This is a genomic window from Streptomyces sp. NBC_01294, from assembly GCF_035917235.1.
Classification (GTDB): domain Bacteria; phylum Actinomycetota; class Actinomycetes; order Streptomycetales; family Streptomycetaceae; genus Streptomyces; species Streptomyces caledonius.
This window is the reverse complement of the sequence record NZ_CP108423.1, coordinates 3,600,231-3,715,573: the sequence shown is the minus strand read 5'-3', so window position 1 is coordinate 3,715,573 and position 115,343 is coordinate 3,600,231. Positions and strand designations below refer to the sequence as shown.

Here is a 115,343-nt window from a genome sequence, read left to right as displayed (position 1 = left end):
TTGGAGCCCCGCAGGTACTCCTTGATCAGGGGCAGGTGCGCGCCCAGGGCGGGCAGTTCGGCGGCCTCGTCCTCGCCGAGTCCGAGCGCCGTGCCCAGGTGCTGGTTGATGTCGGCGTCCACCGCGACGACGGGGGCTTCATTGGCGGCGAGGTGGCGGATGAAGAGGGAGGACAGCGTCGTCTTGCCGCTGCCGCCCTTTCCCACGAAAGCGATCTTCATGTTCACCAAGCGTAGTGGGTTAGTAGCACGGTGTTGTCAAGGTGAGTGAAGAAGACCACTCCAAGGAGGGGTCGGTGCTATGGGTGCGCAGTGCGTAGGCTCCCTACTTATGAGTAGCGCTTCTGACCCGTTGGCCGCACTGGCAGGGCTGCCGGGTGTCGCCGAGTCCGTGGATTCCGTACGCAAGGCCGTGGACCGGGTCTACGGGCACCGGGTGATGCGTCGCCGCAGCGGCGAGATCACCTCGGAGGCCGCTCTGCGCGGGGCCCGCGGGAGCGCGGCGCTGTCCGGTGCGGACTGGGCGCTGGAGGAGGTGCGCCGCCGGACCGACTTCGGGTCGGAGCCGGAGGCGCTGACGGTGGGCGCCGCCCTGCGGCTCACGGCGGAAGCCGGCCAGCTGCTGAGCATCTGGCGCCAGTCGCCGCTGCGGGTCCTGGCTCGGCTCCACCTCGTGGCGTCGGGGTCGACGGCGGAGGGCGACGTGGTGGGCCGCCCCCGCCTGGCGGGCGAGCCGGTCGTGGAGCCCCTGGTGGATCTGCCGCTGCCGAGCGCGGAGGAGGTCGCCGGCCGGCTGGACGGCCTGTCCCGCCTGATCATCGCGGGCGGCTCCGCCCCGGCCCTGATCACGGCGGCGGTGGTGCACGGCGAACTGCTGGCCCTGCGTCCGTTCGCCTCGTACAACGGGCTGGTCGCGCGGGCGTCCGAGCGCATCGTCCTGATCAACAGCGGTCTGGACCCGAAGGCGATCTGCCCGGCGGAGGTCGGCCACGCGGAGCAGGGGCGCGAGGCGTACCTGGCCGCCTTCGAGGGCTACGTCTCCGGCACTCCGGAGGGGGTGGCCGCCTGGATCGCCCACTGCGGCCGGGCGATCGAGCTCGGTGTGCGCGAGTCGACGGCGGTCTGCGAGGCCCTGCAGCGCGGCGCTGCCTGAGCCCGCTCCACCCCGGACATGGGTTGCGGCGACACCGTACTGCTTTGGTGTCGCCGCTGGCATTTACGCCCAGTTACCAAGCGTCCTCGAAAATTGCCCATCAGGTCGGGGTCTTTGCCCGTTACCTGGTGCGGCTGGCCCGTAATCGACGGGTCGACGTCGCGTGGGTGCTCGGCGTTCATGCTTCGGTCCGTGGGCCTTACTGCGTTTTAAAGATGATCCTCTCGGATGTTCTTTGGTCTCGCGGGCCGTTGCTTTATTTGTACTCCGCTTGGGAGCTATGCGAAACCCCTTGCTCCACTTTTTACTTTCCGGGATGAGTAGGGGTGAACCGGGCATCCCGTATCGTTGCAGGTCAGGACATTCAGGAAGACGAGGCGGCGGCCAGTGCGTGAGCCCGGCGCCGACTTGCGTACCAGACCAGACCTGCCGTGGCGGCTGCCGCACCGACGGCGGCCGCGGCGACCAGCGCCGGCCGCGCCGGCATCGACAGCCCGGGCAGCCGCTGCTTCAGCCGCACCGGCCGGCTGAAGACCAGGACCGGCCACTCGCGCGCCACCGCCTCCCGGCGCAGCGCGCGGTCGGGATTGACGGCGTGCGGGTGTCCGACGGCTTCCAGCATCGGGACGTCGGTGGCCGAGTCGCTGTAGGCGTAGCACCGGGCGAGGTCGTACCCCTCGGACTCCGCGAGCTCGCGCACGGCCTCCGCCTTGGTGGGGCCGTAGGCGTAGTACTCGATCTCGCCGGTGAAGCAGCCGTCTTCGCCCACGACCATGCGCGTGGCGACGACCCGGTCCGCACCGAGCATCTCGCCGATCGGCTCGACCACCTCGGCGCCCGAGGTCGACACGATCACCACGTCGCGGCCGGCCATGTGATGGGCTTCGATCAGCGACGCTGCCTCGTCGTAGATGATCGGGTCGATGAGGTCGTGCAGGGTCTCCGCGACGATCTCCCGCACCTGCTGCACGTTCCACCCCTTGCAGAGGGCGGACAGGTACTCCCGCATCCGTTCCATCTGATCGTGGTCGGCGCCGCCGGCCAGGAAGATGAACTGCGTGTACGCGGTGCGCAACACGGCTCGCCGGTTGATCAGGCCGCCTTGGTAGAAGGACTTGCTGAACGTCAAGGTGCTCGACTTCGCAATGACCGTCTTGTCCAGGTCGAAGAAGGCTGCCGTGCGAGGCGAGGAGTGCGGCAAGGGCTGATTTTCCACGCCCCGAGCATATGCGTCCATCATTCGGCGTAAGGTGTGGCGCGTGGGTTTGCCTGAGAAGGCTCTCGGGTACACCATGGAAGTCACGGATCGTTCGCGACCGTGCTAACCCGGTCTGGCTCCTCCCCCCCCGAGTCGGACCGTGGGGACGACCCCCGCTCTCCCCCCCGGCGGGGGTCGTCGCATGTCCGGACGCGGTTCGCGTCCCTGCCTTCGGCCCCAAGTGACCATCCCTCCGGCCCTTCCTCTTGCGTGGGGCCGACGCGGCGAAGGCCCTCACCCCATCAGGCTCGTGACGGTGCGTAGTGGTTCCGCCGCGCTCCGGAACTCACCTGTGAGGGTGACCGGGTTATTCACAATCGATGGGTTGTCCACAGTTATCGAGCAAGATCCACTCCTTTTTCCTGATCGCTGCACGGTGATTCCAGCCGCGAAGTCCGCGGTGCTGGATTTGCAGTGAGAAGGGGGCGGAGATCGTGGCTCGATCGAAGTCGTATGAAACGCCGGAGTCCGTGGTCGGAAGGGAGACGGGGGCCGGGGCGGGCATCGGGCCCGTGGCCGGGTTTCTACCCGGCGGCGGGCGGCCGCTGATCATCACCGAGGACCCTGTGCTGCTCGACGACCTGTTGAGGCTGTGCGCAGCCGCGGGCGCCGAGCCGCACGTGCACCATGCGGTGCCCGGGCAGGGCGGGGCCGGCGCGGAGGAGGACGGCGGCCTCGCCGGAAGCGGCGCGGCGGGTGTCGAAGGCACAAGTGGCGGGGGTGCGGGAGGCGTTGGATGGGAAGCCGCGCCGCTCGTGCTGGTCGGGGACGACGCCGCCCGGCGCGTGCGAGGTGCGCCCCGCCGGGACGGGGTGTTCCTCGTCGGCCGGGACCTGGACGACCCCCTCGTGTGGCAGCGGGCGCTGGAGATCGGCGCCGAGGAGGTGCTGCGGCTCCCCGACGCCGAGAGCCTGCTCGTCGACCGCATCGCCGACGTCGTGGAAGGAGCCGGCCGGCCCGCCCTCACCGTCGGGGTGATCGGCGGCAGCGGCGGGGCCGGAGCCTCCACCCTCGCGTGCGCCCTCGCCGTCCGGGCCGCCCGTGCCGGGGAGCGGACCATCCTCATCGACGGCGATCCGCTCGGCGGCGGCATGGACGTAATGCTCGGCGGTGAGAGCGCCGAAGGGCTGCGCTGGCCGGACTTCGCGGGCTCGCGGGGCAGGGTCGGCGCCGGAGCGCTGGAGGAGTCCCTGCCCGAGCTGCACGCCCTGCGCGTGCTCAGCTGGGACCGCGGGGACCGGGTGGTGGTGCCGCCCGCCGCGATGCGGTCCGTGGTGGCCGCCGCGCGCCGCCGCGGCGGGGTCGTGGTGGTCGACCTCCCGCGGAGGGTGGACGAAGCCGTGGCCGAGGTGCTCGCCCAGCTCGACCTGGTGCTGATGGTGGTGCCCGGCGAGCTGCGGGCCGTGGCCGCCGCGGGCCGGGTGGCCGCCGGGGTGCGGATGGCGGCCCGGGACGTGCGCGTCGTCGTACGGGGCCGCTGCCCGGGCGGTCTCGACGCGGAGGCCGTGGCCGGACTGCTGGGCGCGCCGCTGGCCGGGGAGGTACCGGTCGAGGTGGGGCTCCCGGGGCGGGTGGCCGAGGGCGAACCGCCGGGGGCGCAGGGGCGGGGCGCGCTGGCCCGCTTCTGCGACGGCTTCTGGCAGCGGGCGCTCGGCTCCGCCCAGGGGGTGCCGGCATGAGCGCGGTACTCCTGGACGCGGTGCGCCGGCGGCTCGCCGAAAGCGGGGCGGAACCGACCCCGGCGCGGGTGGCGGCGGCCCTGCGGGCCCAGGGCAGGCTGCTGGGGGATGCCGAAGTTCTCGGTGTCGCGGCCGAGTTGCGGTCCGAGCTGGTCGGCGCGGGCCCGCTGGAGGCGCTGCTCGCCGATCCGGAGGTCACCGATGTGCTGGTGGCGGCTCCCGACCGGGTGTGGGTGGACCGCGGTGGCGGGCTGGAGCTGACCGGGGTGACCTTCGCCGACGCCGAGGCGGTGCGCAGGCTCGCCCAGCGGCTGGCCGCCGTCGCGGGACGGCGCCTCGACGACGCACGGCCCTGGGTGGACGCCCGGATGCCGGACGGCACCCGGCTGCATGCCGTGCTGCCTCCCGTCTCGGTCGGCTCGGCCTGCCTGTCGCTGCGGGTGGTGCGCCCGAGGGCGTTCACCCTGGAGGAGCTCGTCGCGGCGGGGACACTGCCGCCCGGCGGGCACCGGCTGCTCCGGGACATGGTCGAGGCCCGGCTCTCGTTCCTCGTCTCCGGTGGCACGGGCACGGGTAAGACCACCCTGCTCAGCGCCCTGTTGGGGCTGGTCGGCCCGGGCGAGCGGATCGTGCTGGCCGAGGATTCGGCCGAGCTGCGCCCCGACCATCCCCATGTGGTGCGGCTGGAGACCCGGCCCGCCAATCAGGAGGGGGCGGGCCTGGTCACGCTGGCCGACCTGGTCCGGCAGGCGCTGCGCATGCGGCCCGACCGGCTGGTGGTCGGCGAGGTGCGGGGCGCTGAGGTGGCGGACCTGCTCGCCGCGCTGAACACCGGGCACGAAGGGGGCTGCGGCACGGTCCACGCCAACGCTGCCGCCCATGTCCCGGCGCGGCTGGAGGCGCTCGGGACGGCCGCCGGGCTCGACCGGGCAGCCTTGCACAGCCAGTTGGCCGCCGCGCTGACCCTGGTGCTCCACCTGGTCCGGGAGCGGGAGGGGCGGCGCCGGCTGGCCGAGGTGCACGTGCTGGAGCGGGACGCCGCCGGGCTGGTGGTCACCGTGCCGGCGCTGCGCTGGTCCGCGCGGGGCTTCGTACGGGAGCGGGGCTGGGAACGGCTCCGTCCGCTGCTGCGAGGTGCCCGATGAGCGCCGGGGCGGGGCTGCAGGTGCCGGTGTTCGCCGGGATGCTCTGCGCCGGGGCGGCCGCCTGGGGGCTCGCCGGGGGCGACTGGGTGTCCCGACGGGCCCGGGTGGTGCTCGCGTCGGGCGGCGCGGTGGTGCCGGGCGGGCCGGTGCGCCGGGAGCGGCTGCTGATCGCCGTACGGGTGCGGGCGGCGCGGTGGCGGGAGTGGGCCTGTCTCGGAGCCGGGCTCGTGGTCGCGGTGCTCGGAGCGTCGGTGATCCCCCTGCTCGCGGGAGCGGCCGCGGTGCCGCTGGTGCGGCGGTGGCTCCGGGTGCGGGCCAGGGAGCGGGCCAGGGCGGCCAGGGCCGCCGAGGTGGTGGCCCTGTGCGGGGCGGTGGTGGGCGAGTTGCGTGCGGGAGCGCAGCCCGGACAGGCGCTGACGGCGGCGATGCGGCGGACGGCCGCGGGCCCCGGCGGGCCGGGTCCGGCGGAGGCGGGGGTGCTGGCCGCCGCGGCGTTCGGCGGGGACGTGCCCGGGGCGCTGCGGCAGGCGGCGCGGGAGCCCGGTGCGGAGGGTCTGGCCGGGATGGCGGCCTGCTGGCGGGTGTCGGTGGACGGCGGTGCGGGACTGGCCGCCGGGCTGGAGCGGCTGGAGGGGGCCCTGCGGGCCGAGCGGGACCGGCAGGAGTCGCTGCGGGCCCAGTTGGCGGGGGCGCGGTCCACGGTCGTGGTGCTCGCCCTGCTGCCGCTGGTGGGCCTGTTGATCGGCACCGGGCTGGGTGCGGATCCGCTGCGGGTGCTGCTGCACACCCCGATGGGCTGGGGCTGCCTGGTGGCGGGCGGGGTGCTGGAAGCGCTGGGACTGCTGTGGTGCCGGTACATCGTCCGGGCGGGGGAGCGGTGATGGGCGTCGTCGTCCACAGGCTGGGGATCGTCCTGTGCCTCGCGGTGGTGGCGCTGTGGGCGGCATCGGTGGTGACGGCGCAGATCAGGGCGCGGGCGGCCCGGCGCCGGGCCGCGACCCTGCTGGGGGCACCGCCGGGCCCGCGCGGGCCGGTGCTCGGATCCCGGATACGGGGTGTGGCGGCGGCCTGGGCGGCGCCGGCCGGGGCGCTGCTGGCGGGCTGGGTGCTCGTCGGCGGGGTGGCGGGTGCGGCGGTCGGCGGCCTGGCCGCGCTCGGGGTGCGGCGCTGGCAGGCCAGGGAGCGGCCGCCGGCCGCGGAGGATCAGCGGGAGGCGGAGCGTCAGCTGCCGTTCGCAGCCGATCTGTTGGCGGCGTGCCTGGCGGCCGGGGCCGGTCCGGTGGAGGCCGCGGAGGTGGTCGGGGAGTCGCTGGACGGCCCGGTGGGCGAGCGGCTGGCGAGGGCCGGGGCGGAGCTGCGGCTCGGTGGCGAACCGGGCGCCGGGTGGGGGAGGTTGGCGGAGATACCGGGTGCCCGGACGCTCGCGGAATGCCTGGAACGGGCTGCCCGGACCGGGGCTCCCGCGGCTCAGCCGGTATCCCGGCTCGCGTCGGGGCTCCGGGAGGAGCGGGCCCGCCGGGCGGGAGCCGGGGCGCAGCGGGCGGCGGTCCTCGTCACCGCCCCGGTCGGGCTCTGTTTCCTCCCCGCATTTCTCGCGATCGGGGTCGCTCCGGTGGTGATCGGTATGGCCTCGGGACTTCTCTCGAACACCTGAAGTCGCATGGACCGCAAACATCAACAACGGAAATCCAACAGGGGGTTGTCATGAGGATCATCTGGTTTCGTGTGCGGACGTCGCTGAGCGGTCGCCGGGGCGATGCGGGGATGTCCACATCCGAATACGCCATGGGCACGATCGCGGCCTGCGCTTTCGCGGCCGTTCTCTACAAGGTGGTGACGAGTGAAGTCGTCGCCACGGCCCTCCAGTCGACCATCGGGAAGGCGCTCGATGTGCCGTTCTGAGGGGAACTCCCGGGAAGTCCGCGCAAGAGCGGACCGGGGATATGTGACGGCCGAGGCCGCACTGGTGATCCCGGCGCTGGTGCTGTTCGCGGCGCTCCTGGTGTGGGCGCTGATGGCGGCGGCCGCGCAGATCCGGTGTGTGGACGCGGCCCGGGCCGGCGCCCGGGCGGCGTCCAGGTCGGAGCCGGCGGAGGTGGCGGTGGCGGCGGCCCGGGAGGCCGCGCCGACGGGGGCGCGGGTGGAGCTGGAGCGCGTGGGCGACCTGTGGCGGGTCCGGGTGGCGGCGCCGGCGCCGGGGCCGCGGGGGCTGCCGGTGCGGCTCGGGGCGCAGGCGGTGGCCCTGGCGGAGGACAGCGTGGGGCCGCCGCCGTGAGCCGGGACCGGGGTTCGGCCACGGTCTGGGCGGCGCTGGTGGCGACGGTGCTGGGTGCGGTGTTCGGCGGTGTGCTGTTGCTCGGCCAGGCCGTCGTGGCCCGCCACAGAGCGGCGGCGGCCGCCGACCTGGCGGCGCTCGCGGCGGCGGCCACCTGGGCCCACGGGCCGCCCACCGCGTGCGCCGCGGCCCTGCGGGTGGCCCGGGCACAGGGCGCGGCGCTCGCCGGATGCCAGGTCGGGGGCGAGGTCGCCGAGGTCACGGCCCGGGTCACGGCGGGCCCTTTCACCCCGGCCATCCGGGCCCGAGCGGGCCCACCCCGGCCGCCGCCGCCTGAGGGCTCGGGCTCGGGCACGGGCTGAGGCGCTCGCATAGGCCCCGCCAGGGCCCATGCCAGGGGGAAAGGCCCGGCCTGGGCCACGGCGCGGGTCACGGCCCCGTCCAGGCCCTGGTGGGGTGCAAAGGCCGCGGGCCGGGTCGGGCTCGGTGAGGGGAGCGGAGCGGAGGGTTCGTGTCAGGGGGTGACGGGTGGGGGCGGTGGTGATTCGGCGAGGAGGCGGGTGAGGAGGCGGAGGGCGCCGCGCTTGTGCAGGGGGTCGTTGCCGTTGCCGCATTTGGGGGACTGGATGCAGGAAGGGCACCCGGCCTCGCACTCGCAGGCGGCGATCGCGTCGCGGGTCGCCGTCAGCCAGGCGCGGGCCGTGTGGAAGGCGCGTTCCGCGAAGCCGGCGCCGCCGGGGTGGCCGTCGTAGACGAAGACCGTGGGGAGGAGGGTGTCGGGATGCAGCGGCACGGAGACGCCGCCGATGTCCCAGCGGTCGCAGGTGGCGAACAGCGGGAGCATGCCGATGGAGGCGTGTTCGGCGGCGTGCAGGGCGCCGCCGAGGATCTCCGGGTTGATCCGGGCCTCGTCGAGCTGGTCCTCGGTCACCGTCCACCACACGGCCCGGGTGCGCAGGGTGCGGGGCGGCAGGTCCAGCTTGGTCTCGCCCAGGACCTCGCCGGTGATCAGCTTGCGGCGCAGGTAGGAGACGACCTGGTTGGTGACCTCGACGGAGCCGAAGCAGAGCCGGGCCGAGCCCCACGGGATCTCGGTCTCGGTCTCCAGGACGGAGATGGAGGTGGTGTCACGGGCCGTGGTGGAGAAGGGCGGGTTCGCCTCCTCCACGAGGGCCGCGGAATCCTCCAGATCCAGGTGCTTCACGAGATACGTGCGGCCCTGGTGGAGGTGGACCGCCCCCTCGTGGACGGCGGTGTGGGCCGCCGACTCGTCGACCGTGCCCAGCAGCCGGCCGGTCGCGGCCTCGACGATCTGCACCGGGCGGCCGCCGCCGCCGCGGATCTCGGTCAGGTCCGACGCCCGCTCACGGCGGGTCCAGTGCCAGGCGGTGGCCCGGCGGCGCAGCAGCTTCGCCGCTTCGAGCTGGGGCAGGAGGTCCTTGGTCGCCGGGCCGAAGAGTTCCAGGTCCGCCTCCGTCAGCGGCAGCTCCGACGCTGCCGCGCACAGGTGGGGGGCCAGGACGTACGGGTTGTCCGGGTCCAGGACGGTGGCCTCCACGGGCTGCTGGAACAGCGCCTCGGGGTGGTGGACGAGGTAGGTGTCCAGCGGGTCGTCCCGGGCGATCAGCACGGCCAGGGCGCCCTGGCCCGAGCGCCCCGCCCGGCCCGCCTGCTGCCACAGGGAGGCCCGCGTGCCCGGGTAGCCGGTGATCAGGACGGCGTCCAGGCCGGAGACGTCCACACCGAGCTCCAGGGCGGTCGTGGCGGCCAGTCCCAGCAGCTCGCCGGAGTGCAGGGCCCGCTCCAGGGCCCGGCGCTCCTCGGGGAGGTAGCCGCCCCGGTAGGCGGCGACGCGCCGGACCAGGGAGCGGTCCACCTCGGCGAGCCGTTCCCGGGCGATTACGGAGATCAGTTCGGCGCCGCGCCGGGAGCGTACGAAGGCGACCGTACGGACGCCCTGGACGACCAGGTCGGTCAGCAGGTCGGCGGTCTCCGCGGTGGCCGTACGGCGTACGGGCGCGCCCTTCTCGCCCCGCAGTTCGGTGAGCAGCGGCGGCTCCCACAGGGCGAAGACCACCTCGCCGCGCGGTGAGGCGTCGTCGGTGATCTCGATCACCCGTACGCCGGTCAGCCGGGTGGCGGCGGCCGCCGGCTCGCCGGCGGTGGCGGAGGCCAGCAGGAAGACCGGCTCGGAGCCGTAGCGGGCGCACAGCCGCCGCAGTCGGCGCAGCACCTGGGCCACGTGGGAGCCGAATACCCCGCGGTAGGTGTGGCACTCGTCGATCACGACGTAGCGCAGGGCCCGCAGGAAGGAGGACCAGCGCGGGTGGGCCGGGAGGATCCCGCGGTGCAGCATGTCGGGGTTGGTCAGGACGTAGTTCGCGTACTGGCGCACCCATTCGCGTTCCTCGACGGGCGTGTCCCCGTCGTAGACCGCGGGGCGGACGGCGTTGCCCAGCGGGGCGGCCAGTTCCCGTACGGCGCGCCGCTGGTCGGCCGCCAGGGCCTTGGTGGGGGCCAGGTACAGGGCGGTCGCGCCCCGGCCGTTCGGGGCCTCGGCGCCGTCCGCGAGGGCCGAGAGCACGGGCGCCAGGTAGGCCAGGGACTTGCCCGAGGCCGTGCCGGTGGCGACGACCACGGACCTGCCGTCGAGCGCGTGCTCGGCGGCCGCGGCCTGGTGTTCCCACGGATGGCCGATTCCGGCCGACTGGATGGCGGCCACGACATCTGTTCGGATGCGGTCGGGCCAGACTGCATGACGACCCGCCCGAGGGGGCAAGTGCTCCGTATGGGTGATGCGCGAAGCACGCGAAGGCCCCCGTGACAGGCGGTCCAGGACCGTTCCGGGGGTGGGTCGAGGGTCCGCAGGTGGCGTGGGCCGACTGGGACCGTGAGTATGGGCCATCGGAACCGAGTGTGTCACCGGCGTGCGGGACAATGGTCCGAAGGCGTCGTGCGCGCCTGCCGGTAAGTGATTGAATGCCATCGCGGCAGCCAATCCCTCGCCTACCTTCGGGTGGGGAGGCCCCTGGGGGGCGCCGCTCGATAGCAAGGTGCTGGAGGATCCGTGGACCTGTCCCTGTCGACTCGCACTGTCGGCGACCGTACGGTCGTGGAGGTCGGTGGCGAGATTGATGTGTATACCGCGCCCAAGCTGCGCGAGCAGTTGGTCGAGTTGGTGAACGACGGCAGCTACCACCTGGTTGTCGACATGGAGCGAGTGGACTTCCTCGACTCCACCGGACTTGGTGTGCTCGTGGGAGGCCTCAAGCGCGTCCGCGCGCATGAGGGTTCGCTGCGCCTGGTGTGCAATCAGGAGCGCATCCTGAAGATCTTCCGCATCACCGGTCTGACCAAGGTGTTCCCGATCCACACCACTGTGGAAGACGCCGTCAACGCCACCGACTGACGGCTCCGGGCGGCCCCCGGCAGCCTCCGGGCGGCCGGGAGCCGACATGGAGAGCGGGGGTACCGGGCCACGGTTGGCCCGGGCCCCTGTCAAGGCACGCCCGTAGTCCGAGGGGGACGCGCATGGCCACCGTTGAACTGCGCTTCAGCGCCCAGCCCGAACACGTCCGGACGGCCCGCCTGGTCGCGGCCGCCGTGGCGCGCCGGGCCGGTGTGGAGGAAGCCGTCCTCGACGAGGTCCGCCTCGCCGTGGGCGAGGCCTGCTCGCGTGCCGTCGGACTGCACCGCAGCAACGGGCTGACCGCGCCCGTCCGGGTGGTGCTGACCGAGGAGGACAAGGTGTTCTCCATCGAGGTCGGCGACGAGGTCCCCGGACCGGGCGGCGGCTCGGCCGACGCCGTGTCCGGCATGGACGCGGTCCTGGACGCCGACGTCGAGGCGGAGGACGAGATGGGTCTCGCCGTGATCAGCGGGCTCGTCGACGACGTCGAGGTGACCAGTGGGGAATCGGGCGGGACCATCCGGATGAGCTGGCCCGTCTCCGGGTCCTCTGATCTTCCGTAAGATCCACCGCGCGGACAATCCTTCGTATCGTCCGATCTTAATCAAGGCCCTGCTGAGCAGGGCCTTTTTCATTTCTCTAGATCATTGATCAGGCGTCAATGCCTTTGCCCCATTACCGCTTTCGAGGGTATTGGAGTGGCGCGATCTATTGCTGAGGAGCAGGAGCACGCCAATTGCGTTTCCTGCGCACTGTTTTGATCGGGAAACGCTCCCTACAATCCGTCCACATCTTGAGCTCATCACGTCAAGGAGGACGAATGACGGGGCTCTTCACCCCTCTCGCGCCCGATCGCACCACTGATCTGGCATCCGCAGTACTCACCGATGACAATCGGCTCATCGTGATCGTCATTGCGGCCGTGGCACTCGCCGCACTCGTCGTCGCGCAGATCCTGGTCCGCCAGGTCCTCGCCGCCGACGAGGGAACCGACAGCATGAAGGAGATCGCCGCAGCCGTCCAGGAAGGCGCCAACGCCTACCTCGGCCGACAGCTGCGCACCCTCGGCGTCTTCGCCGTCGTGGTCTTCTTCCTGCTCTTCCTGCTCCCCGCCGACGACTGGAGCCAGCGGGCGGGACGTTCCGCCTTCTTCCTCGTCGGCGCCCTCTTCTCGGCTGCCACCGGTTACATCGGCATGCGCCTCGCGGTCCGCGCCAACGTGCGCGTCGCCGCCGCCGCCCGCGAGGCCACACCGGCCGAGGGGGAGCCCGCCAAGGACCTGACCGAGGTCTCCCACAAGGCGATGAAGATCGCCTTCCGCACGGGCGGCGTGGTCGGCATGTTCACCGTCGGCCTCGGCCTCTTCGGCGCCTCCTGCGTCGTCCTGGTCTACGCCGCCGACGCCCCCAAGGTCCTGGAGGGCTTCGGCCTCGGAGCCGCCCTGATCGCGATGTTCATGCGCGTGGGCGGCGGGATCTTCACCAAGGCCGCCGACGTCGGCGCCGACCTGGTCGGCAAGGTCGAGCAGGGCATTCCGGAGGACGACCCGCGCAATGCCGCGACCATCGCCGACAACGTGGGCGACAACGTCGGAGACTGCGCCGGAATGGCGGCCGACCTCTTCGAGTCCTACGCCGTCACCCTGGTGGCCGCACTCATCCTCGGCAAGGCCGCCTTCGGCGACCTGGGCCTCGCCTTCCCGCTGATCGTGCCCGCGATCGGCGTCGTCACCGCGATGATCGGCATCTTCGCGGTCTCCCCGCGCCGGTCCGACCGCAGCGGCATGACCGCCATCAACCGCGGCTTCTTCATCTCCGCCGTGATCTCCCTGGTGCTGGTCGCGATCGCCGTCTACGCCTACCTGCCGGCCACCTACAAGGAGCTGGTCGGGGTCGAGAACGCCGCGATCACCAACCACTCCGGTGACCCGCGCGTCCTGGCCGTCGTCGCCGTCGCCATCGGCATCGTGCTCGCGGCCCTGATCCAGCAGCTGACCGGGTACTTCACCGAGACCAACCGCCGTCCCGTCCGGGACATCGGCAAGTCCTCCCTGACCGGCGCGGCCACCGTCGTCCTCGCCGGCATCTCCGTCGGCCTGGAGTCCGCCGTCTACACGGCGCTCCTCATCGGCCTCGGCGTGTACGGGGCGTTCCTGCTCGGCGGCACGTCGATCCTGCTCGCGCTCTTCGCGGTGGCCCTGGCCGGCACCGGCCTGCTCACCACCGTCGGCGTCATCGTCGCCATGGACACCTTCGGGCCCGTCTCCGACAACGCCCAGGGCATCGCCGAGATGTCCGGCGACGTCGAGGGCGCCGGTGCGCAGGTCCTGACCGACCTGGACGCCGTCGGCAACACCACCAAGGCCATCACCAAGGGCATCGCGATCGCCACGGCCGTGCTCGCCGCGGCCGCGCTCTTCGGCTCGTACAACGACGCGATCGCCACCGCGGTCAAGGAAGTCGGCGCCAAGGCCGGGGAGATGAACCTCAGCCTGGACATCGCACAGCCCAACAACCTCGTCGGGCTGATCCTGGGCGCGGCGGTCGTGTTCCTGTTCTCCGGCCTCGCCATCAACGCCGTCTCCCGCTCCGCGGGCGCCGTCGTCTACGAGGTGCGCCGCCAGTTCCGCGAGCACCCCGGGATCATGGACTACACCGAGAAGCCCGAGTACGGGCGCGTCGTCGACATCTGCACCAAGGACGCGCTGCGCGAGCTCGCCACGCCCGGCCTGCTCGCCGTCCTCACCCCGATCGCCGTGGGCTTCTCCCTCGGCGTGGGCGCGCTCGGCTCGTTCCTCGCCGGCGCCATCGGCACGGGCACGCTGATGGCGGTCTTCCTCGCCAACTCCGGCGGCGCGTGGGACAACGCAAAGAAGCTCGTCGAGGACGGCCACCACGGCGGCAAGGGCAGTGAGGCCCACGCCGCGGTCGTGATCGGCGACACGATCGGCGACCCGTTCAAGGACACCGCCGGTCCCGCGATCAACCCGCTGCTCAAGGTCATGAACCTGGTGGCACTGCTGATCGCACCCGCCGTCGTGCAGTTCAGCTACGGCGCGGACGCCAACCCGACCGTACGGGCCGTCGTCGCGGTCCTCGCGATCGGCGTCATCGTCGGCGCGGTCTACATCTCCAAGCGCCGCGGCATCGCCGTCGGCGACGAGACCGAAGGTGGAGCCGCCGAGCGGGTGGCCCAGTCGGCCGATCCCGCGACGGTTTCCTGACCCGGGGTCCGGCAGAAGGACGGGCGGGGCCGGGCAGGGCCGGCGGTACGCCCGAACGGCGGACAGGCGGCGCGGACTCCCGCGCCGTCTGTCCGCGTTTGTGCGTCCCCGCGGGGCGGCCGTGTATCTTCCGGGCCGAGAGCCTTCGAAGGGACCAATCCGGTGAACAAGAAGCTTGCGGCCGCCTTGTCGGGCGGTGCGGTGCTGATGCTCGTCCTGTCCGGCTGTGGCGGAGACGACGGCCAAGAGAAGGCCAACGCCTGGGCCAAGAAGGTCTGCGACCAGTGGCAGCCCGAACTCAAGAAGATCGAGACCGCCAACGCCGAGATCAAGCGCGTGGCCTCCGAGAGCAGCAAGTCCGACGAGGTCCAGAAGACGGACTCGGCGGCGTTCGGGACCATGACCGAGTCGTACAAGGCGATGGCGGCCGTCCTGCAGTCGGTGGGCGCTCCACCGGTCAAGAACGGCACGGCGACCCAGGAGGCGGCGGCCAAGGGCTTCGAGGCGACCTCCAAGGGCTACGCCGACCTGAAGGCGATGATGGACGCCCTCGACGCCCAGGACAAGGCGAAGTTCGCCGACGGCCTCAAGCAGGTCGCGGGCGGCCTCAAGGACGCGACGAAGGGCGGCCAGGACGCGCTCCAGCAGCTCAACGCGGGCGGCCTGGACAAGGCGATCAACAGCCAGAAGGGCTGCCAGGTCGCGACGATGTCGGCCTCGGACAAGTAGCGCGGTCCGCCCCTTCGCGGGCGGCGCTCGGTGCGGTGTGCCGAGCAGGGCGGCCGGGGTTCCGGAAGGGACCGCGGCCGCCCTTCGGCACTTCTGGGCCCGGGCTGATCGGCAGGACCGGCCCCAGCGGACACAATGGACGCGTGAGTACCACCAGCCTTCCCACGCCCGACCGCGCCGCCGAGCTCCGCGAAGCCCTGCTCCAGGCCGGTTTCACCGCCGACGGGCTGCTCGACCTGCTCGGCGCCCCCGCCTATGCCGCGCTGGCCCGCAGCGAGACCGTCCCGGCCCTGCGCGCCACCCGAGGCCCGGGCGACGGCGACCTCGCGAGCCTGATCCGGCTGTTCCTGCTCCAGCAGCCCGAGCCGTACGTGCACGCCGCCGCCGCGCTGCCGGTCGAGGCGGCCCTGGCCGACGGCTGGTTGCGGCGCGAGGGCGACGAGGTGCACGCCACGGTGGACGTGCGCCCGTACGGCGGCCCGGACGGCGAGGACTGGTTCATCGTCTCCGACCTCGGCTGCTCCGTCGGCGGGGCCGGCGGGATCGGCACCCGCGAGGAGGGCGTCGTCCTCGGCGTCGGCGGTGCCTCGACCACGCTGGCCGGGATCACCGTCCGCACCCCGGTCGGCTCGGCCCTCGACGTCGGCACCGGATCGGGCATCCAGGCGCTGCACGCCGCGCAGCACGCCACCAGGGTCACCGCCACCGACGTCAACCCCCGGGCCCTGGAGTTCACCCGTCTGACGCTGGCCCTGTCCGGCGCCCCCGAGGCCGAGCTGCTGACCGGGTCGCTCTTCGAGCCGGTCGGCGAGGCGACGTACGACCTGATCGTGTCGAACCCGCCGTTCGTGATCTCCCCCGGCGCCCGGCTGACGTACCGGGACGGCGGCATGGGCGGCGACGACCTGTGCCGGACGCTGGTGCAGGAGGCGGGCGCGCGGCTCAACCCCGGCGGGTACGCGCAGTTCCTCGGCAACTGGCAGCACGTGGAGGGCGAGGACTGGCGCGACCGGCTCCGCTCCTGGGTGCCGCGCGGCTGCGACGCCTGGATCGTGCAGCGTGACGTGCAGGACGTGACGCAGTACGCGGAGCTGTGGCTGCGCGACGCGGGGGACCACCGGACCGACCCGGCCGAGTACACGGAGCGCTACGAGGACTGGCTGGACGAGTTCGAGGCCCGCAAGACCAAGTCCGTCGGCTTCGGGTGGATCACCTTGCGCCGGTCGGACGCGGCCGAGCCCTCGATCGTGGTCGAGGAGTGGCCGCACTCGGTGGAGCAGCCCCTCGGTGAGGCCGTGCTGGCCCACTTCGCCCGCCAGGACTACCTGCGGGACCACGACGACGCGGCCCTGCTGGAGGCCCGTTTCGTGCTGGCCGCGGAAGTGGTCCAGGAGCAGGTCGGCGCGCCCGGCGCGGAGGACCCGGAGCACGTCGTGCTCCGGCAGAACCGCGGGATGCGGCGCGCGACCAAGGTCGACACGGTCGGCGCCGGCTTCGCCGGAGTGTGTGACGGCTCACTGAGTGCGGGCCGGATCCTGGACGCGATCGCGCAGCTGGTGCAGGAGGACCCGGTCGTGCTCCGGGACCGGACTCCGGAGGCCATCCGGATGCTCGTCGAGCAGGGCTTCCTGGAGCCCGTGGCGCACCCCGCGCCGTAGCCGGCACCAGGATGTAACCCGGGGTTCGCCCGGCGTCTCCCCGGGGCTGCCAGTCTCGATCGCAGCGGGATCCGGGGGGATCCTGAGGGTGGCCCAGGGGTGAGGGAGAGCGCGCGGAAGACGGTGCGGCGATCTTCGCGGCGACCGTGTTTCCGCTGCTCGGGGCCGCTCTGCGGGCCTGACGGGGGCGCGCACCCGCCGCCGCACGCCGGTGGTCGGAGGCGCGCGCCCCGTCGTGGCAGCACCGCTCGCACCGTCCGTCGGCGGCGCTGTCGCCGGCCGGCGGGCCCGGGCGCCGCGCACGAACGTCACACCGGGTCCGCCACAGCGGGTTGCGGGGTTCCGCTCCGGCGTGGATCCGGCGGAGAAAGCCGACGTGGGAGAGGGTGCGGGAGCGGGGCCAGACGGCCCCCCGGCCACCCGGCCCGGTGATCGCCAACGGTCCGGCGCGGCATCCGGGCGGCAGAAACGGCACTTGTCGGGTTACCGTTCGAGTGGCCGTTGCGGGCTTCTGCCGTTTGACACGGGGGCGGGTTGTACCGTCACACTCCGCAGCGTCGCCGTACCGCGACCGAGTGCCGACCGGAGAGAAGAGCCAAGTTGTCCCCGACTAGCGAGACCGCAAAGGGCGGCCGCCGACTCGTCATTGTCGAGTCCCCAGCCAAGGCGAAGACGATCAAGGGCTACCTCGGCCCGGGATACGTCGTCGAGGCGAGCGTCGGGCACATCCGCGACCTCCCGAACGGCGCGGCCGAGGTTCCCGACAAGTACACCGGCGAGGTCCGCCGCCTCGGCGTCGACGTCGAGCACGACTTCGCGCCGATCTACGTGGTCAACGCGGACAAGAAGGCGCAGGTCCGCAAGCTCAAGGACCTGCTGGCCGAGTCCGACGAGCTCTTCCTCGCCACCGATGAGGACCGCGAGGGCGAAGCCATCGCGTGGCACCTGCAGGAAGTCCTCAAGCCCAAGGTCCCCGTCCACCGGATGGTCTTCCACGAGATCACCAAGGACGCGATCCGCGACGCCGTCGCCAACCCGCGCGAGCTGAACCAGCGCATGGTCGACGCCCAGGAGACCCGCCGCATCCTCGACCGCCTCTACGGCTACGAGGTCTCGCCGGTCCTCTGGAAGAAGGTCATGCCGCGGCTGTCGGCCGGGCGCGTCCAGTCGGTGGCCACCCGCATGGTCGTCGAGCGGGAGCGCGAGCGCATCGCCTTCCGCTCCGCCGAGTACTGGGACCTGACCGGAACCTTCTCCACCGGGCGGGCCGGCGACGCCTCCGACCCCTCGACCCTGGTCGCCCGCCTGAACACGGTGGACGGCAAGCGCGTCGCGCAGGGCCGTGACTTCGGCTCGAACGGGCAGCTCAAGAGCGAGGTGCTGCACCTCGACGAGACGAACGCCCGGGCGCTCGCCGCCGCGCTGGCCGACACCTCGTTCGCCGTCCGGTCGGTCGAGTCCAAGCCGTACCGCCGTTCCCCGTACGCCCCCTTCCGCACGACGACGCTCCAGCAGGAGGCCTCGCGCAAGCTGGGCTTCGGTGCGAAGGCGACGATGCAGGTGGCGCAGAAGCTGTACGAGAACGGCTTCATCACCTATATGCGTACGGACTCCACCACGCTGTCCGACACCGCGGTGTCGGCGGCGCGGGCGCAGGTCACCCAGCTCTACGGGGCCGACTACCTGCCGGAGAAGCCGCGCGTCTACGCCGGCAAGGTCAAGAACGCGCAGGAGGCGCACGAGGCGATCCGTCCTTCGGGTGATCGTTTCCGCACTCCGGCCGAGACGGGTCTGACCGGCGACCAGTTCCGCCTGTACGAGCTGATCTGGAAGCGGACCGTCGCCTCCCAGATGAAGGACGCGGTCGGCAACAGCGTCACCGTGAAGATCGGCGGGCGTGCCTCGGACGGCCGTGACGCCGAGTTCACCGCCTCCGGCAAGACGATCACCTTCCACGGCTTCATGAAGGCGTACGTCGAGGGCGCGGACGACCCGAACGCCGAGCTCGACGACCGCGAGAAGCGGCTGCCGCAGGTCGCGGAGGGCGACGCGCTCGCCGCCGAGGAGATCACGGCGGACGGGCACTCGACCAAGCCGCCGGCCCGCTACACCGAGGCCTCGCTGGTCAAGGAGCTCGAAGAGCGCGAGATCGGCCGCCCGTCGACGTACGCGTCGATCATCGGCACCATCCTCGACCGCGGCTACGTCTTCAAGAAGGGCACGGCGCTCGTGCCGTCCTTCCTGTCGTTCGCCGTGGTGAACCTGCTGGAGACGCACTTCGGCCGGCTCGTCGACTACGACTTCACCGCGAAGATGGAGGACGACCTCGACCGCATCGCGCGGGGCGAGGCCCAGTCCGTGCCGTGGCTGAAGCGGTTCTACTTCGGCTCGGAGGACGCGACCGAGGTCGTGCCGGCCGACGGCGACCACCTCGGCGGTCTGAAGGAGCTGGTCACGGACCTGGGCGCGATCGACGCCCGGGAGATCTCCTCCTTCCCGGTCGGCGAGGGCATCGTGCTGCGCGTCGGCCGCTACGGGCCGTACGTGGAGCGCGGCGAGAAGGACGCGGAAGGCCACCAGCGGGCCGACGTGCCGGACGACATGGCTCCGGACGAGCTGACGGTGGAGTACGCGGAGGAGCTGTTCGCGAAGCCGAGCGGCGAGTTCGAGCTCGGCAAGGACCCGGTCAGCGGGAACGAGATCGTCGCCAAGGACGGCCGCTACGGGCCGTACGTGACGGAGATCCTGCCCGAGGGCACGCCGAAGACGGGCAAGAACGCGGTCAAGCCGCGGACGGCCTCGCTCTTCCAGTCGATGTCCCTGGACACGGTCACGCTGGACGACGCGCTGAAGCTGATGTCGCTGCCGCGCGTGGTCGGCGTGGACGCGGAGGGCGTGGAGATCACGGCCCAGAACGGCCGCTACGGCCCGTACCTGAAGAAGGGCACGGACTCGCGGTCGCTGGAGAGCGAGGGCCAGCTCTTCTCGATCACCCTGGACGAAGCCCTCGCGATCTACGCGCAGCCGAAGCAGCGGGGCCGGGCCGCGGCCAAGCCGCCGCTGAAGGAGCTGGGCACGGACCCGGTGAGCGAGAAGCCGGTGGTGGTCAAGGACGGCCGCTTCGGGCCGTACGTGACGGACGGCGAGACGAACGCGACGCTGCGGCGGGACGACGACGTCGAGACGATCACGCCGGAGCGGGGCTACGAGCTGCTCGCGGAGAAGCGGGCGAAGGGCCCGGCCAAGAAGGTGGCGAAGAAGGCCCCCGCCAAGAAGGCCCCGGCGAAGAAGGCGACGGCGACGAAGACCGCTGCCGCGAAGAAGACGACGGCCAAGAAGACCACCGCGGCCGCGAAGAAGACCACGGCGAAGAAGGCGACGGCGAAGAAGACGGCCGCCGCCGCCCCGGCGGACGAGTAACCTCCGCCGCCGTCCGACCTCCGGGCGAGTCCGGGCAAGTCCGAGCAGTCCGGTCAGGGCCCCGTGCACACCGCACGGGGCCCTGACCGCTGCCCGGACCCGGACCCGGCGGGCTCGAAGGTCGGGTGCTCCGCCCCCGGACCCGTGCCTCACACGTCGGCGGGGCCGAAAAACCCTGGAGTACGGGTGGAGTCCCGCTCGGTGGGTCCGGGGTCACACCCGGGCTCGTCCACAGGCTTCCGCACCGGCCAGGTGCAACGGATAGGCTGGGCGGATGACGCGAGCCGAGCAGCCAACGGTCGTGACCGCCCCGGCAAACCCCACCTACGACGAAGCCCTAGCCGCGGATTCCCGCGAGCGTGCGGTGCGCGCACTGCTGCGCACCCCCAGGCTGCGCCGGCTGTGGAGCGCCCAGTTGGTGAGCGGCATCGGCGATGCCCTCGCGCTGCTGGTGCTGGTGCTGCTGGCCCTCCAAGCCGCTGTGGCGGAAGGGCCCTTCGGCAGCGGGTACGCCGGCGCGGCCCTCGCCGTCGCCGCCGTCTTCGGGGTCCGGATCCTCGCCACCCTGCTCTTCGGCGCGGTCCTCCTCGGCCCGCTGTCCGGTCTCCTCGGCTCGGGCGGCAAGCTGGACCGCCGCTGGACGATGATCGGCGCCGACGGGGTCCGCCTCGCGCTGTTCGTCGTCGCCCCGCTGTGGCTCGACTGGATCCCGGCCCACGCGCTCACCGCGCTGCTGGCCACCGTCTTCGTCTCCGGCGCCGCCGAGCGGCTGTGGACGCTGGCCAAGGAGAGCGCGGCGCCCGCGCTGCTGCCCGCGCCGCCGCCGGAGGGGGCGACCGTACGGCCGCTCCCGGACCACCTGGACGCGCTGCGCCGGCTGACCCTGCGCACGGCCTTCGCGGCGCTGCCCATCGCCGCGGCCGCGCTGCTCGCCGCGACCCTGGTCGGCAAGGCGCTCGGCCTCGGCGTGGACTGGTTCGCCGCGAACCAGGCCGCGCTCGGCTCGTACGTGGCCTCCGGCCTCTTCGCCGCGTCGGTCTCGCTGCTGCTCCCGCTGGTGCTGCCCACCGGGGCGACCCCGCGCCCCCGTTCCCCGCTGGAGGGCCTGCGCGCCCCCAAGACGGGCGACCGGCCGGACAAGGGCCGTACGGGTGTCATCCCCCTCCTGGTCCTGGCCTGCGCCGCCGTCGCCGGGGCGGTGTCCTGCGCGGTCGCCGTGGCCGTCCTGCACGCCTTCGACTTGGGCGGCGGCCCGGCCGCCTTCGCACTGCTCGTCCTCGCGCTGGTCGGCGGCACCGCCGCCGGCATCCGCGCCTCCCAGGCCGGCAAGGTGCTGCCCGCCCTGTCCCGGCGCCGGCTGCTCGCCCTCGCCATAGCGGTGACCGGACTCGCGCTGCTGCTGAGCGGGCTCGTCCCGGACACGGCCACCGTGCTGTTCCTCTCGCTGCTCGCCGGCACCGCCGCGGGCGTCGCGGCCCACACCGGCCACACCCTGCTGGACCAGGAGACCGAGGAATTCCGCCGGGCCCGGGTCACCGAGCACCTCCAAGCCGTCGTACGGGTGGCCGTGGCGCTGGCCGCCGTCGTCGCCCCGGTCCTGGCCGCGCTGATCGGCCCGCACCGGCTCACCGGCGGCGAGGTCGTCTTCTCGCACGGCGGCGCCGCCTTCACCCTGATGCTCGTCGGCGCCCTGCTGCTGCCGGTGGCCGTCGTGGTGCTCAGCAAGGCCGACGACCGCAGCGGCGTACCGCTGCGGCGTGACCTGCGCGAGGCGCTGCGCGGCGGGGAACCCGTCCAGTCGGCGTCCGCCACCGGCTTCTTCATCGCCCTGGAGGGCGGCGACGGAGCCGGCAAGTCCACCCAGGTGGAGGCGCTGGCCGACTGGATACGGGGCAAGGGCCACGAGGTCGTCGTGACGCGCGAGCCGGGGGCCACCCCCGTCGGCAAGCGGCTCCGCTCGATCCTGCTCGACATCTCCTCGGCCGGGCTCTCGAACCGCGCCGAGGCACTGCTGTACGCCGCCGACCGCGCGGAACACGTGGACACGGTGGTGCGCCCCGCCCTCGAGCGCGGCGCGGTCGTCATCTCGGACCGCTACATCGACTCCTCCGTGGCCTACCAGGGCGCCGGCCGCGACCTGTCCCCGACCGAGATCGCCCGGATCTCGCGCTGGGCCACCGACGGGCTCGTCCCGAACCTGACCGTGCTGCTCGACGTGTCGCCGGAGGCGGCGCGGGAGCGGTTCACGGAGGCGCCGGACCGGCTGGAGTCGGAGCCGGCGGAGTTCCACCAGCGGGTGCGGTCCGGGTTCCTGACCCTTGCCGCGTCCGACCCCGGCCGCTACCTGGTGGTCGACGCGAGCCAGGACCCGGACTCGGTGACCACCGTCGTACGGCACCGCCTGGACCGGATGCTCCCGCTCTCCGAGGCCGAGGTGGCCGCCCAGGTGGAGGCCCGGCGCCTCGCCGAGGAGGAGGCCCGGCGCAAGGCCGAGGAAGAGGCGGCGCGCAAGGCGGAGGAAGCGCGGCTCCGGGCCGAGGAGGAGGCCCGCAAGGCCCGCGAGGCCGAGGAAGCGAGGATCAAGGCCGAGGCGGAGGCCGCCCGCAAGGCACAGGAGGAGCGGCTGCGCGCCGAGGAGGAGGCCCGGGCCCGGGCCGAGGCCGAGCGGCTGCGCGTGGAGGCCGAGGAGAGGGCGCGCGCGGCCGAGGCGGAGCGGCTGCGCCGGCAGGCGGAGGAGGAGGCCCGGCTGCGGGCCGAGGCCGAGGAGCGGCGCCTGGAGAAGCAGCGGCGCGCCGAGGAGGCCCTGCTGAAGGCCGAGGAGGCCCGCCGGCTGGTGGAGGCCGCGTCGGCCGAGGCGGCGGCGAAGGCCGCGGCTGCTGCTGCCGCGGCGGAGGCTGCTGCGGCTGCGGCGACTCCCGCGGCTGCGCCCACACCCACACCTGCGCCCACACCCACACCTGCGCCCACGCCCACGTCCACGCCCGCTCCCAAGGTCGGCATGACCAAGGGCCCGCACCCCGACGACGCGGTGACGATCGAGACCCCGGTGGTCAAGCGGGTCGTCCAGCCGGACGACGTCACGCAGACCGTTCCGGTGCCGAAGACCGACCCGGCGTCCGCCGCGGAGACCGCGGTGCTGCCGCCGGTCCGCCCGGCCGACGAGACGGCGGTCCTGCCGCCCGTGCGCCCGGCCGACGAGACGGCGGTGCTGCCGCCCGTGCGCCCGGCCGGCCCGCAGGCGAGCGGTCAGGCGGGCCTGCGGGGCAGCGGTGGCGCGAGTGGCAGCGGGAGCGGCAGTGGTGCCGGTCGGGCCCGGTCCGCCTCGCGGCCTACGGCCCAGCGTCCCGAGGAGAACCCGGCCGACCGGGTGCCCTCGGGCATCTTCCGGGACTCCGGCAACGACCGGACGCGGGAGCTCCCCGTCCTCGGCGAGGACGGCCGGCCGCGTCGCGCCCGCTCGGACTGGGCCGAGGAGACCCCGCTGGACGATCTGCCGACGCTGGCGGACGAACTGCTGGGCCGCCACCGGGACGACGAGGACGGCGACGAGGGCGAACGCGGGTCTCGCCGCAGCCGCTGACCTGGGCTGGACCGGATTGTCGGTGGCGCCCGCCACAATGGGTGCACGGAGAGTGAAAGGTGGTGGGCGGGATGCCCGTATGGGACGACCTGGTGGGACAGGAGCGGGTCCAGACGCAGCTGGCCGCCGCCGCCCGCGACGCCGATGCGCTGGTCACGGCCGTCACGGACAGGACCGCGCCGCCGGCGGCGTCCAAGATGACCCACGCCTGGCTGTTCACCGGCCCGCCCGGCTCCGGACGGGCCACCGCCGCCCGGGCCTTCGCCGCCGCCCTGCAGTGCACCAGCCCCGACCGCGCCCTCGGCGGTGAGCCGGGCTGCGGGTTCTGCGACGGCTGCCACACCAGCATCATCGGAACCCACTCCGACGTGCAGATCGTCCGCACCGACCTGCTGTCGATCGGTGTGAAGGAGACCCGCGACCTGGTCCGCCGGGCCCAGCTCTCCCCTGCCGTCGGCCGCTGGCAGGTCATCGTCCTGGAGGACGCCGACCGGCTCACCGAAGGAGCCGGCAACGTGCTCCTCAAGGCGGTGGAGGAGCCCGCTCCGCGGACGGTGTGGCTGCTGTGCGCACCCTCGCTGGAGGACGTGCTGCCCACGATCCGCTCCCGCTGCCGCCACCTGACCCTGCGCACCCCGCCCGTCGAGGCCGTCGCCGACCTGCTGGTCCGGCGCGACGGCATCGAGCCCGCCGTCGCCGCCGTCGCCGCCCGCGCGACCCAGGGACACATCGACCGGGCCCGCCGGCTCGCGACCGACGAGACCGCCCGGGCCCGCCGGGCCGCCGTGCTGAAGCTCCCGCTGCGCATCGACGACGTGGGCGGCTGCCTCAAGGCCGCCCAGGAGCTGGTCGACGCCGCCGGGGAGGACGCCAAGCAGGTCGCGGAGGAGGTCGACACCAAGGAGACCGAGGAGCTGCGGGCCGCCCTCGGTGCCGGAGCGGGCGCCGGCAGCCGGATGCCGCGCGGCACGGCGGGCGTGATGAAGGAGCTGGAGGACCGGCAGAAGCGCCGCCGCACCCGTACCCAGCGCGACACCCTCGACCTGGCGCTGACCGACCTCACCGGCTTCTACCGGGACGTCCTGGCCCTGCAGCTCGGCTCGTCCGTGGCCATCTCCAACGAGGAGGTACGGCAGGACCTCGACCGGATCGCCCGGGCCTCGGGACCCGAGCGGACCCTGCGCCGGATCGAGGCGATCATCGCCTGCCGTGACGCCCTCGACCGCAATGTGGCCCCGCTCCTCGCGGTCGAGGCGATGACGATGTCGCTGCGCGCGGGCTGACCACCCCCGGCCGCCGTGCGCCCCGGCCCGCCACCACCGCCGGGACGCCGTGCGGGGTCCACGCCCGGTTGACCGGTTCACCCGTACGGGCGGACCGGCCGGCCGGTCCGGGACGGGCCCCGTCCGTTCCCTGCCCGGCGCGGGCCACGGAAGGCGCGCGGCCGTCCGGTGCAGGGACGCCTCCTACACGCCTGCGGCAGGCCGTACGCTCCGAGGATGGACACCAGTCGCCTGCTGCGTACCACCGGGACCGTCATCGCAGCCGCCGGGCTGCTGCTCTCCGGGTGCACCTCCGGCGGGTCGGGGGGACCCCGGGCCTCCGCGGCCTCCGGAGGGGAGTCCGGTGAGCCCTCGGCGCAGCCGTCCCCCGATGCGGCCGCGCTGCGCCCGTACTACGCGCAGAAGCTGGACTGGCGCGAGTGCGGTGTCCCCGGATTCCAGTGCGCCACCATGAAGGCCCCGCTCGACTACGCGAACCCCGGCTCCGGCCAGGACGTCGACATCGCGGTGGCGCGCCGGGCCGCCACCGGCCCCGGCAAGCGCCTCGGCTCGCTCGTGGTCAACCCGGGCGGCCCGGGCGGCTCCGGCATCGGCTACCTCCAGGCGTACGCGGGCATCGGCTATCCCGCGCCGGTCCGCGCCCGGTACGACATGGTCTCCTTCGACCCGCGCGGGGTGCAACGCAGCAGCCCCGTCGAGTGCCTGACCGGCCCGGCGATGGACAAATACACGCAGGTGGACCAGACACCCGACGACCCGGCCGAGCGGGCCCTGCTGGTGACGGCCTTCAAGGAGTTCGCCGCCGGCTGCAAGCAGCGCTCGGAGCGGGTCCTGCCGCACGTCTCCACCGTCGACGCCGCCCGGGACATGGACCTGCTGCGCGCGGTGCTCGGCGACGAGAAGCTCACGTACGTCGGGGCCTCGTACGGCACTCTCCTGGGCGCGACGTACGCGGACCTCTTCCCCGACCGGGTCGGCCGGCTGGTCCTGGACGGCGCGATGGACCCCTCCCGGCCCGCGCTCGATCTGAACCGGGACCAGACGGCGGGCTTCGAGACGGCGTTCACCGCCTTCGCCGAGGACTGCGCGAAGCAGGCCGACTGCCCGCTCGGCCAGGGCGACCCGGACGCGGTGGCGGCGCGGCTGAAGGAGTTCTTCCGCAAGGTCGACGCCCAGCCCGTGTCCACCGGGGAGGCGGGCCGTCCGCTGGGCGAATCCCTCGCGACGACCGGTGTGATCGCGGCGCTGTACGACGAGAGCGCCTGGCCGCGGCTGCGCGAGGCGCTCACCGAGGCGCTGAACGGCGACGGGGCGGGCCTGTTGAGCCTGGCCGACGGCTACTACGAGCGCGACGCGGACGGCAAGTACGCCAACCTGATGTTCGCGAACGCCGCCGTCAACTGCATCGACCAGCCCCCGGCCTTCACCGGTCCCGAGGCGGTCGACGCCGCCCTGCCCTCCTTCCAGAAGGCCTCCCCGGTCTTCGGCGCCGGCCTCGCCTGGGCCTCGCTGAACTGCGGGTACTGGCCGGTGAAGGCCACGGGCAAGGCGAAGACGCTCACCGCGAAGGGCGCCCCGCCGATCGTCGTCGTGGGCACCACCCGCGACCCGGCGACCCCGTACAAGTGGGCGCAGGCACTGGCCGGCCAGCTCGAATCGGGCACGCTCCTCACCTACGACGGCGACGGCCACACGGCGTACGGGCGCGGCAGCGCCTGCATCGACTCCGCCATCAACCGCTACCTGCTGGAGGGCAAGGCGCCGGAAGACGGCAAGAAGTGCTGAGGCCGGGGCCTGTCCGGCCCGCTCCCGCCTAATGGCCCGGCCCGGTGGTCCTGAAGGAGCCGGGCACCATCCACATCACGAGCACCAGCACCGCGGCCGCGATGCCGATCGAGACGTACGAGGTCGTGCTCAGGGCGCTGTCGAAGGCGTCCCGGGCCCGCTCCATCAGCCCGGCTGCCTCCGCGGCCGGCAGGTGCTCGGCGTACTCCTTCGCCCCGCCGATCGACTCGGCCGCCTGGGTCGGCGCCCCGGCCATCTGCCCGGCGTACGCGGCCGCGTGGACGGAACCGAGGAGCGCGACACCGAGGCCCACCCCCAGCTCGTACGAGGTCTCGGACACGGCGCCGGCCTGTCCGGCCCGCTCCGCCGGGACCGCCGAGACCAGCACGGACGCGGCGGTGGTGACGGCGAGGCCGTCGCTGAAGCCGAGGGTGACGAGGAAGACGGCGATGTAGGCGTACGAGGTCGGCTGCGGGGCCAGGGCCAGCAGGGTGAACCCGGCGACCAGTCCGGCCAGGCCGATGGCCATGCAGGCCCGTACGCCGATCCGGTGCATCAGGGTCGGCGTCAGCAGCGAGCTGCCGAGCATGGCGAGGGCGGTGGGCAGGGTGCGCAGGCCGGCCTCGAAGGGGGAGTAGCCGTGGACGTACTGCAGCCACAGGGACACCAGGAACAGCGCGGCGCCGGCGGCGAGCATGGCCATGAGGGTCACGAGGGCGGCGGCGGCGAAGGGCCGGTACCGGAAGAGCCGTACGTCGAGCAGCGGATCCTTCAGCCGCAGCTGCCGGAGGGCGAACCAGGCGAGCAGTCCGACCCCGACCGAGAGGATCGCCAGGTTGGCCGCCGCGGTGCTGCCTTTCGCGACGTGCTTGATCCCCCAGGCGAGGGCGACGATGCCGGCGACGGAGAGCACGGCGCTGAGCACGTCGAGGGGGTGCTCGCCGGCGTCCTTGAACTCGGGCAGCAGCCACAGACCGGCGGCGACGGTCACGACGACCACGGGGACGTTGACCCAGAAGGCGGCGGCCCAGCTGTACCGCTCGACCAGCAGCCCGCCGACGAGCGGTCCGATCGCGGCGCCCGCGCCGGCGACGGCGGCCCAGATCTCGATGGCGAGGGCCCGCTCGTGGGCGTCGGTGAAGATGTTCCGGATCAGCGAGAGCGTGGACGGCATGACCATCGCCCCGCCGACGCCGAGCAGCACGCGCCCGGCGATGAGCTGCGTCGAGCTGCCGGCGGTCGCGGCGAGCACGGAGGCCACGCCGAACAGCACGAAGCCGATCAGGAACAGCTTGCGGCGGCCCAGCCGGTCGCTGAGGGCGCCGGTGGTGACGAGCAGCCCGCCGAGGACCAGCCCGTAGATGTCGATGATCCAGAGCTGCTGTACGGCGCTGGGCTGCAGGTCGTCGATGAGCGCGGGGAGCGCCACGTTCAGGATGGTGGCGTCCATCGCCACCAGCAGCAGGCTGGAGCACAGCACGGCGAGCATCGCCCAGCGCCCGGACCCGGACGTGGAGTGACGTCCTGCGGCGAGGCCTTTGCGGTTCACGGCTCGGGCCACGGGATCCCTCACCCCTTCGGGGGACGCACGGCAGAACGATGTACCGGAAACAGCACGTCCGTCCTAGTATGTGACGCGCGACTCACCCCCGCAGAACCCGGTTCAGGGCACCCGCTCACACCCTGTAGACTTGGCGCCGCTGCTGATGAGCGCTCCTCTTCGAGGGAATACTTGTCTGACCAGCGGTGCCGCCTTAGCTCAGTTGGCCAGAGCAACGCACTCGTAATGCGTAGGTCTCGGGTTCGAATCCCGAAGGCGGCTCTGTAGAACCCTCAGGACTCACTCGCCGTGACCTGGGGGTTTTGCTATTTCCGGGGTCGGGTGGCGCGCGCGTCGTCTGGGGCCCGAGACTCCGTGCGTGAGCGGAGGGGGCGTCAGCCCTTCTTGGCGGCCTTCTCAGCCTTGCCCTTCTTCTTCCCCTTGGCCTTCGCCTTCGCGGCTTGCTTGGCCTTCTTGGCGGCCTTGCGGGCCTGCTCTTCCTGCTCGGCCTTGCGCTGGAGGGGGACCAGCTTGGCTGTGGCCTCGGCGGCGCTCTTGCTGACGTGGGGGAGCACGCTCTGGTAGATGTCGCGCGTGATCCGGGTGTCGCTGTGCCCGAGCGTGTCCGACACGATCTTGATGTCGATGTCAGCCGCCAGCATGAGCGTTGCCGCCCCGTGTCGGAGATCGTGCAGCCGGATCGGCGGCAGCCCGGAGGCCGAGACGAGCCGCTCGAAGAGATCGGTCACCTTGCCCGGGTGCAGCCAGGCACGGCGCCATCCCTGACCAGGCCGACCGGATACTCACCGACCCCAGCCGGCCCGCCCTCGCCGCTCTCTTGGCTGACGCGGAAGCCCGAGGTCACCAACCCCACCAACTCCTCAAGGAGGCCGCAGCACAGCGCGAACTGGGCACAGCCCGCCAACTCGCCCGCGTCCTGACCACCCGACTCCAGCACACCAGCCGAAACCCCATCACCAACCCCCGCACCGAAGCGGGCCGCCGACGCACAACGGCATCGTGGACCGCCAGCCGGGACAAGGCGCACATCCGCCCACCGAGTCCGCAGCGCCGCCGAACCGCGCACGACGCTGACCTCCATGCCGCCCCGTGTTCCGCCCTGCGGCAGTCGGCCCGCCCTGCAGGACAGCCCGACCAGCCGACGTGGTTCACAGCTACCCCGGAGATCGCAGCGACGACGCGCACATGCGGACCCACCCCAGCGCGCACGACAGATCGCGGGCCGATGCCTAGCCATGAGGTGGGGCCGTCTCCCCGTACGAGACCATCGGTCGGGCGGGGTACGATGAACCCGGCCGCACGGGCGTGTTCTTGGTCACACTTGAATCTCATCCGTGCGGCCACCTTTGTGTCCCGGCGACAGCCCGCTCGCCCGGGGAAACTCAGGCGAGGGTAGAGGTGCTACGGGCCTAGAATGGCCGTCGTGACCGACAACACTCCACAGAGCCCCGATAGCGGGCCGACGCCTACCCATGAGCTGCCGACCCAGTACGCGCCGGCCGAGGTAGAGGGGGCGCTGTACGAGCGTTGGGTAGAGCGCGGGTACTTCGAGGCTGACGCGAAGAGCGAGAAGCCGGCGTACACGATCGTCATCCCGCCGCCGAACGTCACCGGCTCGCTTCACCTGGGCCACGCCTTCGAGCACACGCTGATCGACGCCCTCACCCGCCGCAAGCGCATGCAGGGGTACGAGACGCTGTGGCAGCCCGGCATGGACCACGCCGGCATCGCCACTCAGAACGTCGTCGAGCGCGAGCTCGCCAAGGAGGGCAAGTCCCGACACGACTTGGGCCGCGAAGCCTTCGTCGAGCGCGTGTGGGAGTGGAAGGCCGAATCCGGCGGGCAGATCGCCGGCCAGATGCAGCGCCTCGGCGAGGGACTGGCGTGGAGCCGGGACCGCTTCACCATGGACGAGGGCCTGTCCCGGGCCGTCCAGACCGTCTTCAAGAAGATGTTCGACGACGGGCTGATCTACCGCGCTGAGCGCATCATCAACTGGTGCCCCCGCTGTCTGACGGCCATCTCCGACATCGAGGTCGACTACCAGGACGACGACGGCGAGCTCGTCTCCATGAAGTACGGCGAGGGCGAGGACACCATCGTCGTCGCCACCACCCGCGCGGAGACGATGCTCGGCGACACCGCCGTCGCCGTCCACCCCGACGACGAGCGCTATGCCCGCCTGATCGGGAAGCAGATCAAGCTGCCGCTGACCGACCGGAGCATTCCGGTCGTCGCCGACACGCACGTCGACCCGGAGTTCGGCACCGGTGCCGTCAAGGTGACCCCGGCGCACGACCCGAACGACTTCGCCATCGGCCAGCGCCACGGCCTCGAATCCATCGAGGTCCTCGACGAACGCGGCATCATCACCGTCCACGGCCCCTTCCAGGGCCTGGACCGCTTCGAGGCGCGCTCCGCGATCGTCGCCGCCCTGCGCGCCGAGGGCCGGATCGTCGCCGAGAAGCGCCCCTACGTCCACTCCGTCGGCCACTGCTCACGCTGCAAGACGACGCTAGAACCCCGCCTGTCCCTGCAGTGGTGGGTCAAGGTCGAGACCCTCGCCAAGGCCGCCGGCGACGCGGTCCGCGACGGCCGGGTCGACATCCACCCCGCCGACATGTCGCAGCGGTACTTCGACTGGGTCGACAACCTCAACGACTGGTGCATCTCGCGCCAGCTGTGGTGGGGCCACCGCATCCCGGTCTGGCACGGCCCGAACGGCGAACTGGTCTGCGTCGGCCCCGACGACGAGCCGCCGACCGGCGAAGGCTGGACGCAGGACACCGACGTCCTCGACACGTGGTTCTCGTCCGGCCTGTGGCCGTTCTCCACGCTCGGCTGGCCCGAGCAGACGCCTGACCTGGAGAAGTTCTACCCGAACTCCGTCCTGGTCACCGGCTACGACCTGATGTTCTTCTGGGTCGCCCGGATGATGATGTTCGGCCTGTACGCGATGGACGGCCAGCCTCCGTTCCGCACGATCGCGTTCCACGGCATGGTCCGCGACGAGTTCGGCAAGAAGATGTCGAAGTCGTTCGGGAACACGGTCAACCCGCTGGACTGGATGGACAAGTACGGCTCCGACGCCCTGCGCTTCACCCTGGCCAAGGGCGCCAACCCGGGCGTCGACGTGCCGATCGGCGAGGACTGGGTCCAGGCGTCCCGGAACTTCGCCAACAAGATCTGGAACGCGACGCGCTTCGCGCTCATGAATGGCGCCACGGTCGAGGGCGACCTGCCGCCGGTCGAGCAGCTGTCGGCGACCGACCGTTGGATCCTGTCGCGGCTGAACAAGGTCGTCGCCGAGGCGGATGCGTACTACGAGGACTACCAGTTCGCCAAGCTCGCGGACGCCCTGTACCACTTCGCGTGGGACGAGGTCTTCGACTGGTACGTCGAGCTGTCGAAGACGACGTTCTTCGAGGAGGGCGACCAGGCCAAGGTCTCGGCACGCGTCCTGGGCGAAGTCCTCGACGTCACCCTGCGGCTGCTCCACCCGATCGTCCCGTTCGTCACCGACACCCTGTGGACCACGCTCACGGGCGGCGAGTCGGTCGTCATCGCCGAGTGGCCGAAGGACTCCGGGTTCCGCGACGAGGCCGCGGAGCAGGAGATCGAGCTGGTCCAGCAGGTCGTCACGGAGGTCCGTCGGTTCCGCTCGGACCAGGGCCTGCAGCCGGGCCAGAAGGTCCCGGCCCGCCTGGAGCTCGACGGCACGGCGCTGGCCCCGCACGAGGCGGCCATCCGCCAGGTGCTGCGTCTCCAGCCGGAGGGCGAGGGCTTCGCCGCCACTGCCTCCCTGCCGGTGGCCGGCGCCACGGTCTCGCTGGACCTGTCGGGCACCATCGACGTGGCGGCCGAGCGCAAGCGGCTGAGCAAGGACCTGGCCGCCGCCGAGAAGGAGAAGCAGCAGGCGGAGGCCAAGCTCGGGAACGAGGCGTTCATTGCCAAGGCCCCCGACAACGTCGTGGACAAGATCAAGGGCCGGCTCGCCAAGGCCGAGTCGGACATCGCCCGGCTCCAGGCCCAGCTGGACAAGCTGCCGCCGCAGTAGGCGTCGGAACACGCCGAGGGGGCCCAGACCACGTGGTCTGGGCCCCCTTCGGGTTCTTCGGCCTCGGACACCCTCTGACTCGGGCTCTCGGCGGTGAGGCCTACGGAATGCGCAGCGTCTCGTACGGGCTCGACAGAGAGAACTCGCGTTGCTCGGCGACGATCTGGGCCTGGTGGAGATCGAACTTCGCCATGTGCAGGAGGTCGTCGAGGCGCGTCGGCTTCTGACCCAGCAGGTCGAGGGCGATCTCGGCAGCCCCGTCTCTCCGGTCCAGTCGGTCCTGGAAAAAGTCCAGGTTCTTCTCGACGACGAGGAGAGTCATGTCGAGCTCCGAGATCTCCGCATCGGACACTCGATCGCACCGAGAGTGCACTCGGTACTCGTAGAAGGGACCGGCGACGCAGTGGATGTTGTTGCCTGCCCCTCGCCTGTACCGGCTGGCCAGCAGGTTGACCGCGAAAGCCCAGTCCCCCCACTTGAGCACCTTCGGGTCGTACAGCCCGCATTCGAGAGCGTCTGCCCGCCGGCAGACTATCGACGTCGGAACGTGGTGCTTGCGCGCCACCAGATCCTCGCGGCACGGGTACGAGGAGATGGTGAACCCCTCGAAGGCACCGATCATCCACGACATCGTGTGCACGAAGGCCGTATCGGCATCGGACTCGAGGGTCTCCACCGCCCTGTCCGGGTAGGACCCTTCCGTGAGGAGGTGCGGGTCGGTGGCCAGCCGGTCGTCGGCGTCCACCTGCATCACGTACTCCATCCGCGCGGCTGCCACACCGGCGTTCCTGGCCACGTGGTGCCCTTGGCGCTGTTCGAGCCGGACGACGCGTACGCCGGGCAGATCGGCGCAGGTGTCGATGGCCTTGAGGGTCGTGTCGTCATCCGACCCGTCGTCCACGATCACTACCTCGTGCGGACGCCGAAGCGGCTGCTCGACGACGGACTTCACGGCCTCGATGAGATAGTCGCCCGCGTTGTGGCAGGGGACAACGAAGCTGATGCCTCCAGAATCCGCGATGGTCACGCTGTCTCCCTTCCGCTCATGGCCGCGGTGCCGACTGGAGCCGGGCACCTGCGCGCCGCTATGACGGTCGCGCGAGCCGCTTTGAAGTAGGTGCGCCGTGAGCGCGTGTCCTGCTCGGTGTGGTCGTCCCAGCTCACGGTGACGTCCCAGCCCTCGTAGATCCGCTCCAGCGCGCGGCTGAATGACTCCCGCGTGTACCGGGCCTCGCCCTCGATGTGGATCTGAACGCCGTGGGCGTCTATCCGGAAGATCTCGGTGAAGACCTCCAGATAGTGCAGGTTGACCGAGCGGGAACTCTGCACAGCCTGGGTGAGCAGAGCTTCGACGTCGGGCTGTGACAGGTAGTGGAGAACGTCCTTGGCGACGAGCGCGCCGAAGTCCTCCTGGACGGCGTACTGCTCGATGAGGGATTCCACCACCGTGACCCGCTCCGCCACGTCCTCGTACTCCGAGAGCCGCTGAAGCAGCGGCTCGGCCGGGGCCTGGTCCACCGCAACAACGGTGAACCCCGCCTCGGCCAGGGCGATGGTGTACGCCCCGGCGCCGTATCCGAGGTCCAGAGCGCGACGCGGAGTGTCGGCGGGGAGGGAACCCAGCAGGGTGAGGAATCGCGCCGGAACGGGTGCGCGTAGCTTCTCGCCGGTGCTCCGGCCGTTCCGTAACGCGTCTGCGTAGAAGGCGTGAAGGGACGCCTTCGAGTGCTGTACAGGCAAGGGGCACCACCTGGGGCTGGAGGGACGAGCGAGGACAGGCACCTAGAACTCGGCGATCTCGACGGCCCGGCCGGGCGTGCGGAGAGAGGACGCCAACGCCTCGGTGACCTTCATCGGCAGCAGGTGCGCGGAGAGCGAGCTCCTGTTCTCGGTCCCCCGCAGCCAGTTCTCCATGAGCTGCCTGTTGCTGTCGCTGTGGAACAACCCGTCGAACATCTTGACCGACGTGTACCGCTCCTCCGGCAGCAAGGAGGCGTTCGCCCTCGTGGTCAGCCGAGCGAAGGCGTCGATCTTGTCTGCGTTCTGCCCGCGGGGCACGTCGTAGCAGTGGACGTGTGCGGAGTAGAGGGTCGACAGCTGGGCTTCGAGGTCGACGCTGGAGGTGCGCCCGTTCTTGTTGTAGACGTCATCCGGGAGGTCCTGCCAGCTGCGGATGGACGGCGTCGTCTGCTCGAAGGACAACGTTCCGACGGTCAGTGTCCGATCCGACGCGACGTCGACCAGGCGGAACGTGGCGGTGATGTCCGTCTCGCCGAAGGAATGCGCCAGGCTCGCGGCGTCCGGCCAGCGCGAGTGGCCGTCCTCGAACCGGCTGGCGGCCGGATTCGGGATCCGGAGGTGCTGGTCGGTCGGGAAGGCACCGAACGAGCTGACTTCGAGCCTGAAGCGGCGGTCGGGAAACACGAGCTTGTTGAGGGACAGGCACTGCACGGCGAGATCGATGTAGTGGTAGGCGCCGTGCATCACCATCCCGTAGCCGTACCGGTAGGGGTGATCGTCCCGCGACTCGTACTCGTGCTGGAGGTTCCACACGCCGCCAGCGGCTCGCAGGTGGAAGGAGGTGACGGGGGCCTGCCAGTCCCGCACCCGCTCTTCGAGCGAGCGGAGTAACTCCCCGTTGTAGATGCGGTGATACCGGCTCAGCGTCATCACGGAGTGCTTGGCGCCGGTACGGCCGGCCTGAGCGATGAGTTCCTGCATCACCTCGGTGATCCGGGACGGCGCGAACTGGCCGTCCACCAGCGGAGCCAGGACCGGCTTCTCCACCAGCGAATCGATGCCGTTCTCGACGCAGTAGCGCAGATAGGCTTCGTGCGCCCGCACCTCGGTCGCGATGTACACCTTCATCGGCAGGTCGGGCAGACGGAGCTGCCTGAGGGCGGCTCCGATCAGCTCCGGCTGATCCCGCTGCACGGTCGGGCCGCGGCCCGAGTCCGGAAGGTAGATGACCTCCCGAGGCTTCAGGTCGACTCCCTGTATGCGCTCCTCGATCGTCGACCTCTCCGAGTCCAGGTCGATGACGGAGTATGAGTCGATGTAGCCGGCCTCGACAGCGTCTCTGATGCAGGGCAGGTACTTGTTGGCGACGATTTCGTCGAAGCCGACCACGACGAGGTTGCGCCGACGAGCAGCAGGGCGGACATCGCGAGCAGGAGCCCGCCCCAGCGGATCCTCGACACAGCGGAGGGTCGGTGGCCTGGGGACCGAGACCGTTGTTGTCCGAGACGTTCGAGAGTCGGTTTTCATCCGCGTTACTCCCACTCGTGCTGTCACTCTTCGGAGCCGTTCCGAAGCAGACCGGACGTCGATCGCCGCAGTGGTGATCGCCTCTTGCTGAACTGCCTGCCGCATGCACCGATCGACGTTGGGCATGCCCTCCTCCGACCTCACTGATGAGGTGGCCTCTCGCGGGTGCGGCGGGCGGGCGTCATTGGCCAAAGCCGGTTGTTGCAAGTCGAGTTGCTTGCATCTCCCGGCGGCCTTCTCGGTCTGTTGCGACAGTAGCCAGGGCGCCCCACGACACCCCGGAAAATCCTTCCGGGGTCCACTTCGGCCACGAGGTGATGATCAGGACATGCGAGGGATGACAGAGAATCTGACCATCGGCGAGCGCGTCGCCTGGTACCGGCGGCGGCGCGGCCTCTCCCAAGAGGTACTGGCCGGCCTTGTCGGCCGCACCACGGACTGGCTGAGCAAGGCGGAGAACAATCGGATCGAGCTTGATCGCCTCTCGGTGATCACCTCACTCGCCGAAGCCCTCGATGTCTCCCTTGGAGACCTGCTCGCCGAGCCGACGCTCATGGAGTGGTCGGCCGACAGCGGCCACCGCACAGTCCCAGCGATGCGCGAAGCGCTCATGGACTACAAGCAGCTCACGCCCCTGCTGGGGTCTGCACCCGATGACGAGCCACCTGCCCTACAGGACCTTCGTTCCAACGTGAGCGAGGTCCTCGACGCCTATCAGGCGTCCCGCTACGGATTCGCCACTCGACGTCTTCCCTTCCTCCTGACAGACGCCCTCGCCGCATCTCGCGCTTACTCGGGGCATGAGAGGGAGGAATCCCATGCGCTACTCGCCCTGGCCTACCACGGCGCAGCCATGGTGCTGGGCAAGGTTGGTGAGTCCGAGCTGGCATGGATCGCAGCTGACCGCGGTCTGGCAGCCGCGCAGCACAGCGGTCGAAGCGAGGTCACAGGTTCGCTCTTCCGCGCGGTCACGCACTGCCTCCTGGCCACCGGCCGTTTCACGGCAGCCGTCCAGCTCGTGAACGACGCGGCAGCCGTCATGCAGCCGGAACTGGGCACTGCAGACGACGAGTACCTCTCGGTGTACGGCACGTTGTTCCTCACCGGCGCGATGGCCGCTGCACGAGCAGAGGACCGGGCAGCTACGCAGACTTTCCTCCGAGAGGCCGACGAGACCGCGCAGCGACTCGGCGCCGATGCCAATCACATGTGGACAGCCTTCGGTCCCACGAACGTGGCGATCCACTGCGTAGCCACCGCCGGCGAACTCGGTGACATTCAGATTGCTGCGGACCTCGGAGCGCGCATCGACACCAGCGGTATGCCAGTGGAACGGCGTGTGCGGCACAGCCTCGAAGTCGCCAGGGCGCTGAGTGCCTGGAACCGGACCGACGAAGCCCTGGCTGTCCTGCTGGAAGCCGAACAAGCCGCCCCCGAGCAGGTCCGCCACCACTACATGAGTCGAGAGCTGGTCATCGGCTGGATACGCGGCACCAGAGGCCGGCCGTCCCATCCCGTGGCGGACCTGGCCCGAAGGCTCCACATCGTGGCGGGAGGCTAGAGTCGAATCCGTGAGCGAGAACGAGCATGAAGCGAAGATGGCCCACCCCCGCATGGCGGCTGGCGCTCTCTTCTTCGACGAAGCTGATCGAGTACTGCTCGTCGAGCCGTCGTACAAGGACTATCGAGATATTCCCGGAGGCTACGTCGAGGAAGGTGAGTCGCCTCGACAAGCCTGTGTGCGTGAGGTCCAGGAGGAATTGGGCATCGAGCCGCACATCGGCCGCCTCCTCGTCGTCGACTGGGCGCCGAACCCAGGAGAGGGGGACAAGGTCCTCTACCTTTTCGATGGCGGCCGCCTAAGCGTAGATCACCGCCAGCAGATCGCGCTGCAAGCGGACGAGCTCCGTGGCTACGACTTCCACGGCGCCGAACAGGTGCCAGACCTCACCATCCCCCGCCTCGCGCGCCGAATCGCCGCAGGCATCCAGGCCCGAAGGAACGGCCTAACTGCCTACCTGGAACACGGGCAGTCGCCGGAAACAGGGGCCTGACCACGCCCGCGCTTCGGCGCCCCGTTACTGGCCCAAGGGAATGCCGTGAACCTGCCGCCAACCGCCACCAGCACGAATGTCCAGTAGCAGAGGCCTTGGTGGCGGGATCACAGGTGCGTAGGCTGACCCTGGCGCGCGTTCAGAGACGATCGAAGGCCATGTTGTCTCGCTGTTCGAGGAGTTGTGTGACCGCATCGAGTATCGCCGTCCGGGACTCTTCCGCCAGCTCTAGCTGCAGGTTCAGACTGGTGACCCTCTGCGAGTCGAGTGGCTGGGTTCCGGAAGGGCTCTGGGCAGCAATGTCGGCTCGCAGGCTCGATTCAACCTCCCGCATCGCCGACAGGAACCCTTGGTAGGGGCTGCTGCTCGGCTGCCTGGACTGGAGGTAGACCCGTTGGCTGATGATCCCGGATGTTGCGGTTCGGGTCAGTAGGTTGTGCGCTGCCGCCTTTTCCGTAAACTTCTCAAGATCAATGAAATGGCCAACTTCGAGATCCTGGACGGTCGTCCGTAGTGTCTCTAGCCACATTGCCGTCGTGACCCGAATCTCCGCGAGCTTACTGATGGCCTCCGCTGCGAAGGTCGCGCTTGCCTGTGTCTGCTCAGTGCGCTCCTTGCGACGCTGGAGATGGAGCGGGCCGAAGTAAGCGGCCAGGCTCCCCAGCAGGGTGCCAGTGACTCCAGTGGTGATCGCGAGCAACGCCGAGTTCATGGTGGCATCATGCCTGGCCATGCAGGTTCCTGCACGTGCTTTCTACGGACTCGAACGAGCTCGTGCAGGGCGCTAAGTCGGCCGCAGGTCAGCGGTCGCGTCGGTCAAGCGGTCAGCCTCATTGAACGCGTCTGACCGCCCTGCCCTGGCTCCCTCACCGTCTCCGCTGTTGCGCGCAGCAAAGGGGCGGGTGTCAACGGCCTCTGAGCGCATCCGGTTGGTGCCCCGGTGCCGCATGTCCCATGGCTCAACTCTCTCCAGCGGGGAGTTCACCTTGGTCCTTAACCTCAGGTGCCGTCGACCCTTGGGGGCAGCTTGGCGTAGGGGACTGGGCCCGGTCTCTCCAGGCGGTCGTAAGCTGTACCTGTGGGGGGAAACGAGAGAAGCGTGATGCCGCAGGATCGGTACCACATCGCAGACAGCACCCTGGGCGAGGGGGCATATGCCGAGGTCTACCGCGCGGTGCACCGCGAAACCGGTGCAGAGGTCGCCCTGAAGCTTGCGCGCAAGGGACCAGAAGCACAGGCGCGCATTCGGATGGAGATCGAGGCCCAGAAGATTCTCGCCCACCCCAACATCATGCCGATTCGTGATCATGATCCGGGATTTCTCTGGTACACGATGCCGGTTGCAGACGGAACCATGAAGGCACTGAGGCCCGGGCTGGATGAGGAGTCTTTGATCTCTATCCTGTTGAATCTTGCCGACGCACTCAAGGTCGCCCACCGGCAGAACCTGATTCATCGGGATATCTCTCCCCTCAACATCCTGGCGCTACCCGGTGAGAGCACGGGCGGACTGCGATGGGTGGTGGCGGATTGGGGGATGGTTCGACGTCCGCTGCCAGTAGGAAAGTCCCCCCTCACAAAGACCGGCCAGCAGATGGGGACACCGGGATTTGATGCCCCTGAGCTCAACGACGATCCACGTAAGGCCACAGCCGCAGTCGACGTCTACAGCCTCGGACGGGTGGCTGCTTGGTTCCTCACGGGCAAGATGCCGCAGACGGGCCGCCCGCTGTTGCCCGATGGTGACGTGCTGCACTGGCGCCAGTTTGTGCTGGAGTGCACTCAAGAGGAAGTTATCGCACGACTGTCCAGCATGGATGACCTGCGGCGTCAGCTGAACGCCATCTTGACTGAGCGCGATGAACCACCTGCTCAGCGCGCCCGGCGTCTGGTAAATGGACTCCTGCGCGGAACCGTGGGCAGCCTGGAAGACCTCGTGGCTCTAGCCGAGGCCTACGGCCACGACGCTTCGCTCTTCTTCGATCAGCTTGCGCGTGTGCCCTCCCTCACCCTGCGCAGATGGGTTGCCGAATCACCACAGCGCGCAGCCACCCTTGGATCGCGTATGGCTCACCATCTGGTTGATAGTCCATGGGAAGACCGTGATCAGCAGTACGTGGGGACTCCTCTAGGCTTCGTCCACACCGTAATTCGTGCGCTCGTGGAGACGGGGCAGCTAGGTCTTGCCCAGGACATGGCTGGCGATTTCTTCGCAGCTGACGCCTACTGGCGATACTCCGAGCAACGGACCCGGACCCAGGAATGGCTGGATGAATTGGACGCCCCGAGCGTCAAAGCCATGATCCGCGCCCTAGGGCGCTGTGGTGACGTGGTTCGTACCTACTACAGGGAGGGTGGTTGGCGACCGCAGAGTCCTGTGCTGCACGCCTTCTTCGGCTAGGGACCAAGCTTTCTGCCCACCACCGTGGCGGTGGACCCCAACACCGTGGTGCAATGGGTGGGTGCTGATCCAAGACTCCCTCGTGCCCGACGGTCCGCTGCATGCTGGCGGCCTCCTGCCAACAGAACCTGGTTCCGGCCGTGGACGCAGCCATGGCACCAGCAACAGCAAGGCCTTTGACCGGTGGTTCCGCTACCCGGCCGGCTTCGCCTCCGACTACGTATCCACCCTGCTGGAGACCCTGAGCCTGTCTTCAGGCAGTCTCATCGTGGACCCCTTCGCGGGATCAGCGGTGACAGGAACAGCCGCGCGCCGCGCTGGGCACTCCTTTTCCGGGATCGAGACTCATCCGCTCATCGCGGAGTTGGCAAACCTGAAGCTGCAGGCTCCCCCGAGCAGTCCAGAATCGTTTGCAGTGATGGCAGGAGAACTGGCCAAGGCAGCCGAGCAGTTGGCTCCCTCGGCCGCGGCTGGGCTTGAGACCGAAGCAGATCTGACACAGCGTTGCTTTCAACCTCACGTCCTCGCGCGCCTCATCTCGCTGCGGGATCTCATCCGTGCCGGCCAAGCCGACGAATGGGGAGTGTATGCCAAATGGGCGCTGCTGGGGACTCTGAGAGATGTGGCTTCTGCCCGTGTCGGATGGCCCTACCAAAGGCCAGGGACTCAGCGGCGGCCGAGGTTTACTGACCCCCTCGGTCGGTTCGTCCAACGAGCGACGTGGATGGCAGAAGATCTTCAAAATGTCGGGGCGAGTGGATCGGGTATGTACGCGTCTGTGACCCATGGCGATTCTCGTGACCCAGAGGCGTGGGGAAGCATAGAGGGAGCACATGGTTGCGTGGCGTCGCCTCCATATCTGAATAACTTCGACTACGCCGACGCGACACGACTGGAACTCTACTTCTGGGGCGAAGTCACCAGTTGGGCCCAGATGTGTTCGACGGTGCGCTCGGGGATGATTACTGCCACGACGCAACAGAGCAGCGTGGCTGCTGCACGTGAAGCGTCCTCAAAACTGGCGCGCTTCGGGAATGCAGGAACCGCTGTCGAGGAATTGACCGCGCAGTTGGAGGCGCAGCGCAATGAACGGAGCCGGGGCAAAGAGTACGACCGTGTCATCCCAGACTACTTTGCTGCCATGGCCCAGATTCTGGAGAATCTGGCGAAGTCCATGCTTCCCGGAGCATCTGCGGTGTGGCTCGTCGGAGACAGCGCTCCATACGGTGTCTACGTAGATACGCCAGGCCTCATTGGTCAGATTGCCGAGCACGTCGGATTCTCCATGGAGAAGGATGTTGTGCTTCGTCGGCGTGGACAGCGCTGGGCCAGCAATCAAACACGACATGACGTAGAGCTTTCGGAGCGTCTCATTCTGCTGCGGCGCCAGTAGGCTGTGTCCGGGAGCGAGTGGGCCGAAGCGGAAGCTCACTCGATCCCGGACTTGCACTACGCGCCGTGTCGAGCACGCACAAATTCGAGAAGTAGGCTTTCCTTCACGGCTCGGGTGTCAGCCGAGCGCTCAAACACCATCGACTCGTGGGCGAGTCTTCCGGCAACTGCCCGAAATTCCTCCACGAGCTGGTCGAATGCCATCGACAGCAGCCCTTCCGTAAGTCCGGGGCGTCGCGCGAGATCCTTTCCAAGAAACGCAACGACCTCGGTCTTGTATTTTGCAGGGATGTAGAGAAGCTCCCCGCCATCGGGCTGATCAGGAATGACCACAACGCGATGGGCCAGTCTGCGACGGGCCTCGCTCAGCGCGTATCCGCCCTTCAGCCTTTGCTCCCCCACGGACCTCTTGCTGCGGTGCTTGGTGATGGCTCCCGCGAATTGCTCAGCTCCTGCGTGGATTGCAGTATCGACACGCTGCCCCTCCAGCGTGCCCCTGTCCCAACGCACGACAGCGCGTTCGGGCTCATCGGATCGGTTGATAAGCAGTGCCATGATCAAGCCAACGGAGATTGCCTGCATAACTTCGCGACCTTGGCCACTCCGCAGGGCGATGACCTGGTCCAGGCGCGCGCGACTCCATCGCTGGTAGACCGCCAAGGCCTGGCTTTCTGCAGCTGCGACATCGCGAGGGGGCAGGACCAAGTAATTCTCTTCGAGATCGAGACCATCAAGCAGCGCAAGCAGAATGCGCGCTTCGACGCCCACGATCAGAGTGTTCTCACCGGTGTCGACTACGAGGGGGTCTCGCCGCTTGGGGCGAAGCAGTTCTGCAGGTGTGACCGGCAGCTGCGACAGGCGTTCACGCAGACTGTGGCCCCTGGCTAGGGGATCGAAGAAGCGACGACAGAGCTCGATATCGCCCTCCACGTCGCCGATTTCTTGATTGTAAGTCAAGGACCATAGTTGGGTGAGATCGCGAATCAAGGCAGTACACTCGGAGGCTGTCATGACGGCAGGAACCCCGAAAATTTCGCGGTTCTGACCGGTTGCGGCCTGTTGTTTCACGGTCGCAGAGCCTCCGCAAAATAACCGCGCCGCTCCAAGTCTTCGATCCTAGCAATACTCGCTTGGTCGGTATGGGCGGACTGATGCGGCATGTGGGGGAGGATGACGACGACCTGATCCCTACTCGACCCATTCGGCCGATCGGTGAGGTACTGGGCGAGTCCTGACATGCGCGTACTGTCTAGGAAGGCGCCAAATTCATCGAGGGCGATCAGCCTATTCGCGGCCGGCGACTCCTCACGGTCCAGCTGGGCAACCTGCGCCTGGGTGAATGCAAAGGCTTGCTGTCCGCTGGAGAACGCTGATAGCGAGCGCTGACGCGTCTCACCTTCAACCGTCCAGAAGACGTTCATGTTGTTCGCGTCGAGGCGGATGTCATCGCCCCCGTCGAATAGAGCTTGGCGCACGAGGTCATCGGCGAACCATCGTCGTACTTCTGCTGCCAGCCACCAGCGCGTCGCTGCGTCGAATGGGTTGCGTTGGTGGTCAACTGAAATATGGCGGTCGAGATCCAGTTCGGTAGCAAGGGAACCCAAGGCCGATCCAACGCCACGCACAGTCGTGAATGTGCGCTCCAGAAGGCCCCGGCCCTTCTCCAGCTGCACGGAAATCCCGTCGAGAGTCTCGGCTTGCGTCTCAATTGACGCTTCACGCAGAGATTCAATCGAGGGCACTGCCCGGCGCAACCAGGAAAATTCATCCCTCGTTACCAGTTCCTGTACGATGCGGGAAATGTGAGTGGATCGCTTATCAGCTTGCTGCTGTGAGAACTCAGCCTGTTGAGCAGCTTGCGCCTCCTTGCGCTGGATCTCATCGCGCTCAACACGTTCGCGATCTCGACGGCCGCGTACACGTGCGGCGTCTACGTCCGCGTCGGTGCACAATCTGTCGAGTTCTGCTGCAAGCATCTCTTCGCTGAGTCCCCCGCCCAGCAAGGCGTATACCTGGGTGAGGCGGATGTGCTCGGCCTGCACGTCCCGACCCTGCTGATCCAATGAATCGCGGGCCTCAATCAGCTCTTCGAGTGTGCGCGCAGTCTGCTCAGGCAGGGCGCCTGCCGCCGCGCGCAGCCGCTCCTGCGCCCCAGCGTGTTTGAGGCGAGCTTGATCTACTTGATCGAGTGCATCCGACATTTGGGACAGGGCGTCCAGGCGATTGCGAGTGTGCTCGATCTCTCGGCCCAGTTCTTCGGCGTCTGCAGACGGAGCCCGCTCACGCAAGGACGCCGCCCGCTGCAGGCAGGTTTCCTTCCAGTCAGTGATGGTCCATCCGAGTCTTCCGTCAACGGAGTCGAACAGAACCTCGGCACCCAGGTCGTTGCCTTCGGCTTGCTCCAAGAGGAAGGCGAGATCATTTAGCACGTCTATGACAAGAGGTGCCGAGTGAACCCGCGGGCGGAGTTCTGTCAGCTCGGTCAGCTTTGCCCCGACCTTGTTCTGCAGAGTGTCTACTGCGTCACGATGCGGTGCAACGTCTGCGAAGGCCGCCAGCTTCTCGAGTGTGGAGTCCGCATCGCGAAGTGCTCTGTCGCATCGTCCAAGATACTTCTGAGCGTTGTCGAACTCGCGCTCTGCTTGCCTGTCTTTATGCTCTCGAGCACTGGCCTCGGAGATTTGTTTGTTGAGCTGCTCCTTCTTTCGGTCTAGTTCGTCTAGTCTTTCCTGCAATTGGACAAGTTTTTCCTGCATCTCAGGCCCGCGTCCTTGGACCTGCGCCAGATGCTCTGCTGTATCCACAGCCTGGTCAAGGAGTGCAACTCGTTTCTGCAATCTCTGGGCCTGCAAAGCGAGCTCATCTGCGCGAGCCTTGGCCTCTCTTGCGGCGGTGAACTCGGCGGCCAGTTTTGCGGGCGCACAGTCTCCGATAAGCGTTTTTAGGTCGCCCAGAATATCGTCGAGTTGAGCCTGCCGGCTCCGCCCGCTCGCAGAATCCCAATCCTGAATGTGGTCGCGGGCATTCTGAATCTGACTCGCAAGTACGCTGACCGGAGTCTTGGCTGCGAGTACGTGATAGACCTGGAAGAGAGATTGGATATCGCGGGGGCGCGCTGTATGGCCGGAAATTCTGATGGCTCCCAGCAGCTCTCCGGGCGGCTCTGCTTTGGATGGCCAACGATGCGGCTCAACCAGCCATTCGATCTCGCTTGCTTCATTAAGTCCTGTGACCGTTACCCGCGCTCGGGTCAGCTGCTCCCGAAACGTCCGCCATGAAGCGTCCTGTCCTGCGAATGGCTGTTCCCCGGCGCAGAGTCGAAGAAGCTTGATGGCGTTGGTCTTGCCAATTCCGTTGTAGCCCTCGATTCTACAAAGCGGAAGGTCGGGGATCTCCTCGATGATGCGCAGGCCGCGGCGGCACTCCGCTTCAATCTTGATTTGCATTGCGCACCAGCCTCTCGAGCATGGCCTCCATGTCGAACGGCTCCTTTGCCAGGGATTCCAGGATCCGAAGGTCGATCGGGACGGAGGCTGCGGGATTCGCAGGGGGAGATGTCGGGTCCACATGCGAGGCCGCCTCCACCTCGCGCATCACGTTCAGCATTTGCAGTCCAGAGTCCGGCACCAGCACGCGCCCCCCAGCTTGATCATCTTGCCGTGTGTGATCACGCATTCTATCGAGCTTGTGCATGGTTGGGATGGAGGCATGGACATCAGTGAGGCTGCGCCAACTACCCGATAGCCGGGGCGCCTTCGAGGTGTCTTGCGGTCCCGCCAGCGTGGTGCCGGTATCCGAGCTCGTGCTGCCTGGCTGAGGTCCCTGCCGATTGCGCGTGAGCGGTGCGTGAGCGGACGGGGTGGCACAGGGTGGATTGGTCGGCACGCGGGTGCCAGGCTGCGCCTTGCTGACCTGGGGAAACGGGATTCCGTGGCACGGACCGGCACCAGCAGGGATGATCTTGTGGGGCCTCGTAATGCGTAGGTCTCGGGTTCGAATCCCGAAGGCGGCTCTGTAGAACCCCCAGGACTCACTCGCCGTGACCTGGGGGTTTTGCTATTTCCTGGGTCACGGCCCAGGAAGGTGCGTGTGAAGGCCGGGTCGGGCGTCGTCGACCCGGCCTTCTCTGTGCGGGGGCTTCTGATGGTTCGGCAGGTCGGGGCTCGGTGGGTCAGAACACGGGCAGGGCGCCGAGTGTCGTGCCGTCCAGGAAGAAGACGCGGTTCGCGTCGGCCGTGATCCAGTAGCGGTCGGGGGTCTTGATGATGGGGAACACCCACGGCGGCCGGTTCTCGGGCGAGAGGTCGACGACGTTCATGCCTGATTGTGTCCGGCTGACGGTGACCGACCAGAGGCCGTTTCCCTGTACGACGAGCGGGCTGGGCGGGTCGCATTCGAGGAGACCTGCGAAGGCCCAGTCGGTTCCGTGGCCGTTCCGGAGGTCGTAGCGGAGGGGGAATCGCAGCACCGTCGCGTACACGTGGTTGCCGTGGATGGTCGGCGGGCCCCAGGAGACCGCGCCGCCGTTCGGCGGTTTGGGGTTCTCGGCCGACCAGAGGTCCTTGCCGTCGACGATGTCGAGGACGGAGAGGTTCTTTCCGGTGATGCACAGGGAGCGTTCCGACACGGCGAGCTTGGCCCGGCCGTCGGCGGACTGTTCGCGGCGGTCCCATGCCGTGCGGCCGTCCGTCGTGTCGAGGGCGACGACGGCCCCGTCCGCCGCCGCGATGACCAGCCGGCCGTGGGCCGCCACGCCGCGCGACCCGGCCTCCGAGCCGAGGTTCGCGCCGACGCCGACGGTCCAGCGGATCCTGGCATCGGAGCGGCCGATGCTGCGCACCCGCCCGTCCTTGGTGATCAGATAGACGGCTTCGTCGTCCGCCGCGAGGAGGGAGGCGGCCTCCGCGGGAGACGTCCACTTGGGCCGGCCGGTCGAGGCGACGAAGGTGACGAGGGTGCCGTTCCGGTCGGTGGCCGCCACCAGCCGGTCGGAGAGGGACAGGTAGCGGTTGCCGGCCACCGTCCCCGGCGCCGACCACCGGAGTGAGCCGTCGACGACACTGCGCGCGGCGATGCCGCCCTTCGGCGCTCCCACGATGACGACGTCCCGTACGGGCAGGGGCGCGGGCGAGTTGTCCGCGAGCGCCGAGGCGACGCTCCAGAGCGGCTCGGGGGCCGAGCCGAGGACGTAGTCGCCCTTCTTCGGGTCCAGGACGCGGGCCTGCGGGGTCTGTACGGCCGGAGGGATGTCGAAGGGGCCGAGGTGGTTCCCCTTCCCGATCCACCACGCGGCGCCGCCGCCGACCGCGAGCACGGATCCTCCGACGGCGAGGCCCGTCAGCAGGCGGCGACGTGAGACGGCACGCGGTGCGACCGCGCCCGGCACCGTGGTCAGCCGGTGCAGGCTGTGTTCGCGGGTCGCGATGTCCTGCGCGATCGACCCCCGCCGCCAGGCGCGTTCGGCGCCTCGGGGCGGGGCGAAGTACTGGATGATCTGGTCGGGCAGCGGCCGCGACGCCGGGTCCTTGGCGAGGCACGGGCCGATCAACGGCTGGAGCGCGGGCGGTACACGGTCCAGGCGCGGCTCGCCGTGGACGACCTCGTACTGCACGGCGGCGACGTGCGAACCCTCGTACGCCTGCTGCCCGCTCGCCGCGAACACCAGGACCGCGCCCAGGGAGAAGACGTCGGCCGGTGGACCGACGCGCTGCCCGACGACCTGCTCGGGCGCGCCGTAGCCGGGGGTGACCGGGACCTGGCCGGTGGTGGTGAGGGTGAGGCCGTGCTCGGGGCGGGCGATGCCGAAGTCGATGACGCGGGGGCCGGTCGCGGTGAGCACGATGTTGGCGGGCTTCAGGTCCCGGTGGACGAGACCGGTGGCGTGGATGTCGCGGAGCGCGTGGGCGAGCGCCGCCGCCAGGGCCCGTACCGTCGGTTCGTCGAACGGCCCGTGGGAGCGGACGGCATCCGCGAGCGTCGGCCCGGTCAGGAATTCGGTGGCGATCCACGGACGCCCGCCCTCCGTTCGGGCGTCCAGGACGCGGGCCACGGACCCGCCGGCGACCGCCCTGGCCATCTGGGCCTCGCGGACGAATCGCTGCGTGAGGTTCTGGTCGTGCGTCAGGTGGGGGTGCAGCACCTTCACGGCGGCGGCGTGCCCCTCGCCGTCCTGACCGACGTAGACCTTGCCCATGCCTCCTTCGCCGAGCACGGCGAGGATGCGGTACGGACCCAGTCGGATCGGGTCTCCGGATTCCAGGGGCTTCATTGCGTGTGAGGCTTTCCGTGAGTTCAAGCGAGGGGGTACGCGGCGACGTATTCGTCGCCGATGGCGATGAGCCGCCCGGCGGACGCGTGGGCGAAGTACCGCGCCTTGGCGGCTTTGAAGGGACGGGTCACGGCGCCGGTCCGCAGGTCCGCGGCCAGCAGCCCGGACGAGGCCTTGCTGTACACGTACACCTGCGCGATCCCGACTGTGGGCGGGGTGTCGAGGTCCTCGGCCGGGACCTCGCGGCTCTTCTCCGCCCACCGCAGTGCCCCGCTCGTGGCGTCGAGGGCGACCATGCCGCGGCCTTCCTCCACCGCGTACACCACACCGTCCTTGACGGCCGGCGGGCTGAACCGCGCCCCCGGCGTCGCCCCTTCGAAACGCCAGGCCGGCTTGCCGTCGGCCAGGCCCAGCGCGACGAGTTCACCCGCCGACGGGTACACGTGGCGGCCGTCCACGGCCACCCGGGCCCGGCTGAGAGCCGACTGCCTGCCGCTCAGCGGCCGGTCCCACAGCGCTTTGCCCGTCCGTGCGTTGTGTACGACGAGGCGCGGTTCTCCGTCCGCGGACTGCTGGACGAGGACCAGGTACTCACCCACGGCCTGTGCGGACAGGAAGTGCAGGCGCTCGGACTTGTCCGGTCGAGCGGGGAGCGGGACCTCCCAGAGTTTGCCGCCCGAACGGGTGTCGATGCCCAGCAGGAACCATGTCTGGCCCTTGGCGAAACCGGTGGGCATGTGAGGGCCCCGGCCTCCCGCCAGGTAGACGGCATCACCCGCCGCGCAGAGCAGCTGGGTTCCGTAGAGGATCGCTCTCAGGTCTTTGAGTTCACTGAACGGGGCCTTGAGGTCTCCGGTGGCCGGATCGACCGCCGAAACGCGGAGGGGATCGGTCTCTTCCAGGGTGTAGTCGGCGGCGTAGATCTGCTTGCCGTCCGTGGCGGTCCGGCGCATGAAGTAGACCTGGGGGTCCGACCACTTCGCCGCTCCGGTCGCGGGATCCAGGCCCTGTACGCCGTACTCGCCCACGAGGAGCAGTCCGTCCAGGACGAGCGGCGCGGGGGGAATGAGGGGGTCGGCGGAGCCGGCCTTCTGGACCTGCCAGAGCAGGTCCCACGCCGGTTCCTTCGAGGAGGCGGCGGGCGGCTTCGGACGGCCCGGCCAGGCCCAGGCCCAGACGCCGGCTCCGACCGCCGCCGCTCCGAGTACGGAACTCCCGCCGAGGGTCAGGAGCTTGCGGCGGGACAGGACGGACGGGGTGAACGGGGCGGACGGGTTGCCGCTCGGGAAGGTTGCGGCGAGGTCGTGTCCCGGTGGGGCCGGGAGGCGGTGGGGCCGGGCCTGCCAGACGCCACCGGCGCGGCGGGCGATCTCCATGAGCAGGGGCTCGGGGAGATGGCCGGCGAAGCCGCCGCCCCGCCCGGGGTGCAGCTGGGCGGCGAGTTCGGTGGTGTCGGGGCGGTCGGCCGGGTTCTTGCCGAGGCAGCGGGTCAGGATCGGGAGCAGGGCCGGGGGGACTCCGGTGAGGTCGGGGTCGGCGTAGCGGACGCGGTAGATGAGGTCGGCGTGCTGTCCGGTGCCGAAGGGGCCGTGGCCGGTGGCCGCGTAGGTGAGGACGCCGGCGAGTGCGAAGACGTCTCCCGCAGGGGTGTGTTCCCGGCCGGTCGCCTGCTCGGGGGACATGAAGGCGGGCGTGCCGGCGGCGGTACCGGTGCGGGTGAGGCGGTCGTCGCCGATGGCTCGGGCGATGCCGAAGTCGATGACTTTGGGGCCGTCTGCCGTGATCATGATGTTGGAGGGTTTGAGGTCGCGGTGGACGACGTCCGAGGCGTGGAGCTGGGCCAGAGCCGCACAGAGCAGGGCTCCGAGCGCGCGTACCGCGGGCTCGGGGAGGGGTCCCGCGAGGGAGACGGCGTCGTCGAGGGGTGGGCCGAGGACGTACTCGGTGGCCAGCCAGGGAGTTTCGGCGAGCGGGTCGGCGTCGAAGACCTGGGCGCCGTGGACGGAGCCGATGACGCGGGCCGCGTCCACTTCCAGGCGGAAGCGGGTGCGGGTGGCGGGGTCGGTGGCGATGCGGGCATGCATCGTCTTCAGCGCCGCCGTACGGCCGGTGGCCGAGCGGGCGAGGTAGACGGTGCCCATGCCGCCGCTGCCCAGGCGGGCGATGAGGCGGTACGGGCCGAGCCGGTGCGGGTCGTCGTGGGTCAGGGGGGAGAGCATCAGCCGTCAGTCCAGGGGAGCGGGAGCGGGGAGTTCGGCCGCGAGGACCTGCGCCGACTGGCGTGCGAGCGCGGCGACCACGGGCGCCGGCAGGGGGATCGGGGCGGCCGTGTCCAGGACGGTGGCCTGATGTGCCGCCGTGGGTGCGGCCGGCTCCGGGTGTGACACCGGGCGTGCCTCCAGGTGTGACTCCAGGTGGGTGAGGACCTGGTGCGCCTGCGGACGCCGCTCGGGATCGCGGGAGAGGCAGGCCATGATCAGTTCGCGGAGGAAGGGGGGAAGTTCGTCGCGTTCGGGGACGGTGTGGCCGGTTCCCGCGTAGGCGAGCACCGCCCCCAGGGCGTACACGTCGCCCAGCGGGCGCGGCCGTCCACCGGCCGCTTGTTCCGGCGCGAGGCTGCCGGAGTCGAGGCCGGGCAGGCCGCTGCGCCGCATGCCGTCCGGGGCCGCGGCCCGTACCGCCCCGAAGCAGCCCAGGCGGGCGCCTTCGGTGGTGAGCAGTACGGCGGCGGGGGAGAGGCCGGCGTGCGTCACGCCGAGGGCGTGGGCGGTGGACAGCGTCCGGGCGAGGGAAGCGCCCAGGGCTCGTACGACCGGCTCCGGCAGCGGACCGCCGTGAGCGCGCAGGGCGGCGGGGAGCGGGAGGGCGGGGACGTACGGCGCCGTGTACCAGGGGAGGTCCGCCGTGCCGCCGACCTCCCCGACCGGAAGGAATCCCGGTATCGAGAGCCGACGGGCACCCTCCGCCTCGATCGCCCAGCGGGTCGGGTCGACGTCGGTGCGCGGGAGGAAGGCGAGGAACGTGCGGTCGCCGTCGGCGCTGCGGGCGATGAAGCGGCGCGCGGGAACGGCCTGTTCGGACTCCGCGTCGAGCCGGGCCAGGGTGATGTGGGGCCCGGTGTGCGGAGGGTCGTCATGGCGCAGCCGTTCCATGCGCGTTCTCCCCCGGTCCGTGATGAGCCAGGACAACCCTACTCGCGCACTGGTGCGGGACGGAGGGAGGTGGCACGGGGGCGTGGGTTCCGGGGCTCGGGACGGGGCGATCGGCTGGGGCGATTGTGGAGTTCGGGAGCCGGTATGGGGTGGGTGTTGTGGTGCGGGGGTGGGCGGAACAGGCTGGGCCCGCAATGAGGTAGCCGGGCTGTCGGGCCGGCACGTACGTGGAGGTGCGGCGTGGGACGGTTCACCGTTGTCGTCAACGGGGAAGAGCAGTACTCGATCTGGGCCGAGGGACGTGAACTGCCCCTGGGCTGGCGGGACGCGGGTGTGGCCGGGACCAAGGAGGAGTGCCTCGCGCACATCGACGAGGTGTGGACGGACCAGCGGCCGCTGAGCGTGCGCTAGGACTCGGTCCGGCGTCCGTGTCCGGTGACGGGCTACGCGTCCGGCGGGAGCCAGCCGCGCTGGACCGCCCGGGCGCCGGCCTCGAAGCGGCTTCGGGCGCCCAGGCGCTCCATCAGGACCGTGGCGATGCGGCGGGCCGTGCGGTGGGAGACGCCGAGGCGCTTGGCGATGCCCTCGTCGGTGTGGCCCTCGGCGAGCAGGCGCAGGGTGGCCGCCTCCTGGTGGTCCAGTTCGCCCTCGTCGCGGCGGGGGGCCTGGCCCAGCGGGCGGGCGTTCTCCCACACCGTCTCGAAGAGGGTGCACAGGGCGGTGAGCGTGCCCTGGCCGGTGAGGGCGACCGCGCCCTGGCCGCTGTCCTCGCTGTTGACGGGGAGCACGGCGGTCGTACGGTCCACGATGGTCATCCGGAGCGGCAGCACGGCGACGGTGCGGACCTGGCCGCCCAGCTCCGTCAGCCATTTGGCGTGCGCCTCGCTGGCCGGGTTGTTGCGGACGCTGTCCAGGTAGATCGTCCGCATGGTGACGCCCCGGCCGAGCAGCCGCTCGTTGAGCGGGCGGGAGGCGGCCATGTTGGCCTCCGTCTGCGCCCCGCCGGGGGCGAAGACCATCACCTCGGTCCGGACGTTCTCGGTGAGCACCGCGAGGCGGGTGCGGACCTCGTCGACGTCGGCGAGGTGCTCCACGCTGACCGGCGCCCCGACCGGGCGCAGGTCCTCGTACTCGGAGATCAGCTGCCGGGCCACCGCCCGGGCGCCGGCGATGCGCTGGCTCTCCCGGGCGAACTCGGCCTGCCGCCGGGCCAGCAGGTATTCGAGGCCGACCTCCGGGCTGACCGCGCGGGGCGGGGCGGCGGAGCCGGTCGGGCCGTCGGCGGGGTACTGCACGAGGGAGAGCCCGGCCAGCCGGTCCCACGCCTCGCGGACGGCCTCCTCGGAGATGCCGAGCCGCGCGGCCAGGGCCTGGGCGTCGTCCCGGGGGCGGCTCAACATCGCCCGGTAAACAGCCTCGGTCGGTTTGTCCAGTCCCAGTACTTCGAGCATCGGCCCCCCATCCATCAGCAGCCATTATCCCTGTTGCGTCTGACAAGGGCCCGGCTGGACAGATTGGGTCAGGGCCCAATCTGGCCACCCGGAAACCCTTTGCCGGGCGTGTGACCGTGGTGATGCTGTGGCTGCAAGGAAACGCGCAGTCACAGGGGGAATTCTTTTCATGCTTCGCATTCGTATGGTCAAGGCAGCCACAACCATCGCCATGGGCGCCGCCGTGCTGATCGCGCCCGCCGCCGCACAGGCCGCCGCGACCGAGGCGCCGCAGGTCGCCGAGGCGCCCGCCACGCCGGTCGTGGACGCCCAGAAGACGGACATGGGCTGGCAGTGACCACCGCCGCCAGCACGGGGACGGCGCGCCGCCGGGACAGCGCATGGACCTGAAGCAGCTCACCACCTTCCACCGGGTCGCGACGCTGCTCAGCTTCACCCGCGCCGCGGCCGATCTGAAGTACGCGCAGTCCAGCGTCACCGCCCAGGTCAAAGGCCTGGAGGTGGCGCTGGGGGTGGAACTGTTCGAGCGGCTGCGGGGGCGGATCCGGCTGACTCCGGCCGGTGAACGCCTCGTTCCGTACGCCGAGCAGATCCTCTCCCTGGTCGACGAGGCCCGGGACCGGACCACCGGCCTGGCCGAGCCGTCGGGGGTCCTCACGATCGGCACGATGGAGAGCTTCACCTCCTACCGGATGCCCCCGGTCCTGGAGTACTTCCACCACCGCTACCCGCAGCTCCAGCTCGCCCTGCGGCCCAGCCTGTGCCGGGACACCTGCGAGGCGCTGCGGCAGGGCACCTTCGACCTGGGTTTCCTCATGGAGGCCGAGACGGAGCACCCGGGGGTCCGGACCGAGGTCCTCGGCTCCGAGCCGCTGGTCGCGGTCGCCGCCCCGGACCACGTCCTGGCGGGCGCCCGCAACGTCTCGACCGGCGACCTGCGCGCGGTGCCGATCCTGGCGCCGGAGGCGGGCTGCTCGTACGGGGCGATGTTCGAGGCGGAGCTCAACAGCGGGGCCGAGCACCCCGTACCGCTGCTGCAGTTCGGCAACATCGAGTCGATCAAGCGCGGGGTCTCGGCCGGGCTCGGCGTCAGCGTGCTGCCCGCGATGGCGGTGGCCGCCGAGGTCGAGGCGCAGTCGCTGACCGTGCTCGACTGGACGGCTCCGTTCGAGGTGTACACGCAGATCGCGTGGCGGTACGGGCGCCACCTCACGCGCGAGATGCGGGTGTTCATCGACTGGATGGTCCGCTTCGCCGAGCAGGACCGGCCACTGGTGGCCTGCTGAGGCCTGCCGGACCGCTGCGGCTCGGCGGGCCTGCCGGGGCCCGCCGGGGGCCGTGTTCACAGGGCGCCCCGGGCCAGCAGTTCCTCCACGATCCGTACGGCGTCCAGCGCGCCGCCGACCCGGAGGTTGTCGGTGGCCAGCCAGAGCCAGAAGCCGTCCGGGGCGGTGGCCGAGACCCGGATCCGCCCCACGTGGAGCCGGTCCGGGTCGCCCAGCGCCGCCGGGGTCGGACCACCGCCGCCGTCGTGGACGGTGACCTCGGGCAACGCCCGGAGCAGCGCCACCAGTTCGGCGCGGTCCACCGCCGCACGGCACTGCACCCACACCGCCGCGCCGTGCCCGCTGACCATCGGGACCCGGGCGCAGGTCGCCGTGACCTCGATGCCGGGCAGCCCCAGGACCTTGCGGACCTCGTCGGCCAACTCCCGCTCCTGGCGGGTCGAACCGTCCTCCAGGAGGTCGCCGATGCCCGGCAGCACGTTGAAGGCCAGCGCGGGCGAGAACTCCGCCGAGGGCACGGTGGCCTGCGGGTCCTGCAGGACCGTGCGCGAGCCGTCCTGGAGCTCCTCGATGCCGGCGTGCCCGGCGCCCGAGGCGCCCTGGTACGTACTGACGACGATCCGGCGGATCCCCCAGCGGCGCTCCACGTCCCGCACCACGCGGACCACGGGCACGGTGGCGGCGCCGGGCACCGCGATCACCCCGCCGGCCGGCCGGCGGCCCAGCTCGGACGCGTTCAGCTGCGGGACGACCAGCGGGGTGCCCGGGTCCATCCGGAAGGCGGAGGTGCTGTCGACGGCCAGCGCGCCGTGCGCGACGGCGACCGGGACCCAGTCCCTGCTGACCTGCGTGCCGGCGCAGAACAGCGCGGCGTCGACCGTGCCGAAGTCGAACCGGGAGAGCGGGATGACGCCGTGGTCGCGGCCGTCGACGCGGATCGTACGGCCGGCCGAGCGCGCGGAGGCCACCAAGTGCAGTCGCCGGTACGGGAGACGGCGGTCCTCGATGAGTTCGAGGACGGTACCGCCCACCGCGCCGGTCGCCCCGACGACGGCGATGCGGGGGGCGGCGGGGTCGTCGACCTGGGGCATGGGCTTCTCGGATCCGCGGAGGGCAGGGGACACGGACGGCCGGCGGCCGTGCGGGCCGTCGGCTCCGGGACACGACCCTGTTCGAGTACGCGCCGGAAGCCCGGCGTGGGGCGGTGTGCGCGATCGGCGCCGGTTCGATCATCCGCGCATCGGGGGGAGCTCGGCAATGGGTGCCGCGACGGGCATCTCCGATGGCTCCCATCAGCGGGAACGATCGGCTCCGGATGCCCTGGCGCACGGGGGACGCAACGCCGTCGGCGCGGCCCGGGCCCTGCCGCGAGCGTCATCGGAATGTCCGAACGAGGCCATCGGAACTCCCCGGACAACGGGCGTTGACCGGCAAGTTGGCTTGGCAAAGGCTGTGGCCGGTCCTGATCGACCGGGGAGATCGACCACGGGGGAACCCAGAGCGCCGGAAGGACGGGCAGCCGGGGTTCCGGACCGGAACACGCGAAACGGGGAGTTCATGCAGCAGGCCGTGAAGGTCGTCGGAATCGGGGGGTCCTCCCGACCCGGCTCCACCGCGGAGCTCGGGCTGCGGGTGGTGCTCGCGGAGGCCGCCCGGCGGGGTGCGGAGGTCAGTCTCGTCAGCGGCGCCGACCTGGTGATGCCGCTCTACGACCCGCGCGTGGCGGGCTTCCCCCCGCAGGCGCGCCGGCTCCTCGCCGAGGTGGCCTCGGCGGACGGGGTGGTGCTGGCCAGCCCCGCCTACCACGGCACGGTGTCCGGGCTGCTGAAGAACGCCCTGGACTACACCGAGGCACTCCGGGACGACACCCGGCCCTACCTCTCGGACCGGGCCGTCGGCTGCCTGTCCGTCGGGATGGGCTGGCAGGGGGCCGTGACCACGCTCGCCGCGCTCCGGGACGTCGTGCACGCCCTGCGCGGCTGGACCACCCCGCTGGGGGTGGCGCTCAACAGCGCGACGGCCGGGTTCGGCGCGGACGGCGCGTGCTCCGACCCGCACATCCAGCAGCAGTTGACCGCGATGGCCGGCCAGGTCGTCGAGTTCGCGGAGGCGCGCCGGGCCCACCGGGCGCTGCGGGCCGAGGCGGTGCACGCCTGATGAGCGGCGCCGACGACGGCCACTGTCCCGACGAAGCCCACTGTCCCGACGAAGTCCACTGTCCCGATGACGCCCACGGCCCCGACGGCCGCGGGGCCGTGACGGCCTCCGTCCCCACCCCCACCCCCTGGATCCGCTGCTTCCACCCGAAGCCGGCGGCCCGGTACACCCTCGTCTGCTTCCCGCACGCGGGCGGGTCGGCCAGTTACTACTTCGAGCTGTCGGCGGCGCTCGACCCGGACATCGAGATGCTCGTCATCCAGTACCCCGGGCGCGAGAACCGGCTCTTCGAGGAGCCCGCCGGGTCCGTGACGGAGCTGGCGGACGGCGTGTACGAGGCCCTGCGTCCCCGGCTGCCGCGGCGCCCGGCCTTCTTCGGGCACAGCATGGGCGGGCTCATCGGCTTCGAGGTCGCCCGGCGGCTGGAGGCGGCCGGGGGGACCGCGCCCCACGTCCTCGTCGCCTCGGCCAGTTCGGCGCCTTCGGTGCGCACGGACCGGCTGACCTCCGGCCTCTCCGAGACCGAGCCCGACGAGGCCGTGCTGGCCCGGATCATGGGCCTCGGCGGCACCCGTGAGGGAGTGCGCCAGGACCCGGAGCTGCTGCAGCTCGTGCTCCCCGCCATCCGCGGCGACCTGCGCGCCCTGGCGGAGTACCGGGTCGACGCGGGTGGCGCGGTCGGCTGCCCGGTCACGGTCTTCGTCGCCGACGGCGACCCCGACGTACCGCTCGCCGAGGCCGGCGCGTGGGGCACCCACACGGCGGCGGACGCCGACGTGCACGTCTTCGAGGGCGACCACTTCTACTTCGGCGGCAACCCGCCGAAGTTCCTCGCACTGCTCCAGGACGCCGTGCGTCACTCTCACTCCGGGACACAACTCGTATGACGGTCATGGGATTCGTGGAGGAGGAACTCGCCCAGATGTGGGCCGAGATCCTCGACGTCACCGGTGTGACGCTCGCCTCGGACTGGCGCGCGCTCGGCGGCCGGCCGGAGGCGGTACGCGTCCTCGCCGGCCGGATCGACGAGGAGCTCGGCGCCCGCGTCGAGCCCGAGGGGCTGCTCGCCGCGGCCACCCTGGACGGCATGGCCCGCCTGGTGCGCGGCGCCATGGCGGCCAGGAACGCGCCGGCCGGGCCGGTGGCGGCCGGACCGGCGGGCCCGCAGGCGGGGGCGCAGGCGGGGGCGCGGCCGGAGCGGCCCGCGCTGTCCTTCGCCCAGCAGCGGCTCTGGTTCATGCAGGAGATCGACCCCGACACCACGCTCTACAACGTGCCGACCGTGCTGCGGCTGTGCGGCGGCCTCGACCACGGCCGGCTCGGCCGGGCGCTGACCGCGCTCGTCGCCCGGCACGAGGTGCTGCGTACGACCTACCGGACGGCGTCCGGCGTGCCGCACCAGGCCGTCGCCGCTCCCGGGGAGTTCGCGCTCCCGTACACCGACCTGACCGGCGCGGCCGATCCGGCGGTCGAGGCGGCCCGCATCACCGCCGCCGTGGGCGCGCACGTCTTCGACCTCGCCGCCGGCCTGCCGCTGCGGGCCCACCTGCTGCGGCTCGGCGGCCACGAGCACCACCTGGTGGTGACGTTCCACCACATCGCCATCGACGGCTGGTCCGTCGAGATCTTCTTCCGGGAGCTGGGGGAGCTGTACGGCGACGCGGACGCCGGAGCGGGCGCTGGAGCGGGCGCTGGAGCGGGCGCCGGAGCGGGCGCTGGAGCGGGCGCGGTCGCGGTCGCGGGCGGCGCGCCCGTGCTGCAGTACGCCGACTACGCCGTCTGGCAGCGCGACCGGCTCCAGGGCGACGTCCTCGACGCCCTGACCGCCCACTGGCGGGCGGTGCTCGGCGACGACCCGCAGGCCCTCGCCGTGCCCACCGACCACCCGCGGCCCCGGCACCGCTCCTTCCGGGGCGCGGTCGCCACCCGCGAGTTGGGGCCCGAACTGACGGTCCGCCTGCGGGAGTTCGGCCGGGCCGAGCGCGGAACGCTCAACATGACGCTGCTCGCCGGCCTCCAGGCGCTGCTCGCGGGCTGGTCCGGCACCGACGACGTCACCGTGGGCATCCCGGTCGCGGGCCGCACCCGTCCCGAGCTCCAGGAACTGCTCGGCTGCCTCATCAACATGGTCCCGGTCCGCGTCGGACTCGGCGGGGACCCGGCCTTCCGGGGACTGCTCGCCCGCACCCGCACCGCGCTGCTCGACGCCTCCGCGCACCAGGAACTGCCCTTCGACAAGCTGGTCGAGGCCCTGGTGTCCCGGCGCAGCCGCGACTTCCTGCCGGTGTTCCGGGTGATGTTCAGCTTCCTCAAGGAGCAGTCCGTACCGGTCTTCGCCGGGCTGGAGCACTGCTCGCTGGACCTCAAGGGCCCGCAGGACACCGCGAAATACGACCTCAGCCTGTACGCGCAGGAGAGCGGTGCGGGTGTCGCGCTGACCCTCGAATACGACACCGACCTGTTCGGGCCCGAGACCCCGGCGGCGCTGCTGGCCGCCTACGAACAGACGCTGCACGACGCCATCACCTTCCCGGACAGGCCGGTGCTGGATCTTCCAGCGGTCCGCTTCCGGGTGTCCGGCACCGAGAGGAACACGCACCGTGACCGCTGACCCACTGGCCGCCCCGGGGACGGGCACCATCGACGCCTGGTTCGGGCGGCAGGCGTCGGTACGGGGCGACGCGATCGCCGTGACCGGCACCGACGGCCGGCTGACCTACCGGGAACTCGACCGCTCCGCCAACCGCCTCGCCCACCACCTGCGCTCCCTCGGCGTCGGCCCCGAAGTGCCGGTCGCCGTCTGCATGGAGCGCACCACCGCCCTGGTGACGGCGCTGCTCGCGGTGCTCAAGGCGGGCGGCGCGTACGTGCCGCTCGACCCGGCGAGCCCGGACGAGCGGATCGCCTTCACGCTCGCCGACGCCGGCGCGACCGTCCTGGTCACCGACCGGGCCGGGCGCGGCCTGCCCGCCGCGCACACCGTCGTGACCGGCCCCGGCGGCACCGGCCTGAGCGCCCACCCGGACACCGCGCCCGAGGATCCGGGCACCGGCCCGGCCAGCCTCGCGTACGTCATCTACACCAGCGGCTCGACCGGCACCCCCAAGGGCGTCATGATCGAGCACCGCAACGTGACGGGGCTGCTCACCGGCACCCGGGGCCACTTCGGCTTCGGCCCCGACGACGTCTGGTCGATGTTCGCCTCCGCCGCCTTCGACGTGTCGGTGTGGGAGATGTGGGGCGCGCTGCTGCACGGCGGCCGGCTCGTCGTCGTACCGGAGGAGACCCGGCGCTCGCCGCAGGAGTTCCACGCGCTGCTGCACCGCGAGCGGGTCACCGTCCTCAACCAGACCCCGGCCGCCTTCCGGCAGCTGGTGCGGTACGAGGAGGAGCAGCCGCCCGGCGCCGGACCGGCCGCCCTCGACGCGCTGCGGCTGGTCGTCTTCGCGGGCGAGGCGCTGCCGCCCGAGATGCTGCGGCCGTGGATCGCCCGGCACGGCGAGGACCGGCCCGAGCTGGTCAACATGTACGGGATCACCGAGACCACCGTGCACTCCACCTACCGGCGGATGACCTCGGCCGACCTCGACGCCGGGGCCGGCAGCATGATCGGCGGCGCCTTCGAGGGCTGGACGATGAAGGTCGCGGCCGCCGACGGGCTCGATGCGGCCGACGGCGCGGCCGGCGAGCTGTTCGTCGGCGGCGCCGGTGTGGCCCGGGGCTACCTGGGCCGGCCCTCGCTGACCGCCGAGCGCTTCCTGCCCGACCCGGACGCCACCGGGCCCGGCGCGCGCCGCTACCGCTCGGGCGACAGCGCGCGGCGGGGCGCGGACGGCGACCACGAGTACCTCGGCCGGCTCGACCACCAGGTCAAGGTGCGCGGGTACCGCATCGAGCTCGGCGAGATCGAGAACGCCCTGACCCGCCACCCGGTCGTCCGGGACTGCGTGGTGATCGTCGACGAGGACGCGGTCGGCGAGCCGCGGCTGGTCGCGTACTGGGTGTCCGGCGGGGCGGACCTCGCCGACGGCACCACCGAGCTGCGCGAGCACCTGGGCCGCACCCTGCCCGCGTACATGCTGCCGAACGTCTTCGTTCCGCTGGAGCGCCTGCCGCTGACCCTCAACGGCAAGGTCGACCGGCGGGCCCTGCCCGCGCCCGAGGCCGTACGCCCCGACCTGGGCGGCGACTTCGAGGCCGCGGGCACCCCGGTGGAGAAGGCCCTCGCGGAGATCTGGGCCGACGTGCTCTCGGTCGACCGCGTCGGCCTCGACGACGACTTCTTCGAACTCGGCGGGCACTCGATGCTCGCGACCCAGGTCGTGGCGCGCTCGAAGGAGCAGTTCGGCGTCGCCGTGACGCTGCGGCTCTTCTTCGACCTGCCCACGGTCCGGGAACTCGCGGCGGCCCTGGAAGAGCTGCTCGCCGCACAGTCCATCACCCACCCGCACGGGGAGAACGCATGACGTACGAAGCGGATCTGCCGCTGCCGGAGCAGTCCGTGGCCATCATCGGGATGAGCGGCCGCTTCCCCGGTGCCGGCGATGTCGACGCCCTGTGGCGCATGGTGGCGGCGGGCGAAGAGGGCCGCACCGACTACTCCGACGAGCAGCTCGCCGGGGCGGGCGTGCCCCAGCGGCTGCTCGCCGACCCGGCCTACGTGAAGTCCGGTTTCCCCGTCGAGGGGTTCGACCGGTTCGACGCCGAGTTCTTCGGCGTGACCCGCTCCGAGGCCGAACTGATGGACCCGCAGCACCGGCTGCTGCTGGAGACCGCCTGGCAGGCCCTGGAGCGCGCCGGGTACCCGGCGGGCACCTTCGAGGGCCGTACCGGTGTCTTCGCCGGCACCTCGGGCAGCGGCTACCTGCGCGAGCGGATCGCCGACGCCGGCGCCGACGGCCGGATCTCCGACGAGATCCAGGTCGCGCTCGGCAACGACCCCGGCATGCTCGCGCTGCGCGTCTCCTACAAACTCGGCCTGACCGGGCCCAGCTTCACCGTGCAGAGCGCCTGCTCCTCCTCGCTGGTCGGCGTGCACCTGGCCGTGCAGTCGCTGCTCGGCCGGGAGTCCGACCTCGCCCTCGCGGGCGGTGTCGCGGTGCGCGAATTCGAGCCGCGCGGCTACCGCTACGAGGAGGGCGCGATCCTCTCGACGGACGGCCACTGCCGCCCGTTCGACGCGGACGCCTCCGGGACGGTCTCCGGCGACGGTGTCGCCCTGGTGGTCCTCAAGCGCCTGGAGGACGCGGTCGCCGACGGCGACCACATCCACGCCGTGATCCGCGGCTCGGCCGTCAACAACGACGGCGCCGCCAAGATCGGCTTCACCGCGCCGTCCCCGCACGGCCAGGCCGAGGTCATCGCCGAGGCGCTGGCCATCGCGGGAGTCGAGCCCGGCACCGTCCAGTACGTCGAGGCGCACGGCACCGCCACCCCGCTCGGCGACCCCATCGAGGTGCAGGCGCTCACCGAGGCGTTCGGTCCCGACGCGGCCGCCGGCTCGGTCCACCTGGGTTCGGTGAAGTCCAACATCGGGCACCTCGACGCCGCCGCCGGCGTGGCCGGCCTGATCAAGGCCGCGCTCGCCCTGGAGCACCGCTTCATCCCGCCGACCGCGCACTTCCGCGCCCCCAACCCGCGGCTCGCCCTGGACAAGAGCCCGTTCGTGGTCACCGGCGAAGGCACCCCCTGGCCGCGGACGGCGACCCCGCCGCGCGCCGGTGTGAGCGCCTTCGGCATCGGCGGCACCAACGCGCACGTGGTCCTGGAGGCCGCCCCCGTCGTCGTCCCCGTCGTCGCCGCGGAGCCCGGGACGGAGGGCGACTGGCAGGTCCTGCCGCTGTCGGCCCGTACCCCCGAGGCCCTCGACGCCGCCGCCGAGCGCCTCGCGGCCGCGCTCACCGGAACCGGCGCCGGGCTCGCGGACGCCGCCCACACCCTGCAGTCGGGGCGCGCCGAACTCCCGTACCGGCGTGCCGTGGTGGCCGACAGCCGGGAGGGCGCCGCTGCTGCGCTGCGCCAGGACCGGCCCGCCGTGTCCGCAGGGCAGGGCGAGGGGACACCCGACGTGGTGTTCCTCTTCCCCGGCCAGGGCGCCCAGTACCCGGGCATGGGCGCGGACCTGTACCGCACCGAGCCCGTCTTCCGCGCGGCCCTCGACCGCTGCGCCGAGATTCTCCTGCCGCACCTCGGCTGGGACGTCCGGGAGGTGGCGTTCGCCGCCGACGGCGAGGAGACCCGTGAGCGGCTGAAGCAGACCCTCTACACCCAGCCCACCGTCTTCTCCCTCGACTACGCCACCGCGCAGCTCCTGCTCTCCTGGGGCGTCGAACCGGCCGCCATGACCGGTCACAGCCTCGGCGAATACGTGTCGGCCTGCCTGGCCGGGGTGTTCAGCCTGGAGGACATCCTGCGCGTCGTCGCCCGCCGCGCCCGGCTGATGCAGGACCTCGCGCCGGGCCGGATGCTGTCGGTGCTCCTCGACGAGGAGGCGCTCACCCGGGCGCTCGACGGCCGCGCGACGATCGCCGCGGTCAACGCGCCCGGCTCCTGCGTGGTCGCCGGCACGCCCGAGGAGGTCGCCGGGGCCCGCCGCGTGCTGGAGGCGCAGGGTGCCTCCGTACGCGAGCTGGAGACCTCGCACGCGTTCCACACGGCGCTGGTGGAGCCCGCCCTGCCCGGTCTGGAGGAGGTGCTGCGCTCGGTCACGCTGAACGCGCCGAGGATCCCCTTCCTGTCCAACGTCACCGGCACCTGGATCACCGAGGAGCAGGCCACCGACCCGGCGTACTGGGTCGCCCACACGCGCCGGCCCGTCCGGTTCTCCGACGGCGTCGCCGCCCTCGCCCAGCGCGGCCCCGCCGTGTTCGTCGAGGTCGGTCCAGGCAGCCAGCTCGGCGGTCTCGTCAAGACCCACCCGGAGCCGGGCCCGGTCGTCACCCTGCTGCGCAAGCCGCGCGCGGGGGCCGAGGCGCCCGCCGAGGGCCGGGCGGTCCGCGAGGGCCTGGCCGAGCTGTGGCGCCACGGCGTCGGAGTCGACTGGACGGCCCTGCACGCCGACGGCGGGCGCCGCCGGGTGCCGCTGCCCGCCTACCCCTTCCAGGGGCGCAGCTTCCTGCTGCCCAAGCCGGCGAAGACCACCGGCGTACGCACCGACAGCGCGCGCTGGACGTACGCGCCGGTCTGGCACCGCGCGCCGCTGGCCGCCGCTCCGGGGCAGACCGTTCCGGAGCAGGCCGCCTCCGCCCAGACTGCCCCCGCGCAGACTGCCCCCGCGCAGACCGCCCCCGCGCAGACCGGGCCGGCCACCTGGCTGGTCCTCGCCGACGAGCGCGGGCTGACCGGCGACCTGGTCGCCGCCCTGCGCGAGCGCGGCGAGAGCGTCACCACCGTGGCCAAGGCGGTCGCGTACGCCCGCACCTCCGAGCACGGCTTCGACGCCGACCCGGCGGACGCCGGGCACCTGGGCCGCATCCTCGGGGAGCTGCGCCAGGACGGGCTGACCCCCGGCCGGATCGTGCACGCCTGGGCCGTCACCGGTCCGGACGGCACCGGTCCGTCCGGTGCGGAGGACCGCTACGCCGACGGTCTGGCCACCGGCTTCCACAGCCTGGTCGCGCTGGCGCAGGCGCTCGGCGAGAGCGGCACGGACACCCCGGTGCGCGTCGACGTCCTCACCGACCGGCTGCAGGACGCGCACGGCTCGGCCGTGACCCGTCCCGAACGGGCAGCCCTGTACGGGGCGGTCACCGTCCTGCCGCAGGAGTACACCTGGCTGACCTGCCGGAGCATCGACGTACTGCCGCCGGCGGACACCGCCGAGCGGACCCGGCTGACCCGGCAGCTCACCGCCGAACTGGCCGGTCCCGGCACCGAGGCCCTCGTCGCCTACCGGGGCGCCCAGCGGCTGCGCCGCGCCTTCGCGCCGGTCGAGCCGGCCCCCGTATCCGTCGGGCAGGCCTGGCGGGCCGACGCCGGCTACCTGGTCACCGGCGCGTCCGGCGAGGCCGGGCTGAGCTTCGCCGAGCAGCTCGCCGGGGCGGGCGCCCGCCTGGTGCTCGTCGGGGACCCGCAGTTCCCGGCCGAGGCGGAGTGGGCCGCGCTGCCCGCCGGGGCCGAGCGCGCCCGCGCCGAGCGGCTCGCCGCGCTGCGCGCCGCCCGCCCCGGCGCCGTCACCTACCGGACGGCCGACCTGGCCGACCCGGAGCAGGCCCGGCTGCTCGTCGAGGAGGCCCGCACCCTGCTGGGCGCCGTCGACGGCGTACTGCACTGTGCGGACGCCCGCGGCACCGGACTCGTCGCGCTCAAGTCGCGGGACGACTTCGAGACCGTACTGGGGGCGCGGGTGCGCTCCACGCTGCTGCTCGAAGAGCTGCTCGCCTCCGACGACCTGGACTTCTTCCTGTCGGGCTCGGCCACCACCGGCATCGTCGGCGGCTTCGGCCAGGCCGACAACTGCGCGGCCGCCGCCTTCCTGGACGCCTTCGCCGCCGCCGGCTCCGCCGAGGGGCGCAACAGCGTCACCCTCGACTGGTCGCAGTGGGAGTGGGACGACTGGTTCGAGCTGCAGATGGCCGGACTGCCCGAGGTCCGCGAGCTGTACGAGCGGCTGCGCCTGAGCCAGGGCATCCCCGTCGCCGACGGCCTCGCGCTGGCCCGCGCCGCGCTGTTCGCCGGCCTGCCCCAGCTGGTGGTGTCCCGGGCCGACTTCCAGGACGTCCTGGCCGATCAGCAGGGCATGACCGCGGCCTCGTTCACCAACGCCCTCGGCAGCGGCCGCGGCGAGGACAGTGACTGGGACCCCGCCACGGTGTGGCCGGACGACGAGCTGGCCCAGTCGGTGGCCCGGGTGTGGCAGGAGATGCTCGGCGCCTCGCCGATCGGCCCGGACGACGACTTCTACGACCTGGGCGGCAACTCGCTGTTCGCCATCCAGATCGTGGGCCGGCTGCGCCAGGCGCACGGTGACTTCCCGATGAGCGCCGTCTTCGAGGCGCCGACCGTACCGGGGCTCGCGGCAGCGATCCGCGCCCACCAGGCCGAGTCCATCGGTCTGGACGAGTTCGAGGCGATGCTGCGCGAGGTCGAAGCCCTCTCCGCCGCCGAGGCCGAGCAGAAGCTGAAGGGTGACAGCTGACCATGGCTGACGAGAACACGCACACCGACACCGAGGCGGCGCAGGCCCGCATGCTCCAGGAGCGGCTCGCCTCGCTGAGCCCGGAGCAGCGCGAGGTCCTGTTGCGCGCGATGCGCGAGCGCGGCCTGAAGGCGCCCGCCACCGTGGACGCGGGGGAGAAGGCCGGCGCCCGGCAGGCGGCCGCGCCGCGCCGCACCCGGCGCGCGGGCAGCACCATGGAGTTCAGCCTGTTCTTCTTCTCCGGCGACGGCACCGCCGCCGGACCGGGGAAGTACGACCTGCTCATGGAGAGCGCCCGGTTCGCCGACGCCAACGGCTTCGCGGGGATCTGGGTGCCCGAGCGGCACTTCGTGGACTTCGGCGGGCTCTACCCCAACCCCTCGGTCCTGGCGGCGGCCATCGCCGTACAGACGCAAGCGATCCAGATCCGTGCGGGCAGCTGCGTCCTGCCGCTGCACCACCCGGTGCGGGTCGCCGAAGAGTGGGCCGTCGTCGACAACCTCTCCGGCGGGCGGGCCGCGATCTCCGCGGCCTCCGGCTGGCATCCCGACGACTTCCTCCTGGCCCCCGGCGACGGGCAGCAGCGCTACCCGCGCCGCAAGGAGGAGATGTTCGAGGCGATCGAGACGATCCAGCGGCTGTGGGCCGGGGAGAGCGTCGAACTGCCGCGCGCCGACGGCTCGCTCCAGTCGGTGCGCACCCTGCCGCGCCCGATCCAGGCCGAGCTCCCCGTGTGGGTGTCGGCGCAGGGCAGCCCCGAGACGTTCGTCAAGGCCGGCGAGGCCGGTGCGTACCTGCTGACCGGTCTCGTCGCGCAGCGGCCCGCCGACCTCAAGGACAAGATCGCCGCCTACCGCGAGGCGCTCGCCGGCGCCGGGCACGACCCGGCCCGCGCCAAGGTCACCGCGATGGTGCACACCTTCCTCGACTCCGACGACGAGAGCGCCCGGGAGATCGTGCGGGAGCCGCTGACCGGCTACCTCAAGACCTTCCTCGCCCAGCAGGACAGCTTCGGCAGCGAGTACTCCAAGCTCTCCGAGGCCGAGCGCGACGTGATGCTGAACGCCACCTTCGAGCGGTACTTCGACACGCTCGCACTGCTCGGCACGCCCGACAAGTGCGAGTCCCTGATCGAGGACCTGGTCGACATCGGCGTGGACGAGGTGGCCTGCCTGGTCGACTTCGGCCTCGCGCCGGGCCAGGTCGTCAAGGGCCTGGAACACCTCACCGAACTCAAGAACCGGTACCGGCCCGCCGAGGCCGACGCCGAAGGAGACCAGTCGTGACCGAACTCGCCAACCGGCTGGCCGGCCTCACCCCCGCCCAGCGGGCCCTCCTGGACAAGAAGATGCGCGAGGCCGCCCGGACGCCCGCGACCGCCGGCCCCATCCCGCGGCGCACGCACGGTGACCGGGTGCCGCTCACCGTGGACCAGGAACGCATCTGGCTCATCCACCAGTTCGACGACGAAGACCCGCTCTACAACGTGTACTTCGCCTCGAAGCTGCACGGCGAGCTCGACCGCGACGCCCTCCAGCGCGCCACCGACGCCTTCGTCGAGCGCCACGAGGCGATGCGCACCACCTTCGAGCAGGACGGCCACGCTCCCGTCCAGGTCGTCCACGCGGCGATGGACGTGCCCGTCCGCCACGTCGACCTGCGTTCCGTACCGGAGGCGGAGCGCGAGGCCGAGCTGACGCGGCTCGCCACCGAGGAGATGCGCGCCCCCTTCGACCTGGTCAAGGGACCGCTGCTGCGCATCGCGGTGCTGCGGATCGCCGACGACCGGCACGTGCTCGTCGGCACCGTCGACCACCTGGTCTGGGACCGCGGCTCGATGGGCATCTTCAACGCCGAGTTCGCCGAGTTCTACACGGCGTTCGCGACCGGCCGGGAGCCGCAGCTGCCGCCGATCGAGGTGCACTACGCGGACTACGCCGAGTGGCAGCCGCAGTGGCTGCGCGAAGAGGTCCGGCACAAGCACCTGCCGTACTGGAAGAAGCAGCTCGAAGGCGCCGAACTGGTCCTGGAACTGCCCACCGACCGGCCGCGCCCGCCGGTCATGACCTCCAATGGCGCCCGCTACCAGTTCCCGCTCACCCCGGAGCTGACCCAGGCCGTCCGCGACCTCGCCAAGCGCGAGGACGTGACGATCAACATCGTGCTGCTCGCGGCCTGGAAGACGCTGCTGCACCGGCTCACCGGCCAGCAGGACGTGGTCGTCGGCACCACGTCCTCGACCCGGGGCAGGCCCGAGACCGAGCCGATGATCGGCTACTTCCTCACCATGCTGCCGCTGCGCACCACGGTCGCGCCCGCGATGACCGTCCGCGAGCTGCTCCAGGCGACCCGCTCCACCATGCTGGGCGCCTTCGACCACTACGACATCCCGTTCGGCACCCTCCTCGACGAGCTGGACATCGTCCGCGACCCCAGCCGCACCCCGATCTACCAGGCCTCCTTCATCCTGGTCGACTTCGTCCACGAGGACCCGCCGCCGATGGCCGGGCTGCGCGTCGAGGAACTGATGCTCGACAACGCCACCGCCAAGGACGACGTGTTCCTCGGGTTCCTCGACGACCCGCAGCTCGCCGCCGACCACCTCCACGGCCTGTTCGAGTACAACACCGACCTGTTCGACGAGAGCACGATGGCCCGGATGGCCCGCCAGGTCGTGAGCCTCCTGGAGCAGATGACCGAGGACGCGGGGCGCACCGTCCAGGACCTGTCGCTGGTCGACGCCGACGAGGCGCACACCCTGCTCGTCGAGTGGAACAGCACCGCCGCCGAGCGCGAGCCCGGCCTGGGCCTGGACGACCTGGTGCGCCGCCAGGCCGCCGCGACCCCCGACGCGGTCGCCGTCTCCTGCGGCGGGGAGCAGCTGACGTACGCCGGACTTCTGGAGCGCTCCGGCAAGGTGGCCTCCCACCTCCAGGCGCGCGGCGTCACCCCCGAGACCGTCGTCGGCGTCTGCCTGGACCGCTCGGTGGACCTCGTCGTCGCCCTGCTCGGCGTGCTCATGTCGGGCGGCGCCTACCTGCCGCTCGACGCCGCCTACCCGGCGCAGCGCCTCGCCGACATGACCGGCGACGCCGGCACCGGGTTCCTGCTCACCCGCGACGGCCTGCTCGACGCGCTCGCCCTGTGCCCGGGCGAGCGGATCCGCCTGGACACCGACGCCGAGGCGATCGCCGCCGCGCCCGCCATCCCGGCGAAGCCCGCCTCCGGCGAGGACCGGCTCGCGTACGTCATCTACACCTCGGGCTCCACCGGCCGCCCCAAGGGCGTCGAGGTGACCCACCGCAACCTGGTCAACCTGCTCCTCGCGATGGCCCGCGAGACCGGGCTCGCCCCGGGCGACACCCTCGCCGCCGTCACCCCCGTCACCTTCGACATCGCGGGCCTGGAGCTGTACGCCCCGCTGATCAGCGGGGCCCGGGTGCACGTCGTCACCAAGGAGCAGGCCGTCGACGGCCGGCGGCTCGCCGAGCTGCTCGCCGAGACCGGCGCCACCGTCATGCAGGCCACCCCCGCCACCTGGCACCTGCTGGTGGAGGCGGGCTGGCACAACGACGGCTCGCTGCGCGTCCTGGTCGGCGGCGAGGCCCTGCCGCCCGCCCTGGCCGAGCAGCTGGTCCGCGAGCCCGGCCGCACCTGGAACGTGTACGGCCCCACCGAGACCACCATCTGGTCCACGTTCCAGCGACTGGACAGCGGCACCGAGCAGATATCCATCGGCCGGCCGCTCGACAACACCCAGGTGTACGTCCTGGACGAGCGGCTCGCCCCGGTCCCCGTCGGCATGCCCGGCGACCTGTACCTGGGCGGCACGGGTGTCGCCCGCGGCTACCGCGGCCGGCCCGGCCTGACCGCCGAGCGGTTCGTGCCCGACCCGTTCGGCGGCCGCCCCGGCGCCCGCCTCTACTTCACCGGCGACAAGGCGCGGCTGCGCGAGGACGGCACGCTCGTCTTCCTCGGCCGCGACGACGGCCAGGTCAAGCTGCGCGGCTTCCGCATCGAACCGGGCGAGATCGAGGCCCGGCTGGAGGAGCACCCGGTGGTGCGCCGCGCGGTCGCCCTGGTCCGCGAGGACCGGCCCGGCGACAAGCGGCTCACCGGGTACGTCGAGTCCGCCGACGAGGCGCTGACCGCCGAGGAGCTGCGCGAGCACTTGCACGGCTTCCTGCCCGACTACATGGTCCCCGCCGCGATCGTCCGTCTGGAGACCTTCCCGCTGAACACCAGCGGGAAGATCGACCGCCGGGCGCTGCCCGCTCCCGTCGTCGACCGCGACGCGGCGAGCTACGTACCGCCCCGCGACGCCGTCGAGCTGGAGGTCGCGCACCTCTGGGAGGAGGTCCTCGGGGTCTCCCCGATCGGCCTGCACGACCGCTTCTTCGACCTGGGCGGCCACTCCCTGCTCGTGCTGCGCCTGATGGCGGAGATCGAGAAGCGGTTCGGGCAGCAGCTCCCGATGGCGGCGATCTTCCGCGGCGCCACCGTCGAGCGGTTCGCCCGGATGCTGCGCGAGGGCTACCAGGACGAGACCGGGGTGCACCTGGTCGAACTCGGCTCCGGCGACGGCACCGGCTCCCCGGTGTTCTTCGCCCACCCGGCCGGCAGCGAGGTCGTCTGCTACATGCCGTTCGCCGCGCTCGTCGAGCCCGCCGGGCGCCCGCTGTACGCGCTGGCCTCGCCGCCGCCCGTCGACGGCGAGCTGCCGTTCGCCGGCTTCGGCGACCGCGCCGCGAAGTACGCCGAGCTGATCCGCGAGACCCAGCCCGAGGGCCCCTACACCGTCGCCGGCTGGTGCTACGGCGGCGCCAACGCCTTCGCCGTCGCGGGGGAGCTGGAGAAGAGCGGCGCCGAGGTGTCGGTGGTCATGATGGACGCGCACGCGCCCGCCGTCGTGCCGGCCGGCTCCGAGCCGGACCCCGCCGAGATCGTCGAGGCCATCGCCGCCAACCTCCAGTGGGACTACGGCGACCGCCTCAAGCCGCTCGCCGAACTGCGGACCATGGACGAGGGCGAGCACCTCGACTACCTGCTCGGCATCGCCCGCGCCTCCGACTACCTGCCGCCGGACGCCGGCCGCGAGCAGATCCGCGACATCTACGCACTGTGGGTCGCCAACCTGCGCCTGGTGTGGAACTTCCGGCCGTCCCCCGTCAAGGGGAAGGTCACGCTGATCCGCGCCGGCGAGGAGGAGTGGGACCTCGCCGCCTCCTGGAACGAGCTGACCGGGCAGCACTTCGACGTCCGCACGGTCGACGGCAACCACTACACGATGATGCGCCACCCCCACATCGAGGGCGTCGCCGCAGTGCTCAACGACGTACTGAACGGCGCTGCCGGGAACGGTGAGGGAGACGATGCTTGAGCTGCTGAAGGACCGGACGTACATCCGCTACTGGCTGGCCGTCGTCGCCTCCTTCCTCGGTGACGCCATCACGAAGATCACCCTGATCTATGTGGTGGCCACCGAGACCGACGACCCGGTCCTGTACGTCTCCCTGGTCGTCATCGCACAGCTGCTGCCCTTCGGCGTGCTCGGCGCGTTCGTCGGACCGCTGGCCGACCGGCTGCCGGCCCGGATGCTCATGGTCGGCTCGGACCTGGTCCGCGTCGTCCTCGTGCTCGCGATGATCGTCGTACGGGACTCGCCGCTGCTGCTGCTCCTGCTCATCCTGCTCAGCGGCATCGCCAAGGCCTTCTTCGAGACGGCCCGCATCACCGCGATCCCGCTGATCGTGCGCGGGCACAGCATCCCGACCGCGGTCGCCCTCTTCCAGTCCACCAACCACACCCTCAATCTGGTGGGCCCGGCGCTCGGCGGACTGCTCATCGCCTTCGGCAGCGTCACCGCGGTCTTCGTGCTTGACGCCGCGACGTTCGTGCTCTCCGCGGTGCTGCTCGCCAGCATGGCGGTGCTGCGGGAGGTGCCCGTGCGGGGCGCCGACAGCGGCCGCGAGGGGTACTGGCAGTCGCTGCGCACCGGCATCTCCGGTGTGCTCGCCGTGCCGTCGCTGCGGTTCCTGGCGATCGTCATGGTCCCGGTGATGCTGGTCCTCGGCCTGTTCACCACCAACCTCAACTCCCAGCTCCTGAGCGTCTTCGAGCTGCCCGCCTTCGAGTACGGACTGGCGCAGGCCGGGTTCGGCGCGGGCTGTGTGATCGGCGCGCTCACCGGTCCGCCGCTCGTGCGCCGGTTCTCCGACCGGGGACTGCTCATCGGGTCGATCGTGCTCTTCGGCGCGTCCCTGCTGCTGCTCGCCCCCACCGGCACGGCGTGGGAGGCCACCGACCAGGGCGTGCTCGGTCTGATCGTCGTCCTGCTCTGGTGCGTCCTCGCCGGACTCGGCTCCGGGCTCTTCCAGGTGCCGGTCGCCAACACGCTGCTCAGCGACCTGCCCGAGGAGCTGCGCGGCCGCGGCGTCGGCCTGCTCAACGCCCTGATGGTCAACTTCACCGTCCTCGGCGTGGTCGTCGGCGGCCTGCTCGCCGGGCTCGTCGGCATCGCCGCCTCCATCGTGGTGGCCGGCGCCGTCCTGGTGGCCGCCGCCCTGGTCCTCCTCGCCCCCGGGCTGCGCGGCGGCCCCGGCGACAAGGCGGGCACCCCGGAACCGGAGGCCGTCGCATGACCGCGTTTCCCCCCACCCTGCTTCCCCTGACCCCCGCCCAGCGGCGGCTGTGGGCCCTCGGCCAGCTCCGCCCCGGCGATCCGTTCTTCAGCATCCCCTTCGCCGTCACCATCGAGGGCACGCTCGACGGCGACGCCCTGCAGCGCGCCCTGGACGCCCTCGTCCGGCGGCACGACGCGCTGCGGGTGCGCATCGTGCGGGACCCCGGCGGCGAACCCGTCCAGCTGGTCGGGGCGCCCGGCCGGGTCGGCCTCGACCGGCTCGACGCGACGCCGCAGGAGGCGGCCGACCTCGCGGACGCCTTCGCCCGCACCCCCTTCGACCTCGACGGCGGGCCGCTGCTGCGGGTCCGGCTGCTGCGCCTCGGCGAGACGCGGCACCAACTCCTCGTCGGCGTCCACCACATCGTCTTCGACGGGGCCTCGCTGGAGCTGTTCACCACCGAACTCGCCGCCCTGTACGAGGCGTTCGCGCGCGGCCTCGCCGACCCGCTGCCCCGGCCGGCCGTCGGGTACGGGGAGTTCCTCGCCGAGCGCACCGCCCAGGACGAGGCGGCCAGGCCCGAGCGGCTCGCCTACTGGACGCAGCGCCTGGCCGGCGCCCCCGACCTCCTCGAACTGCCGCTCGACGGGCCCCGCCGGGCCCGCGCCGGGCACGAGGGCGGCCGGGTCACCACCGTCGTACCCGAGTCGGTCGTGGAGCCCCTGCGCCGGCTGGCCCGCACCCGGCGCGCCAGCCTGTTCATGGTGCTGAAGGCCGCCGTCGACGTGGTGCTCAGCCAGTACGGCGGCGCCGACGTGCTGACCGGCATGGCCGTCTCCGGACGCGACACGACCGAGAGCGCCCGCGTCATCGGCTACCTCACCCGGCCCGTCGTCCTGCGCGGCGAGCTGGTCGGCGACCCGGAGTTCGGCGACCTGATCGGCCGGGTGCGCGGTGACCTCCTGGACGCCCTCGACCACCCCGACCTGCTCGTCGACGAGGTCATGGACCGGCTCGGGCTCGCCCGCGACCCGAGCTACCACCCGCTCTACCAGGTCATGTACACGCACGCGCCGGCCGCGCCCGTCCACGAGGCGGCCGGCGCCCGGTTCGGCGCCGCCGAGCTGCGCCTGCCCACCATGAAGACCGACCTGGCGATCGACACCGTCGAGACCGGCGAGGGCCTGCTCGCCCTCGCCGACTACCGCACCGACCTCTTCGACGAGGCCACCGTGGAGCTGCTGCTCGCCCGGCTGCGCACCGTCCTGGAGCGGATCGGCGCCGACCCCTCGGCCCGCGTCTCCGCGCTGCTGCGCACCGACCCGCCTGCGGCCGTCGCGGCGTACGAGGACGGGAGCCTGCTGCACGAGTTGGTCGCCGAGCAGATCGCCCGCACCCCCGACGCGGTCGCCGTGGCCGCGGGGGCGCGCACCTGGACGTACCGCGACCTCGACCGCGCCGCGGACCGGGTGGCGGCGCGCCTGCGGGCGCTCGGGACCGGCCCCGAGACCCCGGTCGGGGTGTGCGTGCCCAAGTCCTTCGCGCTGGCCGCCGCCCAGCTGGGCGTGATCAGGGCGGGCGGGACGTGCGTACCGCTCGACCCGGAGCTGCCCGCGTTCCTGCTGCGGCTCGCCGCGGACGACGCGGGGCTGCGGACGGTCCTCGCGGACGCGTACTCCAGCGCGCTGTTCGACCACACCCGGGTCGACGTGCTGGACCCGGAGGCCGACGCCGAAGCCGAAGCCGAAGCCGAGGACGAGCCCGAGGGCGGCGCGGCGGCGGACGCCGTGCGCGTCACCGCGCGCGGCGCCGCCTGGGTGCTGCGGACGGCGGGCGTCACCGGCGAGCCGCGCGCGGTCGTCGCCGAGCACCGCAATCTGGTGTCCCGGCTGCGCTGGGCCCATCGCGAGCTGCCCGCGCACGCCTTCGACGCGGTCGCCCAGCTGGCGGCGCCGGACGCGCCGGCCGCGTTCCTGGAGCTGTTCGGCCCGCTGACCCGGGGCGGCCGCGCGGTCGTCCCGACCGGCGGCGACGAGGCCACCGTGCTCGCGGCCCCCGCCGAGCTGGCGGGGTTGCTGACGAGCGGCGCGCCGGTCACCGTACTGACCACGGGCGAGCCCCTGTTCCCGGCCGCCCTCGCCGCAGCGCGGGCCGCCGGGGCCGCGGACGTGCACCAGCTGTACAGCAGCGCCGAGACCGCGGGCCCCGCGCTCGCGGGCCCGGCGCGGACGCCGGAGGGCGAGGGCTACGGCCCCCTGCCGCTCGGGCTGCCGGCCGGCGCCACCGCCTACGTCCTGGACGCGGACGGCGAGATCGCGGCGCCCGGCGCGGTCGGCGAACTGCACATCGGCGGCCCGGCCGTCACCCGGGGCTACCTGGACCGGGCGAGCCGCACCGCCGCACGCTTCCTGCCCGACCCGTTCGGAGCGGAGCCCGGCGCGCGCCTGTTCGCCACCGGCGACCTGGCCCGCGGGCTTCCCGACGGCCGGTTCGTCTTCGCCGGCCGGGCCGCCGACCAGACCCTGGTACGGGGCGTCCGGGTGGCCGCCATCGACGTCGAGGGCGCGCTCCTCGCGCACCCCGACGTGGTCCGGGCACAGGTCCTCACCGACCCGGCGGACGGCTCCCTCGCGGCGGCCGTCGCGGCCGGGCCGGGCGCGGACCTGACCGTCGACGCACTGCGCACCCACCTGCGCGAGCTGCTGCCCGGCCACCTGCTGCCCGCCCGGCTGCACCTGGCCGACCGGCTGCCGCTGCTGCCCGGCGGGCGCCCCGACCGGGAGCGGATCGCCAAGCTGCTCGCCGAGGCGGCCGCCGCCCAGGCCGCGCGGCCGGCCCAGGACGCCGCCGCGCAGCCGGTGAGCGACGCCGAGCGGACCGTCGCCGCGGCCTGGGAGCAGGTGCTCGGCCGGAGCGTCGGAGCGTCGGAGAACTTCTTCGACGCCGGCGGCAACTCGCTGCTCCTGATCCGCCTGCGCGACCGGCTGCGTACCGCACTGGACCGCGACGTCGACGTGGTGGACCTGTTCCGCCACTCCACCGTCCAGGCCATGGCCGCCTTCCTGGGCGGCGCGCCCGCCACGGACGCCCCGTCGGCCGCCGGAGAGCGCGGCCACAACCGGGCCCAGGCCCGCGCCGAGGCCATGCGCGCCCGCGGCCGCACCCGACAGACCAGCACACCGATACCGAGGAAGCGATGAACGACCGGCAACAGCGCACGCTCTACCAGTGGTTCGAGGAATCGGCCCTGCGTCACCCCGGCCTGCCCGCCCTGGAGATCGGCGACGAGGTACTGACCTACGGCGAGCTGCGCGCCCTCGCGCTCACCCTCGCCGACCGCATCGCCGCCAAGCACGGCTCGCTGCCCACCCGGGTGGCGCTCGCCGCCACCCGCTCGGTCGCCGCGTACGCCGGCTACCTGGCGGTCCAGCGGCTCGGCGCGGGCGTCGTCCCCCTCAACCCCGACTACCCCGCGCAGCGCAACCTCGACATCGCCCAGCGGGCCGGCGTCGAGGTGGCCCTGGTGGACACCCGGTCCGCCGACCTGTTCGCGCGGCTGCCCGAGCGGTACCGGCCCACCGTCCTCGAACTCGACGAGGACGAGCGGGCGTCCGGGACGCTGACCGACGTACTGGAGCAGTCGCTGCCGCCGGTTCCGGACGACCCGGACCGCGAGGCGTACCTGCTGTTCACGTCGGGTTCCACCGGTCAGCCCAAGGGCGTGCCGATCCGGCACCGGAACACCTCGCTGTTCCTCGCGCACAACATCGAGCGGTACGAGATCGCGCCCGGCGCCCGGCTCACCCAGACCTTCGGCCTGACCTTCGACGCGCACGTCATCGACCTGTTCGCGACCTGGGGCGGCGGCGCCACCCTGGTGGTCCCGCTCGCCGCCGACCTCTACCGGCCGGTCGACTTCATCGTCGAGCGCGAGCTCACCCACTGGTTCTCGGTCCCCTCGGTGATCCGCCAGGCGCAGCGGCTCGGCAACCTGCCGACGGGCCGCGCCGTGAACCTCCGGCACAGCATGTTCGGCGCCGAGCCGGTCACCACCCAGCACGCCGAACTGTGGCGCGCGGTCGCCCCGAACGCCGTGATCCACAACGTGTACGGGCCCACCGAGCTGACGGTGTGCTGCACCAACCACGCGCTGTCCGGGCCGAGTACGGACTGGCCGGAGTTCACCGGCGGCACCGTGCCGATCGGCGTCCCCTTCCCGGGGATGGAGACGGTGCTGCTGGACGAGGACGGCCTGGCCGCCGACAACGAGGGCGAGCTGTGCGTGCGCGGCCCGCAGCGCTTCGCCGGCTACCTCGACCCGCGCGAGAACGCCGGGCGCTTCGTGTCGTACGAGGCCGACGGGGGCCCTGCCGTGGGCTACGACGGCAGCACCGCACTGACCGACCGCCACTGGTACCGCACCGGTGACCGGGTCCGCCGCGAGAACGGGCTCTACGTGCACTGGGGCCGCCTCGACCAGCAGGTCAAGGTGCGCGGCTTCCGCATCGAGCTCGGCGAGATCGAGGCGGCCGTGCACCGCCACCCGCACGTCATCGACGCCGCGGTGCTCGCCCTGCCGGGCCCGGACGGCGAGACCGAGCTGGTCGGCGCCTACGCGGGCCGCGCGGTGGACCCCGAGCGGTTCGACGCCTGGCTGCGCGAGCTGCTGCCGCTGCACATGGTGCCCGCCTCGCTCACCCACCTGCCGGGCGGCCTGCCGCTCAACGACAACGGAAAGACGGACCGCAAGGCACTGGCGCGGATCCTCGACACCACGGAGGGGTCATGACCGACGCCCTGGAGTACTGGCGGACCGAACTGGCGGGCCTGGAACCGCTGGAGCTGCCCACCGACCGGCCGCGCCCCTCGGCGCGCACCGGCGCCCTGGGCCACCTCACCCGCACCGTCCCGGCCGACACGGCGCGGGGGCTGGACAAGGCGGCCGCCGAGTACGGCACGCCGCTGTCGGCCGTGCTGCTCGCCGCCTACCAGGTGCTGCTCGGCCGGTGGACCCGGCAGCGCGACCTCGCGGTGGGCGTGCCGGGCACCGGCGGCGACCTGGCGGTCGTACGCGCCGACCTGACCGCGGGCGCGGCCTTCGCCGAGCTCGTGGCCCGGACGGACGCCGCGACGACCCGTGGGCGGGCTGCCGCGCTGCCCGTGGGCCGCCTCGCCGCGGCGTTCGCACCGGGCGCCGCTGTCGCTGTCGCTGTCGAAACCGCTGCCGATGCCAGCCACCACCCCGTGGTCCCGGCGCTGTTCACGGACGGCGCGGCCTACGCGGCCGACGGCGTCTGCCCGCCCGACCTGGTCCTGGCCCTGGACCCCGGCCGCGAGAGCGGGGGCGAGGGCGGGGGCGAGTGGGAGGCCGGCCTCGGCCTGCGCGTCGACTTCGCCGCCGAGCTGTTCGACGCGGCGAGCGCGGACCGGTTCGCCGACGGCTACCTCACCCTGCTCACCGCGATCGCCGCCGCCCCCGGCCTCCCGCTGGACGGCCTCGACCCGCTCACCGACGCCGAGCGCGAGCTGCTGCTCACCGGCTGGGGCCGCGGCCGCGCCGCGTTCCCCGCCGACGCCGACGCGGATGTCGCCGGGCTGGTCGCCGAGCAGGCCGGGCGGACGCCCGACGCCGTCGCGGTCGTCTTCGCCGCCGAGGAGCTCACCTACCGGGAGCTCGACGCCCGCGCCGACCGCCTCGCCCACCACCTGCGCGGCCTCGGCGCCGGGCCCGACGTGCCCGTCGGGGTCTGCCTGGAGCGCGGCCCCGACCTGGTCGTGGCGCTGCTCGCGGTGCTCAGGTCGGGCGCCGCCTACGTGCCGCTCGACCCCCAGCACCCGGTCGACCGCCTGGAGTTCGTCCTGCGGGACACGGCCGCGCCGGTCGTCGTCACCCAGGAGTCGCTGCGCGCGCGGCTGTCCGGCGGCGAGGGCGCAGGGCCCCGTACGCTCGTCGCGGTCGACACCGAGCGCGCGGCGATCGCCGCCTCCCCGGTCGTGGAGCCGGCGGCCGCCGCCGGGCCAGGGCGCCTCGCCTACGTCCTCTACACCTCCGGCTCCACCGGCACCCCCAAGGGCGTCGCCGTCACCCGGGGCGGCTTCCTCAACCTGCTGCGCGGCATGCGGGAGACCTTCCCGGCGCCGGCGAGCGAGCGGGTCCTGTTCACCACCTCGGCCACCTTCGACATCGCGGGCGTCGAGGTGTTCCTGCCGCTGATCACCGGCGGCCGGATCATCGGCGCGCACCAGGACCAGATCCACAACCCGCCCGCCCTCGTCGAGCTGATCGACCGGCACGCGGTGACCCTCGTACAGGCCACGCCGTCCGCGCTGCGCCCGCTCCTGGACGCCCTCGGCGACCGGCCGCGCGCCCTGGAGATCTTCGCCGCCGGCGAGGCGCTGCCCGCCGAACTGGCCGCACGGATGCTGCGTACGGGCACCCGCGTCCTCAACGGTTACGGCCCGACGGAGACCACCGTCTACGCCTCCGTCGCCGAGATCACCGACACCACCGGCGCCGTCCCCATCGGCCGCCCCACCGCCGGCACCGAGCTGTACGTCGTCGACGAGGCGGACCGGCCGGTCCCCGTCGGCGTACCCGGCGAACTGCTCATCGGCGGCGCGGGGGTGGCCCGCGGCTACCTCGGGCGCGACGACCTGACCGCCGAGCGCTTCACCGGCAACCCGTTCGCCGCCGGGCGGGTCTACCGCACCGGCGACCTGGTGCGGTGGCTGCCGGACCGCAGCCTGGAGTTCCTCGGCCGCCTCGACCACCAGGTCAAGGTGCGCGGCTTCCGCATCGAACTCGGCGAGATCGAGGCCGCGGTGCTCGCCCACGAGGACGTCGACTCCTGCGCCGTCACGGTCCGCGAGGACGTGCCCGGTGAGAAGACGCTCGTGGCGTACGTGGTCCCGGTGCCCGGCCGCCCGGCCCCCGGCATCGGCGCGCTGCGCGACTGGTGCGGGCGCACCCTGCCCGGCTACATGGTGCCCGGTACGTACGTCTTCCTGGACCGGATGCCGCTGACCACCAGCGGCAAGACCGACCGCAAGGCACTGCCCGCGCCGGACGGCGAACGCATCGGCCTGGAGGCCGAGTTCATCGCGCCGCGCACCCCCGCCGAGCGGGCGGTGGCCCGGGTGTGGGCCGAGACGCTGTACGCGGACGAGGTCGGCGCGCACGACGACTTCTTCGACCTGGGCGGCGACTCGCTGACCGCGACCCGGGTGGCGCTGCGGCTCCAGGAGGACTTCGGCCTGGAGATACCGGTGCGCACCCTGTTCACCCATTCGACCGTCGAGTCGCTCGCGGGGGCCCTGACCGTCGCCCGCCGCACCGGCGCGTTCCCGGCCGGAGGCTGACCCATGACCGCGATCCCCGACCACGGCCCCGACCACGGCCTCGACCACGGCCTCGACCACGGCCTCGACCAGGGTCCTGCCAAGGGCCTGGACAAGGGCCTCGGCGAGAACCCCGTGCTGCTCGTCGTCTACGACGCCGGCAGCCTCGCACCCACCCGGCTCGCCGAGGCGGCCCGGCAGGCCGGCTGCGACCTGGTGTTCGTCACGGCGGACACCGCCCACGCCCAGGAGATGATCCCGACCCTGGAGATGGTCGGCACCGTGGTGAACACCGCGGGCCGCACCGAGGCGCAGACCCGGGAGGCGCTGCGCGCGCTCGACCCGGCGGGCATCGTCACCTTCAGCGAGTTCCAGATCGCACCCACCGTGCGGCTCGCCGAGGCCCTCGGCCTGCGCTACCACCGGCCCGCCGACGTCGACGCCATCACCCACAAGGACCTGCAGCGCCTGCGGTTCGCCGAGGCGGGCGTCGACAGCGTGCGCTTCCGTACGCTGACCGACCCCGCGCAGGCCGACGAGGCGATCGCCCACGTCGGACTGCCCGCCATCATCAAGCCGGTGAAGGGCGCGTCCAGCCGCAACACGCAGGCCGTCGCCACCCCCGAGGAGTGCCGGGCCGCCCTCGCGGAGGTCTTCGCGGGAGCCGGGGGCGGGCCCGCCGAGACGGCCGTGATGCTGGAGGAGCTCCTGGTGGGGCGGCCGACGCCGGCGCCCTGGGGCGACTACATCGCGGTGGACTGCGTCGCCGACGGCGACGACGTCCGTCCGGTGTTCGTGACCAGCAAGTTCGCGCTGGCCGAGCCGTTCCGCGAGCGCGGCGGCTACGGCGGCTTCTCCGTCGTACCGGAGGCCGAGGAGCGTGAGGTCCGCGACCTGGCCTGCCGCGCCGTGCGCGCCCTGAACATCCACGGCGTCGCCGACGTCGAGATCAAGCTGACCGCCGGCGGCCCCCGGGTCATCGAGGTCAACGGCCGGCTCGGGGCCTGGGTCGACGACCTCGCGGTCCGCTCCGGCACCTCCGACCCGGCGTACGTCGCGGTCGCCGCCGCCCTCGGCCTCCCGTACGAGACCCCCGAGGTCAAGCAGGGCGGGCCGATCGCCTTCCACTACCTGACCGTGCCGCCCCTCGGCGCCCGCCGGGTGCGGGCCATCCGCGGCGTCTCCGCGCTGCGCCGCCTCGCCCACGTCGAGCGGGTCGTCGTCCTCGCCGAGCCCGGCGCCGACGTGGACTGGCGGATCGGCGCGCGCGGCAACACGGCGGCCGTCATCGGCTCCGCCGCCACCCATGAGGAACTGGCCGCGACCGTCGCCGCCATCGAGAGCGTGGACTGGATCGACTATGAGTGAGTTCCCCGTACGAGCACCCGAGTTCGTCGTCTTCGACCTGGACGGTGTCCTCGTCGACACGCAGGCCGCCGAGAACGGCGGGATCGCCCACGTCGGCGAACTGATGGGCCTGCGCCTGACCCGCGAGCAGCAGGACGAGCTGTTCTCCGGCAAGAAGATGCAGGAGTGCATCGACCTGATGGCGGACCTGGCGCGCACCGACCCGCCGCAGGACGCCATGGTGATCGCCCGCGCCAAGTGCGAGGAGCTGATCGGCGACCGCATCGAGCCCATCGACGGCGTCGCGTACGCCCTCGAACAGCTCGCGGCCGCCGTCGGCGACCGCATGTGCGTGGCCTCCAACAGCCCGCTCGGCATCATGAAGAGCCGCCTGGAGAAGGCCGGCATCCTGCACCACTTCGGCGGCCGGCTCTTCTCGGCGTACGACGTCGACGCGTGGAAGCCCGACCCGAGGCTGTTCCTCCGGGCCGCCGAGCAGTGCGGCGTCACGCCCGACGAGTGCGTCGTGGTCGAGGACAGCCCGGTCGGCGTGGACGCCGCCGTGGCCGCCGGGATGCGGGTCCTGCAGTACACCGCCGACCCGGCCACCCCGCCCCACCGCGAGGGCGCCGTCACCTTCCCGTCCATGCGCCTGCTGCCCCGGCTCGTCCGCGACGCCCACCTGATGGCGCCCGCCGCCACCCCCTTCGCCGCTGCCGCACCCTTCGGAGGTACCTCATGAGCAACGCCCGCAAGATCATGGTCCTGGGCGCCGGCGACATCGGCCGCCGCGTCTTCCACGAGCTGGCGCACAGCGCGCACCCCCGCCACGTCCAGCTGGTCGGCCGCGACGAGGAGACCCTCCTCAAGGCCGCCAACCTGACGCGCTTCTGCAGCGTCCAGCGCGGCCACAGCACCGAGGTCAGCCACGCGCAGACCGACATCACCGACGTGGCGCGCACCGCCGAGCGGATAGCCGCCTTCGGCCCCGACATCATCTTCCTGGCCGTCAGCTACCAGTCCTGGTGGGTCATCTCCACGCTCCGGCAGGACGCCTTCCAGCGGGTGTACGCCGCCAACTACGGCCCGTGGCTGCCCATGCACCTGGTCCCGGTGATGAAGGCCATGGAGGCCGTGCGCCTCTCCGGCACCCAGGCCCTGGTCGTCAACGCCGCCTACCCCGACGCCGTGCACCCCGCGCTCGCCGCGATCGGCCTCTCCCCGGACATCGGCATCGGCAACGTCGCCAACAACGTCCCCGGCATCACCGCCGTGGCCGCCGACGAGCTGGGCCGCAGCGCCGCCGACGTCGAGGTGCGCCTGGTGGCCCACCACTACGTCTCGCACCGCCTGTCCCGCACCGGCAACAGCGGCCCCGCCGGCATGGGCCTCGGCATCCGCCTCGACGGGCGCGACGTCACCGGCGAGCTGGACGTCGCGGCGCTCCTGAACCGCCTGCCCGGCGCGTACCGCCGCACCGGAGGCCTGCCCGGCCAGACGATGACCGCGTCCTCCGCGCTCAGCGTCCTGGAGCCGCTCGCCGACGAGCGCGACGCGGTGGTCCACGCGCCCGGCGCCGACGGGGCGCTCGGCGGCTACCCGGTGGCGATCGAGAACGGCAAGTTCCGCGCGCTGCTCCCCGACGGCATGACGGCGGACGAGGCGCACGCCATCAACGTCTCCGGTCAGCTGCACGACGGCATCAGCGAGATCCGCGCGGACGGCACGGTGGTCTTCGAGCCCCATGCGATGGCGATCATGAAGGAGGAGCTCGGCTACGACTGCGGCGAGATGAGGCTCTCGGAGGCCGAGGGCCGCGCCCGGGAGATCGCCGAGCGCTTCGCGGCCTACCGCGACCGCACCGCCCGGTGACCCACGCTCCCTCGCGGTGGGCGGCGTCCGGCCTGGAACGCGTCTGGCAGCAACGGGTCTCCGAGTACCTCCCGGAGGCCGCCCGCCACGCGTCCGTCCTGGACGCAGCCGAACACGCCCGGCTCGCCGCCTTCCGGACGACGGCCGACCGGGACCGCTACCTGGTGGCCCACGTGGCGGTACGCCGGCTCCTCGGGGAGCGCCTGGGCGTGGCCCCCTCGGCGGTACGCCTCACCCGGGAGCCCTGTACGGGGTGCGGCGGCCCGCACGGCCGCCCCGCCGTCGCGGGCGCCACCGGCGTGCACTTCTCGCTCTCGCACGCGGGTGACCTGGTGGCCGTCGCGGTGGCCGTCGTCCCCGTGGGCGTGGACGTGGAGGAGGTCCCGTGGCCGCAGGTCGTGGCCCGGACCGCCCCGACGGCACTGCACCCCGGGGAGCTGGCCGAACTGGCCGCGCTCCCGGTGGCCGCCCGCCCGGCGGCGTTCGCGCGCTGCTGGACGCGCAAGGAGGCGTACCTGAAGGGCACGGGCGCGGGCCTGAACACGGCGCCGGCCACGGTCCGGGCCGGCGCCGGGCCCCGGCCCGCCCGGATCCCCGGGTGGCGGGTGACGGACGTGGCGACGCTGCCGGGATACGCGGCAGCGGTGGCCACGCGTGAGCCGTACGAAGCGAACGACCACGAAGATCTGCCGGACGGAGAGGGACCAGGATGAGGCTGTTGCTGCTGGGCGGAACGGACTTCGCGGGGCGTGCCGTCGCCGAGGGCGCGGTGGCCCGGGGCTGGGACGTGACCGTCTTCCACCGGGGCGAGCACCCGGCCCCGCCCGGCGTGCAGGTACGGCACGGCGACCGCACGCGCGAGGACGGGCTGGCCGCCCTCGCGACGGGGGAGTGGGACGCGGTCGTCGACACCTGGTCGGGCGCCCCGACCGTGGTGCGCGACGCGGCCGCCCTGCTGGCCGGGCGCGCCGGACGTCACGCCTTCGTCTCCAGCCGCTCGGTGTACGCGTGGCCGGCGCCGGCGGGCCTGGACGAGTTCGGCCCGTCGGCCGACGGCGACCCGGACGCGGAGGCGACCGACTTCGCGGCCGACAAGCGCGGGTCGGAACTGGCCGTGCTCCGCGCGTTCGGCGCGGAGCGCACGCTGCTGGTCCGCCCGGGCCTGATCCTGGGCCCGCGCGAGAACGTGGGCCGCCTGCCGTGGTGGCTGGCCCGCATCGCCAGGGGCGGCGAGATCCCGGCCCCCGGCCCCCGGGAAACCCCGCTGCAGTACATCGACGTACGCGACCTGGCGACCTGGCTCCTGGACGCCCTGGAGTCGGCCCTGCACGGCCCCTACAACCTGGTCTCGCAGCCCGGCCACACCACCATCGGCGAACTCCTGGACACCTGCGTACGCGTCACGGGCGCCACCGCCGAGCTCCGCTGGACGCCACCCGAAGCGATCGCCGCCGCCGGCGTCTCCCCGTGGACCGACCTCCCCATCTGGGCTCCGCCGGGCACGGACTTCCACGCCGCGATCCACGCGGGCGACGTCACCCGGGCCCACGCCACGGGCCTCCACTGCCGCCCGGTCACGGAGACGATCGAGGACACCTGGACCTGGCAGCAATCGGTTCCGGAACCCGAACTGCACCTCGCGGCCGGCCTGACCGCCCAAGCGGAAGCCACCCTTGTCGGTGGCCGACCATAGGCTTCACCGGGTGAGTGATCTTTATGAGCTGACGATTGCCGTCGACCTGCGGGACGAGATCTCCGAGACGGAGCTTGCCGAGCTGAGCTGGCATCTGGGGATCGGGCCGCAACCGGAGCGCCTGTCCATCGTGACCAGGTTCCCGGTCGTGGTGGAAGACGACGACGGGATCCCGGTGATCGAGGACGATCCCCATCCACTGCTGGCCGAGCGGGGCGCGGCATTGCGAGTGGGTGGTGCGCTCTGCTCGGTACTGGCCGGCCGCGCGGACCTGTCGCGTAAGGGCTGGTCGCTGACGTCCCGGCAGGAGATCCACCCGGACCAGTTCGAGGAGGTCGGTGAGCTGCTCTGCTGGCTGGCGGCAAGGGCTCACGCAACGCACCTGCGTGGGGACGGCGCGATCGGGATCGGATTCCTCAGGTTCATCGAAGCCGAGGTCCCAGACGTACTCCAGGTCGAGAACGGGCAGGTCGGCTGGCCGACCTGAAGGGCGCCGCAGACGGCTTGCAGTGGGACACCCTCCAAGCCGTCACGTGTCGAACTCCCCCAGCCATCCCCGGGCAAGGTCCCCAGGCGGGCGGCGCGGGTCGTCTCGTCGGGAGTGGCCGTGCCCGGGGCCGTCCGGGCGGGCGCCGGCTGTGGACGGAGACGTGAAGTGGCAGAACGCCCGCCCCGACCGCAGGACGTCGCCGCGGGCCTCGTTGACGCCCTCGGCCTCATGGCGCGGCTCGTCAGGGATTGCGAGCGGAGCGGTGCTACGCGTCGAACTCGCCGCGCCAGGCGAAGTCGAGGAGGGCCTCGGGGAGGTAGTCGGTCTCGACTTCGACCGGGATGCCGTTGGCCTTGGCCAGGCAGGCGATCGCGAGCGGGGCGAGGGCGACGACGCCCAGGATGTTGTGGGTGCGGTCCTCGTCGGCGGTCCAGTACTCCTTGTGCCGGCGGACGGCGTCGGCCAAGGCCTCGTTGAAGCCGGCGGGATCGTTGCGCAGGTACCGGTAGATCATCATGATCGGCGGGTACCGGAGCTTGCCCATCTCCTCCGAGTCGACGACGCGGGCCTGCTCGGGAGCGCTCAGGTCCACGGCGCGCACCAGGTGCGTGCGCAGGTCGTCACGGCGGAGCCAGAAGCTCTGGAGGGTCTCCACCCAGGCGTAGGTGTACTCGTCCAGCGCGCCGCCGAAGTCGCGGAGCAGGGAGACCGGGATCCGGGCCAGCATGTCGAGGCGGGCTGCTTCACGGCAGATCACCGCGAGGTAGAAGGCGTCGAGCCAGGTGTCCGCGTGGAGGTAGGTCTGCGGCCCGGTGGTGGCGAGGTGGCGCTCCTCCTGGCGGATCTTGCAGGTGACCGTCTCCTGGTCGGGAGCGGTGGCGGCGAAGACGGCCGAGTGCATCTGCATCGCCAGCAGCCAGGACTCCCACGTCTCCAGCATGACGGCACCGGGGTCCCCCACGGAGCGGACGAGGGCGACGTTCAGCGACTCCATGACGGCATCGGCCCTGGAGTTGTGCGAGGTCTCGATCTTCTCCAGCGATTCGGACAGTGACTCCTCCATGACGGGAACGACCGCCGCCATCTTGTCCGTCTGATAGTCCTGGCGCGTCACGATCACGGTCATGTGTGCCTTACGTGGGGAATTCGCCGAGCCAGCCGCGGGTCAGCAGGTGGTGAGGCATGTAGCCCGATTCGACCTGGACCGGCATCTTGCCGTCGAAGGCGAAGCACGCAAGGGCCAGGGGAGCCAGGGCGAGATGACCAACCGGCTTCTCGGCTCGCTGCTCGTCGACGGTCCAGTACGCCTTGTGCAGCTCCAGCGCCTGTACCAGGGCCTCGTTGAAGCCGTCCGTGTCCTGTGACGAACAGGTAGAAGAGATTGATTGGCGGAGCCAGTACGGCCTCCAGCAGTCCCCGCGGCGCTTGCACCGCGACCTCCGGTGAGGACATCTCAACTGCGCGGGTCAACTTCTCCACCAGGCCGGGCGCCTGGAGCCAGTACGTCTGCAGCGTGTCCACCCATTGCAGGACGTACTCGTCGAACCCGGCAGTGTGGAGGCGGTCGAGCGGGAACCGGGCCAGTTCAGTGATCCGAGTCTGGTCCCGGCAGACGACGGCAAGCCAGAAAGTGGTCAACCACGTTCCGAGGTCGGTGAAGCTCTGGTCTTCGTCCACGGCCGGCAGCACGCGCACCTGACGGTTGATCCGGCACTCCACGGTCCCCTCGGTCGCGGAAGCGGTCGCGAAGATGGCCGAACCCAACTGGAGTGCGTTGACCGTTGCTTCCCACGTCTCCAGCTTCGCCGCCCGCGGATCGACCGTACAACGGGCTCCAAGGTGGAGGAGCGCGTCGTTGAAGACCCGCCGAAGCGCGTGAGGGCGCCGTTCCAGCCTGCCGATGTCCTCGGTCAGATCCTCACCGAGTGACCGGGCCCACTCCTCCTCGACGACCCCCGGAGAGAAGTGTCTGCTGACAATGGTGGCCACTGGAAAGTCCCTTGCTGATGTCGACGCGTCGGTACATGACGTTTCACCCTTGCCGTCACGTGGTGAACTCGCCCACCCACGAGCGCTTGATCAGGTGCTTGGGCAAGTAGTCGGACTCGACCCCGATCGCCATGTCTGCGTCGTAGGCCATGCACGCGATGGCGAGGGGGGCCAGGGCGACGAGCCCGTCGCCGCTCAGGGAACGGGCCTCGTTGGCGGTCCAGTACTCCTTGTGCCAGGTCAGGGCGTGCACGAGGGCGTCGTTGAAGGCCTGGCCCTCGCGCCGGAGGTAGAGGTGGAAGAGTTCCAGCGGCGGATAGAGGATCTTCAGCATCAGGTCGGTGTCGGCGATACGAGCCTGCTCCGGGGCGGTGCCCTGGACCGCGGTGACCAGGGTGTCCCAGAGCTGCGAGCGTCCGTTCCAGAAGTGCTGGAGGGTCTCGATCCAGGCGTAGACGTAATCGTCGAACTCCGCGCCAGAGGCCCGCAGGAACTCCACCGGCACCTGGGCGAGCTGTTTCAGCCGGTCGTTCTCGCGGCAGATCACGGCCAGGTAGAAGGCGGTGAGCCAGTTCCCGGCGTGCAGGTACTCCTGCGGGCCGGTCGCGGGGAGCTTGCGCACCTCGGCCAGCGTCCCGACCCGAACCGCGACCGGGCCCTCCTGCGCGGTGCCGGCCGTGAAGAGGGCCGAGCCCACCTGCATGGCCAGGACCCACGACTCCCAGGCCTCCAGGCCGCCCGCCTCGGGGTCCTGGAGGCAGTGCCACTTCGCCGCGCACAGTGTCGAGGTCAACGCGTCGTAGCGGTCGTCCTCGGACGTCTCGAGCCCCTCGACGGTCTCCAGGGCCGCCGCGACGACCGGCCGCATGGCTTCGGCCGCGTTGTCGGTACGGAACGCGTGCCGGGGGAGGACAGTGTGCATGTATGGGCCTTACGTGGGAATTCGCCGAGCCAGCCGCGGGTCAGCAGGTGGTGAGGCAGGTAACCCGATTATCTCCCGGTGAAAAATGGCGGTCGACGATGACGGTTACGTGTCGAACTCGCCCAGCCAGGAACGGTCGAGGAGGCGGAGCGGAAGGTAGTCGGACTCGACCTCGATCTCCAGGCCCGCGTCGTACGCGAGACAGGCGATGGCCAGTGGGGCGAGGGCTAGGAAGCCGGCGATGTCGCCTGCGCGCTCAGGGGTGTTCCAGTAGGCCTTGTGGAGTTCCAGGGCTTCTACCAGAGCCCGGTTGAACCCTGCCTCGTCCTTACGCAGGAATTGGTAGAAGAGGTTGATCGGAGGGTAGAGAACGTACTGGAGCAGGTCACTGGGCACGTTCGTCGCGGTCTCCGGGTGGGACTGCTCAATGGCTGCCGTCAGCTTCTCCAGCAGACCGGGCTGCTCGTGCCAGTACGTCTGGAGGGCGTCGACCCAGTGATAGACGTACTCGTCGCCCTCGGCCCCGGAGGCCCTCAGCAGATCGAGCGGGACCCGGCACATCTCGTTCATGCGGGGCTGGTCGCGACAGATGATCACGAACCACAGAGTCGTCAGCCAGTTGCCCGCGTTCGCGTAGAACTGCGGACCGGTTGCTGCGATGGTCCGCATCTCGTGCGAGATGCGCGTCTCGATGGACCCCTCCGTTGCGGAGGCGGCGGCGAAGGCCGCCGAGCCCACCTGCATGGCGGAAACCGTGGCGTCCCAGGTGCCGAAGCGATTGCCGGTCGGGTTCAGCGCCTGGTGCACCTGAACCTGGAGGAGCGCCTCGTTCAAGGCGGTGCCGACGGTCGTGGGTGAGCCGTCCAGATTCTGGATGCTCGTCCCGAACGTCGCGGCCAGGTGCGCCGTGGCGTGCTTCTCGACTGCGGGTATGGGGTGCCGCTCCAACGTCATCGTCATGTGGTGAACTCTCCCACCCATGAGTGCTGGACCAGGTACTTCGGCAGGCGTGCGGACTCGGCCTCGATCGGCATGTCAGCGTCGTACGCCATGCACGCGATCGCGAGCGGGGCCAGCTGGTTCACCCGGTCGTTCTCCCGGCAGATCGCGGCCAGGTAGAAGGCGGTGAGCCAGTTCCCGGCGTGCAGGTACTCCTGTGGTCCCGTCGCCGGCAGGTTCTTCACCTCGCCGTTGACGCCGATGCGGCACGGGACCGGCCCTCGGTGGCCACGGCCGAGGCGAACAGCGCGGAGCCCACCTGCATGGCCGTCACCCAGGCCTCCCACGTCGTGAACCGGTCCGCGATGGGGTCGGCCAGACAGTGCCCCTTGGCCGCGGCCAGCATGAGCGGCAGGGCGTCGCGCCGGGCGTTCGCGGATGCCTCCATCCCTGCCAGGGCCTCCGCGGCGCTCGCGGTGACCGATGCCAGGGCGTCGGACGCGTTGTCCGTACGGAACTCGTGGCGCGCGGTCACGTGTCGAACTCTCCTGCTTTGCGTCGTCGGTCCGAGGCGTCGAGTGCAAGATGAGTTCCGCCTGCGGCGGATGAAGCCATCCCGCCCCGTCGCCTTGATGACATAGCGGTAGCCGCGGGGTGCGTCCAACCGTGCCCGGCGGGGACATCGTGGTGTCATCGGGGAGCCTCACGGCCTCCGCCAGAGCGGGCTGAAGCCGGCCCCGTCCCCGTGGACGAAGTGGCGGAACGCCGCACGCGACCACAGGAACGGTCACTGGTCATGTGTGCCTTACGTGGGGAACTCGCCGATCCAGCTTCGGTTCAGGAGCTGAAGAGGGAGGTACTCCGACACCACGTCGATGGGGAAGTCACCGTCGTAGGCGAAGCATGCGATGGCCAGAGGACCGATGGCCCACAGGCCGGTGACGTCGAAGTCGCGCTCCTCTTGGCTCCAGTACGTCTTGTGCAGTTCGAGCGCTTCGGCCAGAGCGGCGTTGAACCCGTCGTGGTCATGCTTGACGAACTGGTAGAAGAGATTGATCGGGGGGTACGAGATCTGCTGCAGCCAGTCCCGCGGGGCGATCCGCACGGTGTCAGGGTGGGATTGCTGAAATGCCAGCGTCAACTCCGCCACCATGTCGCCCTGCCGACGTGTCCAGTACGCCTGAAGCGCCGCCACCCAGTGGTACAGGTACTCGTCGTGAACCGCACCGGACTCGCGGAGAGTATCCACTGACACTTCGCACAATTCGGTCATGCGCTTCTGGTCGCGGCAGATGATGGCAAACCAGAACGCGTCGAGCCAGTTCGGTGCGTTGGCGAACTGCTTGGGACCGACTGCCGGAAGTTGCCGGATCTCGTGGTGAATCCGGGATTCCACGGTTCCTTCCGTAGAACCCGTCACGCGGAACAGAGTGGAACCCACCTGCATGGCGTTAACCACGGCTTCCCAGGTGTCGATGCCAGACCCGTCGGGATCCACGGCAGAACGAGCGGAAACGCTGAGACGAACGGAATTCCATAGTGCATCGATCATTCGCGGAGAACGCTCCAGGGATTCGATACCCTCGATCGCCGAAGCTGTCCTCCGCTCCGCGTAGCTCTCGTCATCAGGTCCTGCCGCGCCGTGACGGTGAACAGTAACGGTCACTCGATCTCCCGGATGTCGAACTTCTGCTTGGTGTAGCCAGTGTACGTCCCTGCATTGTCCTGTCCCCTGACCGCTACGTAGTCAACGCGCCCTTCATCAAGCGCTGTACGGAGAGCCGCGGCAAGGGTTTCATCGCTCTTGAATTTCGGGTTTCGACCCCTCTTCTCCATTTGATCCAGGATATCGAGGAAATAGGTACGGGAGCCCTGAGAATAGCGGGCGCCGTTGACGGTCCGCTCGCCTATGGGGGTGTCGACATGGCTCTTCGCCTCGACGACGATGTACCTGTCGCCCTGCTGCCATACCTGGTCGAATTGATCCCTTCCGTTCTTCGGGCCATGCAGCGTGTGCTCGGTGGCATTTGGGTAGGACTCGGGAATCATGTGCTCGCGCGCGATGGCCTCGCCGTACAGCTCGCTCGCCTTGGTTGCCTTGGCGTGCGGATCCTTGTGCGCCGCCGCCGCCTTGTCGTGCGCAGCCTGCAGATCCGGGTTGGTCGGGTCGCGCTTCAAGTCCGTCCGGGCATCGCCGTGGGCGTCGTGGAACGGCTTGTCGTTGGCGATGGCGTCGTGACGCGCCTTGGCGAGGTCGTTGAGCTTGGCCACCGCTTCCGGCGTGGCCTTTTCGGCGGCACGCTCGATAGGTGCCGCGTCGAGGTAGTCGGGCTTCAGCGGGGGCGCGAGGGCTGACTTCGCAACGAAGCTGCCATCGGGAAGCTTCACGAGCTGTGGCGGGACCAGCCTGGACTCGTCCGCGATGATGGTGCGCAGGCGGTATCCATTGTCGCGGTAGTAGGCGGGGCGGTATCCGGGCTCGTTGTTCGCCCGCCAGACCTGGTGCTCCATGATGGTCTGGCGTTCAGCATCGGTGTACTTGCGCGGGTCGTCCTTGTACGGAGGCGTCTGGCTGGGGTCCGTGCTTCGCCCGGCCCCGTTCCCCTGCGTGGACGCGTCATCGGCCGAACCTGCCCCGCCCGCTGCTTCGTCACTCGCCCGAGCGGCGTCGTCGAGGGCGTCCAGGCCGGCAGTTCCCGGGGGGATGCCGTTGTCGGCTGAGGAGCTGCCCGGCAAGTCGCGGCCGCCGCCCGCGCCAGGGCCGTCCCCGTGGCTGCCTGTACCAGTGCCGTCTGTGTGGCGCGCGGTCGATGGGGTGTCCGGGTGGCCGTTCGGGCCGTCGCCGTTGCCGCCGCGGGGGGCGTTGTCCAGGTTGTTCGTGGGCATGTTGTCCGGGGCGTGGCCGCCCGGGGTGCCGTGGTCGCCGACGCGGGCCGTGGGGGTGGTGTCGACGCCGCGCGGGACGTGCGTGCCGTTGTCCATCGCGTGGACCGGGGTGGAGATGTCGGAGCCGAGGCGGATGGCGTTGTCGCCGCCGCGGGCGGCGACGCCGGCCAGTTCGAGTTCCGGGACCCTGGCCGTGGACGGGGAGTCGACCTTCGGGGGGTCGACGCGCGGGATGTCCGCGCCGGTGTCCGGGGAGGGTTCCTGCTTGGCGGCCTTTCCGCTCTGGTCGAGTGAGCCGTCGGCCTTGTAGATGTTGCCGTCGAGGTCCATGAACCGCGAGGTGCCGTCCGGCAACTTGACCGTGCCGGTCGGGAAGGTGGTGGTGCCCTCGGGCAGTTTGATGCTGCCGTCCGTGAGCTTGACTGCACCGTCGGGCACAGCGGTGCCGGAGGGGAGGTGGATCGCGCCGTCGGGGAGCATGACGGCGCCGTCGGGTAGGGCGATCGCGCCGTCCAGGTTGATGCTCGGGGCCTCGAACTTGCCCATGCCCTTCAGACCGGCCATGACATCGCCGATCTTGGAGAAGCCGGCGCCCGCGCCCTTGAAGATGTACGTCATCGGGTCAACGGCCCGGCCGGCCTTGCCCGCGAACGACAGCGCCTTGGCGACCGCGCCGGCCTTGCCCGCGCCGGAGACCGCGCCGCCCGCGCCACCGGTGAACACCGTGGTCACCACGTTGAAGGTGACCGCACCCGCCGCGCGGCCCGGGTTCGAGCCCCACTGGTCCCAGGCGAGGAGGGCCTTGCCCGTCTCCTTCATCGCCGTGCGCGACTCCCGGAGGTAGGACGGCAGTTTGTCGTCCGGAAGTGCCATGAACACCGCACCCGCGCCCGGGATCATCATGATCCCCAGGCCGGTGCCCAGTTTGCCGAGGCCGGCCCAGGACTGCTTGAACACGTCCCAGCCCTGGAGCCCGACCAGGCCGCCGAGGCCTTTGAGGGTTCCCCACACGCCGTCGACGAAGAAACCCTTCGTGAACTCCCAGCCGTGCTCCCAGAACTGCCAACCGGGTATGGACTCCTCCACCGCGTCACCCCACGGCAGGGACTTGGCCTGCTTGAGTGCCTCGGCGTCATAGCCGTACATGTCGGGGGCGTTGGAACCGTCGTTGACCCGCAGCGGCTTGCCGCCGACCAGAGCGACGATCTTCGCGTGAGCGGCCCGCTCCACCTCGTGGAACTGCTCCCACACCTCGGCGATCTCGTTACGGCGGGCGAGGTTCTCGTCGATCAGATCGCCGTCTTCACGCCACTTCTCGTCCTTGTCCGTCTTCGTGCGGAACGCCTGCGCTTCCGCCTTCAGATTCTCCAGCCTCTTGATGACCGGCGCGGCATCACGCGAGTACGTGCCCAGGGCCCCGGCGATCGTGCACATGTCGGAGCTGAGTTTCAGACCCAGATCCTGGACCGGCTTCGTCGTCGCGAACAGCTGGTCTGCCTCCGGCGCCTGATAGAAGGCCTGCAACCCGCCGAAGCTGGTGTGGACGTCCGACGTCGCCGTCGAGACCGCCGCCCCGCCCGACGAGATCGCCTTCACCTGCGCGTCCAGCACCGCCAGATCCCCGGTGAAGACCGGCACCTCCCCCGGATCGACCGGCGCGTTCCCGCTCACTGCTTGCCCCCCGGCTTCTCACGCAGGACGTCGAGGTTCACGGCCCTGGCCGCGTCCTGAGCCGCCTTGGCCTGCTCCAGATCGCCTTCCAGGTACTCGTTCGTCGCCTTCACCGCGCCGAGGATGCACGCCTCGATCCGCTCGGCCATCGACTTCAACTCCGGCTTGCGCGCCGTCAGATACTCACCCAGCGCGGCCGCAACCGGACCCATCGCCTTCTGCGGCGCCAGGAAAGCCTGACCGGGAGCCGGAGCCGCACCCGGAGCCAGCGGACCCTGCGGACCCATCCCCGACTGCGAACCCGGAACCGCCGTCCCCGCAGCCTGCGCCGCCTCCGACATCGCCGTGAGCAGAGCGTTCAGCGCCTTCTCCAGCTCACCGGCGTTCCCGCCGACCGTCTTCAGATGACCCTGCACACCCTGCGGCTTGATATCCCACGACGTCATAGACGACCCACCCCCGTGTACCCGACTGCCCTACCGCCCTGCTGCCCCGCTGAAACGATCCTGCTCAGCCGATGTTGTCGACCGCGGTCTTCGCCCGCTGCAGCGTCTGCCGCGCCGTGACATCGTTCTTCTCCAGCGTCGAGTTCAACAGCCGGATGATGTTCTTGACCTCCTGCGAAGCGTTCTTCCAGCGCAGCTCCTTGGCGTGGTAGTCATCCGCCACACCATCCGCCGCGAAGTCCGACATCGCAGCCGACACCTGACCCTCACGCGCCGCGATCACCTGCTCCAGCCGGCCGATCACCGCCTTGATACCGCCCTGCACCTCCGTCGAGGCACCCACGTCATACGCGCGACGGTCCGTCCCACCCGTACCCATCACAACCACACTCCCCGTGAAGAAAACCCAGAACGAAGACTCAGAAGAAGACCCGGACGAAGATCAGCGGCCCGAGAAGCGGGCCGCGTCGAAGTTCGCCGCCCCTTGCTGCTGCCGCGCGTTCTCACCCTGCTCCTGGTCACCCGACCCGAACGCCTGCTCCATCCCCGACTGACCACCCAGGATCGCCGCCAGCGAAGCGTTCAACTCCTTCGCGATGTCATCCGCACGCAGCTTGAACGAGTCGAACGCCACCTTGCCCTGCCCCTGGAACTTGCCCTCCAGCGGCTGCGCCGCAGCCACCAGCTGCTTGATCAACGTCCCCAGATCCGTATTCGAATCCCGCGACCCCGACATCAGGTTCGACAGAACCTGCGTCCCCATGTCGAACTTCATCCCACACCCCCGCACTCACGAACGATCGTCAGTATCCCATTTTCGCTCAACTCACGTCGCAACTGCAACCGGTAACGACCCAGCTGTGACTCACTCATGACAAACCGCCAGGCATCTTCACGACCCCTTCAGATGCCTCGTCAGCTGCTCGAAGTCGCTCCACCCCGACAGGTCCGACGGGTCCCCCGGCAGCGGGTAGTAGTAGGCGGGGCGGGCCTTCGGCCCCAGCCGCACCGGCTGTTCGGCCAGCGGCGTGCGCCGGGCGCGGTCGTCCGGCATCCGGCGGACCTCCTCCGAGCCCAGGACGAAGGCCAGCGGCACGCCCGGCCCCTCGAAGCGCGGCGGCACCAGCAGGTCGCGGCGCGCTTTGCGGAGTTGTACGAGCATCGACTGGAGGTGGTGGCGGGTGACGAGTGCCTCCGCGGTGCGCTGCAGGGCCTCCAGCGGCGGCTCCTCGTCGGCGCCGTAGCCGAGCGCCAGCGTCACGTGCTCCTCCACGCCCGCCTTCGTACGGCTGATCCGCACCGTCGCGAGACCGGGCCGCCCGGGGCTGCCCACCACCACGAACCACGTCGGCTCGGGCGCCCGCGCGTGGGCGACGTCGGTCAGCCGGCCCGGCGACCAGGGCAGGTTCGCGGGCTCGGCCGTTCCCCACCCCGCCGGGGGCTCGCCGGTCAGCTCGCGCCACACCGTCTCCAGGGCCCCGCCGAGCACCAGCCGGTCGTCCGCGGGGTGGATGGTGCGGAAGGTGAGGGCCAGCTGCCGTTCGCCCGTGTTCACGACTTCCTGGTACGAGGCGGCGACCGGGGTCCGCGGGTCGTCCTCGGTGGCGTCCGGGGACACCACCGTGGCGAACATGCCCTCCTGCCAGCGCAGTACCGCGCCCGAGAGGCCGTCGTAGTAGCCGTCCCGCTCGTCCTGCACGATCCACCGCGACGGCCAGCCCGGCATGTTCGCCAGGACCGCCGGGGACAGCAGGGTCCCGGGCGGGGTGACGACCTGCAGGCCCCGCTCGGCCGCCGCGGCGGCCCGGAAGGCGTCGGAGAGCCAGGCCGTCATGGCGACGACCGGGCGGTCCATGATGACGACGGCGACGCTGCCGGTCAGCACGTCGACGGCCGGCTGCGCCGCGGCCGGCGTGGGCGCGACGCCGACCCCATCGGTCTTCACCACGCCCAGCGACTGCGTCGCCTCCGGCGGCCAGGCCGTCCCCCCGGCCAGGGAGACGAGGCGGGCGGCGAAGGTCCCGGCCAGGCGCTCGGCGTCGGGGACACCGGTGGTGGCACGGGCCTCCGTCCACCAGTACGGAACGCGCGGCGGGGCAGCCCCGAGCAGCCGCTCGGCCTCGCCCTCGACCTGCACCAGCATCGGCGCCTCGACCGAGACCAGCGGCCGCCCCTGCTCGTCGCAGAGCTGGATGACCGCTCCCTCGCCCGTCGCGTTCACCAACTTGTCCGGGCCCCCGGAGAGGAGGCCGACGAGTACCGTCCACGGCTCGGGCATCCGTGGGGTGAGGGCTATGACGTCCTTGGTCATGTGGTCGTGGGGTCCTTCGCAGGTCGTCGGTTCGGTGGGGCGCCCTTCGCGTGCCCTCCGGGCGCCACCAGGGCGCTTTGGGCGCTATTCAGGTGTGGACACGGTCTGGATCAGGCGGTTCGACTGGCCCCTGCGGATCAGGACGCCGCGGCCGGCCGGCTGCTGGGAGGCGTACACGCCGGGGAACAGCTGGCCCTCGCTGCGGTCGCCCGCCATGACGACGGCCGAGGCCCCCGATTCGCGCAGGGCCTGCACCAGCGGCTCGTACATCCCGCGCGAGGCGCCCGCGACGCGGCGCGTGAGGACGAAGTGCAGGCCGATGTCCGCCGCCGACGGGATGTACGGAACGAACGGGGCGAGCGGCGACTGCCCGGCCGTGGTGAGCACGTCGTAGTCGTCGACGAGGACCACGATCCGCGGCCCGCCGCCCCAGCTGCCCGGCTCCAGGTCCTCCAGGGGCGCGCTGTCGTCGGGCAGCCGGCGCTCCAGCTCGGTGGCGATGCCCGCCGCCAGCCCGGCGCACATCTTGGTGTTGTACGCGTAGCCGCCGTTGAACTCCTCCGGGACGACGCCGCGCAGGCTGCGCCGCGGGTCCATGATGGCGAAGACCAGCTCGTCCTCGCCGTAGCGCTCGATGAGGCCGCCGGCGATGGTCTTCAGCAGGTTCGTCTTGCCGCACTCGCTGTCGCCCATGACCAGCAGGTGCTGGTCGTGCCGGAACAGGTCGAGGAGTACGGGCGCCAGCGCGCTCTGGTCGAGGCCGATCGGCACCCGCTGGGGCTCGGCGACCGGGCCCGGCAGCACGTGCGGCTCCAGCAGGTGCGGCAGTACCCGTACCGGCTGGGCGGACTCGCCGCTCCACGTGGCGCGGATGGTACGGGCCGTGCGCTCCAGGACGGCGCCCAGTTCCGCGGTGTCGGCGAGCCCGTCCGTGCGGGGCAGCGCGACCTGCGCGAAGAGCTTGCCGTCGGTGAGGACGCGGCCGGGCTCGTCGGGCGACAGGGTCTCGGCGAGCTTGCGCTCGATGCTGGTCTCGCTCGGGTCGTTGAGGCGCAGCTCGACGCGGGTGCCGAAGTTCGACTGGGTCGCGATGCGGACGTCGTTCCAGCGGAGCATGCCCGCGACGACGTGGATGCCGTAGCCGCCACCGCGCTTGAGGATGTCGACGACGGCGTCGTCGAGGTCCTCGAAGTCGTCGCGCAGCGCGCCGAAGCCGTCGATGACCAGGACGATCTCGGCGGAGGCGAGCTGCGGCAGCCGGCCGGCCGCGTGCAGGGTGCGCAGCTGCTCGACGGAGTCGATGCCGTGGTCCCGGAAGAGGTCCTCGCGGGTCGCGAGCATGTTCCGTACCTCTTCGACGGTACGGGCCGCGCGCTCGCGGTCGGCGCGCCCCGCGATCCCGCCGACGTGCGGCAGGCCCGACAGGGCCTGGAGGCCGCCGCCGACCAGGTCGAGGCCGTAGACGCCGACCTCCTGCGGGGTGTGGGTCAGCGCGAGCGACAGGACGAGGGTGCGCAGCAGGGTGGTCTTGCCGGACTGCGGGCCGCCGATGACGGCGGCGTGGCCGCCCGCGACGGTGAGGTCGAGGTACCACTCGCCCTGCCACTGCCGGGTCGGGTCGTCGAGCAGGCCGAGCGGCACCGCGAGTCGGCCCCGCCGCGCGGTGAGCTGCATGCCGCGCGGGCCGACGTCCAGCGGGCCGGCCACCGCGTCCAGCGGGATCGCGTCGGGCAGCGGCGGCAGCCAGATGCGGCGCACCTGCCCGGCGGCGTTCTCCAGCTGCTCGACGACGACGCCCAGCTCGGTCGGCCCGCTCTCGCGGCGCCGGGCCGAAGGCTCCTGCGCGCCCGCGGTGTCCGGCTCCGACAGGGTGTTGAAGGCCTCGTACTCGAGCGCGAGGGGTCCGCTGTCCTCGTCCTGGGCACGCTGCACGGGGCCCCGGTAGGCACCGGACACGTAGCTCGCCTTGAAGCGCTCGTAGTGGCTGGTGTCGACCTTGAGGTAGCCGAAGCCGGGCAGCGGCGGCAGGTGGAAGGCGTCCGTGGTGTCCAGGACCGTACGGGACTCGTCGGCGGAGAAGGTGCGCAGGCCCAGGCGGTACGAGAGGTAGGTGTCCAGGCCCTTGAGCTTGCCGCCCTCGATGCGCTGGCTGGACAGCAGCAGGTGGACGCCGATGGAGCGGCCGATCCGGCCGATGGACAGGAACAGGTCGATGAAGTCGGGCTTGGCCGTGAGGAGTTCGCCGAACTCGTCGATGACGACGAAGAGGTGCGGGAGCGGCTCCAGATCGGGCCGGCGGTCGGCGCGCAGCGCGGCGTAGTCACCGATGTCGGCGATGTTGCCCGCGTCCTTGAGGACCTGCTGGCGGCGCTTGACCTCGCCGGCGAGCGAGGCGTGGACGCGCTCGACGAGACCGGCCTGGTTCTCCAGGTTGGTGATGACTCCGGCGACGTGCGGCAGGTTCGCGAAGGGCGCGAAGGTCGCACCGCCCTTGTAGTCGACGAGGACCAGGGCGAGGTCCTCCGGCGGGTGCGTCGCCACCAGGGCGAGGACGAGGGTGCGCAGGAGCTCGGACTTGCCGGAGCCGGTGGCGCCGACGCACAGGCCGTGCGGGCCCATGCCCAGCTCGGAGGATTCCTTCAGGTCCAGCAGCACCGGCTCGCGCGAGTCGCTGATGCCGATGGGCACGCGCAGGAAGGCGCGCTCCCCGCGCGGGGCCCACAGGCTCGGCAGGTCGAGGCGGGCCACGTCGTCGATGCCGAGCAGGTCGGCGAAGTCCACGGGGCCGGACAGCGGGGCGTCGATGAGGGATTCGGCGGACAGCCGCAGCGGGGCCAGCATCCGGGCCAGGCCCTCGGCGAAGGGGATGCCGACCTCGTCCACGATGCCGTGGGCGCTGATGGGCTGCTCCTCGCGCAGGTCCTCGATGAGCACCTGGTCGCCGTCGACGGTGATCCGTACGCCGACGTGCCCCGGCTCCTGGATCCGCTGTTCGAGCAGGTGGAGGACGGTGACGCCCATCTCGCGCAGGCCGACCGCGTCGTCGGGACGCGGCAGGTCGACGGCGTCCTCGCCGTGGCCGTCGGTCACGACGAGCAGCCGGGACGACATGGTCAGGGCGTCGCGGCCGGACAGTCCGCGGCGCACCTCGGCGGCGTACGAGGCACGGCGGCGCAGTTCGGGGCCGATCTGCCGGGCGAGCTGGGCCGCGGAGGGGGCGATCCGGCGGGCTGCGACGGGGCCGTCGAGCTGCTCGGTGTCGAGCAGGTGCGGCATCCACTTGGCCCATTCCCAGTCGGGCAGCCGGTCGCCGGGGACGGCCAGCGCGATCGCCACGTCGTCGGGGGCGTGCAGGGAGGCGGCCTGGACCAGCAGGGCGCGGGCGACGCGCAGGCAGTCCTCGCGGGCGCCGACGACGCTGATGTTGCCGACGCGGTCGAGCGGGACGGTGAGCGGGAGTTCGGTGCCGTTGCGGAAGCGGGCCATCAGCGCCGAGGCCTCGTTGAGCATGAAGCGGTCGGGCGGGGTGAGGACGGTGGAGCCCTGCTGGCCGATCTGCAGATCGCGTACGGGCATCTCGCCGGTGCCGACCCGCACGCGCAGGAAGTCCCCGTCGACCCGGCGGCGCTCCCACAGCCGGGCCGGGTCGCGGACGATGTCGTACAGGGCGTGCGGCGGCGGATTGAGCACGTCGGCGTGCTCCCCGCGCTCGCGCTCCTCGCCGGCGAGCTCCTCGCGCAGGTCCTCCAGGTAGGCGAGGTAGGCCTCGCGCTGGGTACGGCGGGTGCGCTGGGCCTTGCCGCGCTGGGAGAAGACGAGCGCCACGGAGCCGACGATGGTGACGACGAGGATCAGCGCGCCGAGCGCGGCGAACTGGCTGTTGCGGACGACCGTCATCATCACGACGGACGACATGACGCCGGCCACGGGCAGCAGCGACATCGCGATGTTGCCCGCCTTCCCCTCGGGGAGGTTGGGCGGGGCCTCGATGGTGCGTGCGGCGGATGCGGCCGGGGGCCGGACGGTCCTGGCCGGGCGGTGGATCAGTCGGGTGCTCATCGTCGTCGTTCGCCAATCGGGCGCGGGGGCGTCACGCGCGGGCTCGTCACGGTCGGGCTCGTCACGGTCGGGCTCGGCATCTCGGTCAGTGGCGTTTCTGGGAGAGCTGGAAGACCTCCGCCGCCAGCCGGGCCGCGGTCTTCCTGGTCGAGTGGGCGAGCAGTTCGGTACGGATGGGGCCGCCGGCCGCCAGGTGGCGGTCGTACGGCAGGACGTGGACGGGCGTCCCGGTGGCCTCCAGGGCGCGGACCGCCTTGGAGAGGTCGATCCCCGAGTGCGGGGCCTGCTCGGTGAGCACGACGACCGTGCCGGCGATCACGTGCGGGGGCAGGCCCCGCATCCACTGGAGGACCGCGTGGGTGCTCGCGACGCCGTCCAGGGTCGCGGGGGTGGCCAGGACGCGGGCCTGGGAGGCGGAGAGCGCCACACGGGCGACTTCGGCGGGAAGCGTCTCGCAGTCGACGACGGTCACGCCGAAGTAGCGGCGGAGCGCGACCATGGCCCGCTCGTAGGACCGGGTGTCGAGCATCGCGCCGATCCGGCCCTGGCTGCCGGGCAGCAGCCAGGCGTTGTCGCGGAGCTGGACGAGGTAGCCGGTGACGTCGAGCAGCGACATCTGGGGCTGGACGATGTCCGCGACGTCGCCGGTCGTCCAGCGCAGGGACTCGGCGCCGAGGCGGATCGGCAGCGAGCCGAGCGCCGGGTCGGCCTCGACGAACAGGACGGGGTCCTGGCGGTAGTGGGCGTACGTGGTGCCGAGCAGGGCGGCGACCGTGGACTTGCCGGCGCCGCCTCGGATGGAGGTGACGGCGATCTGGCGGCCGGTGGTCACCGGCTGCTGGAGCATCTCGGCCGAGCGGGTGGCCGAGGCGACCTCGCGGGCGGCGGATGAGGAAACGATTCGGCGTACGGCGCGGGTGGCGCGGGCCGCGAAGGCCTCGCCGTGCCGGGGCCTGCGCACCGCCGCGCCGAGCTTCTCGTCGACCGCGGGCAGGGAATCGGGCGTCCGGCCGGCGTGCGGCGACTGCGGTACGCGACCCTGCGGGGCCGGGTACCCGCCGCCCGGGCCGGGCTGCGGGCCGCCGTGCCCCGCGAACCCCTGGGCGCCGGCGCCCTGCGGGGTCGCCCCGCCGGAGGCCTGGGCGCCGGGCACCTGCGGGGGCTGCGCGGCGGCCGGGCCCTGCGCAGGCTGCGGGGTGGCCGGGGCCGGCCCCTGGGGCGGCTGCTGGGCGCCGGCGGGAGCCGCGCCAGGGGACCCGGCCGGGGCCTGGGGTGGTGGCGTGGCGCCGGACCTCAGGTCGCGCAGGACGTCGCCCTGCCAGTTGTCTCCGTTCGGCATGTCTGCCCCTGCCCCTCTTCTACCGACCTGCTGCCCCGCCCGGAGCGGCCGCGCGTTGACTCAGAACTTGTTGAGCAGCTGCCCGTACATGCCGAACACCCCGACGGCGAGCGGGAAGAGTCCCACCATGCCGATCGATTCGATGAGGTCGGCGGTGCGCCGCAGCCGGACCTGGACGTGCTCCGGCGGCTGGACCGCGAGGACGACCAGCGGCAGCAGCGCCGCCACGCCCAGGACGGCGAGCGGTCCGGCTCCACCGTCGTGCTCGGTCCACAGCATCACCAGGCGTACGGCGAGCAGTGCCGCGGCGGTGGACAGCGCCACGACCTCGGCGACCAGCGGGAAGGCCCGGGCCCTCGACAGCAGCACCACGGCGACGAGCACCGGCAGCGTCACCGTCCACACACTGGGCTTCCCGGCGAGCGTCAGCAGCCAGCCGGCGGCCGCCGCCGAGACCGCGGTGGCGATCGTCGCGAGGGCGAGCCCGCGGTGCGTGGCCGCGAGGGCGTTGCCGACCTCGTGGCGGCTGACGGAGGCACCGCCCGAGCGGCGGTCGTCGAGCGCGGTGAGCCCCGAGGCCATCAGGGCGAGCCGCGGCAGCATGCCGAGCAGCACCACGGAGAAGACGGCCATGACCGCGCCAAGCCGCGCCGGATCGTCCTGGACGGCGGCAACGGCCAGCCACAGGACGGTGATCAGGGTGGTGGCGGCGGCGCCGATGAGCCCGCCGCGGCCGAGCGGCGAGAAGTAGCCGAGCAGCACCTGCGTCAGGACGACCGAGCCCGAGACGGCGGCGAGCCGCACGATGCCCGACCAGTCGTGGGCGTCCGCGGCGGTCCACGCGGTGAGGACCCCCAGCCCGCCGGAGGCGAGCAGGAGGGCGGTCGCCAGACCGCGGTTGCCCTGCCCGATCCGGGCGACCAGCGCGCCGACGGCCATCAGGACGAGCGTGACGACCGTGAGGGCGCCGGCGAGGGCGTCGAGTGCGAACTCGCGGCGGGCGAGCAGTGCGGCGGTCACCATGAAGGCCACGGTCGCCACTCCCGCGCTGCCCCGCCGGGCGGCGGGACGCCAGCGCCAGGCCTGGAGGTCGAGGTCGTCGGCCACCAGGTCGGTGACGTCGTGGACCACGGGGGCGGGCGGCGCGGAGTGGGTCCTGACGAGCCGCAGGACGGCGCCGTCGGCTATGCCGGCCGCCGCGAGCGTGCTGTCGTGCGGCACCACGGAGCCGTCCGACGTGATCAGCTGACGGGTCATCGGGCGCGATGCGGCCCGGTCGTCGAGCAGATGCAGGATGTCGGGGAGCAACTGCCCGATCGGAGTGTCGGAGGGTAGGACGATGTCGGCCCGGCGCCGCTCGCCGACCAGGGTCACCCGGCTCAGTTGCGCCCGGGAAGTCGTTGCTGTGCTCACCACTTACGGGAACCTATCATCGCGGGATGGCGACCTTTCGGGGCCGAGGAGACATGGCTTCGCCGCCGGACGGTGGACTCTGACGGATCCGCACCACTTCTGCTTCCGTCTCCACGACAGCCGTGACAGTCACGACGATCACGACTGCGGAGACAGTGACGACTGCGGTGCCTGCGACGGTTGCGACGGTTGCGACCGCGCGGGCTGGGGCGACTTGGCCGGCTTGGGCGACCCGGACGTGGACGTGGACGTCTGCGAAGGCTGCGTCGGCTGCGGAGACTTCGCGGGTGGCGACGGCTGCCCGAACTGCTGCACCGAGCCCTGCCGCTGCTTCTGCTGTTCGGCCTTCTGCTTCGCGAGGGTGTGCTGGATGAAGGACCATCCGACGCAACCCGCGCACAGGACGGCCGCGATGGCGATGCCCGCGAAGAGTTTCCCGAGCCGCTCGTCCGCCGTGCGCCTCGCCCGCTGCACGCCGAACAGCAGCGCGTCCCGCGTCCTGCGGCGGCGTACCGCCACCGACTCCAGAAGCTGGCTGTCGTAGTCCCGTGTCATCCGTCGTCCGTCGCCTCGGTCTCGGCTCGTCAAGCGCCGACAACCGCTCCGGAGCGCGGTTGTGCGCGTGTGCGGCTTTCGAAGTTCCCCGTGTTTTGCCTCTGCAACATAGAGCATGGACATGCCTTGAGCACACCCAGGAGGGTGACGTCAGGGGCTGGGCTCCTTGGGGTCGCCCGCGAGGCGGACGGTGCTCATGATGCGCATGACGAGGGCGTCGTCGACGGCGCCGGGCACGCCCGTGCGGCCGTAGAAGTCCCATGCGACCAGGTCGCCCCGGGAGTTCTTGAAGCCGAAGACGACCGCCTGCCCGTCACCGGCGCACCGGTTGGGCTGCGCGGCCCCCTTGGAGCGGGCCTTGACGTAACTGCCCCGGACTCCGGACTTCGTCGTGAACTCCTTGGGCTTGTCCCACGTGACGACGCTCTTGTCCGGCTGGGTGTAGGCGGCGTAGACCCAGGTGGGCGCGCTCTTCTCGGCGATCTCGGCGGTGTCCTTGGCGCCGGAGGCCCCCTTGGTGCCGGTGTTGCCGAGCCGGACGTCCGTGACCTGGCCGTCGCCGTTTGCGTCGATGCTGCACCACTTGGACTTGTAGAGGGCGGGTGCCGTGTGCCCGATCAGGACCTTGTCGGGGTCCTTGCGGTCGGTGTGCCCGCTGAAGACGTCGGGTGAGAGGACCTCCCACTGCGGCGGGACGTCGAACGCCGTGCCGTGCTTGGGGTTGATGACGGTCTTCCAGCCCGCGACGAGCGGCTTCGCCGGGTCCGCCGCGGCCGCCGGCGTACGGTCCTCGTCGGCGCGGCCGACGAGCACGGCGGCGGTGACGGCGGCGCCGGCCACCACGGCGGCCACTGCGCAGACGGCGATGACGACGGTCCTCTTCCTCCGCCTTCTCCCACCGTCGGTCCCGGGCGCGGGCGGCGGCGGTGACGGGGGCGGGGGCGTGGACGCCGGATACGACGGGAAGGAGGAGAAGGACGAGAAGGGCTGCGGCCGCTGCTGCCCCGAAGTGCCGTCCATCGGTTGCCGGTACGGGTTGTACGGGTCGTCCACCGTGCCCCTCCTCGCTCGACTGCCCTGCTCGACTGCCCTGCTCGACCGTGTGCGTACGCGCCGGCCGGCCCGTCCCGCCCGGCTACTTGCCGAAGGACAGGACCGCGCGGCTCGCCTTCCTGGGATCCGGGCTGTAGACCCTGCCGTTGAGCAGGAACAGCCGTCCGCCCGCCCACGCGATGCGGACGTTGTGCGTGTAGAAGACGCCCTCGGCGCCGGCGGAGGCGGCCGGGCTGTGCAGAACGGGCTGCGAGGCGCCGTCGGCCGGTGCGAGGGAGACCACCGCCCCCGCCTCGCCGCTGCCGGGGGTGACGTACACGACCACCCTGCCGCCCTCGACCGCCAGCGGCCACATCGTGCGGCCCTTGGGCTGCTCGGCGGTGCGCCACCGCTCCTTGCCCGTGTTCAGGTCCACCGCGACGACCTGGTTGGTGTCCTCGATGCCGAGGCTGGTGCCGGGCTTGCCCGCGCCGATGTAGAGGGTGTCGGCGTCGGCCGCGGCGGCGTAGCACTCCTGGAAGCCGCTCGCGTTGCCGAAGCCGTTGCACCGGCCGCTGACCGCGAAGCCGGGGGCGTGCTGCGAGCGCACCTTGCCGTCGGCGGCGAACGCCGTGACGTTCCAGGTCTTCTTGTCCTTGTGGTGCGCGGCGATCACCAGCGGATCCATGGAGAGCATCCTGCCGACGGTCCAGTCCGGGTCGTACTTGTGGCTCCACTTGGGGCTGCCCGTGGCCGGATCCAGCTCCTGGACCATCGGCCGGCCGGACGCGCGGGCGTCGTTCGGGTCGGGGCAGTGGCGGATGACGACCAGCCGGGACCCCCCGGCGAACGCGCTCGGGTAGCAGCCGTTCGCGTTCCAGGTCCCGAAGAGCTTCCTGCCGTCGGTGACCGAGAAGCCGCTCATGACGGCCGACCGTGCGACGGCCACGGTGTCACCGGCGATCGCCATCTCGAACTCCAGCGCGGTGTCGTACTGGTTCTCCGGCGTCACCGCCGCCTTCCACCCCGCCTTGCCGGTGGTCAGGTCGATCAGCTGGAGACCGGTGCAGCGCGCCTTCTCCGAGGCGCTCTCCTTCACGCCCACGACCAGCTTGCCGTTCGCGGACGGGGCCGGCGGAACCCCGCACATCGCGGTCGGCAGCGGGAGCTTCCACTTCTCCTGGCCGTCGGCCACCGCGTAGGCGGTGAACTCGTTGGCGATCGCCTTGACCACCACGTCGCCCACCCGCCACGGGCCGTACTGCGAGGTTCCCGAGCCGGCGACCTCGGTCTGGTTGTCGCGCAGCCAGACCCGGGACTCACCCGGCCTGATGCCGGCGTTGGGGTCGTAGGTGTCGGCTCCCCCGCCGGGGCCCTTGCCGTCGCCCTGGTCGACCGAGGGGGAACCGGAGGGTCCGGCCGCTGTCCCGCCGTCCCGCGTGAACGTGCCGAGGCCGTCGCCGACCGTGAGGTACACGCCGCCGCCGATGACGAGCAGGACGGCCACCAGCGCCGCGACGACCACGGACGGCCGGCGCCCGGGGCGGCCGCCGGGTTGCGGATCGAACGCCGCGGGCGGCGGTCCGAAGCCGGGCGGTACCCGTGGGGGCGTGGGCGCGGCGCCGGGCCACTGCTCATCGGGTTCCGGCGGTGCGCCGGATGTACGACCGGTCATGGGGAGAGTGTCGCCCGAAAAGCGGTCTTTCTAGAATAGATTTTTAGACTACTTCGTCACCTCCCTCACCCCCTCCGGGCCCCGGTCGCCCGGCCGAACGGGCGGGGTTACGTTGGAATGTGGTGGTCCCCGTCTCGGCGGGTGAGGAGGCCGGGCATGACGACACGTGGGCGCGGCGCGGCCGCGGCGATGCTCGCCGTGGGCCTGGTCCTGGGGCCCGTGGGCGCGGGGTACGCGGGGGACGGGCCGGCGCCCGCACCGCCCGCGCAGCCCGCACCGGGCGTGACCGTCCCCGTTCCGGCACCCGTTCCCGCGCCCGTTCCGGCCCCGACCCCCGCCTCCGGGGAGTTCGCGCAGCTGACGCCCGCCGTGGCGCGGCAGTTGGACGAAGCCGTGCGCGAGGTGATGGCCGAGGCGAAGGTGCCCGGGGTGATCGTGTCCGTCTCGGCGCCCGGCAAGGGCGCGTACGTACGGTCCTTCGGGATCGCCGACAAGGCCACGGGCGCGCCGATGGCCCCGAACCTGAACATGCGGATCGGCAGCGTGACGAAGACCTTCACCGTGACCGCGCTGCTCCGGCTGGTGGACGAGGGGAGGATCGGGCTGGACGACCCGATCGGAAAGTACGTCGAGGGCGTGCCGAACGGCGACCGGATCACCTTGCGCGAGCTGGCCGGGATGCGGAGCGGTCTGTTCAACTACTCCGCCGACGAAGGGTTCTTCAAGGCGCTGACGAGCGATCCGTACCGGTCCTTCACCCCGCAGGAGCTGCTCGCGTACTCCTTCAAGCACCCGGTGCTGTTCGAGCCGGGCGCGGAATTCTCCTACTGCAACACCAACCTGATCCTGCTCGGGCTGGTGGTCGAGAAGGTCAGCGGAGACCCCCTCGCCGACTACATCGCCCGGGAAGTCGTCAAACCGGCCGGACTGGAGCACACGCTGTTCCCCGTCGGCGCGGAGTTCCCGAGTCCGCACGCCCACGGGTACACGAACCAGACGGCCTCCGGGAAGACCGAGGACGCCACCGACTGGAACCCCTCCTGGGGCTGGGCGGCCGGAGCGATGATCTCCGACCTCTCCGACCTGCGGTCCTGGGCCAGGACCCTTGCCACCGGCACCCTGCTGACCCCCGCCACCCAGGCCGAGCGGCTGAAGGTGGTCCCGGCCCTCCCGGGCGCGGGCTACGGGCTGGGCATCTTCAACGTCCAGGGCTGGATCGGGCACAACGGCTCCCTGCCGGGCTACGGGTCGCTGACCGTCTACCTGCCGGAGCCGCAGGCCACGATGGTCGTGCTGCTCAACACCGACATCGCCTACCAGGGCAACGAGCCCAGCACCCTCTTCGGCAAGGCGATCACCGAGATCGTGTCCCCCGGGCACGTCTTCTCGCTCCCCGCCCAGCCCGGACAGTGAGCACGCCCCTGCGGACCGGCCGCTCCTCTTCCTCCGCGCACAATGGTCACCGGCGCGCCGGACACCCCTGAGGGAGACGCACATGAACGGTCAGGCAGCACAGCAGGACATCCCGTCCGCGGCGGGCGACCCCGCGGGCGACTCCGCGGACACCGGCACGGGCGCCGGCGCCGGCACGGGCGTGGGCGTCGGCGCGGTCGTGGTCCGCGCGGCCGGGGAGGCGGACGTCGAGACGGCGGCCGCGCTGTTCCGCGGATACCTCGACTTCTACGAGGTGGACGTCCAAGACCCCGACGCCCCGCGGGCCTTCCTGGCGGAGCGCATCGCGAAGGACGAGTCCCTCGTCCTGCTCGGCGACGTCCCGGAGCTCGGCACGGTCGGCTTCGCGCAGGTCTACCGCGGCTTCTCCTCGCTCTCCCTGCGGCCCGCCTGGGTCCTCAACGACCTGTACGTCGCCCCGTCCGGCCGCCGCACCGGCGCCGGCCGGGCGCTGCTGCGCGAAGTGCTGCGCCGGGCCCGCGAGGCCGGAGTGTCGGGCGTGCAGCTGGAGACCGCGTACGACAACACCGTCGCGCAGGGGCTGTACGAGGCGGAGGGCTTCGTCCGCGAGGAGTTCCACGTGTACTTCCACGACCTGGGTCGAGGAACTCCCGGCCAGGAATGAAACATTCCCGCCCGCCGTCGCGTCAGTGGGGTGAGACGGACGCGAGGGGGAGTACATGCGGCAGGGTCGCAGAGACGGGTTCCGCGAGTTCGCGGAAGGCCGGTCGGGTCATCTGTACCGGTCGGCCTGTCTGCTGGCGAGCGGGGACACCCACCTCGCGGAGGACCTGGTGCAGGAGACCCTGGGCCGGATGTACCTGCTCTGGGGGCGGATCTCCCGTATCGACAATCCGGCGGCGTACGCGCAGACGGTGCTGGTACGGGCCTTCCTCACGCACCAGCGCCGCCGGTCGGCGGGGGAGCGGCCGGTCGGGGAGTTCCCCGACGCGGGTGCGGCGGCGGCCGGCGGCGCGGACCCGGCGCTGCGGCTGACGCTGCTGGAGGCGCTGGGACGGCTGGCGCCCAAGGACCGGGCGGTCCTGGTGCTGCGCTACTGGGAGGACCGCAGCGTCGAGGAGACCGCCGACGCCATGAACGTCAGCTCCGCGGCGGTCCGTACCCGGACCTCGCGGGCGCTCGCCCGGCTGCGTGAGCAGCTCGGCGGCAGCCTCGCCGCCTTCGCGGAGCTCTGAGACCGCCGGTCCGTCCGGATCCCTCGCCTCATCCCACCCTTGAATCGGAAGGTCTGGTTCCCCATGCCCTTTGAAGACGACCTCGGTGAAGCCCTCCGGCGTGCGGGGAACGGTTTCACCGCCGACCGGCCCGCCCTCGTGGACGCCGGAGAGCGGCGCGGCCGACGGATGGTGGCGCGCCGGCGGGCCGCCGTGGTCGGCGGATCCGTGCTGACCCTGGCCCTGATCGCGACGGTGGGCGCCTATTCCGGCGGTCTCCTCGGCGGACCCGGCGGCGCGAACGCGGTCACCGTCGCGGCGCCGCCGACCCCGCCGGGCGGCTCGGACGGGACGGACGGGAGCGAGAAGGATCCGCGGGCCGGCACCGGCGCGGTCACCGGCGCGCAGATGATCGCCCAGCTGGAGGGGCTCCTGCCCGACGGGCAGTGGACCAAGCTCGAGGCGCGGGGCACGGAAGACCAGGTCCCGATGGTCTCCGGCGTGTACGACGACGGGAAGGGCAAGGCGGCCGTCAGCCTCAGCCTCCAGCGGGTGGACCCGGGCGGCAGCCACGCCCGTGCGAGGACCGAGTGCGGGGACAAGCTCCTGCAGGGGTACGACGACTGCCGGACCGAGAAGCTGGCGGACGGCTCCAGGCTGCTGCTCCAGAAGGGGTACGAGTACCCCGACCGCCGGGTGGACACGAAGGTCTGGCGGGCCGTGCTCGTGACCCCGCAGGGCTTCGTGGTCGACGTGTCCGAGTGGAACGCCCCCGCCGAGAAGGACGCCCCCGTCTCGCGGCCCAACCCGCCGCTCAGCACCGCGCAGTTGAAGACCCTGGTCACCTCGGCCGTGTGGCACGCGGCGCTGGGCGACCTGCCGGCGGCCGAGCAGGAGCCGCCCCGGACGGACTCGGCGGAGTCGGCGCTCGCGCTGCGGGACCGGCCGGCCGCGCAGGCCCTGGAACAGCTGATGACCGGGCTCGGGATCAAGGTTCCGGTCGCCTCCAAGGGCGGGGAGAACGGGTACGGCTACCTCGTGCTCGACGACGGCAAGGGCATGTCCCTGGTCCAGATCAACGTGAGCAAGGGCGAGACCACCTCCCGCTTCCTGGGCGCCGGTGTCACCTCGCAGCCCGACGGCACCATGGTGAAGGTCTCGCAGGGGCCCGCGGAGAAGGGCAAGGGCGTCGTCGAGTGGACCGTGGACACCCTGCGCAAGGACGGGCTGCGCGTGGCGATCTCCGCCTACAACACCGCCAACCAGAGCGGAGCGCCCACCCGCGAGGCGCCCGCGCTGACGCTGGACCAGCTGAAGGAGCTCGCGCTCGCCCCGGCCTGGAACCGGACGCGCAACTAGCGCGAGCGAGTCATTTGGCGTCGGCGTAGCACTCCACGACCGCCGTCGTGAACGGGAACCGGACCGGGGTGTCGCCGAAGGCGATCCGGCCGGCCCGGTCGCCGGCGGCGCGGATCGCCTCCACGACGGCCCCGGCCTCCTCGGCCGGGCAGTGCACGATCACCTCGTCGTGCTGGAAGAACACCAGCTCGGCCCGCATTCCGACGGTCGCCTGCCGCAGGGCCGCGAGCAGCAGCAGGGCCCAGTCGGCGGCGCTGCCCTGGACGACGAAGTTACGGGTGAACCGGCCGCGGGCCCGGGTGTTGGTGGAGGCGTAGCTCGGGGTCCAGGCGTCGTCCCGGTCCCTGTCCCGGTCCCTGTCCCGGGGGAGCCCGGCCTCGCCCTCGCCCGCCCCCTCGGCCGGGTCGACGCCGCCGTCGCCCGTCTCGTACCCGTCGCCGGAGCCGGCGGGCGGCGGACAGGTCCGGCCCAGCCAGGTCCGTACGAGCCGGCCGTCCTCCCCGGCCTTCGCCGCGTCGTCCACGTACGCCACGGCCCGGGGGAAGCGGCGGCGGAGCGCGGCCAGGTTCTTCAGGCCGTCCCCGGAGGTCTGGCCGTAGACGGCGCCGAGGACGGCGATCTTGGCCTTGTCCCGGTCGCCGGAGAAGCCCTGGCGGGAGACGGCGGTGTAGAGGTCCTCGGGGCGGCCGGCCACCTCCATGAAGGCCGGGTCGCGGGAGATCGCGGCCAGCACGCGCGGTTCCATCTGGTCGGCGTCGGCGACGACGAGCCGCCAGCCGGGGTCGGCGACCACGGCACGGCGGATCACCTTGGGGATCTGCAGGGCCCCGCCGCCGTTGGTGACCCAGCGGCCGGTGAGGGTGCCGCCGGGGATGAACTCCGGGCGGAAGCGGCCGTCGTGGACCCAGTCCGCGAGCCAGCTCCAGCCGTGGGCGGTGTAGATCCGGTACAGCTTCTTGTACTCGATCAACGGCTCGACGGCCGGGTGGTCCAGCTCCTGGATCTCCCAGCGGCGGGTGGACTTGAGCTTGAACCCGGCCTCGGCGAAGGCCTTGACGACGTCGGCGGGCAGATCGGGGCGTACGCGGCGGCCGAAGGCGGCGGAGACGCGGTCGGCGAGCTCGGCGAGGCGCCGGGGCTCCCCGCCGCCCGCGTACCGCTCGCCGAGCAGCTCGGTGAGCAGGGCGCGGTGGACGTCGGCCCGCCAGGGCAGGCCCGCGCGGTTCATCTCGGCGGCGACGAGGAAGGCCGCGGACTCGGCGGCGGTGAGCAGCCGCATCCGGTCGGGGTGGGCGGTGGCGTCGAGCCGTTTCTCCTGGTCGGCGTGGACGGCGAGCAGGGCGTCCAGGGGGACGGGGGTGGTCGGCCGCGGATCGAAGAGGGAGTCCTGGGCGCGGGGGTCGACGGCGCGCTGCGGAGGATCGGGCGGTACGGGGGCGTTGTTGAGCCGGGCCCAGGCGGCGGCCGCCGAGCGGGGCTCGCCGGAGCGGCCCTCGTGGCCGAGGAGCAGCAGCTCGGCGTCCTCGATGTCGTGGCAGCGCTCGACGCGGGCGCCGGCCGCGAGCAGCCGGGGGTACACGGCGGCGGTGGACCGCCAGACCCAGCGGGTGCCGGGCGGGGCGGCCCGGACCGCCTCGGCGGGATCGCGGACGCGCATCCTGGCTCCGGGGCCGGCCGCGGGGTGCACGGGCGCGGCGTGCCACCAGCCGTCGCCGTCCTCGGCGAGGGCCCACCGGGACGTGCGGTCGCTCATGGGTGCGAGTCTCCCACCGCGGTCTGACAACCCCGGGCCGACGGGGCTGAAAGAACGTGCTCCGCCCCGGGCCCCGCGCCTCAAACGCCGGCGGGGCTGAAAAAAGGAGCGCCTCAAACGGCGGCGGGGCTGGGAGGAGCGCCGACGGGGTGGGAAGCGGGTGCGGTGGGGGGTCGGGTGGTGGTTGTGGTTGTCGTGTAGGTGTCCAGGGCCGGGTGCGGGGCGCGGGCAAGGAGGTGGCGGAGGGTGCCGCGGTCCGGGGTGTCGAGGAAGCCCGCCGCGATGGCCGAGTACGTGGCCACCAGCATCGGGGGCTGGAAGGGGGCCGCGTCCGGGCCGGACAGGGCGCTGCGGGCCTCGGCCAGGGAGGCGGGGGCGTAGCGGGCGCCCACCGCCGCGGCGAGTTCCGCCCCGCCCAGGGCGCGGTCCCCGACCAGCTCGTAGACCTGCCCGGCGTGTGCGTCGGGTGCGAGGGCCACCCGTATCGCCACCTCCGCCAGGTCCTCCCGTGCGACCGCCGCGAGCCGGCCGCCGCCCAGCGGGGCGGTGATCACCCCGTCGGGCCCCGGCGCGGCGAGCGCGCCCAGCAGCTCCGCGTACAGCCCGTTGCGCAGCACGGTCCAAGCCACGGCGGAGCCGCGCAGGCGGCGTTCGGTCCAGCGGTGCGCCAGCGCGTACGGCAGGTGGTCGCCCGCCCCGGTGAGGCTGGTGTAGACGATGTGCCGCACCCCGTCCCGCTCGGCGGCCGAGACGGCTGCCTCGTGCCGCGCGATGACCTGGTCGTCCTCGCCGTGACCGGCCGAGATGAGCAGCAGGGTGTCCACCCCGGCGAAGTCGAGGGAGCCGGGGGCGTCGAAGTCCACCCGGACCTGGCCGGGGCCGCCGTCCGGGACGCGGGTGCCGAAGCGTACGTCCGGCCGGTCCGCCAGCCGGCGTGCGATCAGTGAGCCGAGTCCGCCGGAGGTTCCGGTGATCAAAAGCATGGGTGGTCCTTCGTGGTCGTGCCGGTCGGCCTGGTTGGCTTCGGGGACGGGGACATCGTGCGCGGCTGGGCGCACGGCGCGTAAGGAGGCACTTTCATGTCAGTAGGGCACACCGGGGTAACCACCCCCGAGCCGCTGTTGAGCTGCGACGACGATTGCGGCATCCGCGATGTCCTCGACCGGCTCGGCGACAAGTGGTCCGTCCTCGTCGTGGTGGAACTCGGTGCCGGTGTGCGCCGGTTCAAGGAGCTCCAGCGGGCGGTCGACGGCATCTCGCAGCGGATGCTCACCCTCACGGTCCGCCGCCTGGAGCGCGACGGCCTGGTCAGCCGGACCGTGCACGCCACCGTGCCGCCCCAGGTCGAGTACGAGCTGACCGGCCTCGGCCGCAGTCTGACCCTTCTGGTCAGGGGACTCGCCGACTGGTCGCTGGCGCACCGCCCGCAGATCGAGGCCGCCCGCCGGGAATGGGACGCGAGGGCGGACATGCCAAGCTGAAGGGTGTGAGAGACCTTGCCGAGACCGTCGACCGAGCCTTCGCCGCCGCCCTCTACGCCCAGGACGACGCAGGGCTGGACACCGGGGCCTCGCTGCTCGTCGCCGATCAGGCCGGGTGGGCCGGGGTCGGGCGGGAGCTGCTGGCGCGCGGGGAGGCGTCCGTGCGCCAGGGCTGGGAGCGGGGCTGGCAGCCGGCCGACGTGCTGCGGCTGGTCCGCCGGGACCTCGACGAGCGGCACCTGCGCATCACCGGGGATCTGATCGCCGCCGAGGCGCGCCGCTACGCCCGGCTGCCGGCGCGCTGGGATGCCGGTGAGGTGTGGTGGGGCGGCGACGAGCAGTACGCCGACCGGCTCGCGCAGCGCGAACGGGCCGATCGGTTCACCCTGGCCACCGCCTTCCTGGAGGTGCTGCGGCTGCTGATCCGGCTGCCCTCGATCGAACCGGTGGGTCCGCTTCCCGGCGATCCCTTCGACGCCCTCGCGGAGCACGCGCACATCGAGCCCCGCATGCTGGGCCGGATCCGGGCCCTGCTCGCCAAGGCCGAGGCCACCACCTTCCCGGAGGAGGCGGAGGCGCTCAGCGCCAAGGCCCAGGAGCTGATGGCCCGGCACACCGTGGACGAGGCCCTGCTCGCGGCGAGCGGCCAGGGCCCGGCCCAGGTCCCGGGGGCCTGCCGGATCGGGGTCGAGCCGCCGTACGAGGAGGCCAAGGCGGTACTCCTCGACGCGGTGGCCACCGCCAACCGCTGCCGGGCGGTGTGGAACAGCGGCTTCGAGTTCTCCACGGTGGTGGGCTTCGAGAGCGATCTGGAGGCGGTGGAGCTCCTCTACACCTCGCTGCTCGTGCAGGGCACGGCGGCGATGACCCGCGCGGAGGCCGCGCAGCGCTCGGGCGGACGCAAGCGGACGAAGACCTTCAGGCAGTCCTTCCTGCTGGCCTACGCCAGCCGCCTCGGCCACCGGCTCGCCGAGACGGCCGAACACACGGCGACGCAGGCCCCGGACAACCTGCCGGCCCTGGTGGCGCGCGATGTCGCGGTCACCTCCCGCGCGGAGGAGATGTTCCCCCGGACCACCACGACCCGGCTGCGCGGCGCGACCGACCACGCGGGCTGGGAAGACGGCACGGCCGCCGCCGACGCCGCCCAGGTGGGCAGCCGGCGCAAGCCCCTCCGGCGCTAGCCCCGCGGCTCCCGTCCAAGCACACCGCTGCCGCGGTAGCCGGGGCTCCGCCCCGGACCCCGCGCCTCAAACGCCGGCGGGGCTGGATCGGGACGCCCCGGAGCCGGGGGTGCTGCGCGGGGCGAACCTGTCTGTGATCAAGGGACCACCCCGCGTGCACGTGCATCTGCCCATGCATGCGCTCATGAACACAGCTATGATCCGGAGGAGTTGACATCTGCACTATCGGGGGCTTCCTGTGGACCACGCGTACAACGGGATGGCAGCTGCAGAACTCGCTTCCTTGTTTGAGCTGACGTGGCAGAAGAGCAGACACAGCAACTCGCAGGGTTCCTGCGTGGAGTTCGCACGGCTGCCGGGAGGCGACGTCGCCATGCGCAACTCGCGCTTTCCGGACGGTCCGGCGCTCGTCTACACGCCGGCCGAGATCGAGGCCCTGCTCCTGGGCGTCAAGGACGGCGAGTTCGATCATCTGATCGGCTGACGGAACGGCGCATTCATCAAGCCATGCACGTGCACTGGCCGGGACTGATCGCAGTGATCAATCCCGGCCAGTCGTCGTGTGAGGGCCCTCGGCGGGCGGCAGCCGGCCGCTCAGTCCTGGAGCAGGAACAGCGCCCAGACGACCTTGCCGGTCAGCCGTCCCGCGAGCGGGTGCCAGCCCCAGCTGTCGCTGTAGGAGTCCACCAGGAACAGCCCGCGCCCGGACTCCAGGTCGAAGTTCTCCTCGGTGCGCTCCGGTGAGAAGGCCCCGCCGGGCCGGTCCTCGCTGGGGTCGCGCACCGCGCACACCAGTCGGGTGCTCCACCGCATCAGGTGCAGCCGTACCGGCGGCTCCGGCTCGGCGTCCGCGCACCGCGCGTCCCCGGGCAGGGCATGGCGAAGCGCGTTCGTGACGAGTTCGGAGACGACCAGGGCCACATCGTCGAAGCGGTCGTCGAGGCCCCACTGGGACAGGGTCGACCGGGTGAAAGTACGCGCGCCCCGCACCGCGTCGAACCGTGCGGGCAGAGCGCAGGAGGCGGACCCGGAGACAGCCGTGGGGTCGACCGGGGGAAGCCCCTGCCGTAACGGCTCGAGCATGGTCGATCCATTCGTCCCCATGCGAGGCACTCCCGGGATTCGCGGGCGAAGCGGCGGCTCCGTCCAAAGAGAACTGCGGGGTGGGTCCGGCGCCGGCGCGAAGAGCACGCAGGTGCGCGGGGACCATCGTTCCGAATGCCGGAGCCGGATGCAAGGGCAGATGCACGTGCACGCGCCGGACCTGTCCACTCCCGTGACGGTTCTTGCTCATTTCTTCCTACGCATCCTTACGGACTTCTTTTACCGGCGGCGGTATTCCGTTACAGAACGAGTACGACCCGATGCGTTTTGGTGGCAGACTGCGGCCTCTGGGGTTCGGGGGCCCCGCGACGCTCGCGCACACCACGCGCACGCCAATGCGATGGGGAGGGCAGTACTAGTGACCGCAGAAGCAAGCGGTTCTGTGGTGCGCCGCATCCTCCTGGGCTCCCAGCTCAGGCGACTCCGAGAATCCCGCGGCATCACCCGTGAGGCGGCC

86 protein-coding genes, 1 tRNA gene and 3 pseudogenes (2 of these 90 cut by a window edge) are annotated in these 115,343 nt (G+C 71.8%); 52 read left to right on the top strand and 38 right to left on the bottom strand.

The features are described 5' to 3' along the window. Nucleotides 1-221 carry the beginning of an ATP-binding protein gene (locus tag OG534_RS16630; protein WP_326588836.1) on the bottom strand. It extends 838 nt beyond the left edge of the window, so only the first 221 of its 1,059 coding nucleotides appear in the window; it begins with the start codon at nucleotides 219-221; its stop codon lies off the left edge, out of view. A 109-nt stretch (nucleotides 222-330) separates the two neighbouring features. Here OG534_RS16630 and OG534_RS16625 point away from each other — a divergent pair, with 109 nt between their 5' ends. Beyond that, entirely contained in the window at nucleotides 331-1,152 is an 822-nt protein-coding gene (locus OG534_RS16625) for an oxidoreductase (protein ID WP_326588835.1), read from the top strand. 364 nt (nucleotides 1,153-1,516) lie between these two features. Here OG534_RS16625 and OG534_RS16620 read toward each other — a convergent pair whose 3' ends face one another. Then, nucleotides 1,517-2,389, bottom strand: coding sequence for an HAD family hydrolase (locus tag OG534_RS16620; RefSeq protein WP_326593668.1), 873 nt, complete (start codon nucleotides 2,387-2,389; stop codon nucleotides 1,517-1,519). A gap of 524 nt (nucleotides 2,390-2,913) precedes the next feature. Here OG534_RS16620 and ssd point away from each other — a divergent pair. The 7 genes from ssd to OG534_RS16585 all read left to right on the top strand — a co-directional run bounded on the left by ssd (nucleotide 2,914) and on the right by OG534_RS16585 (nucleotide 7,871). Beyond that, nucleotides 2,914-4,089 carry a septum site-determining protein Ssd gene (gene ssd, locus OG534_RS16615; RefSeq protein ID WP_326593666.1) on the top strand — a complete coding sequence of 392 codons (1,176 nt, stop codon included), beginning with the start codon at nucleotides 2,914-2,916 and terminating at the stop codon, nucleotides 4,087-4,089. After that, complete coding sequence (locus tag OG534_RS16610; protein ID WP_326588834.1) at nucleotides 4,086-5,234, top strand: TadA family conjugal transfer-associated ATPase; 1,149 nt, start codon at nucleotides 4,086-4,088, stop codon at nucleotides 5,232-5,234. Before ssd ends, OG534_RS16610 begins: the two co-directional genes overlap by 4 nt. Beyond that, nucleotides 5,231-6,115, top strand: a complete 885-nt coding sequence (locus tag OG534_RS16605; protein ID WP_326588833.1) for a type II secretion system F family protein — start codon at nucleotides 5,231-5,233, stop codon at nucleotides 6,113-6,115. Before OG534_RS16610 ends, OG534_RS16605 begins: the two co-directional genes overlap by 4 nt. Further along, nucleotides 6,115-6,888, top strand: coding sequence for a type II secretion system F family protein (locus tag OG534_RS16600; RefSeq protein ID WP_326588832.1), 774 nt, complete (start codon nucleotides 6,115-6,117; stop codon nucleotides 6,886-6,888). Before OG534_RS16605 ends, OG534_RS16600 begins: the two co-directional genes overlap by 1 nt. A 110-nt stretch (nucleotides 6,889-6,998) precedes the next feature. Beyond that, the gene (locus OG534_RS16595) at nucleotides 6,999-7,136 is read left to right on the top strand and encodes a DUF4244 domain-containing protein (protein ID WP_309136814.1); all 138 of its coding nucleotides are present in this window, start codon (nucleotides 6,999-7,001) and stop codon (nucleotides 7,134-7,136) included. Then, on the top strand, nucleotides 7,123-7,509 hold the full coding sequence (locus OG534_RS16590; protein ID WP_326588831.1) for a TadE family type IV pilus minor pilin: 387 nt from the start codon (nucleotides 7,123-7,125) through the stop codon (nucleotides 7,507-7,509). The genes OG534_RS16595 and OG534_RS16590 overlap by 14 nt, the downstream gene beginning before the upstream one ends. After that, nucleotides 7,506-7,871: an Rv3654c family TadE-like protein gene (locus OG534_RS16585; protein WP_326588830.1), complete on the top strand. Its 366-nt coding sequence runs from the start codon at nucleotides 7,506-7,508 to the stop codon at nucleotides 7,869-7,871. Before OG534_RS16590 ends, OG534_RS16585 begins: the two co-directional genes overlap by 4 nt. 152 nt (nucleotides 7,872-8,023) lie before the next feature. On the opposite strand, the gene OG534_RS16580 is transcribed toward OG534_RS16585, so the two are convergent. Then, complete coding sequence (locus tag OG534_RS16580; RefSeq protein ID WP_326588829.1) at nucleotides 8,024-10,495, bottom strand: DEAD/DEAH box helicase; 2,472 nt, start codon at nucleotides 10,493-10,495, stop codon at nucleotides 8,024-8,026. An 81-nt stretch (nucleotides 10,496-10,576) separates the two neighbouring features. Here OG534_RS16580 and bldG point away from each other — a divergent pair, with 81 nt between their 5' ends. The 9 genes from bldG (at nucleotide 10,577) to OG534_RS16535 (ending at nucleotide 26,596) form a co-directional block, all read left to right on the top strand. Further along, nucleotides 10,577-10,918: an anti-sigma factor antagonist BldG gene (bldG, locus tag OG534_RS16575; protein WP_008743037.1), complete on the top strand. Its 342-nt coding sequence runs from the start codon at nucleotides 10,577-10,579 to the stop codon at nucleotides 10,916-10,918. Between the two features lie 122 nt (nucleotides 10,919-11,040). Further along, entirely contained in the window at nucleotides 11,041-11,481 is a 441-nt protein-coding gene (locus OG534_RS16570) for an ATP-binding protein (RefSeq protein WP_326588828.1), read from the top strand. A 257-nt stretch (nucleotides 11,482-11,738) separates the two neighbouring features. Beyond that, nucleotides 11,739-14,141 (top strand): sodium-translocating pyrophosphatase, encoded by a 2,403-nt coding sequence (locus OG534_RS16565; protein WP_326588827.1) that lies wholly within the window; start codon nucleotides 11,739-11,741, stop codon nucleotides 14,139-14,141. Nucleotides 14,142-14,303: 162 nt separating this feature from the next. Next, nucleotides 14,304-14,870 (top strand): small secreted protein, encoded by a 567-nt coding sequence (locus OG534_RS16560; RefSeq protein ID WP_326588826.1) that lies wholly within the window; start codon nucleotides 14,304-14,306, stop codon nucleotides 14,868-14,870. Nucleotides 14,871-15,013: 143 nt separating this feature from the next. Next, complete coding sequence (locus OG534_RS16555; RefSeq protein WP_326588825.1) at nucleotides 15,014-16,528, top strand: DUF7059 domain-containing protein; 1,515 nt, start codon at nucleotides 15,014-15,016, stop codon at nucleotides 16,526-16,528. A gap of 600 nt (nucleotides 16,529-17,128) precedes the next feature. Further along, nucleotides 17,129-19,948 carry a type I DNA topoisomerase gene (gene topA, locus OG534_RS16550; RefSeq protein WP_326588824.1) on the top strand — a complete coding sequence of 940 codons (2,820 nt, stop codon included), beginning with the start codon at nucleotides 17,129-17,131 and terminating at the stop codon, nucleotides 19,946-19,948. 274 nt (nucleotides 19,949-20,222) lie between these two features. Further along, nucleotides 20,223-23,528, top strand: a complete 3,306-nt coding sequence (tmk, locus tag OG534_RS16545; RefSeq protein ID WP_326588823.1) for a dTMP kinase — start codon at nucleotides 20,223-20,225, stop codon at nucleotides 23,526-23,528. A gap of 71 nt (nucleotides 23,529-23,599) precedes the next feature. Then, nucleotides 23,600-24,811, top strand: coding sequence for a DNA polymerase III subunit delta' (locus OG534_RS16540; RefSeq protein ID WP_326588822.1), 1,212 nt, complete (start codon nucleotides 23,600-23,602; stop codon nucleotides 24,809-24,811). A gap of 216 nt (nucleotides 24,812-25,027) precedes the next feature. Continuing rightward, complete coding sequence (locus OG534_RS16535) at nucleotides 25,028-26,596, top strand: alpha/beta hydrolase (protein WP_326588821.1); 1,569 nt, start codon at nucleotides 25,028-25,030, stop codon at nucleotides 26,594-26,596. A 28-nt stretch (nucleotides 26,597-26,624) separates the two neighbouring features. On the opposite strand, the gene OG534_RS16530 is transcribed toward OG534_RS16535, so the two are convergent. Continuing rightward, nucleotides 26,625-28,157, bottom strand: coding sequence for an MFS transporter (locus OG534_RS16530; protein WP_326588820.1), 1,533 nt, complete (start codon nucleotides 28,155-28,157; stop codon nucleotides 26,625-26,627). A gap of 187 nt (nucleotides 28,158-28,344) precedes the next feature. Here OG534_RS16530 and OG534_RS16525 point away from each other — a divergent pair. Further along, nucleotides 28,345-28,418, top strand: a tRNA-Thr gene (locus OG534_RS16525). Between the two features lie 113 nt (nucleotides 28,419-28,531). Here the strand turns inward: OG534_RS16525 and OG534_RS16520 are convergent. Continuing rightward, a pseudogene (locus OG534_RS16520) lies at nucleotides 28,532-28,906 on the bottom strand (tyrosine-type recombinase/integrase); the annotation flags it as partial. Here OG534_RS16520 and OG534_RS38690 point away from each other — a divergent pair. Continuing rightward, nucleotides 28,822-29,217: pseudogene (locus OG534_RS38690) on the top strand (mobilization protein); the annotation flags it as partial. The pseudogenes OG534_RS16520 and OG534_RS38690 overlap by 85 nt on opposite strands. 363 nt (nucleotides 29,218-29,580) lie before the next feature. After that, nucleotides 29,581-32,214, top strand: coding sequence for a valine--tRNA ligase (locus tag OG534_RS16510; protein ID WP_326588819.1), 2,634 nt, complete (start codon nucleotides 29,581-29,583; stop codon nucleotides 32,212-32,214). Between the two features lie 100 nt (nucleotides 32,215-32,314). On the opposite strand, the gene OG534_RS16505 is transcribed toward OG534_RS16510, so the two are convergent. From OG534_RS16505 to OG534_RS16495, 3 genes are read right to left on the bottom strand one after another with little or no spacing between them, the layout of a single operon-like run. Then, nucleotides 32,315-33,241 carry a glycosyltransferase family 2 protein gene (locus OG534_RS16505; protein WP_326588818.1) on the bottom strand — a complete coding sequence of 309 codons (927 nt, stop codon included), beginning with the start codon at nucleotides 33,239-33,241 and terminating at the stop codon, nucleotides 32,315-32,317. Continuing rightward, the gene (locus OG534_RS16500) at nucleotides 33,238-33,954 is read right to left on the bottom strand and encodes a class I SAM-dependent methyltransferase (protein ID WP_326588817.1); all 717 of its coding nucleotides are present in this window, start codon (nucleotides 33,952-33,954) and stop codon (nucleotides 33,238-33,240) included. Before OG534_RS16500 ends, OG534_RS16505 begins: the two co-directional genes overlap by 4 nt. A 42-nt stretch (nucleotides 33,955-33,996) precedes the next feature. Continuing rightward, nucleotides 33,997-35,343, bottom strand: coding sequence for a hypothetical protein (locus tag OG534_RS16495; RefSeq protein WP_326588816.1), 1,347 nt, complete (start codon nucleotides 35,341-35,343; stop codon nucleotides 33,997-33,999). Nucleotides 35,344-35,818: 475 nt separating this feature from the next. Here OG534_RS16495 and OG534_RS16490 point away from each other — a divergent pair, with 475 nt between their 5' ends. After that, nucleotides 35,819-37,042, top strand: a complete 1,224-nt coding sequence (locus tag OG534_RS16490; protein WP_326588815.1) for a helix-turn-helix domain-containing protein — start codon at nucleotides 35,819-35,821, stop codon at nucleotides 37,040-37,042. A gap of 10 nt (nucleotides 37,043-37,052) precedes the next feature. Continuing rightward, a complete protein-coding gene (locus OG534_RS16485; RefSeq protein WP_326588814.1) occupies nucleotides 37,053-37,535 on the top strand; it encodes an NUDIX hydrolase in 483 nt (160 codons plus the stop codon). 139 nt (nucleotides 37,536-37,674) lie between these two features. Here OG534_RS16485 and OG534_RS16480 read toward each other — a convergent pair whose 3' ends face one another. Beyond that, complete coding sequence (locus tag OG534_RS16480) at nucleotides 37,675-38,247, bottom strand: hypothetical protein (RefSeq protein WP_326588813.1); 573 nt, start codon at nucleotides 38,245-38,247, stop codon at nucleotides 37,675-37,677. A 390-nt stretch (nucleotides 38,248-38,637) separates the two neighbouring features. On the opposite strand from OG534_RS16480, the gene OG534_RS16475 reads away from it, so the two are divergent. Together OG534_RS16475 and OG534_RS16470 are read left to right on the top strand one after the other, a co-directional pair. Further along, nucleotides 38,638-39,936, top strand: a complete 1,299-nt coding sequence (locus OG534_RS16475) for a serine/threonine-protein kinase (protein ID WP_326593664.1) — start codon at nucleotides 38,638-38,640, stop codon at nucleotides 39,934-39,936. 61 nt (nucleotides 39,937-39,997) lie between these two features. After that, on the top strand, nucleotides 39,998-41,329 hold the full coding sequence (locus tag OG534_RS16470; RefSeq protein ID WP_326588812.1) for a DNA methyltransferase: 1,332 nt from the start codon (nucleotides 39,998-40,000) through the stop codon (nucleotides 41,327-41,329). A gap of 56 nt (nucleotides 41,330-41,385) precedes the next feature. On the opposite strand, the gene OG534_RS16465 is transcribed toward OG534_RS16470, so the two are convergent. The 6 genes from OG534_RS16465 to OG534_RS16440 all read right to left on the bottom strand — a co-directional run bounded on the left by OG534_RS16465 (nucleotide 41,386) and on the right by OG534_RS16440 (nucleotide 50,748). Beyond that, on the bottom strand, nucleotides 41,386-42,396 hold the full coding sequence (locus OG534_RS16465; protein WP_326588811.1) for a hypothetical protein: 1,011 nt from the start codon (nucleotides 42,394-42,396) through the stop codon (nucleotides 41,386-41,388). Beyond that, a complete protein-coding gene (locus OG534_RS16460; protein WP_326588810.1) occupies nucleotides 42,393-44,774 on the bottom strand; it encodes a hypothetical protein in 2,382 nt (793 codons plus the stop codon). Before OG534_RS16460 ends, OG534_RS16465 begins: the two co-directional genes overlap by 4 nt. Then, nucleotides 44,758-45,021, bottom strand: a complete 264-nt coding sequence (locus tag OG534_RS16455; protein WP_326588809.1) for a hypothetical protein — start codon at nucleotides 45,019-45,021, stop codon at nucleotides 44,758-44,760. Before OG534_RS16455 ends, OG534_RS16460 begins: the two co-directional genes overlap by 17 nt. A 478-nt stretch (nucleotides 45,022-45,499) precedes the next feature. Beyond that, nucleotides 45,500-47,596, bottom strand: coding sequence for a protein kinase domain-containing protein (locus OG534_RS16450; RefSeq protein WP_326588808.1), 2,097 nt, complete (start codon nucleotides 47,594-47,596; stop codon nucleotides 45,500-45,502). 23 nt (nucleotides 47,597-47,619) lie between these two features. Further along, nucleotides 47,620-49,815 (bottom strand): protein kinase domain-containing protein, encoded by a 2,196-nt coding sequence (locus OG534_RS16445; RefSeq protein WP_326588807.1) that lies wholly within the window; start codon nucleotides 49,813-49,815, stop codon nucleotides 47,620-47,622. 6 nt (nucleotides 49,816-49,821) lie between these two features. After that, complete coding sequence (locus OG534_RS16440) at nucleotides 49,822-50,748, bottom strand: serine/threonine protein kinase (RefSeq protein ID WP_326588806.1); 927 nt, start codon at nucleotides 50,746-50,748, stop codon at nucleotides 49,822-49,824. Nucleotides 50,749-50,988: 240 nt separating this feature from the next. On the opposite strand from OG534_RS16440, the gene OG534_RS16435 reads away from it, so the two are divergent. Next, nucleotides 50,989-51,159, top strand: coding sequence for an MbtH family protein (locus tag OG534_RS16435; protein ID WP_326588805.1), 171 nt, complete (start codon nucleotides 50,989-50,991; stop codon nucleotides 51,157-51,159). 32 nt (nucleotides 51,160-51,191) lie between these two features. On the opposite strand, the gene OG534_RS16430 is transcribed toward OG534_RS16435, so the two are convergent. After that, complete coding sequence (locus tag OG534_RS16430; RefSeq protein WP_326588804.1) at nucleotides 51,192-52,199, bottom strand: helix-turn-helix transcriptional regulator; 1,008 nt, start codon at nucleotides 52,197-52,199, stop codon at nucleotides 51,192-51,194. Nucleotides 52,200-52,368: 169 nt separating this feature from the next. Between OG534_RS16430 and OG534_RS16425 the strand changes: the two genes are divergently transcribed. Both OG534_RS16425 and OG534_RS16420 read left to right on the top strand, forming a co-directional pair. Next, nucleotides 52,369-52,536: a hypothetical protein gene (locus OG534_RS16425; RefSeq protein WP_326588803.1), complete on the top strand. Its 168-nt coding sequence runs from the start codon at nucleotides 52,369-52,371 to the stop codon at nucleotides 52,534-52,536. A gap of 43 nt (nucleotides 52,537-52,579) precedes the next feature. Further along, a complete protein-coding gene (locus tag OG534_RS16420) occupies nucleotides 52,580-53,485 on the top strand; it encodes a LysR family transcriptional regulator (RefSeq protein WP_326588802.1) in 906 nt (301 codons plus the stop codon). 56 nt (nucleotides 53,486-53,541) lie between these two features. Here OG534_RS16420 and OG534_RS16415 read toward each other — a convergent pair whose 3' ends face one another. Beyond that, nucleotides 53,542-54,576: an aspartate-semialdehyde dehydrogenase gene (locus OG534_RS16415; RefSeq protein WP_326588801.1), complete on the bottom strand. Its 1,035-nt coding sequence runs from the start codon at nucleotides 54,574-54,576 to the stop codon at nucleotides 53,542-53,544. Nucleotides 54,577-55,042: 466 nt separating this feature from the next. Here OG534_RS16415 and OG534_RS16410 point away from each other — a divergent pair, with 466 nt between their 5' ends. The 17 genes from OG534_RS16410 to OG534_RS16330 are packed head-to-tail and all read left to right on the top strand — an operon-like array spanning nucleotide 55,043 to nucleotide 84,138. After that, a complete protein-coding gene (locus tag OG534_RS16410; RefSeq protein ID WP_326588800.1) occupies nucleotides 55,043-55,642 on the top strand; it encodes an NADPH-dependent FMN reductase in 600 nt (199 codons plus the stop codon). After that, nucleotides 55,642-56,529 (top strand): thioesterase II family protein, encoded by an 888-nt coding sequence (locus OG534_RS16405; RefSeq protein WP_326588799.1) that lies wholly within the window; start codon nucleotides 55,642-55,644, stop codon nucleotides 56,527-56,529. Before OG534_RS16410 ends, OG534_RS16405 begins: the two co-directional genes overlap by 1 nt. Continuing rightward, nucleotides 56,526-58,253, top strand: a complete 1,728-nt coding sequence (locus tag OG534_RS16400; RefSeq protein WP_326588798.1) for a condensation domain-containing protein — start codon at nucleotides 56,526-56,528, stop codon at nucleotides 58,251-58,253. Before OG534_RS16405 ends, OG534_RS16400 begins: the two co-directional genes overlap by 4 nt. Next, nucleotides 58,243-60,108 (top strand): amino acid adenylation domain-containing protein, encoded by a 1,866-nt coding sequence (locus tag OG534_RS16395; RefSeq protein WP_326588797.1) that lies wholly within the window; start codon nucleotides 58,243-58,245, stop codon nucleotides 60,106-60,108. Before OG534_RS16400 ends, OG534_RS16395 begins: the two co-directional genes overlap by 11 nt. Further along, entirely contained in the window at nucleotides 60,105-64,778 is a 4,674-nt protein-coding gene (locus tag OG534_RS16390; protein ID WP_326588796.1) for a type I polyketide synthase, read from the top strand. Before OG534_RS16395 ends, OG534_RS16390 begins: the two co-directional genes overlap by 4 nt. Before the next feature lie 2 nt (nucleotides 64,779-64,780). Further along, complete coding sequence (locus tag OG534_RS16385; protein WP_326588795.1) at nucleotides 64,781-66,064, top strand: MupA/Atu3671 family FMN-dependent luciferase-like monooxygenase; 1,284 nt, start codon at nucleotides 64,781-64,783, stop codon at nucleotides 66,062-66,064. Then, a complete protein-coding gene (locus tag OG534_RS16380) occupies nucleotides 66,061-70,158 on the top strand; it encodes a non-ribosomal peptide synthetase (RefSeq protein WP_326588794.1) in 4,098 nt (1,365 codons plus the stop codon). Before OG534_RS16385 ends, OG534_RS16380 begins: the two co-directional genes overlap by 4 nt. Next, on the top strand, nucleotides 70,151-71,419 hold the full coding sequence (locus tag OG534_RS16375; RefSeq protein ID WP_326588793.1) for an MFS transporter: 1,269 nt from the start codon (nucleotides 70,151-70,153) through the stop codon (nucleotides 71,417-71,419). The genes OG534_RS16380 and OG534_RS16375 overlap by 8 nt, the downstream gene beginning before the upstream one ends. Then, nucleotides 71,416-74,601: a condensation domain-containing protein gene (locus OG534_RS16370; protein ID WP_326588792.1), complete on the top strand. Its 3,186-nt coding sequence runs from the start codon at nucleotides 71,416-71,418 to the stop codon at nucleotides 74,599-74,601. The genes OG534_RS16375 and OG534_RS16370 overlap by 4 nt, the downstream gene beginning before the upstream one ends. Continuing rightward, the gene (locus OG534_RS16365; protein ID WP_326588791.1) at nucleotides 74,598-76,190 is read left to right on the top strand and encodes an amino acid adenylation domain-containing protein; all 1,593 of its coding nucleotides are present in this window, start codon (nucleotides 74,598-74,600) and stop codon (nucleotides 76,188-76,190) included. Before OG534_RS16370 ends, OG534_RS16365 begins: the two co-directional genes overlap by 4 nt. After that, on the top strand, nucleotides 76,187-78,760 hold the full coding sequence (locus tag OG534_RS16360; RefSeq protein ID WP_326588790.1) for a non-ribosomal peptide synthetase: 2,574 nt from the start codon (nucleotides 76,187-76,189) through the stop codon (nucleotides 78,758-78,760). The genes OG534_RS16365 and OG534_RS16360 overlap by 4 nt, the downstream gene beginning before the upstream one ends. Before the next feature lie 3 nt (nucleotides 78,761-78,763). Continuing rightward, nucleotides 78,764-80,107: an ATP-grasp domain-containing protein gene (locus OG534_RS16355; protein ID WP_326588789.1), complete on the top strand. Its 1,344-nt coding sequence runs from the start codon at nucleotides 78,764-78,766 to the stop codon at nucleotides 80,105-80,107. Beyond that, nucleotides 80,100-80,828 carry an HAD family hydrolase gene (locus OG534_RS16350; RefSeq protein WP_326588788.1) on the top strand — a complete coding sequence of 243 codons (729 nt, stop codon included), beginning with the start codon at nucleotides 80,100-80,102 and terminating at the stop codon, nucleotides 80,826-80,828. Before OG534_RS16355 ends, OG534_RS16350 begins: the two co-directional genes overlap by 8 nt. Continuing rightward, a complete protein-coding gene (locus OG534_RS16345; protein WP_326588787.1) occupies nucleotides 80,825-81,958 on the top strand; it encodes a hypothetical protein in 1,134 nt (377 codons plus the stop codon). The genes OG534_RS16350 and OG534_RS16345 overlap by 4 nt, the downstream gene beginning before the upstream one ends. Further along, nucleotides 81,955-82,671: a 4'-phosphopantetheinyl transferase family protein gene (locus OG534_RS16340; RefSeq protein ID WP_442807094.1), complete on the top strand. Its 717-nt coding sequence runs from the start codon at nucleotides 81,955-81,957 to the stop codon at nucleotides 82,669-82,671. The genes OG534_RS16345 and OG534_RS16340 overlap by 4 nt, the downstream gene beginning before the upstream one ends. Continuing rightward, nucleotides 82,668-83,651 (top strand): NAD-dependent epimerase/dehydratase family protein, encoded by a 984-nt coding sequence (locus OG534_RS16335; RefSeq protein WP_326588786.1) that lies wholly within the window; start codon nucleotides 82,668-82,670, stop codon nucleotides 83,649-83,651. Before OG534_RS16340 ends, OG534_RS16335 begins: the two co-directional genes overlap by 4 nt. Continuing rightward, nucleotides 83,638-84,138: a hypothetical protein gene (locus tag OG534_RS16330; RefSeq protein WP_326593661.1), complete on the top strand. Its 501-nt coding sequence runs from the start codon at nucleotides 83,638-83,640 to the stop codon at nucleotides 84,136-84,138. Before OG534_RS16335 ends, OG534_RS16330 begins: the two co-directional genes overlap by 14 nt. A 268-nt stretch (nucleotides 84,139-84,406) precedes the next feature. On the opposite strand, the gene OG534_RS16325 is transcribed toward OG534_RS16330, so the two are convergent. From OG534_RS16325 to OG534_RS16235, 18 genes and pseudogenes are all read right to left on the bottom strand, one after another. Next, nucleotides 84,407-85,267: an immunity 49 family protein gene (locus OG534_RS16325; protein ID WP_326588785.1), complete on the bottom strand. Its 861-nt coding sequence runs from the start codon at nucleotides 85,265-85,267 to the stop codon at nucleotides 84,407-84,409. Beyond that, nucleotides 85,264-86,130: an immunity 49 family protein gene (locus OG534_RS16315; protein WP_442807093.1), complete on the bottom strand. Its 867-nt coding sequence runs from the start codon at nucleotides 86,128-86,130 to the stop codon at nucleotides 85,264-85,266. The genes OG534_RS16325 and OG534_RS16315 overlap by 4 nt, the downstream gene beginning before the upstream one ends. 55 nt (nucleotides 86,131-86,185) lie before the next feature. Continuing rightward, nucleotides 86,186-87,052, bottom strand: a complete 867-nt coding sequence (locus tag OG534_RS16310) for an immunity 49 family protein (RefSeq protein WP_326588784.1) — start codon at nucleotides 87,050-87,052, stop codon at nucleotides 86,186-86,188. Between the two features lie 105 nt (nucleotides 87,053-87,157). Then, on the bottom strand, nucleotides 87,158-88,012 hold the full coding sequence (locus OG534_RS16305; protein ID WP_326588783.1) for an immunity 49 family protein: 855 nt from the start codon (nucleotides 88,010-88,012) through the stop codon (nucleotides 87,158-87,160). After that, complete coding sequence (locus tag OG534_RS16300) at nucleotides 88,009-88,236, bottom strand: hypothetical protein (RefSeq protein ID WP_326588782.1); 228 nt, start codon at nucleotides 88,234-88,236, stop codon at nucleotides 88,009-88,011. Before OG534_RS16300 ends, OG534_RS16305 begins: the two co-directional genes overlap by 4 nt. Continuing rightward, nucleotides 88,233-88,526, bottom strand: coding sequence for a hypothetical protein (locus OG534_RS16295; protein ID WP_326588781.1), 294 nt, complete (start codon nucleotides 88,524-88,526; stop codon nucleotides 88,233-88,235). Before OG534_RS16295 ends, OG534_RS16300 begins: the two co-directional genes overlap by 4 nt. A gap of 270 nt (nucleotides 88,527-88,796) precedes the next feature. Beyond that, a complete protein-coding gene (locus tag OG534_RS16290) occupies nucleotides 88,797-89,657 on the bottom strand; it encodes an immunity 49 family protein (RefSeq protein ID WP_326588780.1) in 861 nt (286 codons plus the stop codon). Further along, complete coding sequence (locus tag OG534_RS16285) at nucleotides 89,654-92,548, bottom strand: hypothetical protein (protein ID WP_326588779.1); 2,895 nt, start codon at nucleotides 92,546-92,548, stop codon at nucleotides 89,654-89,656. Before OG534_RS16285 ends, OG534_RS16290 begins: the two co-directional genes overlap by 4 nt. Continuing rightward, nucleotides 92,545-92,994, bottom strand: coding sequence for a DUF6507 family protein (locus OG534_RS16280; protein WP_326588778.1), 450 nt, complete (start codon nucleotides 92,992-92,994; stop codon nucleotides 92,545-92,547). Before OG534_RS16280 ends, OG534_RS16285 begins: the two co-directional genes overlap by 4 nt. Nucleotides 92,995-93,058: 64 nt before the next feature. Next, nucleotides 93,059-93,373 carry a pore-forming ESAT-6 family protein gene (locus OG534_RS16275; RefSeq protein ID WP_326588270.1) on the bottom strand — a complete coding sequence of 105 codons (315 nt, stop codon included), beginning with the start codon at nucleotides 93,371-93,373 and terminating at the stop codon, nucleotides 93,059-93,061. Between the two features lie 63 nt (nucleotides 93,374-93,436). Continuing rightward, nucleotides 93,437-93,769 carry a hypothetical protein gene (locus OG534_RS16270; RefSeq protein ID WP_326588271.1) on the bottom strand — a complete coding sequence of 111 codons (333 nt, stop codon included), beginning with the start codon at nucleotides 93,767-93,769 and terminating at the stop codon, nucleotides 93,437-93,439. 117 nt (nucleotides 93,770-93,886) lie between these two features. After that, entirely contained in the window at nucleotides 93,887-95,305 is a 1,419-nt protein-coding gene (locus tag OG534_RS16265) for a DUF6177 family protein (protein WP_326588777.1), read from the bottom strand. An 84-nt stretch (nucleotides 95,306-95,389) separates the two neighbouring features. Beyond that, nucleotides 95,390-99,364: a type VII secretion protein EccCa gene (eccCa, locus tag OG534_RS16260; protein WP_326588776.1), complete on the bottom strand. Its 3,975-nt coding sequence runs from the start codon at nucleotides 99,362-99,364 to the stop codon at nucleotides 95,390-95,392. Between the two features lie 85 nt (nucleotides 99,365-99,449). Beyond that, nucleotides 99,450-100,703, bottom strand: a complete 1,254-nt coding sequence (locus tag OG534_RS16255; RefSeq protein ID WP_326588775.1) for a MinD/ParA family ATP-binding protein — start codon at nucleotides 100,701-100,703, stop codon at nucleotides 99,450-99,452. Between the two features lie 60 nt (nucleotides 100,704-100,763). Next, the gene (gene eccD, locus OG534_RS16250; protein ID WP_326588774.1) at nucleotides 100,764-102,119 is read right to left on the bottom strand and encodes a type VII secretion integral membrane protein EccD; all 1,356 of its coding nucleotides are present in this window, start codon (nucleotides 102,117-102,119) and stop codon (nucleotides 100,764-100,766) included. A 264-nt stretch (nucleotides 102,120-102,383) separates the two neighbouring features. Then, nucleotides 102,384-102,671 (bottom strand): annotated as a pseudogene (locus OG534_RS16245) (hypothetical protein); the annotation flags it as partial. 150 nt (nucleotides 102,672-102,821) lie between these two features. Beyond that, nucleotides 102,822-103,724, bottom strand: coding sequence for a hypothetical protein (locus tag OG534_RS16240; RefSeq protein WP_326588773.1), 903 nt, complete (start codon nucleotides 103,722-103,724; stop codon nucleotides 102,822-102,824). An 82-nt stretch (nucleotides 103,725-103,806) separates the two neighbouring features. Then, the gene (locus OG534_RS16235) at nucleotides 103,807-105,378 is read right to left on the bottom strand and encodes an outer membrane protein assembly factor BamB family protein (protein WP_326588772.1); all 1,572 of its coding nucleotides are present in this window, start codon (nucleotides 105,376-105,378) and stop codon (nucleotides 103,807-103,809) included. 156 nt (nucleotides 105,379-105,534) lie between these two features. On the opposite strand from OG534_RS16235, the gene OG534_RS16230 reads away from it, so the two are divergent. From OG534_RS16230 to OG534_RS16215, 4 genes are all read left to right on the top strand, one after another. After that, the gene (locus tag OG534_RS16230; protein ID WP_326588771.1) at nucleotides 105,535-106,791 is read left to right on the top strand and encodes a serine hydrolase domain-containing protein; all 1,257 of its coding nucleotides are present in this window, start codon (nucleotides 105,535-105,537) and stop codon (nucleotides 106,789-106,791) included. Between the two features lie 82 nt (nucleotides 106,792-106,873). Continuing rightward, the gene (locus OG534_RS16225) at nucleotides 106,874-107,455 is read left to right on the top strand and encodes a GNAT family N-acetyltransferase (protein WP_326588770.1); all 582 of its coding nucleotides are present in this window, start codon (nucleotides 106,874-106,876) and stop codon (nucleotides 107,453-107,455) included. 55 nt (nucleotides 107,456-107,510) lie between these two features. Continuing rightward, the gene (locus OG534_RS16220; RefSeq protein ID WP_326588769.1) at nucleotides 107,511-108,026 is read left to right on the top strand and encodes a SigE family RNA polymerase sigma factor; all 516 of its coding nucleotides are present in this window, start codon (nucleotides 107,511-107,513) and stop codon (nucleotides 108,024-108,026) included. Nucleotides 108,027-108,089: 63 nt separating this feature from the next. Further along, nucleotides 108,090-109,364, top strand: coding sequence for a hypothetical protein (locus tag OG534_RS16215; RefSeq protein WP_326588768.1), 1,275 nt, complete (start codon nucleotides 108,090-108,092; stop codon nucleotides 109,362-109,364). Nucleotides 109,365-109,374: 10 nt separating this feature from the next. Here OG534_RS16215 and OG534_RS16210 read toward each other — a convergent pair whose 3' ends face one another. Together OG534_RS16210 and OG534_RS16205 are read right to left on the bottom strand one after the other, a co-directional pair. Then, the gene (locus OG534_RS16210; protein ID WP_326588767.1) at nucleotides 109,375-111,117 is read right to left on the bottom strand and encodes a bifunctional 3'-5' exonuclease/DNA polymerase; all 1,743 of its coding nucleotides are present in this window, start codon (nucleotides 111,115-111,117) and stop codon (nucleotides 109,375-109,377) included. Nucleotides 111,118-111,230: 113 nt separating this feature from the next. Next, nucleotides 111,231-112,100 carry an NAD(P)H-binding protein gene (locus OG534_RS16205; protein ID WP_326588766.1) on the bottom strand — a complete coding sequence of 290 codons (870 nt, stop codon included), beginning with the start codon at nucleotides 112,098-112,100 and terminating at the stop codon, nucleotides 111,231-111,233. Nucleotides 112,101-112,196: 96 nt separating this feature from the next. Here OG534_RS16205 and OG534_RS16200 point away from each other — a divergent pair, with 96 nt between their 5' ends. The 3 genes from OG534_RS16200 to OG534_RS16190 all read left to right on the top strand — a co-directional run bounded on the left by OG534_RS16200 (nucleotide 112,197) and on the right by OG534_RS16190 (nucleotide 114,266). Continuing rightward, entirely contained in the window at nucleotides 112,197-112,598 is a 402-nt protein-coding gene (locus OG534_RS16200) for a winged helix-turn-helix transcriptional regulator (RefSeq protein ID WP_326588765.1), read from the top strand. After that, nucleotides 112,568-113,782 carry a DUF2786 domain-containing protein gene (locus tag OG534_RS16195; RefSeq protein ID WP_442807092.1) on the top strand — a complete coding sequence of 405 codons (1,215 nt, stop codon included), beginning with the start codon at nucleotides 112,568-112,570 and terminating at the stop codon, nucleotides 113,780-113,782. Before OG534_RS16200 ends, OG534_RS16195 begins: the two co-directional genes overlap by 31 nt. A gap of 238 nt (nucleotides 113,783-114,020) precedes the next feature. Then, the gene (locus tag OG534_RS16190) at nucleotides 114,021-114,266 is read left to right on the top strand and encodes a DUF397 domain-containing protein (protein ID WP_069920830.1); all 246 of its coding nucleotides are present in this window, start codon (nucleotides 114,021-114,023) and stop codon (nucleotides 114,264-114,266) included. A gap of 110 nt (nucleotides 114,267-114,376) precedes the next feature. Here the strand turns inward: OG534_RS16190 and OG534_RS16185 are convergent, their stop codons facing one another. Further along, nucleotides 114,377-114,886: an ATP-binding protein gene (locus OG534_RS16185; protein WP_326588763.1), complete on the bottom strand. Its 510-nt coding sequence runs from the start codon at nucleotides 114,884-114,886 to the stop codon at nucleotides 114,377-114,379. 340 nt (nucleotides 114,887-115,226) lie between these two features. Between OG534_RS16185 and OG534_RS16180 the strand changes: the two genes are divergently transcribed. Beyond that, a protein-coding gene (locus OG534_RS16180) for a helix-turn-helix domain-containing protein (RefSeq protein WP_326588762.1) crosses the window boundary here: on the top strand, nucleotides 115,227-115,343 show its beginning. It continues 762 nt past the right edge of the window; 117 of the gene's 879 nt are visible here — the first part of the coding sequence; the start codon lies at nucleotides 115,227-115,229; its stop codon lies off the right edge, out of view.

Coding starts and splice junctions, on each gene's coding strand:
- OG534_RS16625 (WP_326588835.1), top strand. CDS start 331: ATGAGTAGCGCTTCTGACCCGTTGGCCGCACTGGCAGGGCTGCCGGGT.
- OG534_RS16620 (WP_326593668.1), bottom strand. CDS start 2,389: ATGGACGCATATGCTCGGGGCGTGGAAAATCAGCCCTTGCCGCACTCC.
- OG534_RS16610 (WP_326588834.1), top strand. CDS start 4,086: ATGAGCGCGGTACTCCTGGACGCGGTGCGCCGGCGGCTCGCCGAAAGC.
- OG534_RS16605 (WP_326588833.1), top strand. CDS start 5,231: ATGAGCGCCGGGGCGGGGCTGCAGGTGCCGGTGTTCGCCGGGATGCTC.
- OG534_RS16600 (WP_326588832.1), top strand. CDS start 6,115: ATGGGCGTCGTCGTCCACAGGCTGGGGATCGTCCTGTGCCTCGCGGTG.
- OG534_RS16595 (WP_309136814.1), top strand. CDS start 6,999: ATGTCCACATCCGAATACGCCATGGGCACGATCGCGGCCTGCGCTTTC.
- OG534_RS16590 (WP_326588831.1), top strand. CDS start 7,123: ATGTGCCGTTCTGAGGGGAACTCCCGGGAAGTCCGCGCAAGAGCGGAC.
- OG534_RS16580 (WP_326588829.1), bottom strand. CDS start 10,495: ATGGCATTCAATCACTTACCGGCAGGCGCGCACGACGCCTTCGGACCA.
- OG534_RS16570 (WP_326588828.1), top strand. CDS start 11,041: ATGGCCACCGTTGAACTGCGCTTCAGCGCCCAGCCCGAACACGTCCGG.
- OG534_RS16565 (WP_326588827.1), top strand. CDS start 11,739: ATGACGGGGCTCTTCACCCCTCTCGCGCCCGATCGCACCACTGATCTG.
- tmk (WP_326588823.1), top strand. CDS start 20,223: ATGACGCGAGCCGAGCAGCCAACGGTCGTGACCGCCCCGGCAAACCCC.
- OG534_RS16540 (WP_326588822.1), top strand. CDS start 23,600: ATGCCCGTATGGGACGACCTGGTGGGACAGGAGCGGGTCCAGACGCAG.
- OG534_RS16535 (WP_326588821.1), top strand. CDS start 25,028: ATGGACACCAGTCGCCTGCTGCGTACCACCGGGACCGTCATCGCAGCC.
- OG534_RS16490 (WP_326588815.1), top strand. CDS start 35,819: ATGACAGAGAATCTGACCATCGGCGAGCGCGTCGCCTGGTACCGGCGG.
- OG534_RS16480 (WP_326588813.1), bottom strand. CDS start 38,247: ATGAACTCGGCGTTGCTCGCGATCACCACTGGAGTCACTGGCACCCTG.
- OG534_RS16475 (WP_326593664.1), top strand. CDS start 38,638: ATGCCGCAGGATCGGTACCACATCGCAGACAGCACCCTGGGCGAGGGG.
- OG534_RS16460 (WP_326588810.1), bottom strand. CDS start 44,774: ATGCAAATCAAGATTGAAGCGGAGTGCCGCCGCGGCCTGCGCATCATC.
- OG534_RS16455 (WP_326588809.1), bottom strand. CDS start 45,021: ATGCACAAGCTCGATAGAATGCGTGATCACACACGGCAAGATGATCAA.
- OG534_RS16450 (WP_326588808.1), bottom strand. CDS start 47,596: ATGAAGCCCCTGGAATCCGGAGACCCGATCCGACTGGGTCCGTACCGC.
- OG534_RS16445 (WP_326588807.1), bottom strand. CDS start 49,815: ATGCTCTCCCCCCTGACCCACGACGACCCGCACCGGCTCGGCCCGTAC.
- OG534_RS16440 (WP_326588806.1), bottom strand. CDS start 50,748: ATGGAACGGCTGCGCCATGACGACCCTCCGCACACCGGGCCCCACATC.
- OG534_RS16430 (WP_326588804.1), bottom strand. CDS start 52,199: ATGCTCGAAGTACTGGGACTGGACAAACCGACCGAGGCTGTTTACCGG.
- OG534_RS16425 (WP_326588803.1), top strand. CDS start 52,369: ATGCTTCGCATTCGTATGGTCAAGGCAGCCACAACCATCGCCATGGGC.
- OG534_RS16420 (WP_326588802.1), top strand. CDS start 52,580: ATGGACCTGAAGCAGCTCACCACCTTCCACCGGGTCGCGACGCTGCTC.
- OG534_RS16415 (WP_326588801.1), bottom strand. CDS start 54,576: ATGCCCCAGGTCGACGACCCCGCCGCCCCCCGCATCGCCGTCGTCGGG.
- OG534_RS16410 (WP_326588800.1), top strand. CDS start 55,043: ATGCAGCAGGCCGTGAAGGTCGTCGGAATCGGGGGGTCCTCCCGACCC.
- OG534_RS16405 (WP_326588799.1), top strand. CDS start 55,642: ATGAGCGGCGCCGACGACGGCCACTGTCCCGACGAAGCCCACTGTCCC.
- OG534_RS16400 (WP_326588798.1), top strand. CDS start 56,526: ATGACGGTCATGGGATTCGTGGAGGAGGAACTCGCCCAGATGTGGGCC.
- OG534_RS16390 (WP_326588796.1), top strand. CDS start 60,105: ATGACGTACGAAGCGGATCTGCCGCTGCCGGAGCAGTCCGTGGCCATC.
- OG534_RS16385 (WP_326588795.1), top strand. CDS start 64,781: ATGGCTGACGAGAACACGCACACCGACACCGAGGCGGCGCAGGCCCGC.
- OG534_RS16375 (WP_326588793.1), top strand. CDS start 70,151: ATGCTTGAGCTGCTGAAGGACCGGACGTACATCCGCTACTGGCTGGCC.
- OG534_RS16370 (WP_326588792.1), top strand. CDS start 71,416: ATGACCGCGTTTCCCCCCACCCTGCTTCCCCTGACCCCCGCCCAGCGG.
- OG534_RS16365 (WP_326588791.1), top strand. CDS start 74,598: ATGAACGACCGGCAACAGCGCACGCTCTACCAGTGGTTCGAGGAATCG.
- OG534_RS16360 (WP_326588790.1), top strand. CDS start 76,187: ATGACCGACGCCCTGGAGTACTGGCGGACCGAACTGGCGGGCCTGGAA.
- OG534_RS16355 (WP_326588789.1), top strand. CDS start 78,764: ATGACCGCGATCCCCGACCACGGCCCCGACCACGGCCTCGACCACGGC.
- OG534_RS16350 (WP_326588788.1), top strand. CDS start 80,100: ATGAGTGAGTTCCCCGTACGAGCACCCGAGTTCGTCGTCTTCGACCTG.
- OG534_RS16345 (WP_326588787.1), top strand. CDS start 80,825: ATGAGCAACGCCCGCAAGATCATGGTCCTGGGCGCCGGCGACATCGGC.
- OG534_RS16335 (WP_326588786.1), top strand. CDS start 82,668: ATGAGGCTGTTGCTGCTGGGCGGAACGGACTTCGCGGGGCGTGCCGTC.
- OG534_RS16325 (WP_326588785.1), bottom strand. CDS start 85,267: ATGACCGTGATCGTGACGCGCCAGGACTATCAGACGGACAAGATGGCG.
- OG534_RS16310 (WP_326588784.1), bottom strand. CDS start 87,052: ATGCACACTGTCCTCCCCCGGCACGCGTTCCGTACCGACAACGCGGCC.
- OG534_RS16305 (WP_326588783.1), bottom strand. CDS start 88,012: ATGACGATGACGTTGGAGCGGCACCCCATACCCGCAGTCGAGAAGCAC.
- OG534_RS16280 (WP_326588778.1), bottom strand. CDS start 92,994: ATGACGTCGTGGGATATCAAGCCGCAGGGTGTGCAGGGTCATCTGAAG.
- OG534_RS16275 (WP_326588270.1), bottom strand. CDS start 93,373: ATGGGTACGGGTGGGACGGACCGTCGCGCGTATGACGTGGGTGCCTCG.
- OG534_RS16270 (WP_326588271.1), bottom strand. CDS start 93,769: ATGAAGTTCGACATGGGGACGCAGGTTCTGTCGAACCTGATGTCGGGG.
- OG534_RS16265 (WP_326588777.1), bottom strand. CDS start 95,305: ATGACCAAGGACGTCATAGCCCTCACCCCACGGATGCCCGAGCCGTGG.
- eccCa (WP_326588776.1), bottom strand. CDS start 99,364: ATGAGCACCCGACTGATCCACCGCCCGGCCAGGACCGTCCGGCCCCCG.
- OG534_RS16255 (WP_326588775.1), bottom strand. CDS start 100,703: ATGCCGAACGGAGACAACTGGCAGGGCGACGTCCTGCGCGACCTGAGG.
- OG534_RS16235 (WP_326588772.1), bottom strand. CDS start 105,378: ATGACCGGTCGTACATCCGGCGCACCGCCGGAACCCGATGAGCAGTGG.
- OG534_RS16230 (WP_326588771.1), top strand. CDS start 105,535: ATGACGACACGTGGGCGCGGCGCGGCCGCGGCGATGCTCGCCGTGGGC.
- OG534_RS16225 (WP_326588770.1), top strand. CDS start 106,874: ATGAACGGTCAGGCAGCACAGCAGGACATCCCGTCCGCGGCGGGCGAC.
- OG534_RS16220 (WP_326588769.1), top strand. CDS start 107,511: ATGCGGCAGGGTCGCAGAGACGGGTTCCGCGAGTTCGCGGAAGGCCGG.
- OG534_RS16215 (WP_326588768.1), top strand. CDS start 108,090: ATGCCCTTTGAAGACGACCTCGGTGAAGCCCTCCGGCGTGCGGGGAAC.
- OG534_RS16210 (WP_326588767.1), bottom strand. CDS start 111,117: ATGAGCGACCGCACGTCCCGGTGGGCCCTCGCCGAGGACGGCGACGGC.
- OG534_RS16205 (WP_326588766.1), bottom strand. CDS start 112,100: ATGCTTTTGATCACCGGAACCTCCGGCGGACTCGGCTCACTGATCGCA.
- OG534_RS16200 (WP_326588765.1), top strand. CDS start 112,197: ATGTCAGTAGGGCACACCGGGGTAACCACCCCCGAGCCGCTGTTGAGC.
- OG534_RS16195 (WP_442807092.1), top strand. CDS start 112,568: ATGGGACGCGAGGGCGGACATGCCAAGCTGAAGGGTGTGAGAGACCTT.
- OG534_RS16185 (WP_326588763.1), bottom strand. CDS start 114,886: ATGGGGACGAATGGATCGACCATGCTCGAGCCGTTACGGCAGGGGCTT.